Annotated in this window: 106 protein-coding genes and 4 pseudogenes (2 of these 110 only partly in view); 54 read left to right on the top strand and 56 right to left on the bottom strand. The window is 60.3% G+C overall.

Going from position 1 to position 113524, the window contains the following annotated elements; all coding sequences use genetic code 11:
• The 4 genes from AC3CHX_RS15220 to AC3CHX_RS15235 all read right to left on the bottom strand — a co-directional run.
• Positions 1-1510, bottom strand: the 5' portion of a protein-coding gene (locus AC3CHX_RS15220; protein ID WP_488628888.1) for an acetyl/propionyl/methylcrotonyl-CoA carboxylase subunit alpha. Its footprint begins 500 nt before the window's first position; the window shows 1510 of its 2010 coding nt (coding positions 1-1510); it begins with the start codon at positions 1508-1510; its stop codon lies beyond the left edge, outside the window.
• Between the two features lie 82 nt (positions 1511-1592).
• Positions 1593-2378, bottom strand: a complete 786-nt coding sequence (locus AC3CHX_RS15225; RefSeq protein WP_488628889.1) for an enoyl-CoA hydratase/isomerase family protein — start codon at positions 2376-2378, stop codon at positions 1593-1595.
• Between the two features lie 62 nt (positions 2379-2440).
• Positions 2441-4048, bottom strand: coding sequence for a carboxyl transferase domain-containing protein (locus AC3CHX_RS15230; RefSeq protein WP_488628890.1), 1608 nt, complete (start codon positions 4046-4048; stop codon positions 2441-2443).
• A gap of 32 nt (positions 4049-4080) precedes the next feature.
• The gene (locus AC3CHX_RS15235) at positions 4081-5277 is read right to left on the bottom strand and encodes an isovaleryl-CoA dehydrogenase (protein ID WP_488628891.1); all 1197 of its coding nucleotides are present in this window, start codon (positions 5275-5277) and stop codon (positions 4081-4083) included.
• Positions 5278-5843: 566 nt separating this feature from the next.
• Here AC3CHX_RS15235 and AC3CHX_RS15240 point away from each other — a divergent pair.
• From AC3CHX_RS15240 to AC3CHX_RS15365, 26 genes and pseudogenes are all read left to right on the top strand, one after another.
• A complete protein-coding gene (locus AC3CHX_RS15240; protein WP_488628892.1) occupies positions 5844-7058 on the top strand; it encodes an ABC transporter substrate-binding protein in 1215 nt (404 codons plus the stop codon).
• A gap of 74 nt (positions 7059-7132) precedes the next feature.
• Positions 7133-8812, top strand: coding sequence for an AMP-binding protein (locus tag AC3CHX_RS15245; protein WP_488628893.1), 1680 nt, complete (start codon positions 7133-7135; stop codon positions 8810-8812).
• Positions 8813-9043: 231 nt separating this feature from the next.
• Positions 9044-9573, top strand: a pseudogene (locus tag AC3CHX_RS15250) (response regulator); the annotation flags it as partial.
• A gap of 15 nt (positions 9574-9588) precedes the next feature.
• Positions 9589-10185 carry a response regulator gene (locus AC3CHX_RS15255; RefSeq protein ID WP_488628894.1) on the top strand — a complete coding sequence of 199 codons (597 nt, stop codon included), beginning with the start codon at positions 9589-9591 and terminating at the stop codon, positions 10183-10185.
• 160 nt (positions 10186-10345) lie between these two features.
• Positions 10346-10849 carry a hypothetical protein gene (locus tag AC3CHX_RS15260; RefSeq protein ID WP_488628895.1) on the top strand — a complete coding sequence of 168 codons (504 nt, stop codon included), beginning with the start codon at positions 10346-10348 and terminating at the stop codon, positions 10847-10849.
• A 170-nt stretch (positions 10850-11019) separates the two neighbouring features.
• On the top strand, positions 11020-11568 hold the full coding sequence (locus AC3CHX_RS15265) for a lytic transglycosylase domain-containing protein (protein ID WP_488628896.1): 549 nt from the start codon (positions 11020-11022) through the stop codon (positions 11566-11568).
• On the top strand, positions 11565-12284 hold the full coding sequence (locus AC3CHX_RS15270) for an OmpA family protein (RefSeq protein WP_488628897.1): 720 nt from the start codon (positions 11565-11567) through the stop codon (positions 12282-12284). The genes AC3CHX_RS15265 and AC3CHX_RS15270 overlap by 4 nt, the downstream gene beginning before the upstream one ends.
• Positions 12285-12351: 67 nt before the next feature.
• Positions 12352-12708, top strand: a complete 357-nt coding sequence (locus tag AC3CHX_RS15275; protein ID WP_488628898.1) for a hypothetical protein — start codon at positions 12352-12354, stop codon at positions 12706-12708.
• A gap of 33 nt (positions 12709-12741) precedes the next feature.
• Positions 12742-13041, top strand: coding sequence for a type IV conjugative transfer system protein TraL (traL, locus tag AC3CHX_RS15280; RefSeq protein ID WP_488628899.1), 300 nt, complete (start codon positions 12742-12744; stop codon positions 13039-13041).
• A gap of 18 nt (positions 13042-13059) precedes the next feature.
• Positions 13060-13617: a type IV conjugative transfer system protein TraE gene (gene traE / locus AC3CHX_RS15285; RefSeq protein ID WP_488628900.1), complete on the top strand. Its 558-nt coding sequence runs from the start codon at positions 13060-13062 to the stop codon at positions 13615-13617.
• A complete protein-coding gene (locus AC3CHX_RS15290) occupies positions 13614-14432 on the top strand; it encodes a type-F conjugative transfer system secretin TraK (protein WP_488628901.1) in 819 nt (272 codons plus the stop codon). The genes traE and AC3CHX_RS15290 overlap by 4 nt, the downstream gene beginning before the upstream one ends.
• An 89-nt stretch (positions 14433-14521) precedes the next feature.
• Entirely contained in the window at positions 14522-15823 is a 1302-nt protein-coding gene (locus tag AC3CHX_RS15295; RefSeq protein ID WP_488628902.1) for a TrbI/VirB10 family protein, read from the top strand.
• Positions 15810-16661, top strand: a complete 852-nt coding sequence (locus AC3CHX_RS15300; RefSeq protein ID WP_488628903.1) for a DsbC family protein — start codon at positions 15810-15812, stop codon at positions 16659-16661. Before AC3CHX_RS15295 ends, AC3CHX_RS15300 begins: the two co-directional genes overlap by 14 nt.
• Positions 16658-17338: a type IV conjugative transfer system lipoprotein TraV gene (gene traV, locus AC3CHX_RS15305; protein ID WP_488628904.1), complete on the top strand. Its 681-nt coding sequence runs from the start codon at positions 16658-16660 to the stop codon at positions 17336-17338. The genes AC3CHX_RS15300 and traV overlap by 4 nt, the downstream gene beginning before the upstream one ends.
• Before the next feature lie 32 nt (positions 17339-17370).
• The gene (traC, locus tag AC3CHX_RS15310; protein ID WP_488628905.1) at positions 17371-19941 is read left to right on the top strand and encodes a type IV secretion system protein TraC; all 2571 of its coding nucleotides are present in this window, start codon (positions 17371-17373) and stop codon (positions 19939-19941) included.
• Positions 19938-20294 (top strand): hypothetical protein, encoded by a 357-nt coding sequence (locus AC3CHX_RS15315; RefSeq protein ID WP_488628906.1) that lies wholly within the window; start codon positions 19938-19940, stop codon positions 20292-20294. The genes traC and AC3CHX_RS15315 overlap by 4 nt, the downstream gene beginning before the upstream one ends.
• Positions 20291-20896 carry a conjugative transfer signal peptidase TraF gene (traF, locus tag AC3CHX_RS15320; protein WP_488628907.1) on the top strand — a complete coding sequence of 202 codons (606 nt, stop codon included), beginning with the start codon at positions 20291-20293 and terminating at the stop codon, positions 20894-20896. The genes AC3CHX_RS15315 and traF (AC3CHX_RS15320) overlap by 4 nt, the downstream gene beginning before the upstream one ends.
• Positions 20897-20907: 11 nt before the next feature.
• Positions 20908-21240, top strand: coding sequence for a hypothetical protein (locus AC3CHX_RS15325; RefSeq protein ID WP_488628908.1), 333 nt, complete (start codon positions 20908-20910; stop codon positions 21238-21240).
• A 3-nt stretch (positions 21241-21243) separates the two neighbouring features.
• The gene (gene traW / locus AC3CHX_RS15330) at positions 21244-21873 is read left to right on the top strand and encodes a type-F conjugative transfer system protein TraW (protein WP_488628909.1); all 630 of its coding nucleotides are present in this window, start codon (positions 21244-21246) and stop codon (positions 21871-21873) included.
• Positions 21870-22883: a conjugal transfer pilus assembly protein TraU gene (gene traU / locus AC3CHX_RS15335; RefSeq protein WP_488628910.1), complete on the top strand. Its 1014-nt coding sequence runs from the start codon at positions 21870-21872 to the stop codon at positions 22881-22883. The genes traW and traU overlap by 4 nt, the downstream gene beginning before the upstream one ends.
• Positions 22870-23652, top strand: coding sequence for a type-F conjugative transfer system pilin assembly protein TrbC (gene trbC, locus AC3CHX_RS15340; RefSeq protein WP_488628911.1), 783 nt, complete (start codon positions 22870-22872; stop codon positions 23650-23652). The genes traU and trbC overlap by 14 nt, the downstream gene beginning before the upstream one ends.
• Positions 23649-24971: a conjugal transfer protein TraN gene (gene traN / locus AC3CHX_RS15345; RefSeq protein ID WP_488628912.1), complete on the top strand. Its 1323-nt coding sequence runs from the start codon at positions 23649-23651 to the stop codon at positions 24969-24971. The genes trbC and traN overlap by 4 nt, the downstream gene beginning before the upstream one ends.
• Positions 24968-25357, top strand: a complete 390-nt coding sequence (locus tag AC3CHX_RS15350) for a hypothetical protein (protein ID WP_488628913.1) — start codon at positions 24968-24970, stop codon at positions 25355-25357. Before traN ends, AC3CHX_RS15350 begins: the two co-directional genes overlap by 4 nt.
• A gap of 26 nt (positions 25358-25383) precedes the next feature.
• Positions 25384-26256, top strand: coding sequence for a conjugal transfer protein TraF (gene traF / locus AC3CHX_RS15355; protein ID WP_488628914.1), 873 nt, complete (start codon positions 25384-25386; stop codon positions 26254-26256).
• A gap of 10 nt (positions 26257-26266) precedes the next feature.
• Positions 26267-27706 (top strand): conjugal transfer protein TraH, encoded by a 1440-nt coding sequence (locus tag AC3CHX_RS15360; RefSeq protein WP_488628915.1) that lies wholly within the window; start codon positions 26267-26269, stop codon positions 27704-27706.
• A 38-nt stretch (positions 27707-27744) separates the two neighbouring features.
• Positions 27745-30522, top strand: a complete 2778-nt coding sequence (locus tag AC3CHX_RS15365) for a conjugal transfer protein TraG N-terminal domain-containing protein (RefSeq protein ID WP_488628916.1) — start codon at positions 27745-27747, stop codon at positions 30520-30522.
• Between the two features lie 10 nt (positions 30523-30532).
• On the opposite strand, the gene AC3CHX_RS15370 is transcribed toward AC3CHX_RS15365, so the two are convergent.
• From AC3CHX_RS15370 to prpB, 9 genes are all read right to left on the bottom strand, one after another.
• A complete protein-coding gene (locus AC3CHX_RS15370) occupies positions 30533-30850 on the bottom strand; it encodes a hypothetical protein (RefSeq protein ID WP_488628917.1) in 318 nt (105 codons plus the stop codon).
• Between the two features lie 570 nt (positions 30851-31420).
• Positions 31421-32722 carry an ABC transporter ATP-binding protein gene (locus AC3CHX_RS15375; RefSeq protein WP_488628918.1) on the bottom strand — a complete coding sequence of 434 codons (1302 nt, stop codon included), beginning with the start codon at positions 32720-32722 and terminating at the stop codon, positions 31421-31423.
• A gap of 9 nt (positions 32723-32731) precedes the next feature.
• Positions 32732-34465 (bottom strand): ABC transporter permease, encoded by a 1734-nt coding sequence (locus tag AC3CHX_RS15380; RefSeq protein ID WP_488644833.1) that lies wholly within the window; start codon positions 34463-34465, stop codon positions 32732-32734.
• A gap of 258 nt (positions 34466-34723) precedes the next feature.
• On the bottom strand, positions 34724-35557 hold the full coding sequence (locus AC3CHX_RS15385) for an alpha/beta hydrolase (RefSeq protein ID WP_488628919.1): 834 nt from the start codon (positions 35555-35557) through the stop codon (positions 34724-34726).
• A 4-nt stretch (positions 35558-35561) separates the two neighbouring features.
• Positions 35562-37244, bottom strand: coding sequence for an FAD-dependent oxidoreductase (locus AC3CHX_RS15390; RefSeq protein WP_488628920.1), 1683 nt, complete (start codon positions 37242-37244; stop codon positions 35562-35564).
• 164 nt (positions 37245-37408) lie between these two features.
• Positions 37409-38599, bottom strand: coding sequence for a 2-methylaconitate cis-trans isomerase PrpF (prpF, locus tag AC3CHX_RS15395; protein ID WP_488628921.1), 1191 nt, complete (start codon positions 38597-38599; stop codon positions 37409-37411).
• A 69-nt stretch (positions 38600-38668) separates the two neighbouring features.
• Positions 38669-41263 carry a Fe/S-dependent 2-methylisocitrate dehydratase AcnD gene (gene acnD / locus AC3CHX_RS15400; RefSeq protein WP_488628922.1) on the bottom strand — a complete coding sequence of 865 codons (2595 nt, stop codon included), beginning with the start codon at positions 41261-41263 and terminating at the stop codon, positions 38669-38671.
• 97 nt (positions 41264-41360) lie between these two features.
• Positions 41361-42512, bottom strand: coding sequence for a bifunctional 2-methylcitrate synthase/citrate synthase (prpC, locus tag AC3CHX_RS15405; RefSeq protein ID WP_488628923.1), 1152 nt, complete (start codon positions 42510-42512; stop codon positions 41361-41363).
• A 44-nt stretch (positions 42513-42556) separates the two neighbouring features.
• Complete coding sequence (prpB, locus tag AC3CHX_RS15410; RefSeq protein ID WP_488628924.1) at positions 42557-43444, bottom strand: methylisocitrate lyase; 888 nt, start codon at positions 43442-43444, stop codon at positions 42557-42559.
• 261 nt (positions 43445-43705) lie between these two features.
• On the opposite strand from prpB, the gene prpR reads away from it, so the two are divergent.
• Complete coding sequence (prpR, locus tag AC3CHX_RS15415; RefSeq protein ID WP_488628925.1) at positions 43706-45337, top strand: propionate catabolism operon regulatory protein PrpR; 1632 nt, start codon at positions 43706-43708, stop codon at positions 45335-45337.
• On the opposite strand, the gene AC3CHX_RS15420 is transcribed toward prpR, so the two are convergent.
• Positions 45324-46277, bottom strand: coding sequence for a LysR family transcriptional regulator (locus tag AC3CHX_RS15420; protein WP_488628926.1), 954 nt, complete (start codon positions 46275-46277; stop codon positions 45324-45326). The genes prpR and AC3CHX_RS15420 overlap by 14 nt on opposite strands.
• Before the next feature lie 116 nt (positions 46278-46393).
• Here AC3CHX_RS15420 and AC3CHX_RS15425 point away from each other — a divergent pair, with 116 nt between their 5' ends.
• Genes AC3CHX_RS15425 through AC3CHX_RS15450 form a run of 6 tightly spaced genes read left to right on the top strand, consistent with a single transcriptional unit; the run spans position 46394 to position 52392 of the window.
• Positions 46394-47470, top strand: a complete 1077-nt coding sequence (locus AC3CHX_RS15425; protein ID WP_488628927.1) for an ABC transporter ATP-binding protein — start codon at positions 46394-46396, stop codon at positions 47468-47470.
• Positions 47471-47528: 58 nt separating this feature from the next.
• Positions 47529-48236, top strand: a complete 708-nt coding sequence (locus AC3CHX_RS15430; protein ID WP_488628928.1) for an HAD-IA family hydrolase — start codon at positions 47529-47531, stop codon at positions 48234-48236.
• A 7-nt stretch (positions 48237-48243) separates the two neighbouring features.
• Complete coding sequence (locus AC3CHX_RS15435; RefSeq protein WP_488628929.1) at positions 48244-49569, top strand: NAD(P)/FAD-dependent oxidoreductase; 1326 nt, start codon at positions 48244-48246, stop codon at positions 49567-49569.
• 39 nt (positions 49570-49608) lie between these two features.
• A complete protein-coding gene (locus AC3CHX_RS15440; RefSeq protein WP_488628930.1) occupies positions 49609-50652 on the top strand; it encodes an ABC transporter substrate-binding protein in 1044 nt (347 codons plus the stop codon).
• A gap of 49 nt (positions 50653-50701) precedes the next feature.
• Complete coding sequence (locus AC3CHX_RS15445) at positions 50702-51601, top strand: ABC transporter permease (protein ID WP_488628931.1); 900 nt, start codon at positions 50702-50704, stop codon at positions 51599-51601.
• Positions 51598-52392, top strand: coding sequence for an ABC transporter permease (locus tag AC3CHX_RS15450; RefSeq protein WP_488628932.1), 795 nt, complete (start codon positions 51598-51600; stop codon positions 52390-52392). The genes AC3CHX_RS15445 and AC3CHX_RS15450 overlap by 4 nt, the downstream gene beginning before the upstream one ends.
• Positions 52393-52428: 36 nt before the next feature.
• On the opposite strand, the gene AC3CHX_RS15455 is transcribed toward AC3CHX_RS15450, so the two are convergent.
• Both AC3CHX_RS15455 and AC3CHX_RS15460 read right to left on the bottom strand, forming a co-directional pair.
• Entirely contained in the window at positions 52429-52704 is a 276-nt protein-coding gene (locus tag AC3CHX_RS15455) for a type II toxin-antitoxin system RelE/ParE family toxin (protein WP_488644834.1), read from the bottom strand.
• 5 nt (positions 52705-52709) lie between these two features.
• On the bottom strand, positions 52710-53186 hold the full coding sequence (locus AC3CHX_RS15460) for a hypothetical protein (protein WP_488628933.1): 477 nt from the start codon (positions 53184-53186) through the stop codon (positions 52710-52712).
• An 846-nt stretch (positions 53187-54032) separates the two neighbouring features.
• Here AC3CHX_RS15460 and AC3CHX_RS15465 point away from each other — a divergent pair.
• A complete protein-coding gene (locus AC3CHX_RS15465) occupies positions 54033-55286 on the top strand; it encodes an MFS transporter (protein ID WP_488628934.1) in 1254 nt (417 codons plus the stop codon).
• Here AC3CHX_RS15465 and AC3CHX_RS15470 read toward each other — a convergent pair.
• A pseudogene (locus tag AC3CHX_RS15470) lies at positions 55286-55552 on the bottom strand (IS110 family transposase); the annotation flags it as partial. The gene AC3CHX_RS15465 and the pseudogene AC3CHX_RS15470 sit on opposite strands and share 1 nt — an antisense overlap.
• A gap of 75 nt (positions 55553-55627) precedes the next feature.
• On the opposite strand from AC3CHX_RS15470, the gene AC3CHX_RS15475 reads away from it, so the two are divergent.
• The 5 genes from AC3CHX_RS15475 (at position 55628) to AC3CHX_RS15495 (ending at position 58581) form a co-directional block, all read left to right on the top strand.
• Complete coding sequence (locus tag AC3CHX_RS15475) at positions 55628-55792, top strand: hypothetical protein (RefSeq protein ID WP_488628935.1); 165 nt, start codon at positions 55628-55630, stop codon at positions 55790-55792.
• Positions 55792-56133, top strand: a complete 342-nt coding sequence (locus AC3CHX_RS15480; protein ID WP_488628936.1) for a hypothetical protein — start codon at positions 55792-55794, stop codon at positions 56131-56133. The genes AC3CHX_RS15475 and AC3CHX_RS15480 overlap by 1 nt, the downstream gene beginning before the upstream one ends.
• A gap of 4 nt (positions 56134-56137) precedes the next feature.
• Positions 56138-56296 (top strand): hypothetical protein, encoded by a 159-nt coding sequence (locus AC3CHX_RS15485; protein ID WP_488628937.1) that lies wholly within the window; start codon positions 56138-56140, stop codon positions 56294-56296.
• A 94-nt stretch (positions 56297-56390) separates the two neighbouring features.
• Positions 56391-57038 (top strand): hypothetical protein, encoded by a 648-nt coding sequence (locus tag AC3CHX_RS15490; RefSeq protein WP_488628938.1) that lies wholly within the window; start codon positions 56391-56393, stop codon positions 57036-57038.
• Positions 57039-57399: 361 nt separating this feature from the next.
• On the top strand, positions 57400-58581 hold the full coding sequence (locus AC3CHX_RS15495) for an aminotransferase class V-fold PLP-dependent enzyme (protein ID WP_488628939.1): 1182 nt from the start codon (positions 57400-57402) through the stop codon (positions 58579-58581).
• A gap of 137 nt (positions 58582-58718) precedes the next feature.
• Here AC3CHX_RS15495 and AC3CHX_RS15500 read toward each other — a convergent pair.
• From AC3CHX_RS15500 to AC3CHX_RS15515, 4 genes and pseudogenes are all read right to left on the bottom strand, one after another.
• A pseudogene (locus AC3CHX_RS15500) lies at positions 58719-59195 on the bottom strand (AMP-binding protein); the annotation flags it as partial.
• Positions 59143-60069, bottom strand: a complete 927-nt coding sequence (locus AC3CHX_RS15505; RefSeq protein ID WP_488644835.1) for a M14 family metallopeptidase — start codon at positions 60067-60069, stop codon at positions 59143-59145. The pseudogene AC3CHX_RS15500 and the gene AC3CHX_RS15505, both read right to left, overlap by 53 nt.
• A gap of 10 nt (positions 60070-60079) precedes the next feature.
• A complete protein-coding gene (locus tag AC3CHX_RS15510; protein WP_488628940.1) occupies positions 60080-60466 on the bottom strand; it encodes a RidA family protein in 387 nt (128 codons plus the stop codon).
• A gap of 25 nt (positions 60467-60491) precedes the next feature.
• Positions 60492-60824 (bottom strand): hypothetical protein, encoded by a 333-nt coding sequence (locus AC3CHX_RS15515; protein WP_488628941.1) that lies wholly within the window; start codon positions 60822-60824, stop codon positions 60492-60494.
• Between the two features lie 215 nt (positions 60825-61039).
• Between AC3CHX_RS15515 and AC3CHX_RS15520 the strand changes: the two are divergent.
• A pseudogene (locus AC3CHX_RS15520) lies at positions 61040-61690 on the top strand (aldehyde dehydrogenase family protein); the annotation flags it as partial.
• Between the two features lie 43 nt (positions 61691-61733).
• On the opposite strand, the gene AC3CHX_RS15525 reads toward AC3CHX_RS15520, so the two are convergent.
• From AC3CHX_RS15525 to AC3CHX_RS15540, 4 genes are all read right to left on the bottom strand, one after another.
• Positions 61734-62105, bottom strand: coding sequence for a cupin domain-containing protein (locus AC3CHX_RS15525; protein WP_488628942.1), 372 nt, complete (start codon positions 62103-62105; stop codon positions 61734-61736).
• A gap of 231 nt (positions 62106-62336) precedes the next feature.
• Positions 62337-63209, bottom strand: a complete 873-nt coding sequence (locus AC3CHX_RS15530) for a GNAT family N-acetyltransferase (protein ID WP_488628943.1) — start codon at positions 63207-63209, stop codon at positions 62337-62339.
• Between the two features lie 27 nt (positions 63210-63236).
• Positions 63237-64280, bottom strand: coding sequence for a membrane dipeptidase (locus AC3CHX_RS15535; RefSeq protein ID WP_488628944.1), 1044 nt, complete (start codon positions 64278-64280; stop codon positions 63237-63239).
• 31 nt (positions 64281-64311) lie between these two features.
• On the bottom strand, positions 64312-65469 hold the full coding sequence (locus tag AC3CHX_RS15540) for an NAD(P)/FAD-dependent oxidoreductase (protein ID WP_488628945.1): 1158 nt from the start codon (positions 65467-65469) through the stop codon (positions 64312-64314).
• Between the two features lie 194 nt (positions 65470-65663).
• Between AC3CHX_RS15540 and AC3CHX_RS15545 the strand changes: the two genes are divergently transcribed.
• The gene (locus AC3CHX_RS15545; RefSeq protein ID WP_488628946.1) at positions 65664-66557 is read left to right on the top strand and encodes a LysR family transcriptional regulator; all 894 of its coding nucleotides are present in this window, start codon (positions 65664-65666) and stop codon (positions 66555-66557) included.
• Positions 66558-66719: 162 nt separating this feature from the next.
• Here AC3CHX_RS15545 and AC3CHX_RS15550 read toward each other — a convergent pair whose 3' ends face one another.
• From AC3CHX_RS15550 to AC3CHX_RS15595, 10 genes are all read right to left on the bottom strand, one after another.
• Complete coding sequence (locus AC3CHX_RS15550) at positions 66720-67883, bottom strand: NAD(P)/FAD-dependent oxidoreductase (RefSeq protein WP_488628947.1); 1164 nt, start codon at positions 67881-67883, stop codon at positions 66720-66722.
• Entirely contained in the window at positions 67880-69256 is a 1377-nt protein-coding gene (locus tag AC3CHX_RS15555) for an FAD/NAD(P)-dependent oxidoreductase (RefSeq protein ID WP_488628948.1), read from the bottom strand. The genes AC3CHX_RS15550 and AC3CHX_RS15555 overlap by 4 nt, the downstream gene beginning before the upstream one ends.
• The gene (locus tag AC3CHX_RS15560; RefSeq protein WP_488628949.1) at positions 69238-69570 is read right to left on the bottom strand and encodes a (2Fe-2S)-binding protein; all 333 of its coding nucleotides are present in this window, start codon (positions 69568-69570) and stop codon (positions 69238-69240) included. Before AC3CHX_RS15560 ends, AC3CHX_RS15555 begins: the two co-directional genes overlap by 19 nt.
• Positions 69567-71435 carry an ABC transporter ATP-binding protein gene (locus tag AC3CHX_RS15565; protein ID WP_488628950.1) on the bottom strand — a complete coding sequence of 623 codons (1869 nt, stop codon included), beginning with the start codon at positions 71433-71435 and terminating at the stop codon, positions 69567-69569. The genes AC3CHX_RS15560 and AC3CHX_RS15565 overlap by 4 nt, the downstream gene beginning before the upstream one ends.
• A gap of 1 nt (position 71436) precedes the next feature.
• Positions 71437-72342, bottom strand: coding sequence for an ABC transporter permease (locus AC3CHX_RS15570; protein WP_488628951.1), 906 nt, complete (start codon positions 72340-72342; stop codon positions 71437-71439).
• 5 nt (positions 72343-72347) lie between these two features.
• Entirely contained in the window at positions 72348-73304 is a 957-nt protein-coding gene (locus AC3CHX_RS15575; RefSeq protein WP_488628952.1) for an ABC transporter permease, read from the bottom strand.
• Between the two features lie 131 nt (positions 73305-73435).
• Positions 73436-75073, bottom strand: a complete 1638-nt coding sequence (locus AC3CHX_RS15580) for an ABC transporter substrate-binding protein (protein ID WP_488628953.1) — start codon at positions 75071-75073, stop codon at positions 73436-73438.
• 85 nt (positions 75074-75158) lie between these two features.
• Positions 75159-76436 carry an NAD(P)/FAD-dependent oxidoreductase gene (locus tag AC3CHX_RS15585; protein WP_488628954.1) on the bottom strand — a complete coding sequence of 426 codons (1278 nt, stop codon included), beginning with the start codon at positions 76434-76436 and terminating at the stop codon, positions 75159-75161.
• Between the two features lie 35 nt (positions 76437-76471).
• Positions 76472-77140 (bottom strand): haloacid dehalogenase type II, encoded by a 669-nt coding sequence (locus tag AC3CHX_RS15590; RefSeq protein WP_488628955.1) that lies wholly within the window; start codon positions 77138-77140, stop codon positions 76472-76474.
• A 392-nt stretch (positions 77141-77532) separates the two neighbouring features.
• Positions 77533-79005, bottom strand: a complete 1473-nt coding sequence (locus tag AC3CHX_RS15595) for an aldehyde dehydrogenase family protein (protein ID WP_488628956.1) — start codon at positions 79003-79005, stop codon at positions 77533-77535.
• A gap of 9 nt (positions 79006-79014) precedes the next feature.
• Between AC3CHX_RS15595 and AC3CHX_RS15600 the strand changes: the two genes are divergently transcribed.
• The 5 genes from AC3CHX_RS15600 to AC3CHX_RS15620 all read left to right on the top strand — a co-directional run bounded on the left by AC3CHX_RS15600 (position 79015) and on the right by AC3CHX_RS15620 (position 83233).
• Positions 79015-79161 carry a hypothetical protein gene (locus AC3CHX_RS15600; protein ID WP_488628957.1) on the top strand — a complete coding sequence of 49 codons (147 nt, stop codon included), beginning with the start codon at positions 79015-79017 and terminating at the stop codon, positions 79159-79161.
• Between the two features lie 100 nt (positions 79162-79261).
• Positions 79262-80134 (top strand): GNAT family N-acetyltransferase, encoded by an 873-nt coding sequence (locus AC3CHX_RS15605; RefSeq protein ID WP_488628958.1) that lies wholly within the window; start codon positions 79262-79264, stop codon positions 80132-80134.
• A gap of 24 nt (positions 80135-80158) precedes the next feature.
• The gene (locus AC3CHX_RS15610; RefSeq protein ID WP_488628959.1) at positions 80159-81085 is read left to right on the top strand and encodes a 2-hydroxyacid dehydrogenase; all 927 of its coding nucleotides are present in this window, start codon (positions 80159-80161) and stop codon (positions 81083-81085) included.
• Positions 81086-81259: 174 nt separating this feature from the next.
• Positions 81260-82639, top strand: a complete 1380-nt coding sequence (locus AC3CHX_RS15615) for an aminotransferase class III-fold pyridoxal phosphate-dependent enzyme (RefSeq protein WP_488628960.1) — start codon at positions 81260-81262, stop codon at positions 82637-82639.
• A 93-nt stretch (positions 82640-82732) separates the two neighbouring features.
• Positions 82733-83233, top strand: coding sequence for an Lrp/AsnC family transcriptional regulator (locus AC3CHX_RS15620; RefSeq protein ID WP_488628961.1), 501 nt, complete (start codon positions 82733-82735; stop codon positions 83231-83233).
• 21 nt (positions 83234-83254) lie between these two features.
• Here the strand turns inward: AC3CHX_RS15620 and AC3CHX_RS15625 are convergent, their stop codons facing one another.
• Positions 83255-84172 carry a LysR substrate-binding domain-containing protein gene (locus tag AC3CHX_RS15625; protein ID WP_488628962.1) on the bottom strand — a complete coding sequence of 306 codons (918 nt, stop codon included), beginning with the start codon at positions 84170-84172 and terminating at the stop codon, positions 83255-83257.
• A gap of 101 nt (positions 84173-84273) precedes the next feature.
• Between AC3CHX_RS15625 and AC3CHX_RS15630 the strand changes: the two genes are divergently transcribed.
• The 3 genes from AC3CHX_RS15630 to AC3CHX_RS15640 are packed head-to-tail and all read left to right on the top strand — an operon-like array spanning position 84274 to position 87860.
• Positions 84274-85365 carry a tartrate dehydrogenase gene (locus tag AC3CHX_RS15630; protein ID WP_488628963.1) on the top strand — a complete coding sequence of 364 codons (1092 nt, stop codon included), beginning with the start codon at positions 84274-84276 and terminating at the stop codon, positions 85363-85365.
• A 21-nt stretch (positions 85366-85386) separates the two neighbouring features.
• Positions 85387-86868 carry an NAD-dependent succinate-semialdehyde dehydrogenase gene (locus AC3CHX_RS15635; RefSeq protein WP_488628964.1) on the top strand — a complete coding sequence of 494 codons (1482 nt, stop codon included), beginning with the start codon at positions 85387-85389 and terminating at the stop codon, positions 86866-86868.
• Positions 86869-86888: 20 nt separating this feature from the next.
• Complete coding sequence (locus tag AC3CHX_RS15640) at positions 86889-87860, top strand: M14 family metallopeptidase (protein WP_488644836.1); 972 nt, start codon at positions 86889-86891, stop codon at positions 87858-87860.
• A 53-nt stretch (positions 87861-87913) separates the two neighbouring features.
• Here AC3CHX_RS15640 and AC3CHX_RS15645 read toward each other — a convergent pair whose 3' ends face one another.
• The 7 genes from AC3CHX_RS15645 to AC3CHX_RS15675 all read right to left on the bottom strand — a co-directional run bounded on the left by AC3CHX_RS15645 (position 87914) and on the right by AC3CHX_RS15675 (position 94332).
• A complete protein-coding gene (locus AC3CHX_RS15645) occupies positions 87914-88573 on the bottom strand; it encodes a class I SAM-dependent methyltransferase (protein ID WP_488628965.1) in 660 nt (219 codons plus the stop codon).
• Between the two features lie 114 nt (positions 88574-88687).
• Positions 88688-89155 carry a ribosomal protein S18-alanine N-acetyltransferase gene (gene rimI, locus AC3CHX_RS15650; RefSeq protein ID WP_488628966.1) on the bottom strand — a complete coding sequence of 156 codons (468 nt, stop codon included), beginning with the start codon at positions 89153-89155 and terminating at the stop codon, positions 88688-88690.
• A gap of 274 nt (positions 89156-89429) precedes the next feature.
• Positions 89430-89774, bottom strand: coding sequence for an Lrp/AsnC ligand binding domain-containing protein (locus AC3CHX_RS15655; RefSeq protein WP_488628967.1), 345 nt, complete (start codon positions 89772-89774; stop codon positions 89430-89432).
• A gap of 37 nt (positions 89775-89811) precedes the next feature.
• A complete protein-coding gene (locus AC3CHX_RS15660; RefSeq protein ID WP_488628968.1) occupies positions 89812-91158 on the bottom strand; it encodes an amidase in 1347 nt (448 codons plus the stop codon).
• A gap of 3 nt (positions 91159-91161) precedes the next feature.
• Positions 91162-91839, bottom strand: coding sequence for a DUF2848 domain-containing protein (locus AC3CHX_RS15665; RefSeq protein ID WP_488628969.1), 678 nt, complete (start codon positions 91837-91839; stop codon positions 91162-91164).
• Positions 91840-91923: 84 nt separating this feature from the next.
• Positions 91924-93120 (bottom strand): M24 family metallopeptidase, encoded by a 1197-nt coding sequence (locus tag AC3CHX_RS15670; RefSeq protein WP_488628970.1) that lies wholly within the window; start codon positions 93118-93120, stop codon positions 91924-91926.
• A 66-nt stretch (positions 93121-93186) separates the two neighbouring features.
• On the bottom strand, positions 93187-94332 hold the full coding sequence (locus tag AC3CHX_RS15675) for a branched-chain amino acid ABC transporter substrate-binding protein (protein WP_488628971.1): 1146 nt from the start codon (positions 94330-94332) through the stop codon (positions 93187-93189).
• Positions 94333-94506: 174 nt separating this feature from the next.
• Between AC3CHX_RS15675 and AC3CHX_RS15680 the strand changes: the two genes are divergently transcribed.
• Together AC3CHX_RS15680 and AC3CHX_RS15685 are read left to right on the top strand one after the other, a co-directional pair.
• Positions 94507-95439, top strand: a complete 933-nt coding sequence (locus AC3CHX_RS15680) for a LysR family transcriptional regulator (protein WP_488628972.1) — start codon at positions 94507-94509, stop codon at positions 95437-95439.
• 132 nt (positions 95440-95571) lie between these two features.
• Positions 95572-96546: an AraC family transcriptional regulator gene (locus AC3CHX_RS15685; protein ID WP_488628973.1), complete on the top strand. Its 975-nt coding sequence runs from the start codon at positions 95572-95574 to the stop codon at positions 96544-96546.
• A gap of 3 nt (positions 96547-96549) precedes the next feature.
• On the opposite strand, the gene AC3CHX_RS15690 is transcribed toward AC3CHX_RS15685, so the two are convergent.
• The 7 genes from AC3CHX_RS15690 to glnT all read right to left on the bottom strand — a co-directional run bounded on the left by AC3CHX_RS15690 (position 96550) and on the right by glnT (position 104938).
• Positions 96550-97584 (bottom strand): XdhC family protein, encoded by a 1035-nt coding sequence (locus tag AC3CHX_RS15690; protein WP_488628974.1) that lies wholly within the window; start codon positions 97582-97584, stop codon positions 96550-96552.
• Between the two features lie 22 nt (positions 97585-97606).
• On the bottom strand, positions 97607-99766 hold the full coding sequence (locus AC3CHX_RS15695; protein WP_488644837.1) for a xanthine dehydrogenase family protein molybdopterin-binding subunit: 2160 nt from the start codon (positions 99764-99766) through the stop codon (positions 97607-97609).
• A 105-nt stretch (positions 99767-99871) separates the two neighbouring features.
• Positions 99872-100330 (bottom strand): (2Fe-2S)-binding protein, encoded by a 459-nt coding sequence (locus tag AC3CHX_RS15700; RefSeq protein ID WP_488628975.1) that lies wholly within the window; start codon positions 100328-100330, stop codon positions 99872-99874.
• Between the two features lie 334 nt (positions 100331-100664).
• On the bottom strand, positions 100665-101999 hold the full coding sequence (locus AC3CHX_RS15705; RefSeq protein ID WP_488628976.1) for an FMN-binding glutamate synthase family protein: 1335 nt from the start codon (positions 101997-101999) through the stop codon (positions 100665-100667).
• Positions 102000-102692, bottom strand: a complete 693-nt coding sequence (locus tag AC3CHX_RS15710) for a protein glxC (protein WP_488628977.1) — start codon at positions 102690-102692, stop codon at positions 102000-102002.
• Positions 102680-103573, bottom strand: coding sequence for a class II glutamine amidotransferase (locus AC3CHX_RS15715; RefSeq protein ID WP_488628978.1), 894 nt, complete (start codon positions 103571-103573; stop codon positions 102680-102682). Before AC3CHX_RS15715 ends, AC3CHX_RS15710 begins: the two co-directional genes overlap by 13 nt.
• Positions 103574-103609: 36 nt before the next feature.
• Entirely contained in the window at positions 103610-104938 is a 1329-nt protein-coding gene (gene glnT / locus AC3CHX_RS15720) for a type III glutamate--ammonia ligase (RefSeq protein WP_488628979.1), read from the bottom strand.
• A 160-nt stretch (positions 104939-105098) separates the two neighbouring features.
• Here glnT and AC3CHX_RS15725 point away from each other — a divergent pair, with 160 nt between their 5' ends.
• On the top strand, positions 105099-105707 hold the full coding sequence (locus AC3CHX_RS15725; RefSeq protein WP_488628980.1) for a helix-turn-helix domain-containing protein: 609 nt from the start codon (positions 105099-105101) through the stop codon (positions 105705-105707).
• Positions 105708-105722: 15 nt separating this feature from the next.
• Here the strand turns inward: AC3CHX_RS15725 and AC3CHX_RS15730 are convergent, their stop codons facing one another.
• Genes AC3CHX_RS15730 through AC3CHX_RS15745 form a run of 4 tightly spaced genes read right to left on the bottom strand, consistent with a single transcriptional unit; the run spans position 105723 to position 109253 of the window.
• Positions 105723-106319 (bottom strand): HutD/Ves family protein, encoded by a 597-nt coding sequence (locus tag AC3CHX_RS15730; protein WP_488628981.1) that lies wholly within the window; start codon positions 106317-106319, stop codon positions 105723-105725.
• Positions 106316-107266 carry an electron transfer flavoprotein subunit alpha/FixB family protein gene (locus AC3CHX_RS15735; protein ID WP_488628982.1) on the bottom strand — a complete coding sequence of 317 codons (951 nt, stop codon included), beginning with the start codon at positions 107264-107266 and terminating at the stop codon, positions 106316-106318. Before AC3CHX_RS15735 ends, AC3CHX_RS15730 begins: the two co-directional genes overlap by 4 nt.
• 26 nt (positions 107267-107292) lie before the next feature.
• Entirely contained in the window at positions 107293-108042 is a 750-nt protein-coding gene (locus tag AC3CHX_RS15740) for an electron transfer flavoprotein subunit beta/FixA family protein (protein WP_488628983.1), read from the bottom strand.
• A 26-nt stretch (positions 108043-108068) separates the two neighbouring features.
• Entirely contained in the window at positions 108069-109253 is a 1185-nt protein-coding gene (locus tag AC3CHX_RS15745; protein ID WP_488628984.1) for an NAD(P)/FAD-dependent oxidoreductase, read from the bottom strand.
• A gap of 159 nt (positions 109254-109412) precedes the next feature.
• Here AC3CHX_RS15745 and AC3CHX_RS15750 point away from each other — a divergent pair, with 159 nt between their 5' ends.
• Both AC3CHX_RS15750 and hutG read left to right on the top strand, forming a co-directional pair.
• Positions 109413-110423 carry a LysR family transcriptional regulator gene (locus AC3CHX_RS15750; RefSeq protein WP_488628985.1) on the top strand — a complete coding sequence of 337 codons (1011 nt, stop codon included), beginning with the start codon at positions 109413-109415 and terminating at the stop codon, positions 110421-110423.
• A gap of 57 nt (positions 110424-110480) precedes the next feature.
• Entirely contained in the window at positions 110481-111314 is an 834-nt protein-coding gene (gene hutG / locus AC3CHX_RS15755) for an N-formylglutamate deformylase (RefSeq protein ID WP_488628986.1), read from the top strand.
• Between the two features lie 17 nt (positions 111315-111331).
• Here the strand turns inward: hutG and AC3CHX_RS15760 are convergent, their stop codons facing one another.
• Positions 111332-112642: a homoserine dehydrogenase gene (locus tag AC3CHX_RS15760; protein ID WP_488628987.1), complete on the bottom strand. Its 1311-nt coding sequence runs from the start codon at positions 112640-112642 to the stop codon at positions 111332-111334.
• Positions 112643-112784: 142 nt separating this feature from the next.
• A protein-coding gene (locus AC3CHX_RS15765) for a pyridoxal phosphate-dependent aminotransferase (RefSeq protein WP_488644838.1) crosses the window boundary here: on the bottom strand, positions 112785-113524 show its 3' portion. Its footprint extends 490 nt past the window's final position; 740 of the gene's 1230 nt are visible here — the last part of the coding sequence; the start codon falls outside the window, past its right edge; its stop codon occupies positions 112785-112787.

The following is a 113524-nucleotide window of genomic DNA, read 5'->3' on the forward strand; positions in this document are numbered from 1 at the left end:
TCATGCGCCAACCCTTCAAAAGCCCCCATGGATCGTTCGATGCCGCTTTCGTGCGACGGGATTCGTCGGCCAACAGGCCCACCACCGCCAGCGCCATCTCGTCGATCGACACCGGTGCCGGAGCCGGGAACAATGCTGCGTGATGGCGTTCGATCAAGCCGGTATCGAGGTCGGCGCCGGCAAACGGCACGCTCTCGACCAGCCGCTTCAAGAATGCGATATTGGTAGTCAGCCCCACCACCTGATAGTGCGACAGCGCATTACTCATGCGCGCCAGCGCTTCTTCGCGGTCGCGCCCCCAAACGATCAGCTTGGCGATCATCGGGTCATAAAAAGGGGAAATCGCATCGCCTTCGCGCACGCCGCTATCGATGCGTAGCGCCGCCGGCTGCTCCGCCGTTCCGCCCAGCTCGAACGCCACTGCCGCAGGGGTGCGCAAATGGCGCAAGGTGCCGATCGACGGCAAGAAATCGTTGTCCGGATTCTCGGCATAGATGCGCGCCTCGAGCGCGTGGCCATGGATCTTCAGCTGTTCCTGCTGTAACGGCAGCACATCACCGAAGGCCACCCGCAACTGCCACTCGACCAGGTCCTGGCCGGTGATCATTTCGGTGACCGGATGCTCGACCTGCAGCCGGGTATTCATTTCCATGAAATAGAACGAGCCATCCTGGTTGGCGATGAATTCGACCGTGCCGGCACCAACGTAACCGACCGCCTTGGCCGCCGCGGTTGCCGCGTTGCCCATCGCCTTGCGGCGCTCGGCCGTCATGCCCGGCGCGGGCGCTTCTTCCAGCACCTTCTGGTGGCGGCGCTGCACCGAGCAGTCGCGCTCGAACAGATAGACGCAGTTGCCACGGGTATCGGCAAACACCTGGATTTCGATATGGCGCGGCTGGGTCAGGTATTTTTCAACCAGCACCTTGTCGTCGCCAAAGCTGTTGATCGCTTCGCGCTTGCAGGATGCCAGCGCATCCTTGAACTGCGCGCTTTTCTCGACGATGCGCATGCCCTTGCCGCCGCCGCCGGCGCTGGCCTTGATCAAGACCGGATAGCCCATCGCGTCGGCCTCCTTTTGCAGGAAATCTGGGTCCTGGTTGTCCCCATGGTAGCCCGGCACCAGCGGCACCTTGGCCTTTTCCATCAAGGCCTTGGCGGCCGACTTGGACCCCATCGCAACGATGGCGGAAGCCGGCGGTCCGATGAAGGCAATGCCCGCGTCAAAGCAGGCTTGCGCAAATTCCGCATTCTCGGACAGGAAGCCGTAACCCGGATGGATCGCCTGGGCGCCGGTGGCCAGCGCCGCCGCAATGATTTTATCGGCGCGCAGATAGCTTTCCTTGGCCGGCGCCGCGCCGATCGCGACCGATTCGTCGCACAGCGCGACATGGCGCGCATTGATATCCGCATCCGAAAACACGGCGACGGTTTTCACCCCCATGCGGCGCGCCGACGCAGCGACGCGGCAGGCAATCTCGCCGCGGTTGGCGATCAGGATTTTTGTAAACATGTTTTTCTCCAGAATACGATGGCTTGCGGTGATGACTTGCGCTTGGGCGCTGCGGCATCGTTCATTGATTGCTGTGGATGATTCATGCCAGCCACGACGGCTTGCGCTTTTCGAGGAACGAGCGCACGCCTTCGCCGCCTTCGGCCGACGCACGGATGGTGGCGATGCGCCCTACCGTGTCGTCGATCAGTTCAGGCGTCAGCGGCTGTCCAGCTACGTCGCGCACCAGGCGCTTGGCTTCGCGGACAGCATTCGGACTGTTGGCAAGCAAGGCCTTGACGATGCTCTCGACAGCGCCATCGAGTTCATCGGCAGCTGACACGGCGTGGAGGAAGCCGATGCGCTGCGCCTCCACTGCTGGGAATCGTTCCGCCGTCAAGAAATACCGGCGTGCCGCGTTTTCGCCCATGGCCTTGATCACATACGGCGCGATGGTCGCCGGAATCAAGCCCAGTTTTACTTCCGACAGGCAGAACTGTACCCCGTCGGCGGCCACCGCGATATCGCAGGCAGCCACCAGTCCCATGCCGCCGGCATAGCAGTCGCCCTGAATGCGGGCAACCACCGGTTTCGGGCAGGTCTTGATCGCCAGCAGCATGGCTGCCAGCTGAGCGGCGTCGGCGCGGTTTTCTTCATACGTATAGGCGGCCATCTTCTTCATCCAGTTCAGATCGGCTCCGGCGCAGAACGCGGCTCCTCTGGCGCCCAGCACGATGACTTTCACCTGATTGTTGGCGCCCAACGCGTTGAAGGCGTGCGTAATTTCGGCAATCGTCGTTTCGTTGAAGGCATTGCGCACATCGGGACGGTTGAGCCACACCGATGCCACACTGGCATCAAGCTCGACTTGCAGGGTTTGGTATTCCATGAACAGCCGCTTTCAGAATTGGGAATGGTTGAGCAATGCGCGGATAGGGAGCGTGAGGTGGGTTACATGCGGAACACGCCGAATTTGGTGTCGGGGATAGGGGCATTGAGCGACGCCGACAATCCCAGTCCCAACACCATGCGCGTATCGGCCGGGTCGATCACGCCATCGTCCCACAGGCGTGCCGACGCATAGTATGGATGGCCCTGATGCTCGTATTGTTCGCGGATAGGCTGCTTGAAGGCTTCTTCTTCCTCGCTGCTCCAGGTCCCGCCTTTCAACTCGACGCCATCGCGCTTGACAGTCGCCAGCACGCTGGCCGCCTGATCGCCGCCCATCACCGAAATACGGGCATTCGGCCACATCCAAAGAAAGCGCGGGGAAAAACCGCGGCCGCACATGCCATAGTTGCCGGCGCCAAAACTGCCACCGATGATCACGGTGAATTTCGGCACGGCCGCGGTGGAAACCGCCGTCACCATCTTGGCGCCGTTTCTGGCGATGCCTTCGTTCTCGTATTTGCGGCCAACCATGAAGCCGGTGATGTTTTGCAGGAACACCAGCGGGATCTTGCGCTGGCAGCACAGCTCGATGAAATGCGTCCCTTTCAGTGCCGATTCGGAAAACAGGATGCCATTGTTGGCGATGATGCCCACCGGCATGCCGTGAATATGGGCAAAGCCGCATACCAGCGTGGTGCCGTAGCGCGCCTTGAATTCGTCGAATTCGCTGCCGTCGACAATCCGCGCAATCACTTCCCGCACATCGAACGGTTTGCGGGTATCGACTGGAATGACGCCATACAATTCCTGCGGCGAATACCTGGGCTCGGTAGGCTCACGCAACAGCATGTCATGCGATTTTTTCCGGTTCAGGTTCGACACGATGGTGCGCGCCAGGGATAGCGCATGCATGTCGTTTTGCGCCAGGTGGTCGACCACGCCCGATAGCCGGGTGTGCACATCGCCGCCACCGAGGTCTTCTGCGGTGACCACTTCGCCGGTGGCCGCTTTCACGAGCGGCGGGCCACCCAGAAAAATCGTGCCCTGATTCTTGACGATGATTGATTCATCGCTCATCGCCGGCATGTACGCGCCGCCGGCCGTGCATGAACCCATCACCACCGCAACTTGCGCAATGCCCTTGGACGACAGCTGGGCCTGGTTGTAGAAGATCCGGCCGAAATGGTCGCGGTCGGGGAACACTTCATCCTGGTTCGGCAAATTCGCACCGCCGCTATCGACCAGGTAAATGCACGGCAAATTGTTTTGCTCGGCGATTTCCTGCGCGCGCAAATGCTTCTTGACCGTCATTGGATAGTAGGTGCCGCCCTTGACGGTGGCATCGTTGCAGACGATCACGCACTCTAGGCCGGCCACGCGGCCAATGCCGGTGATGATGCCGGCCGATGGCGCGGCATTGTGGTACATGCCATCGGCGGCCAGTTGGGAAAATTCCAGGAATGGCGTGCCGGGGTCGAGCAGCATTTGCACCCGGTCGCGCGGCAACAGCTTGCCGCGCGCGGTGTGCTTGCTGCGTGCCTCTTCGCTGCCGCCCAACGCGATTTTGGCAACCTTCCGTTTCAAGTCGTCGACCACGGCTTGCAGCGCGGCGGCATTGGCGTTGAAATCGTCGGAGCGTGGATTCAGTTTGGAATCGATGATGGTCATGGCGTCGCGTTTCGTAGGTGAGAGGAGGTCGATTATTGGGTTTCGCCGAACAGTTCACGGCCGATCAGCATGCGCCGGATTTCCGAAGTACCGGCGCCAATTTCGTACAGCTTGGCGTCACGCCAGAGTCTTCCCGTCGGATATTCGTTGATATAGCCGTTGCCCCCCAGCGCCTGGATCGTCTCGCCTGCCATCCAGGTGGCTTTTTCGGCCGAATACAAAATCGCGCCGGCGGCATCCTTGCGAAGCGCCCGCACCGCTTCCGGCGTGGTTGCGCGATCGCAGGCCTGACCAACCGCATAGACATACGATTTGCAGGCCATCATGGTGGAATACATATCGGCGATTTTTCCTTGCATCAGTTGAAACTCGCCAATCGGCTGGCCGAATTGCTTGCGCTCGTGAATGTACGGGATCACCACGTCCATGCACGCCTGCATGATGCCTAAGGGGCCGCCCGACAGCACGGTGCGCTCGGAATCCAGTCCGGACATCAGCACGTTGACGCCCTTGCCGAGGCCGCCGATGACGTTTTCCAGCGGCACTTCGCAATCCTGGAATACCAGCTCACCGGTGTGCGAGCCGCGCATGCCGAGCTTGTCGAGTTTTTGCGCAGTCGAAAAGCCCTGGTAGCCCTTTTCGATCAGGAATGCGGTAATGCCGCGCGCGCCGGCCTCTGGATCGGTTTTCGCATACACGACCAGCACATCGGCGTCAGGAGCATTGGTGATCCACATCTTGCTGCCGTTCAACACATAGCGGTCGCCTTTCAGGACTGCGCGCAATTTCATGCTGACCACATCCGAGCCGGCGTTCGGTTCCGACATCGCCAGCGCGCCGACGTGCTCGCCGGATATCAACTTGGGCAAGTATTTCAGTTTTTGCTCATGGCTGCCGTTGCGGCGGATCTGGTTGACGCACAGGTTCGAATGCGCGCCGTAGGACAGGCCTACCGACGCAGAAGCACGCGAAATTTCTTCCATCGCAATGATGTGAGCCAGGTAACCCATCGCGCTACCGCCATATTCTTCTTCGACCGTGATGCCGAGCACGCCGAGGTTGCCGAATTTTTTCCACAGATCCATCGGAAACTGGTCGTTGTGATCGATCACGGCGGCGCGCGGTGCGATTTCGGCCTGCGCGAATTGCTGAACCGTATCGCGCAGCGCGGCAATGTCGTCGCCGTGGTCAAAGCTGAGGCCGGGAAAATTGATGAATTGATTCGCCATGATTTCCTTGTAGTAAGGGTAGGAAAAATTGAAAAAAAGAATTGAAAAATGGTCGGTGTCGCCTGCTGCGTATTGATTAACAATCTATGCGCATTACGTGAAAAGTCCAAATTCTCGTCGCTTGTGGCACCGATGCCCGCACCGAGCAGCCAGGCATTCAGACGGCGCGCGCCCCTAGCTTTTCGCCAAATGTGAGTATAACTCACAATATAATGGAAATAAATAAGAATATCAAGTAACATCCTTGTTGATATCTTTATTATTTATGACTATAATCCAAAAAAACTTTATTTGAGTATTACTCATAATAAAATGATGAGACAGCAACTTCCTGCAGCCATATTGATCGCCGTCCTCAGTTTTCTCGCAGCACGCAGCGTCCGGCACAAAACCGGAAATTTTTGAATCTCCGCCTAGAATGAACTGTAGCTACCGTTAACCGCACCGGAGGGAGTGCGGAGCTGTAAATGCATGCAATCACTCGTATGCGAGCAATACCAACCCAAGCACACACGATTACCGATAAAACATTCTGTTAATGGAATTATTCAATGGAGACGAAGAACATGAATACGAGACTCAAGAAAATTGGGCTGGCGGCAGCCATGCTGGCGGCAGTGACTACCTCTGCTTCCGCGCAAATCAGCAATGATGTTGTCAAGATCGGCGTGCTGACCGATCTGTCCGGGCTGTATTCCGACCTGTCAGGTCAGGGTTCAATCGTCGCGGCCCGGATGGCCATCGAGGATTTCGGCAAGACCGTGCTGAGTAAACCAATCGAACTGGTCTATGCCGATAGCCAGAACAAGGCTGACGTCGCCGCCACCAAGGCACGCGAATGGATCGACCAGCAACATGTCGATGTGCTGATGGATCTGGTGCCGACCAATGTCGCTTTGGCCGTCATGGATGTGGCCCAGCAAAAGAACAAGATCGCGATCGTCGTCGGTTCGGCCTCCAGCACGATCACCAATGAAAAATGCACGACGACCTCTGCGCACTGGATGTATGACACCTATTCCAGCTCGGTCGGCACCGGCAAGGCGTTGGTCAAGCGCGGTGCCGACAGCTGGTTCTTCCTGACCGCCGATTATGCGTTCGGCAAGTCGCTTGAGAAGGATGTGTCGGATGTGGTGACGGCTGCCGGCGGCAAGGTGCTGGGTTCAGTCAAGCATCCATTGAATGCCAGCGATTTTTCCTCGTTCCTGCTGCAGGCGCAAACCTCGAAGGCGAAGGTGATCGGCCTGGCCAATGCCGGCGGCGATACCGTCAATGCGGTCAAGCAAGCCAGTGAATTCGGCATCGCCGCCAAGGGCCAGTTGGTCGCTCCTTTGCTGATGTTCATCAGCGACGTGCATTCGATGGGTCTGCAGGTTGCCCAAGGCATGTATCTGACCGAAGGCTTTTACTGGGATGCCAACAATGACACCCGCGCGTGGTCCAAGCGTTTCTTCGCCATTCAAAAGAAGATGCCGACCATGGCGCAAGCAGGCATGTATTCGGCCGTCACGCATTACCTGAAATCGGTGAAGGCCGCCGGCACCGACGACACCGCCCCGGTGATGAAAAAAATGCGCGAGTTGCCGATTTCGGACGTGGTGATACCGAAAGGCACGCTGCGCGAAGATGGCCGCGTGGTGCATGACATGCTGCTGTTGCAAGTGAAAAAGCCGGCCGAATCGAAGGCACCGTGGGATTACTACAAGATCGTCAGCGTGGTGCCAGGCAACGATGCATTCCGCCCGCTGGCGCAATCGGGCTGCCCGCTGGTGAAGAAATAATTTTCGTGTTGTAGACCATGTTTGTTGCGCGCATCCGGCGATGCGCGCAATCTGCCAAATCAAGGAGATCCCTCATGCAGCAACCAAGCTACGTTCACGGCGCCCATCAAATGCCGCTGATCGGTGTAACGATAGGTTCATATCTGGACTCGGTCGCCGAGCGCTTCGGCGAACAGGAAGCACTCATCGTTGCGCACCAGAACGTGCGTTGGACCTACCGGCAGTTCCATCAGCGCGTCAACCTGCTTGCTGCGGGCCTGCTGAAGCTTGGCTTGAATCCAGGCGACCGCATCGGCATCTGGTCGCAAAATTGTTCAGAATGGGTACTGACCCAGTTCGCGACCGCCAAGGCCGGATTAATCATGGTCAATATCAATCCGGCCTATCGCCGTTCCGAACTCGAATATGTGCTCGACCATGTGCAATGCAGCGCGCTGATCCTGGCGGCCACCTTCAAGTCCAGCGACTATCTCGCGATGCTGCAGGATGTGGTTCCAGAAATCCACCATTGCCAGCCAGGCGCGTTGCGCTCGGACCGGCTGCCGCACCTGAAGCAAGTGATCCGCTTGGGCACCGACAAAACGCCGGGCATGCTCAATTTCGATGATTTGTTGCTGTCGATAACCACCGCTGATCTCGAAAACCTGGCGAATGTCGCCGCCACGCTGCAATTCGACGATGCCGTCAATATCCAGTTCACCTCGGGCACCACGGGCGCACCGAAGGGGGCCACGCTGACCCATCACAATATTCTGAACAACGGGTTTTTCATCGGCCAGGCAATGCGGCTGACTGAAAAAGACCGCTTGTGCATTCCGGTGCCGCTGTACCACTGTTTCGGCATGGTGCTGGGCAACCTGGCTTGCCTGACCCATGGCGCGGCGATCGTGTATCCGGGTGAAGGCTTCGACGCCAAGGCGGTGCTGGAAATCGTGCAGGCCGAACGCTGTACCGGGTTGCATGGCGTGCCGACCATGTTCATCGCGATCCTCGATCATCCGGATTTTAAGCAGTACGACTTGTTGAGCCTGCGCACCGGCATCATGGCAGGGTCGCCCTGCCCGATCGAAGTGATGACGCGCGTGATCGACCAGATGCACATGAACGAAATCACGATCTGCTACGGCATGACGGAAACCTCACCGGTCAGCTTCCAGAGTTCGGTCGACGACCCGATCGACTTGCGCGTGTCCACCATCGGTCGCGTCCATCCGCATCTGGAAGTCAAGATTGTCGACACCTGCGGCCGCATCGTGCCGCGCGGAGAAAAGGGTGAGCTCTTGACGCGCGGCTATTCGGTGATGCTTGGCTACTGGGGCGATCAAGAAAAAACCCGCGAAGCCATCGATGCGGCGCGCTGGATGCATACCGGCGATCTGGCGGTCATCGATGAAAGCGGCTTTTGCAGCATCGTCGGGCGCTCCAAGGACATGGTGATTCGCGGCGGTGAAAACATTTATCCGCGCGAAGTCGAAGAATTCCTGTACCGGCATCCGAAAGTGCTGGACGTGCAATGCGTGGGCGTGCCGGACGTCAAATACGGCGAAGAGCTGTGCGCCTGCATCATTCTGCGTCCCGGCACGCAGGCCGATGCCGATGAAATCCGCGCTTTCTGCAGCGGCCAGATCGCCCACTACAAGATTCCACGCTATATCCGGTTTGTCGACAGCTTCCCGATGACGGTGACCGGCAAGATCCAGAAATACCTGTTGCGCGAGCAAGTCACAAGCGACTTGGACTTGAGCGCCGAATAGGCGTTTTTGCACCGTCGTGTGCAATCGCCTAGCCGCGCATGGGTATCCGCACGACGTCCATTTCATCCCGTCTCTGCCCAGAACCACGACAGGCAAAATCATCCGCGGAGACCTCCGACAACGGACGGCGGCCTAGTTTCCACATGAAGAAAAGGAGACTGCCTTGATTGAGATGCCAGTACCGGCTTCGCTGTTCATCAACTGCGAAGGCCTTGAAATACACTGCCTGGAGTGGGGGGTGCAATCGGCGCAGAAAGTACCGTCGGAGCGGGTAGCGTGTTCTGGTTCGAACTGCTCGCTGCGGCCGCACCACAAGTCGCCGTTGGCGGCGCCGCACCCGCCGTAGTTGCCAAAGCGCAAGTCCAGAGCGGCGCGTCGCCGCACACCCTGCTGTATGTCGAGGACAATCCGGCGAACCTGGCATTGGTCGAGCAACTCATCGCGCGCCACACCGAGATGCGCCTGCTGACCGCGGTGAACGGGCAACTCAGCATAGCGCTGGCGCGCAGCCGGAGGTGATCGTGATGGACATCAATCTGCCTGACATCAGCGGCACCGACGCCCTGAAAATCCTACCCCACAACCCGGCAACGACGCACATCCCGGTCGTTGCCCTCAGTGCAAATGCCATGCCGCGCGACATCGAGAAAGGTATACAGGCAGGATTCTTCCGCTATGTGACCAAGCCAATCAAGCTCGATGAATTCATGGACGCGTTGAATGTGGCACTTGAATTCACCAAGGTTAATCAGCACCATTGAAGCAGGGCGCATGCCATGATCAGTTCATCCGACATACTTGACGCCAGCGTCCTGGTCGTTGACGATATGGAAGCCAATGTCCTGCTGCTTGAGCGGATGCTGCGCGGGGCCGGTTATGCCGCCATCACATCCACGAGAGATCCGCATGCGGTCTGCCGGCTGCACAGCAAAAACCGCCACGACCTGACCCTGCTCGATCTCCAGATGCTCGGCATGGATGGATTCAAGGTGATGGAAGGCTTGAAGGAAATCGAAACGGACGGCTCCCTTTCGGTCCTCGTGATCACCGCCCAACCGGATCACAAGCTGCGCGCGCTGCAAGCTGACGCCAAGGATTTCATCAGCCAACCGTTTGAATTGGCCCAGGCACAGATGCGCGTTCACAACATGATGGAAGTGCGTCTGTTGCACAAGGAATCGCTGAACTACAGCAGAGTTCTGGAGCGGAAGGTGATGGAACTGGAGACAAGCCGCGAATTGATCCGTCGCCAGAGCGACGAGCTCAAGGGCCTGTACCTGCTCATCCAGCTCACGCGAGACACGTGGTGTTTGCGCCGGATTGAGGTACGTCTTACATCGGTATCGTGGCCCCCGCACAAAATTGTTAGTTGATTCGGTCCCGCTTGGACACGTCCAAAAAACCGGGAGACTAATCGCAAAATCCCCCTATAGAAGAATCAATTCTTGGGAGACTTCTTTCCCGCTCATCGTTAATCTACTCCCATCAGCCGCATCTACCAAGATGCATATCGATGGAAGGAAGATAGCGCCTATGTGTCCAGCAACATTGACTAAACAAAAAGATGGTTTAATGGGGGCCCAGTTCGATGTTGAACATATGGATGAAATCCTCGAAACCAGGCTGTGGCTCGAAGAGCATGAATGGCTTTACGCGCTGCTGAAAAGCGAAAAAAACGTCGCGCCGACATTTCGTTTTCCCGACTTGATCAGTGCCTGCGTATCGCTTGTTTTCGCCAACGAAAATGCTGCGGTGCGCATCTTCGAATTCTTGGGCACTGAGCTGATACTGCGTGTGCCGCACAGTCCGCGCCGTCGCGAATCCATGTGGATCGCGCAGTACGACCGACTGCTGGCACTACAGCGTTCACCTGCAAATCGCCATCCAAATCCGAAATTTCAGCTCGACCAGTTGACAACGGCTTGCGTGGCGTTGAGCCGCCAGACCGATCCGTCGGGCGCGAGCGTCTTGCATCAGGCTCGCGTCAACATGGCCAATCGATCTGCCAGGAAGAAGGAAGCGCATTTGACCAGTTGAGCAAACGCTGTAACGGCGGACATCTCGGCATCCACCGACCAGCGCTTTACCCACCCCGCCAAGGCCATTGTCGCCAAGGCTTACCTGAACACGACCGCGGCCGGTCACACCGGTCCTGACAAGACGCCCGCAAACCCTGCGTGGCGCATTAGTCCTCGTTGGGGTGATCTATGAGACATCTTCAAAAAGCCGGCTTTCTGTTGCTTCTGTGGTCTCCTATGTATGCCTGGGCATGCTGGGAACAGGCCGCCCAACGCTACGGCGTTCCGGCACAACTGCTGGTTGCCATTGCCCGTGTCGAATCGAACCTGAATCCCCAAGCGGTCAACCGCACACACCGCCAGCGTACCGGCTCCTACGATATCGGGCTGATGCAAATCAACAACTCGAACCTGCGCACGCTTGCGCAGTATGGTATCCGCGAGCGCGATCTCTTTGATCCCTGCACGAACATCCACGTCGGTGCCTGGCTGCTCGCACATAGTTTTGCACGTCACGGCGTGACCTGGGACGGCGTCGGCGCCTATAACGCGGCCTGTACCCAACTCAAAGGCGCTGCGTGCCAGAATGCCCGCGCCAAGTATGCGTGGCTGGTCTATCGGCAGCTTCCGTCGCAGCAGTCTGCGCAACGACAACTTACCGCAACGAAGGCAATACCCTATCACCGAGCTGCTCCAAGCGACGCACAGCTCATTCTTTCCGCGCGGGTGTCGCCATGATGTTGCGTGCGATCCGGCTCCTCTCGACGTTAAGCATTGCAGTTGGTATTGCATTGCTCGTCATGTCGTGCGGTCTGGTACCGCATCGGCAGATCGAACGAGGGCAAACAAACCGGGCGGCGCAACGGGTTCCGATGCGGCATATCGCTCAAATGAATTTCGGCCATGATGCGTCGTTTGCCGTCTGCACGGAACCGGCATGTCCCTCCGTCACCCCAAAATCCTTGGCCGTCGCTCCCGACACCGCTGCATTTTCGGAGTCGTCGACAATGGTCAATCCAACGGTGACGTCGAATACCGATACTTTCCGACCAGTGACCGACCACACGGCCATTGACGCTAAGCTTGGCATCGTTCCCATTTCAGCACGACACCGGATAATGGTGTACTTCGCCTCGGGAAGCGCTGCACTCACGCCCGCAGGCAAGGCTGCACTTGCGCAATCGCTGCCCTATGCTAGCAAGGCCGATCGCATCGTCATCTCCGGCCGCACCGATAGCGTCGGTGCCGACACGCCGAATCGGACGCTCGCCTTGGCACGGGTATTCAGCGTGCGCGACTACTTGCACCAACGCGAATCCACGCCCCCTGCCGTCATGGTGATCGATGCCAAGGGCCGTTGCTGCTTCATCGCATCCAATGACGCGCCGCGAGGGCGACGCCAGAACCGGCGTGTCGAGGTCGTCTTCAACGTTCCCGAAAAGGTGACCCCATGACGTTCAACCAAGCACCTGCTCACCGTCATTCAACTTTTCTTCGCTCAATTTTTGATTGGAGGATTTCATGAGTACAACACTTCTCAACATGCCTGCTTCCCGCTCAATTGCGAACCGTAAATCCATGATGGTCATCACGCTGATGGCGATATTCGTTGTCGGTCTGTGCACAGCGTTTCCCGGTTATGCCCTGGATCTGGTGACCTTTACTGGCATCACGGGTCCGATGACTTCGGCGCTGACCCAGATTTCTGCGCTCGGCCCCGGCATCAAGGCGCTGGTCGGGTTCGTGGGATTCGTCGTCGCATTGATCTCGCTTTCGGCATTACGCAACTTCGGACCGGTGCTGTTCTACGTCGGTCTGGCGATCTTCGCCGCAGTGGGTCTCGTGATCGCCGGCGCGATCATGGGCGCGGTGCTCTGAGCATCGGTTTCCGACCAGGAACTGGAGAGCACCATGCAAGCCGAAACCTATATTCCCCGTCGTCTGGACGATCAGTGGAAGTTCGGGTTCTGGGACATCGACGTCGCCGCCCCGGTCCTGTTCTGCTTCTTCGTCGGCTACATGTCTGGCGCCAAGATGCCGTTCGCGGTTTGTATGGCGATCGGTATCTTCCTCTCCCGCTGGCTCTCCCGTATCAAGGCCGATAAGCATCCAGCTTTCGCTATGCACTGGATCTACTGGTGTTTGCCGCCCAATCCGCTCACTGCGATGCGCGTGACGCCGCCCTCTCACTTGCGCCGCATGGTTGGTTGAACCGGACGGGAACCTGCCATGGATTTCACCAAGCTCAACAACGATCTGAAAGAGATGCGCCGCCGCAACCGCGATCTGGGTCTGGCAGTCGGCAGCCTGATCACAGCACTTATTACCTGCCTTGTCATCATCCTAAATCTGATCGGCATGGAACGCACCATCGTCGTGCCGCCGTCGATCGACAAGACTTTCTGGGTCACCAAGGACCATGCGAGCCGCGAGTATCTGGAACAAATGGGCAGCTTCGTCGCCTGGTTAATTCTGGACGTCACGCCCGCATCGATCGACTGGAAGAAAGACGTCCTGCTCAATTACGTGGCGCCCGATCAACATGGTGCGATGAAGTCGCGCCAGGAAATCGAGGCCGAGCGCTTAAAACGCATCAACGCCAGCACCTACTTTCTACCGCAACAGCTCGTTGCAAACGAAACCGACCAGACCGTCGTCGTGCGCGGTCGCCTGCGCACCCAGGTCAACGGCCAGGACACGGCGACGGAAACCAAGGCCTATCTCGTCGAGTTCCTGTACGCCGGCGGCCGCGTGCACCTGAAAGCGTTCAAGGAGATTTCCCAATGATCCACAAGCCATGGCTTTTGCCGCTGCTGGCGATGGCGGCCACGCTCGCCAGCATTCCCGCCCGTGCCCTGCAGCTCGTCGAAGCGCGCGACGGCGTCACGGTCGAAGCAGTTATCGCGATCAAGGAGCCGACCCGCATCCGGATCGAGAACGCGCCGATCACCGATGTCTTCGGCAACCTCTACTCGAGCAACTGTGCTCCTTCTGTAACCGCCGTAGCGGGCGCACCATCGCCGACGGCGCCCGCAATTAATCCGGCCGGCGAAATCGCGCTGGAATGCGACCGCGACAAGGGCGAGATCTACGTGCGGCCCATCGACATATCACGCACCGCAACCAAACCGGTCAACCTGTTCGTTTCCTCGGCGAACGCCACCTACACGCTGCTACTGCGGCGTTCGGACACACCATCCGACACCATCGTCATCCGCGACAAGAAGGCGCGACGCGCGGCTACCGATCCTTCGCCCTCGCGCCAAGGTCCGCTCGGGACATCCGCCAACCACATTCGGGTAATGAAAGCATTGCTAATGGCAATGGCTTCCAACCGGGTCGGACCGGAGGTGCGCGTGGAAGAGGTCAATCGCCCGATCCCGCTCTGGAGCGAAGCCAGGTTCTCGCTGATGCGGACCTATGAAGGGCGCAACTTGATCGGTGAAAAATACCTGCTCACCAATGTCAGCGATCAAACGATGGTGCTGGCCGAACAGGAATTCGACCGGTCGGAAGGCAATGTCATCGGTGTCGCCATAGAAAACCTCAATCTTCGCCCCGGTGAAAGCACGACCGTCTATGTCATCCGACTGGGGAGTTGACCATGGCCGCATTCGACACCTCTAAAATCAGGAGCGCCATCGAGCGTCTCACCCCGAGGCAACGCCAGTACGCAGCATTGGCTGCGATCATGGCGTGTGGTGTCGGGGCCTTGTGGGCCGTCTTTGCCTTCACCGGCAGCGGCATGAAGATCGCCAATTCACCCCAGTCGTCCGCATCGACCGGAACGGCTCCGCCGACCAACATCGGCGTGATGGCACCGGGCCAGCAGGTCAATCCGGTCGACCAGTGGGTCGGCACCGCCGGTCGTAAACTCGCCCAATACGAGCAGGAGCGCGAAGAGCAATCCCGCGTCAATCGAGACCGCAAAGAATTCGAAGACAAGACGATGCAGCGTTTCGGCCAACTGGAACAACAACTGACGGCCGCCGGACAGGCGTCACGGACGACGTCTGCACAGCTGGCGCCTGCTGCACCGGAACCGTCGGTAGCGACGCCAACCCCATATCCGCCTTCCAGCGCTTTACCGGCCAATCTGCCTCCTCCGCCCGGGAGATCCGTTCCAGTCGGGGCGATGCCTGCGGGCACGCCATCCGACCGATCCGACACAATGATGCTGGGACTGGTACATGCATCCATGGCCGAGCCGGGCAAAGTGGCGCAGACCCACGCCACACCCGCTGCTGCGGAGCGCGACGGCAGCAGCCATAGCGATACGATCGATACCTATCTGCCGGTCAGCTTCACCCGCGGCACCTTGCTGGGTGGGCTGGACGCGCCGACCGGCGGCCAGTCTCAGTCCAACCCGCATCCGGTGCTGATCCGTCTTTCCGACAATTCCGTACTGCCCAACCGAGTCAGAGCCGAGTATCGAGAGTGCTTCGTGATCGCCGCCGGTTACGGCGACATCAGTTCCGAACGGGCCTATCTGCGCACCGAGAACCTGTCTTGCGTGCGCGATGACGGCTCCACGCTCGAAGTCAAGATCCAAGGCAGCGTGTACGGCGAAGACGGCAAAGTCGGCATGCGCGGGCGGCTCGTCACCAAGCAGGGACAGATGCTCGCCAACGCGCTGCTCGCCGGTGTCGTCAGTGGCATCGGCCAGGGATTGGCGACGTCCTCCACGACGACTAGCACGTCGGCGCTGGGCACAATCGCCAGCGTCTCCGGCAATGAAGCCTACCGGGCCGGCGTCGGCACCGGCGTCGGTCGTGCGCTGGACCGGCTGGCTCAGTACTATATCAAGCTCGCCGAGCAAACTTTCCCCGTCATCGAAATCGACGCCGGGCGGGAGATCGATGTCGTCATTACCAAGGGGATACGCATCGACGCCCCCGTCACCGCAAAAAATCGCCCGGCCTCGAACCTGGCCGCTACGCGCCGTTCGCCCGAAGAACGTTATTTGAAGGAATCCAGCGATGAAGACTACTAATCTCCCGCTGTTTGCTGCCACCCTGCCCCTGATGTGTCTCCTGGGCCTTTCTTTCGGCGCCATTGCTGCACCTCCATCCGCAGCCGACGAGGAACACATCTTGGCTGCGCTACAGAAGGCGCACCTCGGCACCCGCTTCACTAGCGTCTCGCACACACCAATTCCCGGTCTGTACGAGGTGTGGATGGGTCCCAACGTGGCGTTCGTATCCAACAAGAATCTGCGCTATCTGGTGTTCGGTCGCGTATTCGACACGAAGACCATGACCGACCTGACCGCGCCGAAACTGGCGCAAGCAGAGCGCCTGCGAATGGCGGCCGACGATCGTGACGCCGTCGCGCCCGTCCTTCCGATTGCGCAGTTGCCACTGGCCGATGCCATCAAGACCGTACGAGGGAATGCCAGCCGCACCCTCGCCGTCTTTAGCGATCCCGCCTGCCCCTATTGCAAGCGGCTGGAACAGGAGCTCGCCAAACTCGACAATGTCATGATCTATACCTTCCTGGTGCCGTTCCAGGGCTATGCGCTGCCGACCGCCATCTGGTGTGCCGCCGATCGGCAAAAGGCTTGGCACCAAACCATGCTCGAAGGTGACCAGAGTCTGCTCGCCACGCCGTCATCCCCCTCACCTTCCTGCACGCATCCGCTCGACCGCATTCTCGCGCTTGCCCAGCGACTGAAGGTACTTGGTACCCCCACCATCATCTATGCAAACGGCCGTCGCACTGACGGCTATGCCGATGCCGCAGAAATCGAATCCCAGATCAAAGCCGTCCCGGAGATCGCGACCTCCCATGCACGCACCGCCGTACCCCGCCAGAAGGAGACCACACCATGATACGCATTCGCCTTTTGACGTGGAATGCTTCGGTGCTGATCCTTTGCGTCTCAACGCTGTTCTCCGGCTGCGCCAACATGAGCGGTCTGGGCGGCAGTTCCGAGTATGGCTGTAAAGCGCCGCAAGGCGTGCAGTGCGATTCGGTATCCGGCAACTATTACAACGCGATCCAGAACAATTTGCCGAGCCAACGGCAGCACCATCCGGCCGGTGCAGCGGGCAATGGTGCCACCTCCGACTCGCAGCCCGTGTCCATCCGTTCTTCATCGACCTCCGGGGCTGCACCCATCATTGACAAGGCCGGCCTTGACCCCGCCTCGCCTCAGGCGCTCGCACCGTCGCCCTTACGCTCCCAGGCGCGCGTACTGCGGCTCTGGTTCAAACCCTGGGAAGACGCGGATCACGATCTGGTCGACCAGGGCTTCGTCTACGTACAGATCGATGACGGCCGCTGGCTGATCGATCACGCGCAGCAGCGCATCCGCGACGCTTACGCGCCGATTCGACCGCCGAAGACGGCAACCATACCCGCAGTACCGCCCGCGACGGTCCCGGCCAAACCGGCCGACCCCAGTTTCTTTGGCACAGGTGCAGCAGGCAGAAATTCCAGCCAGTTGGTTACCCCATCGATATCGATGCCGGGCGCAACCGATCTGCCGGCCGATGACAGCCAATGAGCATCACTAACCAATTGAGCAAGGAGAGTTTCATGTTCGATACTATTCGTTCGGGGTTCCTTGATGCCGTCGGCGCCGGCCACGGCGGCAACGGCTTTTTTGGGTTGGGCGGGCGGGACGAATCGCCCGCCGAGCAATTTGCCAGCTGGCTGCCGTATTCGGCCTATATCGGCGGCGACGACATCTTCGTCAATCGTGACAATCTCGGCTTCATGCTTGAGATCATGCCGCAATCCGGCGCTGACGAGCGCATGGTCGAAGTGTTGATCTCGCTGTACGCAACCTGTCCCAAAAGCGCGGGTATCCAGTTTCACCTGTTTGCTTCGCCGCACGTGCGTGATCTGCTGCGCCGCTACGCCAATCTGCGCCTGGAGGATGAGGACCAGTCCGACAAAGCCAAGCATTGGGGCCGCCCCGCACGCAACGAGAACCTGTTCCGCCGGCTCGCGCGCCAACGTGTCGGGCATTTGTTGCTCGGCGCGCAAAAATCGATGACCACTGGCTTCCATTACACGATCCGCGACTTTCGGCTGATGATGAGTGTGGCACTGCCGGGGTGCGTCGACAATCTGAACCGGCGCGACGAACTGATCGCGCTGCGCGAAGCCATGTCCACCACCTTGCGCGCAGCGTCGTTGCCCAACCGCGTGTGTGACGCCGCCGACCTGATCAATTGGTGTTCCTTGTTCACCAACCCGGACAGGATCTCGCGCACCGACACCCCCGATCTGCACTACGACGATGGGCGCGAAATCCGCGATCAGATCGTCGATTTCGACACGATCCAGGATGCCAACGCGAATGGGCTGCGCCTATGGAAGGAAGGCGACCCGAACGTACTCGATGCGCGTTTCTATTCGATCAAGTCGTATCCGGAGCGTTTTGCGCTGTGGCAGATGGGTTCGTTGATCGGCGACCTGATGCAACCGGCACTGCAGTACAACGCCCCGTTCCTGCTGACGATGGGCGTCCATGTGCTCGATCCCAACACCACCAAGACGGCTGTCACGGCCAACCATGTGCGGGCAACGCAAAACGCCCAGAGCAAGATGGCGGCAGTCATGCCAGATGTTAACAAAAAGCTCAAGGATTGGAACGCCGCCGCCGATGCAATCGATGTCGGTGGTGCGCTGGTCAGCATGTATCACCAGCTCGCGCTCTTCACGCCGCCCGACAAGGCGGTCGCAGCCGAGGAAACCGCGAAGGCGATCTGGCGTGCGCGCGGGTTCGAGTTGAACGCCGATGTCTACATGCACCGCCAGGCGCTGATCGCCAGTCTGCCGATGACACTATCCGAACGATTTCACGGCGATTTGAAGAAAATGCGCCGCGTCACGCGCAAGACCATGGCCAACGCCATCCATCTCGCTCCTTTGATTGCCGAATGGCGCGGCACTCGCACGCCGACGCTGGTTTTTGGCGGACGGCGCGGACAATTGATGACGCTGGACCTGTACGACAACGATCTGGGTAATTACAACTTTGCCATCATCGGAGCGCCGGGTTCCGGCAAGTCGGTACTGATGAACGAGATGGCGTGGTCGTATCGGGCCATCGGTGCCAAGGTCTGGATGCTGGACCTGGGACGCTCTTTCGAAAAGCTCTGCCGCAAAGCCCGTGGCACCTATATCGAATTCCGCCCGGATGTCGACATCTGCCTGAACCCGTTTTCGACCGTGCAAGACATCAACGAGGACATCGACATGCTGGTGCCGGCCATCGCCAAAATGGCATCAATGCAGCACACGCTGGAAGAAGTGCAGTACAAAGCCATTTCCGCGATGACATTGAAACTGTTTCGGGAATATGGCCGCGACCTCACCGTAACGGGCCTGCGCGATGCGTTCAAGACCGGCACTATCGAAGAACTCGGCGTCCTCAACGACCCGCGCATACGCGACCTGGCGATCATGTTGAATCCCTATGCCAAGGGCGGACAGTACGAGCGCTTCTTCGAGGGGCCCAGCAGCATCGATTTTTCCAACGACTTCATCGTCATCGAGAACGAGGAACTGAAGCGCAAACCCGACCTGCACGCGGTCGTCAACATCCTGCTGCTGTATCAGATCACCGGCGAGATGTACCTGACGCGCAACCGCAAGAAAGTGTTGTTCATCGACGAACTGAAGCAGCAACTCGGCGATATCGGCGCCGACGATCCGGTCAAGGCGGCCGTGGTCGAGGAGGCGGCACGCCGTGCACGGAAATACGGCGGTGCGCTGGGGACCGCGACGCAGAGCGCCGACGACTACTACGGTTCGGCGCAGATGGAGGCCGCGTTCAACTGCTCGGACTGGGTCTTCCTGCTGCGGCAGAAGAAAGAATCGATCGAGATGCTGGACCGCAAGGGTCGGCTGACAATGGACGAGTCGAAGAAGCGCCTGCTCAATTCGCTGCGCACCGAGCCGGGTGTGTTCTCCGAACTTTACATCTCGTCGCCGGTGGGTGAAGGCGTGGCACGCAATATCCTCGACCCGGCAACGCATTTGCTGTTCTCCAACAAGCTGGAAGACAACGCGCCGATCGACGAACTGCGCGCCCGAGGGTACAGCATCGACGACGCGATCACCGAACTGCTGCGTCAACGAGGACACAGCGTATGAAATCCGTCGTCGCGAATTTGCTCACTACCGCCTTCATCGTCGCGATCGCATTACTCGCCTACGACCACATGGTGGTGCGTCCCGCGCAATTGATCGGTGTGGTCGATGTCGGCGAAGTTTATCGGCTGAAAGAAGCCGAATTCACGCAGATCCTCACAAAAACAACTTCGGAAGAAGAACGTCAGAAGGCGCTGCTGATGGCCCGTCAATTCGCGCAGCGGCTGCCGCTTGCGCTGGAAGAACTGCCCCGCGACTGCCGTTGCCTGGTCCTGGTCCGTATGGCGGTCGCCGGCTCCCCGCCGCATGCTGTCGATCTCACTGCATTGCTGAAACACAAGGTAGAGTTGCCATGACCATCGATTCCTTCACACTCGGCCCGCAACAACCAGTCGGCACCCTGCCGCGTCGCGCATGCCAACTCTTCTTCCTCTTCTGCGTTCATCTGCTGCGCCCTGCCCGGGCGCATTGGATTCTGTATGCATCCGTGTGCGCCATCTGGGGCCTCGCGTTCACCCGCCTTTTCATCGATCCGACGCCGCACTTGCCGATCCTCTTCAACTGGACACCCAGCGTTCCCTACAAGGTCGCCGTCGTGCAATACGGCAACCGGCAACTATTCCGGCGCGGCGATTTCGTGATCTACGCCTTCGACGGCGAAGCGCAACGCCTTTATCCAGGGCTGCGCGCACAGCCGTTTTTCAAGCAGATCAGCGGCGTACCGGGGGATCGCGTCACAGTCGTCGGCCGTCAGGTGTTTGTCAACAACCAGAGCGTCGGGTTCGCCAAGGCCACCACCTTCGATCGCCATCCGCTCGATCCGATCGCCGATACGGTGATTCCGGCCGGTCACTATTACGTGCAAGGGACGCATCCGGACAGCTTCGACTCGCGCTATCGCGCCAGCGGCCTGGTCCGCGCGGATCAGGTGATCGGCAAGGTCATTCCCTTATTCTAGTGGAGACAAGCATGCGCATCCCCCTTTTCCTGACGATGATGTCCTTATCCGCTACCACTGCGCTGGCCCAAAGTGCGCCACCGCTGCAGGACGATGTGCCGCTGGATGTCTATCTGGACGCATTGACGCAGATCTCGCCAGCGGCACGCGCAGGAGCCAATGCCTATTTACAGGCATTCGAGCGCCGCTGTGGCCGCCCTCTCAAGGCCATCGAACTGCGACGCGCTATCGCCGACAATAGTGGCGATCATCTCCTGATGGCGATGATGCGCGCCGCCTCCCAGCGCGACGCGGCGACGCTGCAGCGCTTGTCCGGCACCATTTCGTGCGCGAGAGGGAAGTGAACCATGCCACGCGACGTTTTTCTCATCTTACGTGCCGCTCTGGTGGTTTTCCCAGGCCTTGTATCGGCAACCGACCTCGGCACCATCGGACCGGTCTATCCAATCCAGGAGCCGCACCTGCTCGATTTCATCCGGCAACGCTTGCAGGACAAGAAACGCAGCGGCGAACTGCAAAAACTCGAAGAACAGGCCCGTGCGCGCGGCGTCGATGCGGTGACGCATCCGCAAGCGGTTGCCGGCATCCAGACGGCAAAGACAGCGCGCACCTTTTACTTCGATCCGACATTCACGCTCGATCGCAACATCCTCGACGACAAAGGCAACTTGCTGTTCCCCGCCGGCACGCGCAAGAATCCGTTGGAAATCGTGTCGTTGTCGAAGCATTTGCTGTTTTTCGATGCCCGCGACAAGCGCCAAGTTACACGGGCACGCGAACTGATCGCCTTTTACCAAGGCCATGTCAAACCAATTCTGGTCGGCGGCTCCTACCTCGACCTGATGAAATCATGGCGCTCGCCGGTGTACTACGACCAACAAGGCGTACTGACGCATCGGCTCGGCATCACGCGGGTGCCGGCGATCGTCTCGCAAGAAGGCATGCGCCTTCGTATCGATGAACTGGCGCTGCGATGAAAACACTCACGCGCCTCGTTCTGCTCCTAAGCTTGGTCATCCAGTTCAGTGCGGCGCATGCTGCGGGAGCGGCGACCTGTACCGGGAAATTCCTGAACCCGATCACCGATATCTGCTGGAGCTGCATCCTGCCGATTTCCATCGGCAGCGCGCAGATCGGCAACTTCGGCGGACAGGAAGACATCGACAATCCGTCCAACCCGGTGTGCAGTTGCGCCGTCAATCCCACCATCGGACTGTCGATCGGCTTCTGGGAGCCGGCACGCCATGTCGAGGCGGTGAGGAAGCCATTCTGCCTGGTGTCGCTCGGCGGCATCGACCTCGATCCGGGCATCCCGGCGCCGGAGGCGGCCCGTTTTACGCGCCCTGAAGGCGATGGCGACGGCGGCAGTTTCTACCAGGCGCACTTCTACGCGAACCCGGTCATGTACTGGCTGGACGTGGTATCCGATTTCCCTTGCCTCGAACACGGTTCGTTCGACGTGGCGTACCTGACCGAGGTCGATCCGCTGTGGAACGACGATGAACTGACGCTGATTCTGAATCCGGATGCGGTGCTGTTCGCCAATCCGGTCGCGTTGGCGGCCTGCGCCGCCGATTGCGTCGCGGCATCGGTCGGCTTCGGCATCCGCGACATGTTCTGGTGCGCAGGTTGTCAGGGCGGCATCTATCCGCTCGACGGTCAGGTGCCGTATCACCTGGGTGGCGTGCGCACTGCGGCGTTGATGGCGCAACGGCTGACGGCAAAGATGCACCGTGAATTGCTCGCCTGGGGCTGGCATGGTCAAGCCGGCTTGTGCGGCCCGTATTTCCTGCCGGTGATGGACAAGACGGCCTACAAGACGCAACTGACCTATCCCATTCCCAATACCGACAAGACGGATGGCAAGTGCTGCCAGCCGTTCGGCCGCACCACGGTGCTATGGGGTGCCGGCAAGGAATACCCGGTTCGCGGGGAAGACTTCGCTTTCATGCTGTTCAGAAAAAGGAACTGCTGTGTCGGCTACTAAACTTATTTACCTCTTTGGCCGCGTCGCCGTGCTGCTTCTGTTGTTGATGTCGCCCTTGATACCGCCGTTCATACGAGCGGCACTCGCGCAATCGTCGGTCTCCGTGACCGATGCAGACATCAAGCATGCCCAGCGATCCCAACCCGTGATCACCGAGCAGGACTTGGAACGCGCACGGAAGAAATACCGGATGCCGTCCGAGGCCGAGTTGCGCAATGTGCCGCCGCCCTCCACGCCGAACATCGGTGCGTTGCCACAGCCGAAGATGACAAAGCCGCCCGATCTTGAGGCGATCGCCAAGGGCTTCGAGGCCAACGCCGAGCGGATCGCGCAGGCGCAAGGACTGAGCGCCGGCCCTGGACTACTGGTGTTCGTGAGTTTCTCGATGCCGGACCCGACACTCCAGCGCCTGGTCGACCAGGCTGCGCGCGCCAAGGCAACGCTCGTGCTGCGCGGCTTCGTCAACGGCTCCTTGCAGGAAACGGTCGTGCGCGTGCAACGGCTAATTGGCAACCGCAACGCGGCTTTCCAGATCGACCCGCAAGCGTTCGACCGCTTCGCGATAAGCAAGACGCCGAGTTTCGTGCTGGTACGCGATGGCGCGCAGGCCAAGGATTGCGCAAGCGGGCTATGCTTTACCAGCGATGCCTTTGTCGTCACCGCCGGCGACGTCAGCCTCGATTACGCGCTCGAACACATCCAGCGCTTCGCGCCCGGATTTGCGCAGGGCGCTACGGCCTTCCTGGACAGAATCCGGAGCGGGCGATGAAGCAGCTCATTATCTGGGTCACGCTGGTCTGCTTCGTGGCGACCCAAAGCACTGCCGTCGCCGGTCCGAACGAAGAAGGCATCGCGGCCGGTCAGGCCGCCAATCCGGTCATCCACGGCAATATCAATGCGCCGAACGCCTCCACCGACGTGCCAGGCTACACGACCACACCACCGGAATCCACCTATTACGGCCAGAGCAACCTGACGAGCCAGGCCAATGCACGGCTGGCGAATTGCACGACGATGCCGAACGACCCGGTGTGCCAGGCGCAGAACGGCGCAGTGAATTCCGCCACAACGCCGCGCCCTGCCGTCACTGCCACCGATCCAAGCGTCGTCGGGGCGAGCAATGTCGCGCATGACCCGTCCTCGGTACTAGGCAGTCTTTCGACGTACTACGCCGGTTGCACGACCACGGCAGGAACCCCTTGTCCATCGAATGTTTTCTGCCTGGGAAACAATTGCTTCAATACCAGTTACACGGCAGATGCCGATTTCGCCCGTGCGATGTCGATGATGGAAGCTGCGCGTGAGGCTGGCGTCTACCTCGACCCCAGTAAAATGCAGGTATTCAAGGGCGAGGCGAATAGGTGCCGCAACCGGTTATTGAAGAACTGCTGCTATACCGATGCGGCCGGCGCCAGTATGACCAACCAGAGCCTATTCGGGGTTGGATCACGGCTGGTCTACGACATTCTGATGAATTCAGAGAATCGGGAGTTCATCTATCAGGGTATAAGCGCGCTGCTCACCAGCGGTGGCTTTTCCGGCAGCTTCACGACGTATGGCGTGACTTTCGCCGTCAACGGCACGGCGCTGCCCGCCGGATCGGTCACCGTCGCCACGACCGACAGTTTCGCGATCGCCTTCGACCCGTGGACGCTGGCCATCGCCGTCGTGATCTACATCGTCATGTCGATGATGTCATGCAACCAAAACGAAGGGAAACTCGCGATGCAGGAGGGTGCGGGCCTGTGCCACAGCGTCGGCACCTGGTGCTCGTCCTGCATCCGCGTTCTCAGGCATTGCGTGTCGTGCATCGAACACACCACCGGCAAATGCTGTTTCAACAGCCGCTTGTCGCGCATCGTCAACGAACAGGGCCGCGCCCAGTTCGGCAAGGGCTGGGGTAGCGGCCAAAGCCCCGACTGCTCTGGCTTCACCATTGCCCAACTACAGTCGCTCGACTTCGCCGCGATGGATCTGACCGAGTTCTACGCCTCGATCATTCCCGCCCTACCCAATGTGAACGCCATCCAGACCAACAATGCCGCACGGATCTCGAATTGCTATTACGGACAAGGACGTTGCCAATGAAAACCCTTCATTTGTATCCCCTCCCCTTTGCATGCCTGTTGGCGACATGGTCTGCCATCGCTCAGGCACAAGCACTTGAGCGCACGCCGGTAACGGATCCGCGCCCATTGATGATTGCCGCAATTGATTCGCCCACTGGCGCGGCGCACGGCGTCCTGGTCGGCGACCCGGCCGATGCCATCACGCGGCGTTTCAAGGCAACATCGCCGATCTATATCGATGTGTCGACCGAACGCCGCTACGCGCAGGCTGGCTGCTGCCGACTCAAGCTGTTGTTCTGGCAGGAAGGCGTGCTGTTGCCGGGTGCTCCCGCGCCCAGAAAGCAAACCATCGACATGGGGATCAATTATTGCCGCGACGGCCTGCCGCCGCGATCTTTGTCATGACCTCGCTGTCGTGAAGGAAACAGATCATGAAACATATCTTGTCCAAGATCGCCCTGTTTCTGTTCGTGCTATGGCTGCTGCCGACCACCACGTTTGCCCAGGAACAGATGCGCAAGGCCGCAAACTCGGTGGCGGCACCCGGCTACTGGTCCGATAGCTGGCGTGGCTGGCATTTCTACGAAGAGCCCGAACCGGACGACGAGGCCACCCCGCCTCGTAAGAACGATACCGCGCCTTCGCTTCCAGCGGCCACACCGCCAAAAGCACCTGAACTCGTCCAGTTTGACCACTTACAAAAGACGCTGGAGGAATACCGAAATATCGCCATCATCAAACCGACCGAGGCCAATGTGCGCCGCTACATGGAACTCGAAGCCAAGGTCGTCGCCCAAGCCTCCACTTTCGCCGATGTGGCGCAACGCGTTGCCTGGGCGACGCCCGAGCTGGATCCGACACTGCAGGGGCGTCCGGTCAACGCGAAGGCAATCGAGGTATTCGAACAGGAGCAACTGACGTCACGTTCCAGTGCCATGGCCGAGCTGGGCCGGGATCACGTACTGCTATTTTTCTTCCGTAGCGACTGCCCCTATTGCCACGCCTTCGCCCCGACGCTGGAGGCGTTCCAGGCACGTTACGGCATCAATATCGTCGCGATCAGTGTCGACGGCGGCCCAATGCCAGGCTTTCCGAACGCCAGAACCGACAACGGGATCGCGCGCACCCTGAACGTGACGCAAGTACCGGCCGTCTTCCTGGCGCAGCCCTATACCGGAAAAATCACGCCGATCGGTTTCGGTATGTTGTCCGAATCCCAGCTGCTCGAACGGATATCCACCGTTTCCACCCCCTCTTCAGCGGCGATGGTACCAAGCATAGATAAACATGTCGTTCTTCGTTAGGAGCAGTGTTATGCGCATCGGATGGATGAAACGGCCTGCTGGCGCGGCAATGGCCGTAATCTTCGCCATCAACTCTGTCACGGCCAACGCGGGAGACCTGAACAGCGAGGTCAACACCATGTTCAACAATCTCGGGGCGATCGGCAACTACACGGCGCCCGGCGCATTCCGCGGTCAGACGTTCAATACCTATACCGGCGGCAGCCTGTTCATGCGCTCTCCCAACAAGGTCTACCAACTCACAGCCATCCAGTTCCCGAGCGCCAAGGCCGGGTGCGGCGGCATCGACGTCTTCGGCGGGTCCTTCTCGCATATCTCGGCGACCGAGTTCAAGAACATGCTGAAGAACATTACCGCAGCGCTGCCTGGTATTGCATTTCAGCTCGCGCTGGAAGCCGTTTCGCCGCTGCTCGGCGGTCTGACCAAGTGGGCCAAAGGTTTGGAAACCTGGATCAACAATGCCCGCATCAATTCGTGCGAGACGGCCAAGGCCATCGTCAGCAGCGCCGCCGAATCCGTCGGTTACAGCTCACAGGAAACCTGCGCCGATCTCGCCATCGACATGGGGCTGGAGACGGATCGGGATGCGGCGCGTCGCCGCTGCGCCTCGGATCGCCCAGGCGTACTCGCTTCCGCGCGCGCGTCCAACGACCCCAATGTCCGTAACAAGGCCCCGTTCGTCGGCAACCTGACCTGGAAGGCACTGCAATACACCGGCTCCTACCTCGACGATCAGGAACGCGAACTGATCATGAGCATGGTGGGCACCATCATCTATTACCCCGACGAGGCGGGCCGCGATCCAGAACCGATTGCGCCGACGATTACGTCGATCAGCCAGTTGCTGTACGGCCAAGCTGCCGCGTCCGGTACCGACGTGGTGCAGCACCTGCTGCAGTGCAACGACTACACGAATTGCGATGCGGTCACGCTCAACACGAATTACACGCATACCCCGTTCACTGCCAAGGTCGAGAACATGATGCGTTCGATCGCTTCGAAAATCGCCACCCGCACCGCCATTCCCAACAATTCGCCCGAGGTCGGTTTCGTCAATCAGACTACCGAACCAGTCTACAAGATGCTGTCGATCGGCGCGACGATACCGGGTTCGGGGCTGGCCGACAGCCTGATCGCCCAATATCGCGATGTGATCGCCGCCGACTACGCTTATGTCTTTCTCGATAGTAATTTGCGCACAGGACTGGGGGCGCTCGATAAAGACTACAACCTCCAGCAGGCGCAGCGCGAGCGGGCCAATGAGATCCGGCGACGCGCGCAAGCCATCCTGCTGCAACTGGCGCAGGAGAAAAATCTGCTGTACCAGAAAGTGGGATCGTTCCAGGCCGTGGCCAGTCATCTGGAACAACTGGAGCGCCAGTTGCGCTCCAGCATGCCGCAGCACGTGATGGACATGTTGGGGCAACAGACTGCCGGGTTGGCAAACTGAGTGGCGAAACGGGCAATAAGGAAAGAAGAGGCACGCCCATGTGGGAGATCTACGCATACCAGAATTCGGACAGCCTGTTTGGCATTTTCAACGCCATCGCAGCCATCTTCGGTTCAAGCAATTACCTGAGCGCGATGGCCGCAGTCGCGTTCTGCGGCTTTGTCGCCGCATTGATCGCCTACGCGTTCGCCCCTGAAAAACTGCAAGGGTGGAAGTGGCTGGGTTCGGTCGTTCTGGTATTTACGATCCTGATCGTGCCAAAAGTCACAATCGGCATCGTCGACAAGACCGGCGGCGCACCGGTCAAGGTGGTCGACAATGTCCCCTTTGGGGTGGCGATGTTCGGCGGCTTGACCAACATGATAGGCAACACGCTGACCGACCTGTTCGAGACCGCCTTTCAAGTCATTCCAGGCCCGGGTGCGTTACCCAGCGAATTGACCTATCAAAAAAACGGCCTGATGTTCGGCAATCGACTGATTCGCGACACGCGCAATGTCGTTTTCCAGGATCCCAACTTCCGCACCGATCTGATCAACTTCATTCACAACTGCACGATGTACGATCTGATCGACGGCACGATCGACCCGGCCACGTTCTCGCGGTCGGAAGACGTGTGGAGTTTGATGGCGACGCCAAATCCGGCCCGCTTCAGCACGCTCACCGCTTCGGGCGGCGCCGTCACGATCGATACCTGCCCGAACGTATACAACAACCTAAATGGTCGCATTCCCGCCCAGATTACGCAGATACAAGGCCGATTGGCTTTCCAGCTGAATCCGACATTGCCCGGCGCGGCGGCCGCCGCAGTCATCGCGGACCAGATTCAGCAGGCTTATATCAAGGATAACATCGCCAATGCCGCCGCCACGGCCGCCGATCTGATCCGCCAGAACGCGGTAATCAATGCGATCAACGACACCAGCAAGATCATCGGCCAAAAGGTGAATGACCCGGCGTCGATGATACTGGCGGTCGGGCGTGCCCAGGCGGTGGCGCAGACGAACGCTTCGTGGCTCAACTACGGCAAAGTCGCCGAACAGGCGTTGCCGGTGTTTAGGAACGTCGTGGAAGCGCTGACTTACGCATTGTTCCCGTTGTTCGTGCTGCTGCTCTTGCTTACCAGCGGCCGCGATACGATGTTCGCCGTCAAATCGTACGTCGCGATTCTGATCTGGATTCAGTTATGGCCGCCGCTCTATGCCGTGCTCAACTACATGGCATCGATCTATGCCGCCTACGATCTGGCCGCAGCCGCCGATCTTGGCGGTGGTCTCAAGGGGCTGTCGTTGCAGACGGCGTCGACGATTTATTCCAACGCAATCTCCGGTGAGGCGGTGGTCGGCTATCTCGTCATCAGCGTGCCGCTCATCGCATGGGCCGCCGTCAAGCGCATGGAAAACTTCGGCACGGCCTTGGTCGGCGGATTGTCCGGCTTGCAGGCCGGTTTGAGCGGCGCAACGGGCGGTGCCGCAGCCGGCAACGTCAGCATGGGCAACGTATCGATGGACCAGATGCAGCTAGCGCCGAATCGTACGTCGGCATTCATGAAATCGTGGCAGGACGACGTGACGGGCAATACCATTTCTTCGAATGTCCTCAATGGGCGCACCGGCGTCAATCTGTTACGCAATCAGGGCTTTGCTTCCCGTGTGGTATCGATGCGGGTGTCGGAGCAGGATGTGACGGAAGCCAACAAACAAGTCGATACCGCGCGCAGCGAGGCCATTTCTGCCAATACGGAACGCTCAGCGGTATTGACGGATACGTTTACCAGAGGCTTAGCCAAGTATCGGTCGTCGCGCAGCACCGGTGGAACGGCGTCCAGTAGCTTCGAGCAGGCGGGTGAAAACCTAAATCGTCTGGATCAAATTACCAAGGGAGTGGCCGACAGAACCGGGCTATCGCAGTCACAAATTGCGCAGATTGCATTTGGTGCAGCGGGCCATGTTGGAGTGTCAACCCCACTGGCGGGAGCAGAAATCAAGGCTAGCGCCGGAAAAACCTTCCAGTCCAGTCTCTCTGGTGACCAGCAAAAAGTGCTGGGGTCAATGACGGCCGACCAGATTGCCGAGTTCAAGCAGTTTGGTGACCGCTTATCTCGGGATTCGAGTTTTATGAATGCCGTTGGATCCGACTCCAAAGAGACTAATGATATGTCGTCGCGTCTTGCTACGGCAACTTCAAGATCCGAGCGTGCGGATGCTATGCTCGCTGAACGGACGGCATTGGCAGAGCGGATTTCTGCCGCCCAAGAACATGGAGAGTCGATTTCCATCGACATCGCACAGGATCCGCATAACGTCGAGATGTTCATGCGCTATTCAGAACAATATGGTGGTAACAGTGCTGCGGCATTTACGTTGTTCGATGCGGAACTGGCACGTCAGGGCTTGCGTCCCAATCGTATTTTCTCGGATGGAACTGCACTACCGACGTCCTTCGACGATATACAGGCACGGCATGCCCAAGACGTGGCTGATCCACGCTTGAATCCAGACATGGCCGCGATCAGCCACGAACACCGCAAACCAGTCTCACATTTCAATACATCCGTTTCGAGTGGCACTGGCTCAACTGCGTCTTCCGGAGGAATTCGCAGTGATATTCAGACGCAAGGTGCGGAAATTCGCAAACAAATGGGTTCTGCGAGCCAGAAGTTCGATACAAAAGCGGAAATCGTCAAAACGCCTGATGGAACGCTCGCCTCGAAGAAATCACTGTTGCACCAGACCGAAAAGCAAGTGGCAAAGGATGCCGTTGCGACCTTTGACAATACGAAAGATGTCGTAAAGGATTTGTTGAAGAAAAAATAGTGCTCTGTCGTTAGAAATGACCTGGATCAAATTGATGATGTCCACGCTCCGGCTCCAGAGGATTGGACAGTGGGGTGCGACCTTTATCTCGCCAGTAGTTTTTCATTAGATCATCTGGCGTGACGCCGAGACCTGCGAGGGCGTCCTCGTCGGATCTAAGGAATTTCCCCTTTTTTCCTATGCGCGAAATTGCACCTCCGATTGCTACGCCAACAAAAATCCAGATAGTCATCGCAACAATCTTTACTTCGATATCATCATGAATTGCAGTAAAGAAGCCTATGACCGCTCCGAGAGCCATTCCAACAAAGATGGGGAGTTTCTTCATTTTTCCTCCAGCACAAACCTGATGATTCTTCAAAATGAATTCTATATCGATGAAAATGAAAATCAAGACGCATAGCTAGTCGACTGACTGTGTTGACGCGCTTACTTACGAAGCAGACGTAGCAACCACGTCCAAAAAATGCGGTATCGTGAGCGATTAATTCGAGGCGGAAAACCACCTCATCACACATAATCCTCATGAATAAACGATTTCGTGATTTTACGGAGCAACCGTGGCTCCAAACATAAAATGCTTTCCCCCTGTGCTTCGATCTGTTTGGTAAAATAAATTTTTCATACGTCTACGTTGGTTGCATGACGTCTCATAAAAGCCCCTGATTTTTGTGGGGTAAATCGTGGGGTAAATGTGCAGAGACTCCAAAAAATTTCAGATAAATCAAATACTTAGAATTCCATTACGGATTCAGGTGCAGAATTTGGAGTAAGTTTCAGGGCGGCTCACGCCGTCCCTAAAACTCCGCTGAGCCGATGGTTGAATCAACCCCAAGCGTAACCCGCGTCTCTTGAGATGCGGCAGGTCAATACATTCTGCACAGTCGCCAGGTTGCCCTTATTCGTCTTCCCGGTCCGGCAGCTTCAACCTGCCCTGATGGAAGTCATATTCGTAAACTTCGCCATAACGTCCCCATTCGACTGCCACCTCCAGCACGCGCTTTGCTTCATCCGCCTTCAAAAACTCCTCCAGCAGTTCAATGAACGGCTCTTCCGGTAAACTGCCAGTCGGCTCCTGCTCCAGTTCCTGCCGGATACGCGCTACCAACGGCACATGAATCAATAGTTGTTGACCAAAGATTTCCTGTCTCAGTGTCTGTTCCGCCTCGACATAGCGGCGGCCCAGTGAGGTCAGCGTAATGTCTCCTTTTTCCACCTGTGCCAAACCTAGCAAACCAAGCGCTTCGTAGGTGGGGAACAACTCCTCGTCCGGCAGTTCCGTCTCTTCGGCCAGCTGCGGCAGGTCGGCACGCCCATTGAATGGGGCGCCAGCCAGCAGGTCGAGCACGCCTTCGATATGCATGACATTGGTTTCCGGCAGGCGATAGCCTGGATGCCGCGCAGCTGCCGCGCCGGTAGCCGGTTCCTGCACCGGACGCATGGTCATCAACCCATACACCTCATCGATGAGCGCGCGGACCTCCGTCGAATCGACATTCCGAGGTCGAGGCAAGTCAATCTTGATTTCGTTGCGAATTTGCCCTGGGCCGCTCGACAAGATAATAATCCGGTCAGCCATCATGACCGCCTCTTCGATGTTGTGGGACACAATCAGGATGCCCTTGGTCGGAATCCGGTTGCTGTCCCACAGGTCCAGAATATCGTTGCGCAGCGTTTCTCCAGTCAATACATCGAGCGCAGAAAATGCTTCGTCCATCAGCAATACATCCGGATTGGTCACGAGCGCGCGGGCGATGCCAACCCGCTGCCGCATGCCGCCCGACAGTTCACGTGGCAATGCGCCGCCAAAGCCGGCCAGGCCAATCAACTCAAGCATCGCATCTGCGTGTTTTTCTCGTTCGGTCCCAGACACTCCCTGCGCTTCCAATCCCAGTTCAACGTTCTGCTGCACCGTTAGCCAGGGAAACAGGGCGAACGACTGAAATACCATGGCAACGCCGGACGCGGGACCGTAGACGCCTCGTCCGCGATAGGTGGCTTTACCCGCATCGGCAGGAATCAAGCCGGCCATGATGCGCAGCAAGGTCGATTTGCCGGAGCCCGATTTGCCGAGCAACGCGACGATCTCCCCCTCTGCGAGCGAAAAGTTGATATCTTCGAGGACCAAGCGCGGCGCCCCATCGGCGCTGCGAAAGGATTTGGTGACGCTATTCAATTCCATTAAGCCATTCTGGGCCATGATTTTTCCTCAACGGCTACGGTCTTCTGCCAGCAAATACAGTTTGCGCCAGAAGAACCGGTTCAACAACATAACAAATATCGCCATCACGCTAATGCCCAGCGCAATGCGATGGAAGTCGCCGGCATCGGTCATCTGCTTGATATAGCTGCCGAGCCCGTCGGCCACTAGTGTGGTTTTGCCCCAGGTGACATACTCGGCAACGATACTGGCGTTCCATGAGCCGCCGCTGGCAGTAATGGCGCCGGTCACATAGGCGGGGAACACCGCCGGCAGATATACCCGTTTCCATTTGAGCCAGCCTTTCAGGCCAAGATTATCCGCAGCCAGGCGCAACTCGTTTGGAATGCTCGCTGCGCCGGCGACCACGTTGAACAGGATGTACCACTGGGTGCCGAACACCATCAAGGGACTCAGCCAGATGTTTGGGCTAAGCTTCAGCGTCACCAGCAGGTAAACCACCAGCGGGAACATCAGATTGATCGGAAAGGCTGCCAGAAACTGCGCAACCGCCTGCACCCGCTGCGAATACTGGGGACGCAAACCAATCCACACTGCAACCGGCACCCACACTATCGAGGCCAGGCCAATCAGCAAGAGCACGCGCACCAGCGTAATCACACCAAGTCCCGCCACATGCGCTGCCTCACCCCAGCCGACGTCGCTGTGCACGAACATCACCATGCGATAGGCGGCCAGAAGCGACACCACGACTATCAGCACATCCCACGCGCGTTGCAAGGCTGGGCCGTACGCACGCGGACGCGCCTGCGGCGACGCTTCATCCGAGCCCATACTGAACCAACCCAGCGCACCGCTCAGCGTCAGCCAGAAACGGTCCGTCAGCGCCCGTATCCAGCGGCTGCGGCGCCCGAAATCCAGTAGCCACGAACTTTGTACGGTCTCACCCTGCGATTCCTCGAAGCGAAACTTGTCGGCCCAGGCCAGGAGTGGGCGGAAAAACAGCTGGTCGTACATGACAATGCCGGCCAACATCGCGCAGATTGCCCAGAGAATGGCGCGACCGTTTTCGGCTTCGATGGCAACGGCAATGTAGGCGCCAATACCCGGCAGCTTGATATCCTGCCCGGCCACTGAAATCGCTTCGGCCGCGACCAGGAAAAACCAACCGCCCGACATCGACATCATCATGTTCCACAACAGGCCAGGCATCGCGAACGGCAATTCCAGCCGCCAGAACCGCTGCCAGCCCGACTGCCGGAACACGCGCGACGCTTCATTCAGTTCGAGCGGCACAGTGCGCAATGATTGGTACAGGCTGAATGCCATATTCCAGGCTTGCGACGTAAAAATGGCGAAGATGGCGGCACATTCAACGCCGAGCAGATTGCCGGGAAACAGTGCAATGAACGGCGCAATCGCAATGGCCTGAAAGCCGAGGATGGGTACCGACTGCAGAATATCCAACAGTGGAATCATCACTTTCTCAGCCGCGCGGTACTTCGCTGCAATCGCCGCAAATGCAAAGCTGAACAGGAGCGAACAGGCCAACGCCGCGAACATGCGCAACATGGTGCGCAACAGGTAATACGGCAGATACGCCGGGTCGAGTGAAATCGGTGTTGCCTGGCCGACCGCAAATGGCCGGGTCATCTGCATGGCGCCAAAGCCTGCTGCCGCCAGCACGACCAGCACCAGCGGCAGCAGGATCCAGTCCCAACGGTTGGGGCCGGCCGCGAGCAGCGCGCGCTCGCCAGGGCGCGGATTGAACAACTCAAACATCATGGTTTCCTGATTAGTATTGTGCGTGCAGCCGGATAGAGCCGACGGCCACCGGCGGCCAGGTAAAGGAGTCCGATTTTGTTCGGCATCGACGCGAAAGCCAACTTTCCTGCGCTCGTTGCGTACTCCCATGCTGCGCGCAATTTGTTTTCACGCATTGTAATGGTTGAATTTGGTTGTCGTCCCATTATTGTTGCGCACGGCTTTAATGGAATGGACACCGGGGGACGCCCTCTTGCGGGGGTGGGGTGCCGAGAATCAGGACGCTTGACGGCGCATCCAAGCCATCAAGTCCTGCTGCACACGCTGCCGCAGCGGCGCCGCCTCATTGAAAATCTCGTGGTACGCATCGTCATACCAATGCATGGTCTTATGCGCATCCGGCAGACGCGCGAAAAAGCGTTCGCTGCCCGCCGGGTCGACCAGCAAGTCGTTGCCGGCCACTTGCAGCAGCACCGGGATCGCAAAATGATCCGCATCCGCATGGCATTTATCCATCGCGTCGAGCATGAAGCGGATCACGCGCGGAGCGATTTTGTTGTGATTCAACGCATCGCCCCGATAAGCTCGCAGCACCTCGCCGTCATGTGAAACCCCGTTCGGCGGCAGTCCGGACGGCACGGCCAGCGCCGGCGCCAGCAGGCTGCCGACAGCCAGCAGCACTCGCTGAAATCCGGACAACCTGAGCGCCAGCGCCGGCGAAGACAGCATCAGTCCCCGCACCTGGCCGAATCCGCCGGTCGCAAAGCGCGCCGCGATCAAGCCGCCCAGACTGTGCCCGAACAGGAACGGCACGGTGTTTTGCGCTTTGGCGAAATCGTCGAACACCAGTTTCAGGTCATGCAGGAAATCGTGGCGGCCGGCGATGCTGCCGCGCGCCCCGCCGGAGCGGCCGTGCCCGCGATGATCCTGGGCCCGCACCGACAAACCCAGCGCATTGAAAATGCCCGCCAGTTCGCCGTAACGCCCGCCATGTTCGCCCAGGCCGTGCACGATCTGCACCGCACCGCGCGCATCGTCAACCAGCCACTCGCGATAAGACAAGTTGACGCCGTCGGCGCTTTGCAGAAAACCTTCGGTCATGACCGCCATGACGCTACCCGCTTTCAGCCAGAAACTGGTGCAAAAACTGGATCACAGTTGCACCTTCTCCAACTGCGGCGGCCACCCGCTTTACGGATCCGCTGCGCACGTCGCCAACCGCGAATACGCCGGGGTGGCTGGTCTCCAGGAAATGGGGAACGCGTGCGAGCGGCCAGTCCTGCACCCGGATGTGCGATCCGGTGAGTACAAATGCCTTGTCATCCAGCGCCACGCAACCGCTCAGCCACCCCGTATTCGGTTCTGCGCCAAGAAAGAGAAAAACATGTTCGATCGGCAAAACCTCGGGCGGATCGTCACCATGCCGGCATTTGACCCGTTCGAGTTTCGTGTCCCCTTGCAACGCCACGATTTGCGTGCGTGAGTGAAGCGTGATGTTACCGGCCGCCTCAATCCGTTGAATCAGATATTGAGACATGCTGGCTGCGAGTCCTTCGGCGCGCACCAGAATATGCACGTGGCGGGCATGACCGGCCAGGAAAACCGCTGCCTGCCCCGCCGAATTGCCGCCGCCGACGACGATCACCTCTTCGGTAGCGCAAAATTTTGCTTCCATAAACGACGCGTTGTAATACACGCCCCGTCCTTCAAAGCGTGCGAGATCGGGCAGCGCCGGCTTGCGGTAGCGCGCACCGGTTGCGACGACCACCGCGCGCGCGTGAATCCGTTCGCCGTTGTCGAGTGTAATATCAAAAACATTGGAGGAATTACAATGCAAGGCGGTCACCTCAACCGGCACCGCCACTTCAGCCCCGAATTTACGGGCTTGCGACAAGCCCCGCCCGGCCAGCGCCTGGCCCGAGATTCCGGTCGGAAATCCGAAGTAGTTTTCGATCTTGGAACTCGTACCGGCCTGCCCGCCGGCCGCTTTGGTGTCAAGCACAATCACACTTAATCCTTCCGAAGCGGCATACACGGCCGCCGCCAGTCCGGCGGGACCCGCGCCCACGACTGCGAGATCGTAGTGCCGGCCATCGAGTCGGTCCGGACTAAAGCCTAGCGCATCGGCGAGTTCGCGCTTTGACGGCTTCTTTAACACCAGCCCCTGAGGCGTCACCACTGCCGGTATATCCTCGGCGCCGACACCGAAGCGCTGCATCAGGTCGCGCGTGGCCTCGTCCCGGTCAATATCGAAGTAGGCCGCCGGCTGGCCGTTTCTGGTGAGGAATTCCCGCAAGCTCAGGATATCGGCGGATTGCCGTGAACCGAATACGATCACACCGCCGCCTTCTTCATCCCGGATAAACACGACGCGCCGCAAAATATAGGCGCGCATGATGGTTTCGCTCAGATCGGCTTCTGAAATGACCAGAGTGCGCAGGGATTCCTCATCGATCACGAGCATTTCGCAATCCGTGAGTGTGCGTATCGTGGTGATCGCCGCCCGCCCTGCGAGCGTTCCGATATCCCCGCTGAATATGCCGGGACCGTGCGTGCCGATAACGCGCGAGTCGAGCGCCGTGCCGCGTTCCACCTGCACCGAGCCGGCAACGAGGACAAACATGGACGTATGCCGATCACCCTGTCGAAACAATATTTGGCCCGCAGGTATCGAGCGCCGCTCTCCATAGCGGCCCATGAGCTGCATTTGCGCCTGACTCAACGACGGGAAAATTTGATGACGACGACCGTCGCCGATCGTTTCATAGACGTCATCGGAATGCGTTGGTTTGGTCATGGTGAACCTCGTCTTTTATGTGGCGGGCCAAAGCCAGAGTATGGCTATTTTTGCCCATATCGCCAAATATGTAAAACTAGGCCCATCTCACCCTGGGGCAATCGCATGAAGCCCCTTGATACAGGTGTTTCGGCATGCGGCGCAATGCTATTGCGCCGCATTATTCAGAAGGCATCACCGGGCACGCGTACCCATCCCTCCATCAGCACCCGGGCGCTGCGGCTCATGATGGCTTTGGTCACGCTCCATTCGTCGTTTACCCGGCTGGCTTCCGCGCCCACCCGCAAGGTGCCTGAAGGGTGCCCGAAGCGCACTGCACTTTTCGCACCGCCGCCGGCGGCGAGGTTCACCAGCGTGCCCGGTATCGCTGCGGCGGTGCCAATGGCAACGGCTGCCGTACCCATCATGGCGTGATGCAGCTTGCCCATGGACAACGCGCGCACCAGCAGGTCGATATCGCCCGCGGCGACCTGCTTGCCACTGGAGGAAACGTAGCCGGACGGCTTTGCTACGAAGGCCACCTTCGGGGTATGCTGGCGATTCGCTGCTTCGTCGACGTGTCCGATGAGGCCCATGCGCAGCGCGCCATGCGCGCGAATGGTCTCAAACATGGCCAATGCCCTGGCATCGCCGTTGATGGCATCCTGCAGCTCGGTGCCCGTGTAACCGAGCGCTTCCGCGTTCACGAAGATGGTCGGGATGCCCGCATTGATCATCGTGACCTGGAGCGTGCCGACTCCCGGCACCTCGAGGTCGTCAACCAGGTTGCCGGTGGGGAACATCGATCCGCCTGCGCCCTCTTCGTCGGCTGCCGGGGCCATGAATTCAAGCTGCACTTCCGCCGCGGGGAACGTGACACCGTCGAGCTCGAAGTCACCGGTTTCCTGCACGGCGCCGTTGATAATGGGCACATGCGCGATGATGGTCTTGGCGATGTTCGCCTGCCAGATCCGCACGGTTGCCATGCCGTTGTGCGGAATGCGATCGGTATCGACCAGGCCGCTACTGAGCGCGAATGAACCCACCGCGGCGGACAGATTGCCGCAGTTGCCGCTCCAGTCGACAAAGGCCTTATCGATGGCTACCTGACCGAACAGGTAATCGACATCGTGATCGGGATGGCTAGCCCTGGACAGGATGACCGTCTTGCTCGTGCTTGAGGTCGCCCCGCCCATGCCGTCAATCTGCTTGCCGTAAGGGTCCGGGCTACCAATGACACGCAGCAATAACGCGTCACGGGCGGCACCCGGCACCTGCGCTGCTTCGGGTAAGTCCTGCAGGCGGAAGAACACGCCTTTGCTGGTGCCGCCACGCATGTAGGTGGCGGGAATCCTGATCTGGGGTACCTGAGTCATGGTTATGTTGTCCTGGTTGGTCTGTGCGGTGCATCTCTGTACCGCACAGAATCACGCGTTAGTGCTGTTTCAGGCAGCCGTCGACGATGCGAGGAAGTCCTGGGCGAAACGCTGCAGCACGCCGCCAGCTTCATAGATCGACACTTCTTCCGCAGTGTCGAGGCGGCAGGTCACGGGCACTTCCACCCGCTCGCCGTTCTTGCGATGGATGACCAGCGTCAGCGTCGTACGCGGCGTGCGTTCACCGATCACGTCGAAGGTTTCGCTACCGTCGATGTGCAGGGTGTTGCGGTTGACGCCGGGCTTGAACTCCAGCGGCAGCACGCCCATGCCGACCAGATTGGTGCGGTGGATGCGTTCAAAGCCTTCCGCCGCGATGGCTTCCACACCGGCCAGGCGCACGCCTTTGGCGGCCCAGTCGCGTGAGGAGCCTTGGCCGTAGTCGGCGCCGGCGATCACGATGAGCGGCTGCTTGCGCGCCATGTAGGTCTCGATGGCTTCCCACATGCGCGTGACCTTGCCGTCCGGCTCGATGCGGGTCAGCGAGCCCGCTTTTACCTTGCCGTTTTCCAGCACCATTTCGTTCTTCAGGGTGGGGTTGGCGAAGGTGGCGCGCTGAGCGGTGAGGTGATCGCCGCGATGGGTGGCATACGAGTTGAAGTCTTCCTCAGGCAGCCCCATCCTGGCCAGGTACTCACCCGCTGCGCTATCGAGCATGATGGCATTCGACGGCGACAGGTGATCGGTGGTGATGTTGTCTCCCAACACCGCCAGCGGACGCATGCCTTTCATCGTGCGCGCGCCGGCCAGTGCGCCTTCCCAGTATGGCGGGCGGCGGATGTAGGTGGTCTGCGGACGCCAGTCGTACAGCGGGCTGACTGTCTCGCCGCTATCGGCGACCACGGCGAACATCGGCTCGTAGACCTTGCGGAACAGTTCCGGCTTGACGCTGGAGGCGACGATGGCATCGATTTCTTCATCCGACGGCCAGATGTCTTTCAGCGTCACCGGATGACCATCGGCGTCGATACCCAGGACGTCTTTCTCGATGTCGAAACGGATGGTGCCGGCAATCGCGTAGGCCACCACCAGCGGCGGCGAGGCCAGGAAAGCTTGCTTGGCGTAAGGGTGGATCCGGCCGTCGAAGTTGCGGTTGCCCGAGAGGACGGCGGTGGCGTACAGATCGCGCTCCACCACTTCCTTCTGGATCACCGGATCCAGCGCGCCGCTCATGCCGTTGCAGGTGGTGCAGGCAAACGCCACGACACCGAAGCCCAGTGTTTCCAGTTCCGGCAGCAGTCCGGCTGCTTCCAGATACAGCTTGACCGTCTTGGAGCCCGGCGCCAGCGAGCTTTTTACCCAGGGCTTGCGGGTCAGGCCGCGGGCATTCGCGTTGCGCGCCAGCAGACCTGCGGCGATCATGTTGCGCGGGTTGTTGGTGTTGGTGCAACTGGTGATGGCGGCGATGATCACCGCGCCGTCTGGCATCCGGCCGGGCGTATTCTCTACTTTGCCGCTGATGCCGCGCGCAGCCAGTTCCGAGGTCGGCACGCGATTGTGCGGGTTGGATGGTCCGGCAATGTTGCGCACCACGGAGGACAGGTCGAACCTGATGACGCGCTCGTACTCGGCGTTCTTCAGGCTGTCAGCCCACAGGCCGGTTTCCCTGGCGTAAAGTTCCACCAGTTTGACCAGCGCATCGTCGCGGCCGGTGAGCTTCAGGTATTTGATGGTTTGTTCGTCGATGTAAAACATCGCGGCGGTGGAGCCGAACTCCGGCGCCATGTTGGAAATGGTCGCGCGGTCGCCCAGCGTCAGGTGGGAGGCACCTTCACCGTAGAACTCGAGATAAGAGGACACGACCTTCTGCGCACGCAGGAACTCGGTCAGCGCCAGCACGATGTCGGTCGCAGTGATGCCCGGCTGCGGCTTGCCGCTCAGCTCCACACCGATGATGTCCGGCAGGCGCATCCAGGAGGCGCGGCCCAGCATCACGCTTTCCGCTTCCAGACCGCCTACACCGATGGCCAGCACGCCCAGCGCATCCACCATCGGGGTGTGGCTGTCGGTGCCGATCAGGGTATCCGGGAAGGCGACGCCATCTTTCACCTGCACCACCGGCGACATGCGCTCGAGGTTGATCTGGTGCAGGATGCCGTTGCCCGGCGGGATCACGTCGACATTCTTGAATGCCTTTTTGGTCCAGTTGATGAAGTCGAAGCGGTCTTCGTTGCGCCGGTCTTCGATGGCGCGGTTCTTATCGAACGCGTCGGTATCGAAGCCGCCGCACTCGACGGCCAGCGAGTGGTCTACCACCAGCTGCGTCGGTACGACCGGGTTGACCAGGGCCGGGTCCCCGCCCTGGGCGGCAATGGCGTCACGCAGACCCGCGAGGTCGACCAGCGCGGTCTGGCCCAGGATGTCATGACACACCACACGGGCCGGGAACCACGGGAAGTCCAGGTCGCGCTTGCGCTCGATGAACTGCTGCAGGGATGCGGTCAGGGTCGCAGGGTCGCAGCGGCGCACGAGGTTCTCGGCCAGCACGCGCGAGGTGTACGGCAGTTTGTCGTAGGCGCCAGGCTGGATGGCATCGACCGCGGCCCGCGTATCGAAGAAATCCAGCTTGGTGCCGGGCAGGGGTTTGCGGTTTGCTGTGTTCATGGCTCAGTCAGGAAAGAAGGTAATGATCAGGGGTGAGGCTTGGCCGGCCCGGACTGCAGAGCGTCCGGGTCGACCTTCCTGTGCAAGACAAAGATGACTAGCGTTTGGCGATGGGCACGAACGCCAGATCGTCCGGGCCGACATAATTGGCCGATGGGCGAATGATCTTGTTATCGATGCGCTGCTCGATCACGTGCGCGGCCCAGCCGGACGTACGGGAAATCACGAACAACGGTGTAAACATCGCGGTCGGAACACCCATCATGTGGTACGAGACGGCCGAGAACCAGTCCAGGTTCGGGAACATCTTCTTGACTTCCCACATCACGGTTTCCAGACGCTCGGCGATGTCGAACATCGCTGTCGAACCGGCGTCCGCCGACAACTTGCGCGCGACTTCCTTGATGACCTTGTTGCGCGGATCGGACACGGTATACACCGGATGGCCGAAACCGATCACGACTTCCTTGTTCTCTACCCGGTTTCTGATGTCCGCTTCCGCTTCATCCGGATTCTCGTAACGCTTCTGGATTTCGAACGCGGCTTCATTCGCGCCGCCGTGTTTCGGGCCGCGCAAGGCGCCGATTGCGCCGGTGATGGCGGAGTAAATATCGGAGCCGGTGCCGGCAATGACGCGGCCGGTGAAAGTGGAGGCATTGAATTCGTGTTCTGCGTACAGGATCAGCGAAGTGTGCATCGCTCTTTCCCATGCGGCGGACGGTTTCACGCCATGCAGCAGGTGCAGGAAATGGCCGCCGATGGAATCGTCGTCGGTTTCGACTTCAATGCGGCGGCCGTTGGTGCTGAAGTGATACCAGTACAGCAACATGGAACCGAATGACGCCATCAGGCGGTCGGCGATGTCGCGTGCGCCCGGCGTGTTGTGGTCGTCTTTCTCAGGCAAGGTGCAGCCGAGCACCGAGACGCCGGTGCGCATCACGTCCATCGGGTGCGATGCGGCAGGCAGCGCTTCCAGCGCGGCCTTGACGCTGGCCGGCAAGCCGCGCAAGGATTTCAGCTTGGCCTTGTAGCCCTTGAGTTCGGCGGCCGTCGGCAGCTTGCCGTGTACCAGCAGATAGGCGATTTCCTCGAATTCGCAGGTTTCGGCGATATCCAGGATGTCATAGCCGCGGTAATGCAGGTCGTTGCCGGTCTTGCCGACGGAACACAGTGCAGTGTTGCCTGCGGTTACGCCGGACAGCGCGACGGATTTTTTCGGTTTGAAACCGCTTGCTTGTGCTTCGCTCATTTTTTAGTCTCCTGACGGGAAAGAATGGTAGTGATCGGGATGTCTTATTTTTTCTGGGCCGCAAACAAGGCATCCAGATGCTGCTCGAAATCGTGATAGTTGATCCGGTCATACAATTCCATACGGGTTTGCATGGTATCGACCACGTTCTGTTGCGTGCCGTCGCGGCGGATGGCGGTGTACACGTTTTCGGCGGCCTTGTTCATGGCACGGAAGGCCGACAGCGGATACAGCACCAGGCCGACATCGGCTGATTTCAGTTCTTCCACCGTAAACAGCGGTGTGGAGCCGAATTCGGTGATGTTGGCCAGCACCGGCACCTTGACGGCAGCCGCAAACTGCTTGTACATCGCCAGCTCTGTAATCGCTTCCGGGAAGATCATGTCGGCCCCGGCTTCGACGCAGGCGATTGCACGCTCCAGCGCCGATTCCAGTCCTTCGACTGCGAGCGCATCGGTACGCGCCATGATCACGAAATTCTCGTCGGTGCGGGCATCGACTGCGGCCTTGATACGGTCGACCATTTCCTGCTTGCTGACGATTTCCTTGTTCGGACGATGACCGCAGCGCTTGGCGCCGACCTGATCCTCGATGTGGATCGCTGCCGCGCCGAACTTGATCATCGCTTTGACGGTACGCGCCACATTGAAGGCGCTGGCGCCGAAACCGGTATCCACATCGACCAGCAAAGGCAGGTCGCAGACATCGGTGATGCGGCGTACGTCGGTCAGCACGTCGTCCAGATTGGAAATGCCGAGGTCGGGCAAGCCCAGCGACCCGGCCGCGACACCGCCGCCGGACAGGTAAATCGCCTTGAAACCGGCCCGCTTGGCCAGCAATGCGTGATTGGCGTTGATCGCGCCGACCACTTGCAACGGGGATTCTTCTTGCATCGCCTTGCGGAAGGCAGCGCCTGCTGAATATTGACTCATGTCTTCTCCTGATGGTTGGCTAGTTGTTTCATGCAGACATCTGCACTGGGACTTTCCAGCTATAGAGCAATCACCGTGCCAAGTATGGCACGGTAGCCGGACAAGCATGCTGAAACGAAAAATAAGCCAATAAAATCAATTACCTACGCAATAACACGGCAACAATGCAAATTGATCGAATACGGAAACAAGCAATAAAATTGTTTCAATCCATGTTACATTGACGAATATTGAAACACCACTGTAAAACATATTTGAAACATGCCAACTCCACCTCCCGCCCGACGTGATGCCAGCGACCCCAGCCACACCCCGGTGATCTGGACCGTCTCGGTGTCGCGCCTGTCCGACCTGTTTCGCGACATTACGCTGGAATACGACGACCGTGCAATTATCGAGCCTATCGATCTGGGATTCGACGAGGCCGCGCGCCACATCCGGGAACGGATGGAAACCGAGCGCTGCGACGCGGTGATCGCCGCCGGGTCCAACGGCGCCTATCTGAAAAGCCGGCTCTCGGTGCCGGTCGTGATCGCCAAGGCCAGTGGCTTCGACGTGCTGCAGGCATTGTCGCGCGCGCGCCAGATCACGCCCGACATCGGCATCATCACGTATCAGTCCACGATGCCGGTGCTCAAGGAATTCCAGAACGCATTCGGTATTAACATTCTGCAACGCAACTATGCAACCGAAGAAGATGCGCGGGCACAAATCAATGAACTCAAGGCCAGCGGCGTCAAGGCGATTGTCGGCGCCGGCCTGATCACCGACCTGGCCGAAGAAGCCGGGCTGGCCGCGGTATTCGTGTATTCCGCCGCATCGATCCGCCAGGCCTTCGACGATGCGCTGGAGATCGCGCGCCTGACGCAACTGGAATCGCGCCGCAGCAGCAGCACGCCGGTGGCCGACACGCTGCGCGCCAAACACGGCCTCAACGATTTGCGCGGCGATTCGGCGCTGATGGAAACCCTGCGCCAATCGATCGTGCTATATGCCAAATCGCAGGCCACGGTGCTGATCCATGGCGAAACCGGCACCGGCAAGGAACTGGTCGCGCAAGCGATTCACCGCGAAAACCCGCGCGCGATCATCGGCAACAAGCCATTTGTCGCGGTCAACTGCGGCGCGATTGCGGAATCGCTGCTGGAGTCGGAACTGTTCGGCTATGAAGAAGGCGCATTCACCGGCTCGCGCCGCGGCGGGCACGCCGGCCTGTTCGAAGCGGCCCATCGCGGCACGCTGTTTCTGGATGAAATCGGCGAAATGCCGCTGACGCTGCAAACCCGCTTGCTGCGGGTACTGGAAGAACGCGAAGTGGTACGGGTCGGCGGCACCCGGCCGATTCCGGTCGATGTCCGCATCATCAGCGCCACCCATTGCGACCTGGAACAGCGCATCCGCGAAGGCCGTTTCCGCGCCGACCTGTTTTATCGCCTGGCTGTGTTGCGCCTGACACTGGCGCCGCTGCGTGAACGCCCGGAGGACCTGATCGCTCTGGCCGAATGGTGCCTGAAAAAAGCGCTGGCTGCCCTGGGCGCCCGTCCGCACCCGAATCTGCATGCCGAAATCGTCGCCTGCGCACCCCTGCTCAGCGCCTATGCCTGGCCCGGCAATGTGCGCGAAGTACGCAACCTGATGGAAAGACTGGCACTGTTCCTGGCGGCCGAACCGCTGCAGGCACTGTCACCCGGCTTCATCATCAGCGTCGCGCCGGAATTTATCCAGGCATCGATGCCAACGCCGGCAATCGCGCAGGCAGCCTCCAGCGCCGCGCCACAGGCCGCTGAAAGCATCACGCAAGTACTGGCCCGTTTTGATGGCAACCGCGAAGCGGCGGCCAAATACCTCGGCATCAGCCGTACCACGCTGTGGCGCAAGATCAAGAGCCAATGAGTTGTTGCAGTTGAAGCGCCGGATACAACTTATCCACCGCCGCCACGTCCGCCCGGGTCTCCGCGATGATCCAGTCGCGGATCTCGGCGACGGCCGAACGAATCGGCTTGTCGGCCGGATGCAGCAATTGGCAAGTGCGCCTGGTGACGCTCGCCTCCTGCTCAGCCGGGACCAGGGCGCCGCTGATCATCCAGTGCGAGACCACGTTGAGCCAGCCGAGGGCGATGCCCTGGCCGAGCAGCGCCGCCTGCAGCACGATCGCATAGTCGGAGAAAGTCAGCGTATTGGCCGAGTGCCGGCCTTTCTGCTCGAAGCCGGGGAAACGCCCGTACCAGTCGCGCTCGCCATCGCTCAGGTTGATCAGGGTGTCGCCGCCGCCGTCCGTTGCCCGGCGCACGGCCTGGTCGTGATAGCTCGGACTGCACACCGGCAGCAGGATCTCCGGCATCACCATGGCCGCGTGGCTGTCGACCTCGTCGCCGTTGACGAAGCGCATCCCCAAATCGACATCGTCGACCGGACCGCCGATTTTGCCGGAAATCAGTTGAAACCTCAGGTCGACCGAAGGAAATTCCTTGTGCAGCTTGTTCATGCGCGGCATCAGCCAGTGCGTGGTGAAGGCCGTCGACACGGATAGCGTCACCGTCTCGGTGCCGGTGGCGCGCGCCTCAATCTCCTGGATCGCCGTCTCGATGCCGCGGAAACCTTCCGAAATCTTGCGGTACAGGATCTGACCGTTCTCGGTCAGGACGATGCCGCCGCTGACCCGATCGAACAGCTGCACCCCCATGTGCTCCTCCATCCGCGCGAGCATGCGGCTCACCGCCGGCTGGGTGACGTAAAGTTCGGCGGCCGCCTTCGTGAAATTGCCGCAGCGCGCGGCAGCTTCGAAGACGAACAGCGCGTTCGCGCTGGGCAATTTTCGGCGTAGGTTAGGCATTACCTGATGTTATGCCTAACCAAACAATTCCGCAATTGCGCACATCCACTTCAGCCGCCTATACTTGGTTCATCGCATCGTATTCCATTGCCAGGATCCACCTCAAGGAACACCCTATGACAGCGCGCACAAGTACCGGAGTTTCGATTCGCTCGGCGGGCAAGCGCTACGGCGACATGGTCGCCCTGGACTCCATAACACTGGATGTAGAGCCAGGCGAGTTCGTCTCGCTGCTGGGACCCTCCGGATCGGGCAAAACCACCCTGCTCGGCATCCTCGGCGGATTCGTCCAGCCGTCCTCCGGCTCGGTCTGGATCGGCGACCGCGACATGACCTACATGCCGCCGCATCAGCGCGACATCGGTATCGTGTTTCAAAACTACGCCTTGTTCCCGCACATGACGGTCGGTGAGAACGTCGCCTTCCCGTTGCGCGCCCGGCGCTTGCCCAAGTCCACCTGGGCCGCGAAAGTGGCCGAGGCGCTGGCGATGGTGGAACTGGGCGGCTATGAGGAGCGGCGCATCTCGCAGATGTCCGGCGGGCAGCGTCAGCGGGTCGCCCTGGCGCGCGCGATCGTGTTCGAACCCCGCCTGATCTTGATGGACGAGCCGCTCTCGGCGCTCGACAAGCAATTGCGCGAAACCATGCAAATCGAACTGCGCCATCTGCACAAAAAGCTCGGAGCGACCACCATCTACGTCACCCACGATCAGCGCGAAGCGCTGACCATGAGCGACCGCGTGGCCATTCTGCGCAACGGCCGCATGGTCCAGGTCGGCTCTCCGGACCAGTTGCATGATCGCCCGGTGGACTCGTTCGTGGCCAGCTTCATCGGCGAGGCCACGCTGTTGCCGGTGACACGCGCCGGCCACCAGGAAGTCAGGCTCGGCGGGCTGACGCTGCGCTCGGCGCGGCCGCTGCCGCCGGACGGCGAGATCCTGCTCGCGGTGCAGACCGAAAAGCTGCTGATCGACGACGGCCACCGGGACGCGCATGTGAATCGCTTGCCGTGCCGCGTCACGGACATCGTCTATCAGGGCGACAGCCTGAGAATTTTCGCCGCATTGGAGGATGGCACCTGTCTCAGTCTGCGCCAGCCCAGCCACCATGCCGCACGTCGGCTCATTCCACCGGTCGGTGAATGCATGACAGTCATCCTCGATCCCGAGGACACCGTCGTCGTGCGCAAATAGACCGGCTTCCCATTAATAACATCTGATCCACCTTACTAACAGGAAAAGGGTAAATACCATGTCGTTCGATAATTTCAAGGTTCTGACATTCGATGTCGTTGGCACGCTGATCGACTTCGAGAAGGGCATTCTGGACTCGGTACGCCGTCTCGGCGGCGAAGCGGCACGCAAACTCAGCGATGACCAGATCTTCGAGCCGTACAAACGCGGCCGCGACGCCCATCCGGGCCGCTCCAGCGAGGTCATGTCCGATGTCTACCTCTCGCTGGCCAAGGAGCTGGGCCTGCCCACCGACCAGACCACGGCGGCGGCATTCCAGATGGACGTGCTGCGCTGGCCCGCGTTCGCCGATTCGATTGCGGCACTCAAGCGTTTGCGCAAGCACTTCCGGCTGGTCGCCATGACCAATGCCGATCGGGTCGCGCTGTCCTGCTATGCCCAGACCCTGGCCGACCCGTTCGACGACAGCGTCACTTGCGACGATACCGGCGTACCTAAACCGAATCCGCAGTTCTTCGCCTACAACCGCGGCCGCCAGTCTGCACACGGTTACAAGTTCGGAGAAATCCTGCACGTCGCACAGAGCCAATACCACGACATCGGCATCGCGCGGGATCTCGGGTATTCGGTATGCTGGATTGAGCGGCGCCAGGGTCAGGAAGGGTTTGGCGGCTCGCCCAAGCCGGCCCAGGTCACCAGGCCCGACTTCCATTTTCCGACGCTGAAGGCGCTCGCAGACGCAGTCGACGCCGCCCGCGGAGCCTGAGGAATTCATGAACCGCATCGATCCAGCCATCATCGAACCGACCTTCAGTCCGGCTGCGGACTCGCTATGGGCGAGTACCTCCGGGCCGGCCCCACGGCTGCCCCGGCTGGAGACCGACATCAGCGCCGAGGTGGCCATCGTCGGCGGCGGTTATTCAGGGCTGGCGGCGGCGCATGCGCTGCAGCGGCGCGGCGTCGGTTCGGTGGTGCTGGAGGCGAATGCCATCGGATGGGGCGCCAGCGGCCGCAACGGCGGCGTGGTCTCGCCGAAATTCCGGCTCTCGTTCCCGCAAATGGCCAGGGACTACGACCTGGAGACGGCCAAACGCATGCACCGGATCGCCCATGACGCGGTGCACGCACTCGAAGAGCTGGTTGCCGAGTTCGACATCCGGAGCGCGCAGTTCGAGCGCAGCGGCAATCTGCGCTGTGCGCATACAGAGCGGGCCCAGGCGGCGATTGCCGCCGAAGCCGAGTGGCTGCGGCGCACGTTGGGCGACAGTTCGGTGTCGGTGCTGTCGCGCCGCCAGGTCGCCGAGGAAACCGGTTCCAGCGCGTTCACCGGCGGCGTCCTCAACACTGACGCGGGCACGATCCATCCGCTCAACTACGTGCGCGGCATCGCCGCCGGGCTGGCAGCGCGCCAGGTCGAGATCTTCGAGCGCAGCCCGGTCCTGCGCATCAGGCGTGAGCCGCAGGGGCTGCTGATCGAGACCGCGACAGGGACGGTACGGGCGCGCCAGGTGATCGTCGCGACCAACGCCTACTCGGACCTGACGCCGGCGACCGGGGACTTCAGGCGGACCCTGATCCCGTTCCGCAGCGCGATCATTGCCACCGAGCGCCTGCCCGCCGGGATCGATGCGAAGCTGCTGGCCGGCCGCCGCAGCTATTCGGAAACCCGGCGCATGATGAAATGGTTTCGCAAGGTCGACGGCCGCATAGTCTTCGGCGGTCGCGGCGCGTTCGGCAAAGAGGGCGCGCCCGCGGCGTTCGACGCGCTGCAGCGGGCCATGGTTGCGCTGTTTCCCGACCTCGGCCAGGTGGGCATCGCCTACCGCTGGTCCGGCTACGTCGGCATGACGCTCGACCAGTTGCCGCACGTCGGGCGGCACGACGCGCACACCAGCTTCTGCCTCGGCTACAACGGCGCCGGCGTGGCCATGGCCAGCCTGCTGGGACAGTACGCCGCAGCATTCGCGCTCGGCGAAGCGCCGGATGTCGGGCTGCTCGCTGCGGCCCGGCTCAAGTCGGTACCCTTTTATCCGTTGCGCGAATCCGGTGTCCGCCTGGTGGCGGCCTGGTATCAGTTGCTTGACACATGCGGTTATTGAAGTCCCTTGATCCACTCTGTCATCGTTGGAGGAAACAAAATGAAAAACGCATTTCCGGGCGGTTTGATGCTGGCCGCCGTTTCCGTACTCGCGACCGCCCCGGCGTCCGCAGCCGAGCAGATCACCTTCGTATCGCAAGGCGGGGCCTATCAGGAGGCCCAGACCGTCGCGATCCTTGACCCAGTGGCAAAAGCGCTGGGCCTGACGATCAACCAGGATAGCGCGCCCGACGCCTGGCCGATGATCAAGACCCAGGGCAGCACCGGCCAGGTCGTCTGGGACGTGGTCGATACGCCGACCGTCAACTGCATCCGCGGCGGCGAACAGAACCTGATCGAGAAGCTCGACTTCAGCAAGATTCCGAACGCAGCGAAGCTGCCGAACGGCTACAAGACCCCCTACTCGGTGGCGTATGAATTTTATTCCAGCGTCCTGGCCTACAATCGCAGCAAGTTCCACGGCCAGACCCCTGCCAGCTGGGCCGATTTCTGGAACGTCAAGAAATTCCCCGGCCGCCGCGCGTTGCGCAACCATCCGATGGGAACCCTGGAGGCGGCATTGCTGGCCGACGGCGTGCCGAAAGACAAGCTATACCCGCTCGACGTCGACCGCGCTTTCCGCAAACTCGAACAGATCAAACCGTCTATCACCGTATGGTGGACTTCCGGCGGCCAGTCGGCGCAGCTGCTGCACGACGGCGAAGTCGACATGATCATGATGTGGAACGGCCGGGTCAGCGCCATCGCCAAGGACGATCCGGATGCCACCTTTACCTACAACGACGGCATTTTGCAAAGTACCCAGCTGTGCATCCTGAAGAAGTCGCCGAACCTGAATACCGCAGTGAAATTCGTCAACGCCGCGATTGCGCCGGAATATCAGGCCAACCTGCCGCTGCATATCGACTACGGCCCGGGCAACCCCGCCGCCTTCGGCACCGGCAAGATCTCGGCGATCCGCGCGGCACAATTGCCCAGCTCTCCCGCGAATGCCGCCAAGCAGGCCCTGATGTCCTATACATGGTGGGCTTCGCCCGAGGGTGAAAAGGCCGAGAAACGCTGGCTTCAGTTCATGCAGAAGTAATCCCGCTCCTGTGGAGCTTCGCACCGTTTAACTTTGTCTGGAAAGCCGCATGAACACTCACTTTCTTTCGCTCGATAAGCTGAAAACGGTAGCCGAAGATCCTTCCAGCGTCCATCAGCGCCGCGAGCAGCGCACGATGCTGATGCTGGCGTCGCCGGCGCTGTGCGTGATCGTCGTGCTGCTGGTCCTGCCCATGGCCTGGCTGTTCTGGCAATCCATCTACAGCGACGGCTTTACGCTGGAAAACTACCGCCGGATCCTGACCGAGAGCGTCTACTGGCACACCTTCGCCCTGACGTTCAGGATCAGCATCGTCGTGACCCTGCTGGCGCTGGCATTGGGCTATCCGGTCGCCTACGCGGCGGCGGCGCTGCCGCCGCGCTGGGGCGGAATCGTGCTGGCCCTGGTGATATTACCGTTCTGGACCAGTGTGCTGGTGCGCGCCTACGCCTGGCTGATTCTGCTGCAGCACGCCGGACTGGTGAACAAGGGGCTGCAATTCCTGGGCCTGATCGACAGCCCCCTGTCGCTCGTGCATAACGAATTCGGAACAGTGCTGGCGACGGTGCACATCCTGCTGCCGTTCATGGTGTTGCCGCTCTACTCGGCCATGCAGAAGATCCCGGCGGACCTGATGCTGGCCGGCGCCAGCCTCGGCGCGACCCCTGCGCATGTGTTCCTGCGGGTGTTTCTGCCGTTGTCGCTGACCGGCGTACTGGCGGGTATGACGCTGGTGTTCGTGCTCTGCCTGGGGTTTTACATCACGCCTGAGTTGATGGGCGGCGGCAGGACCATCATGGTCTCGATGGTCGTGAGCCGGAACGTCGAGTTGTACAACCAATGGGGTGCGGCCAGCGCCGTAGGCGTAGTCCTGCTGGTGTGCGTGTTCGCCATCTTCACCATCGTCGGCCGGGTGATTTCACTCGAACGTATCCTGGGTGTCAAATGAGAAAATTTCCCTTCAGCCTCAGCCGTACAGTGCTCGGCGCCGTGGTGGTGCTGATCCTGACCTTCCTGATCCTGCCGGTACTGGTCATCGTGCCGATGTCTTTTTCCGATACGCGCTTCATGACCTTTCCGCCACCGGCGTATTCCTTGCGCTGGTACCAGGCTTTCTTCGGCAACCCGGCCTGGATGCAGGCGTGCAAGATCAGCCTGATCGTCTCGTTCTCCACCGCGCTGATCGCGACGCCAATCGGCGTCGCGGCGTCCTATGCGATCCACAACTCCAGCCACTGGAGCATGCGCTATCTGCGGCTGGTGCTGATGCTGCCCTTGATGGTCCCGATCATCATCGCCGCGGTCGGCGTGTTTTTCATCTATGCGCGGGTCGGACTGTTGAATAGCATTCCCGGCCTGGTGCTGGCAGACATCATGCTGGGTTTGCCGTACGTGGTGACGTCAGTCACCGCCGGCCTTCAGGGTTTCGACCAGACCCAGGAAATGGTGGCGCGCAGCCTCGGCATGAACCGCTTTCGCGCCTTCCTGGCGGTCACGCTGCCGCAGATCAAATCGAGCGTTATCGCCGGCGCGATCTTCGCCTTCATCCAGGCCCTGGACGAAACGATCGTGGCCCTGTTCATCTCCGGCGGTCAGTACCAGACCTTGACCAAGCGCATGTTTACGACCTTGCGCGACGAAATCGACCCAACCATTGCGGCGATCAGCACGTTGCTGACGGCGGCGTCGGTCATCTTGATTTTGCTGATGGTCTTCAGCCGCAGGATGGCGCAGCGCTGAGCTGCCGCCGCGCTGGCGGGATGGCAGGTTGTCCGTTCACCTGTCAGCCGGCCACTGCTGCGCACCATGCAAGATGCGCATTAGCTCAATGCGCTTGCTCATGATGCGATAGATCACGATAAACGGCGTGCGGCTGATGACCAGTTCGCGGGTGCCATGCTGGCGGCCGGCACGGCCTAGTTCCGGGTGGGCAATCAACTGACTTATCTGCGGCTCTATCCTGTCACCTTGCTCGATGGCTGCTGTCAAGTTGTCCAGCGCGATGCGGTCAATTTGCGCGTCACGATTTGCAATCGCCCTGGGTAGCCACACCAACTTCAAGCAGCGTTCCCTTTAGCGCGTTTCACCAGCGCAGCCCGTTTTTTGGCCCAGCTCGCTTTCGCTTCGTCATTCGTCACCCATTGGGTGTTCGGGTCGTCGGCTTCCGTGATGCCTTGCGCTACCTGGTCACGAAACCACTTGTCATGCGCGGCGGCCTCGTGCGCATTGCGCATCCGTTCGGACGCGCGGTTTTTGGCGCCGCCAGTCATCGGCTCGGCGCTAAAGCCTGTGGCGTCGAGCATGTCAAAGCGGGCAATATGCAATTCGTTTTTCAGATAATCGACGCAGCGATCGAGCGACTTCCAAAGGCGTGGTTTGTCGCTGCGCTGCGCCCCTAACGCCTGCTCGGTCGTGCCGATTTTCAGCATCACGGACCAGCCGCCAGGCTGGCCGATGATCGAAGCGGTGCGGATCGCGGAGGCTTCGACCATGCGTTTCGCCATGGCGGTGTCGATGGTGTTTTTGGTGGTCATGACTTCCTGGCAATGAAAAATAAAGCTCTATGGAAGTATTTATATCCTTAGAACCTTATGCAAGCGATTGTTTAGAGATATACCTTAAACATAATGCCCGTTGCACTACGGAAACGCGGAGTGGCGCACTGCGCAGCAGGATAAATCAGGGCTTGTGCGCGGGCCGCATCGTTTGCCGATAGGGCGAATGGGCTCGGTGACTCCCATCGTGGGGCCATGCGGCGTCATCGGTACCGAATCAGTTCTTTCATCTGGCCCCAGATGGCGCATGCTGCGCGGGCGTTCATGGCTTTCACTATAACCAAAGGTTTGGTATTCCGCAACGATCGGTATTGCCCCCCGGCGCGGGCACCGTCCAGAATAGATGCCATGAACTTCCACCCTCACCGCCACGGCAGCCGCCTCCCCATGAACGCTGGCCGTTTCATCCGCCTCGCCGAGACCACGCGCGCGTCAGTGCAGTTCACGAAGGGGGACGCCTGATGGGACAGGAATTGAGAGCCGACGTCGTTATCGGAACGCTCGCCAGCTAGAGGTCTTCCGCGCCATCATCCGCAACCGCTCGTTAACTACCGCCGCCGAGACGCTGCTGTTTTTATGCTTTGGCAGGACAAATCCGTCCAGTTTGAAGGTGGACCCAAGCACCTGCTAAAAATCCGACTCATCCTTGCTAACGCGACAGAACCGATAATCCCGAAATAGCGATGCTCTTCAAGTAATGGTTTTAATGACCAATAGACAGTCGTCGGGGCAACAATGCCGGACATCCCCCGCTCGGGCAGCGTCCGGCGAATTTTTCGTGACGATCTCAACACTCTCCGACTTTGACAAGAGGTACCGCGCTCGATGACTGGTTCTGCCACCAAAAACTACCTTCCATGGGTCGTCGCGATCGCACTGTTCATGGAGCAGCTCGACTCCACCATTCTCAATACTGCCGTCCCCAGCATGGCCACCAGCCTGCACGTGACGCCACTCAGTCTGAGAGCGGTGGTCACCAGTTACATTCTCAGTCTGGCGGTCTGTATCCCGGTGAGCGGTTGGGTGGCCGACCGCTTCGGCACCCGGCGCGTGTTTGCCGGCGCGGTGGCGATCTTCACGCTCTCCTCGATGATGTGCGGCTTGTCCCTCAATTCGCCGATGCTGGTGGCGGCGCGCATTTTGCAAGGCATCGGCGGCGCGCTGATGATTCCGGTTGGCCGCCTCGCCATTCTCCGCACCTTCCCCAAAAATGAATTGCTGGGCGCAATGAATTTCGTCATCATCCCAGCCCTGATCGGGCCGCTGCTGGGGCCGGCCGTGGGCGGTTTGATCGTGCACTGGTTGTCCTGGCGCGAGATTTTCTTTATCAACGTGCCGGTCGGACTGGCCGCTCTGTTTCTGGCCCACCGTTACATGCCAGACTATTACGGCGACCAACCTCGGCCGCTGGATCTGATCGGACTGGTCTTGTTTGGCAGCGGAATCGCGCTGCTCTCATGGCTGCTCGAAATATTCGGCGAGCATACCCTCGACCCGACATCGGCCGCGGTGCTGCTCCTGCTCGCCATCAGCCTGCTGGCCGCCTATGTGTGGCACGCCGGCCAGGAGCGCCATCCGTTGCTGCGCCTGACCCTGTTTCAGATACGCACATTCCGCGTCTCCGTTGCGGGCGGCTTCGTCACCCGCCTCGGGGTGGGCGGCATGCCGTTTCTGCTGCCGCTGCTGTATCAACTCGGATTGGGAACGCCGCTGGTTGCTATCGTCATGCTCAGCCTGTCGCTGGGATTTTTCAATTCGCTGCAGTTTTCCAGCATGAACAGCATCGCCTACGCTGACGTCGACAGCGCCGATTCCAGCATGGCCAGCACGATTGCCAGCTCGCTGCAGCAGTTATCGATGAGTTTCGGCCTGGCTTGCGGCTCGCTGATCACAGGCTGGTATCTGGCCGGCCGGCCTCAAACCGATCATCTCGTCGTGAGCGCTGCCTTGCACCATACGTTTCTGACGGTGGCTGGCTTGACGATCTTGTCGTCGCTGACGTTCTGGACCTTGCGCAAGGAAGATGGGGAAAGTATCAGCAAGGGCGTAGTGGCAAGAGTAGAGGTCGAAAAAATCTAAGGTTGCCTGAGCGATGATCACGCCACGTTCGCCCAGCAGTCCTCTCACCTGATTGATCAAGGCAGTACGTTGATGCACCAACAATTTGCGTACGCGATGAACCGCTCTCATGTCTTGCTGCTCAACTGATTTTGTCGGCACAAATCGCATGGTCGGCCGACTAGCTGCCTCAACGATCGCTGCCGCATCATTGGCATCATTCTTGGTGGTCTTGACGAAGGGGTGACACATTGAGGACTGATCAAACGTACTGCAATCCCCATGTCGGGGTCTGAGGTGCAGTGGAACGGTTATCGGAAGATTCCCACATGTTCGACTAGCTCGGCTGCGGGCCCGATCAGATGATGCATGTCTCGTCGAGCTTGCGGTATGACCTGATGACGGCGTCCGACCTGGGCTTCATGGCCAAGGCCTTCATCGACCGTGGTCACGAGCCCACGTCGAGCGAAGACGGCGTGAGCCGCTTGACCGACGTTCGTCAGCTTCCTGCACTGCTGGGACTCTGATGCTCGGCCTGAACCCCCACCCTGGGACCCAGGGGGTGATGCCTGATGGGCGCCCGACCGAGGCCGCGGCGCTGAGCACCGCAGCGCCCGACCTGGCGCCAGCCGAGGTGCAGGCGCTGGTGGCGCGCCTCTACGGCATCGACGGCAGCGTGAAGTCGCTGGCCGGCGAGCGCGACCAGAATTGCGCCGTGGAGTCCGCCGACGGCACGCACTACGTGTTCAAGATCAGCAACCCCTCCGAGCCGGTGTCGCTGGTCGATTTCCAGATCGCCGCCCTTGAGCACATCGCCCAGCCAGCCCGTCCCCCGCGTCGTGCGGACGCTGGACGGCCGCACGCGTGACACCGTGGCACTCGCCGACGGCGCCCGGACCACCGTGCGCATGCTCACCTACCTGGAAGGCATCCAGATCCGGGAGACACCGCGCACCGCCGCGCAGCGCGTGGCGATGGGCAAGGGACTGGCCGAACTGAACCTCGCCCTGCAAGGCAAACGGTGGGAGTGATGGTCCTGGGGCTCAGGCCCCTCTTTGAATGTACTGCGAGGAGTTATTTATTCTTGTCATCCTTCGGAGGATCATATTCTAAGCTATTGAAATCATGGATGATTTAACGCGGTACACCTCTCCAATATTATCAAAACGAACACGCGGTCAGCGCTTGATCGAGGCGTATAGTCCGAAGCTCGGCCGACGCTTACAGTGCTTTGATCAGCATGCATTTGAGCAACGGCTGCGGCTAGAATCCGATCCTTTAGTCGATACGTTCTGCGAGCGACCTGCGACGATAGAATTTGAGGGTCAGAAATGCGTCGCTGACTTTTCGGTGCGTCAATCCGATGCTGAAATGTTTTTGATCCTGGGCGAAGAACATCTCCCGACATCGGTGTTGATTGGCGATACCAGCGTGTTAGTGCGTTCGATACCGCCGGCTGAATTGGCCGCAGCACGGATGTGGGTCAGCAATTGGGAGCAGATGATTGTTAGCATCGTTTCGTGTCAGCGATTATTCACAGAACCTCTTATCCGATCGGTACTGAAATGCGTGACGGCACCCTTAGTGATCGGAGATCGCTTTAAGAAAAAGGGACAGATGCGATGGACCCCTGCAGGCGCCAATGCTCTGTTACACATTCGTGTTGCAGATCTCAATGGCGAGCTTGCGGATATTTTTAAGAAACCGCTATACGTAAAGCGCTCAAAGTTCACACAAAAAAATCTTTGGGAAGACTTTCCGATGGCTGCATAAATCAAGTATTCAGCCCTCGATTTCGTCCGCTCTCGAGGTAGATGGCACCCTGGCCAAGCTGATCCGCCAGGCGGGGCTTTGAGAGAGCGCCACTAGCCGGGGGGCCGGCCGCGCCTTCGATATTGAGATGCGCGCCCGGACATGCCGTTGCGCAAGGGTTTCACGCTCGCCCGGTGTGCACGCTAGCGGTACAGCAAATTATGCTACGCGCTGCCCTTCATTCCACCATTTCTGCGCTCCGGCAGTGCGAAAACAAGATATTCGTGTATGGCGCCCATGGTGTAATCAACCTCAGGAATTCATCCAATGAAGCCGGTGGCAAGTTCCCGCGAGCCGGCGCTATCAACAATCTATCAAGAGAATGGAAATGCAATCAACCACGAGCGGCCAAGCTGATGAGAAATTCTGGGAACGCGTGCGCGCAGCCTATCCCAGGCAACAACCATTGATGAACCTGAACAACGCCGCGGTCAGTCCGCCGTCGCTGGCTGTCGAGCAGGCTATGATCGACGCCTATCGCCTCATCAGCCAGAATCCGGATGTCAACATGTGGCGCAAGCTCGATGCCGCGCTCTCTTCGATCAAGCAGCAACTTGCGGTATTGGCGGACTGCAGCCCCGAAGAGATCGCGCTGAACCGGAATTCCTCGGAGGGCCTGTCGACGGCCATCTTCGGAATACCGCTGAAGGCGGGCGACGAAGTGCTGATTTCGGCGTGGGACTATCCGAGCGTGCGCGCGGCATGGCTGCAGCGCGAGCAACGGGAAGGCATCAAGGTTGTATCGGTAGACTTCGATCTGATGGATGGCGACGACATCGTCGTTAAGGCTTATGAAGAGGCGATCACACCGCGCACGCGCGTGATGCAACTGACCCATATGTTCCACTGGACCGGCCGAATCATACCGGCCAAGCAGCTCTGCAAGATGGCCCGGTCTCACGATATCGTCACAGTCGTCGACGGCGCTCAGACGTTCGCGCAGATGCCGGTCAGCTTCCGCGATCTTGATTGCGACTTCTTCATCACCAGTTTGCACAAGTGGCTGGGCGCGCCGGTCGGCAACGGCATGCTGATCGTGAAGCAAAGCCGAATCGACAGTACCTGGCCATTGCTGGGGCCGTTCGATCTGCCTCCACTAGGCATCGACAAGTTCGATCACTGGAATCTCGGCACCTACAATTCGGCAGTACAGGCGGGGATCGCGCCGGCGATCCGGTTCCATGAAGAGATCGGCGTCCGAAAGATTCATGAGCGGCTGCAGGAGCTGACCCGCTATTGGATCGATCTCGCCCGCAATATTCCCGGCTTCAGGCTGCACACGCCGCTGGACTCCAATGATCTGGGTGCGGTGAGCCTGTTCTCCATCGACGGTATGGATTGCCGGAAAATCGAGCAGGAGCTGCGGCAAACGCATCAAGTACACGTGAAATATCGCACGGTCAGGCACGTTAGCGGACTGCGCGTATCGCCGCATATCTACATGCTGAAAAGTGAACTCGACAGCTTTGTTGAAGCGCTTGAGCATGTGGCCACGCAAGGCTAGCGGTCCTGGCTCAACGGAAGCATACGCTCCTCGCTGGTTGGCCGCTAAGCGGCAACGAGTGAGGGCTTTTGCTTAACCGCCCGGTATCAGACATGCTACTGCGCTTGGTTTAATTGCTCAAGGATGGCCGGATTCTCGAGCGTCGACACGTCCTGTGTAATGGACTCGCCGTTTGCAATCGCACGCAAGAGGCGCCGCATGGTCTTTCCGGAGCGAGTTTTGGACAAGTTGTCAGCAAAGCGGACGGCGTTCGGATAAGTAGGTACACCTTCGAACACGATCTGAGTAGCACCGACTGCCAGCGGACCATAGGCGATATAGGTGTGGCCGGTGATCCATCCGATGTCAGCGGTACACCAGAACAAGTCGCTCGGCTTGATGTCGAAGGTCCACTTCATCGTCTGCATTGCCCACAGCAGGCAACCGCCGGAGGAATGCTGCACGCCGTTGGGCTTGCCGGTCGAGCCGGACGTATAGAGGATGAATAAAGGATGTTCAGCGCTAACCCAGACGGGTTCACATTCTGCTGCTTGGTTGGAGGTGACGTCATCCAGCCAGACGTCACGCCCAGAAATGAAATTGATGGGGTTGCCGGTGCGGTGGTAAACGATGACATGTATCTAGCGCGTCCGGGTCGGCAAATTTCTCCAGTCCAGTGTACTGGCCGGCGAAACGGAAGTCCGATCCGCTGGCCACAACCGGCGTCGTTACTTTGATCACAATTTGCTGTTGCGGCACCGGTTGCAGCCAGCCGTCCGGCACTTGGTCGGCGTCGAGGTTGTCGCACAAGAACAGGAAGCGCATGCAATAGTCCTTCGCCACCGCCAATGCGCCGTGTTCCCAATGCTGGCCGGTTTCGATCAAGAGCGCGTTTTTTGGACTGGCCGGGTCGCCAAAGCCGCCGTAGTCGCGCAGCCGGCGACCCTCCGGATGACCCGCGTCGCTGATGATATGTGCAGGCGTGCCCAATTCCATGGCCATCCTGATGCCCTTGTCCAGCGGGTCGCAGACCGTCAACGGCGCGCTGCGCTCGTGCATCGAGTGCAGGTCGAGCAGGCAATCGACGCTGTCGACGAGCGGACGCAAGGCGCGGGCCCGGCGCAGTTCCGAGGAGTCGAGCGTGCAGTCGTCCAGCGTGGCGGCCTGCCACACGCGGTTCATATCCTGGTCGACAAAGCGCGACGCGTCCGGCCTGGCCGGGTCGAAGCTGTGGTAGGCGTCGACATTCCCGAATGCCAGCGTCAGGCGGCCGCGGCGGGGCCGCAAGCCGGCATCCAGCATGGCCTTGACGGCCACCGCGCCGGACACTTCATTGCCGTGGGTCAGCGCGGTGATCATCGTGTGCTTGCCCGGTTTGCCGCTGTCGAAGGTGTAAGCGTAAGGGATGCCCGTATTGCCGCCGGCATAGGGGTGGATATCGGGGAAGTCGAACTCGATCGGATAGGCGTCCAGTTCGGCGCCGGCGACGGGTATGCTGCTCGTGGTCATGGGAGGCCTTTCATTCGCAGTGATCTGCGATTTCGGCAATCGCGTTGATTTCAATCAGGGCGCCGTAGTGGAGGGCACCAACCGGAACGATCGTTCGCGCTGGTTTGCTCGAACCCATGATCTGCGCGTAGACGCGGTTGACTTTGGGCCACAGACTGACGTCCGAGATGAACAGCTGTACGCTGACCAGCTTTTCCAGTGACGAACCAGCGGCAATCAGGATGTGCTCGACATTTTTCATGGCCAGGATCAGTTGCGCGTCGATGCCGTCGGGAATTTCCATCGATGGCGCTCGCAGAGGTAATTGGCCTGATACAAACACCAGTCCGGCGGCTACCTTCGCTTGCGAATAATGCCCGGCCGGAATGGGCACGTCGGGCGATAAGACAGTGTGCATTGAAAATCCTTTCGATATTTGAGAATCACCAGCCGCCAAAACGAGCCCAATATGCGGCCGGCGCCTGAGCGTCCGTCGCGTGATAGCCACCGTGTTGTGCGGCCGTGGCGCAGGCATGGTTCGGTAAAATACGCAACTGGGTACCCACCGGGACAGCGGCAACGCCAGCGCAACCGTCACGTGCCGCGACAATGCCGTGCTCCTGGTGCGCGCCCACCACGATCATGTCCTGCAGCGGCACGCCATTGATGTCGCAAACGACGCCGTAGCCTTGATCGACGGCCTGCGACGCGGTCGCGCGAGAGCGCCATCCATCCCGCATCGACGATGATCCAGCCCTTTTCCGGCTGATGCCCAATGACGGCGTTCCTCAGTTTGCCAACGGCCAGCAGCACCGCGTCGCGCTCCTGGCATGCGTAGGCCTCGATCTGCGCGATGCTCTTGCTGTTGTAAGAATTGCCGGCATGGGTCATGACGCCCTTGACTTCAATCCCACCTCGGCGTAGCTGTTGAGCGATCTCCACGATCAGCGGAGAGTCGGGGGCAGACCAGACCTGTGTCCATCGCAGTCGATCTCCCATCGAGGCCATCGGTTCGACCCGCCCGGTGGCCGACGCGGTTCGCTGGGACGTGCCGTTCGCGGCTGAGTCACTGCGCTTCTTTTCCGAGTTTGCCGACAAGCTGGGCGGTGACGTTGCGGCGACCCAGAGCGGTAGCCTGGGCCTGACGATTTGCGAGCCGTATGGCGTGATCGGCGCCATCGCGCCATGGAATTTCCCGCTGGTGATGGCGTCGTGGAAGGTCGGTCCGGCGCTGGCGGCCGGCAACGCGGTGGTCTTAAAGCCGTCCGAACTGACGCCGTTCTCGACGCTGCGACTGGCTGAGTTGGCGATCACGGCCGGCATGCCGCCGGGGATTTTTAACGTGATTCAGGGCGATGGCCAAGTCACCGGCGACGCACTGGTGCGCCATCCGAAGATTTCCAAGGTCACGTTCACCGGCTCGACCCGGACCGGTCGCGCCATCATGGCGGCCTGCGCCGAAACCGGCACCAAGCCGGTCACGCTGGAGCTGGGAGGCAAGAGTCCGCAAGTGGTGTTCGCCGACGCTCCTGACCTCGACAAAGTGGCGCGCATTTTGGCCGGCGCCATCACCGGCAACGCAGGCCAGGTGTGCGTGGCCGGCTCGCGCCTGATCGTCGAGCACAGCGTAGTCGAACAGGTGCTGAAGGGCTGGGACGGCCTGGGCCGCCCCGTAGTAGAGAAGCTTAGGCCATCAGTTCGCTCATCACCCAGAATTTGCTGGCCGGCTCGAGGATTTCAAAGATGCCTTTGAAACCGGGCGGAATGATGCCGGTGTCGCCGGCGGCGTAGACGATGGCGTCGGTGCCGTCCGGCTGCGACACCTGGACCTTGCCGCTAAGGATGTGGAAGAACTCGTGCTTGCTGTCGGCCAGTTCGATCCGGTAGGAACCGGCTTCGGCTTGCCAGGTGCCTGCCTTTACGCCGTGCGCGGCGTTGACGAAATACTCATTGGTGACGCGGCGTGGTTTGCCCACGATGCGTCTGTCCTCGTCGGGAAAGTGTTCCGTGGTCTTTGGCGTGATGGCGGCGAAACTGAGCATGTTTGGGTTGGTCATGACGATCCTTGTTGTGGTTGAGTAAGTGGGTAGTGCGAATTACTTGCCGTCACTGGGGATGACGGCAATGTTGCATGTGAGATGAATGGGGAGACGCTTCGGAACAGTTGAGTTACCGACTATGGTAGCCAGATGCGGGTGGACAGATGCTCCGTAGTGCCCCAGCTAAAACGGCGAAAGTTGTGAATTTTAATGCGGCGGCGGCATAGCATGCGGCGCGCGAGGCGCCGCTCAGCCGAGCGCCTGGTTGATGACAGAATACAATTGCAGGTCCGGATCTTTTGATGCCGGCGCGCCTTTCTGCATCGCCACCACGCTATTGACCCGCGTCAATCCGATCGCGCTCAGCCAATCGCTCAGGCCGCCGGCGTCGGGCACATCGACGCGAATGAAGGAGCCGGCGTAGGAGTTGGTCCAGTGGCTGATCAGGGCTTGCGCGCGGGCGGCATCGGGCGCTACCACCGGGCCGATCACGCGGCCGTGGCCAAAGCGCCGCACCAGCGCAAAGCCCAGCAGTTCGCCGTCGCGGTCGATGGCCACGCCTTCGGCGACGTCGCCCAGCGCTGCCAGAACCCGGCTGCGATCCATGCCGCTGGCGCGCGCATCCAGCGCTTGCAATCTGGCCGCATCGTTGCTGCCGACAGCGCGAATGCGCTCACCGGCGGGCAGCGGAATTGGCGCCGACAGCAACACCGCACCCTGATGCTGATGCAGCTTGCCGCTGGCAACAAACCCCAGTTTTTCGTACAGGGGCTGGCCGGCCGCGGTGGCGTGAAGCATGATGTTGCGCTGGCCGAGTTGCGCCAGCAACTTCGCCATCAGCCTGCGGCCGAAACCCAGGCCTTGCAGCGCCGGCTGCACGATCACCATGCCGAGCGAGGCGTGGCTGTCGCCGTAATGCCAGCTCAAGGCGCTGCCGACCACAACGGCGTCCTGTTCCCTGCCCCGGCTCTCGAGCGCAAAGCCGGCCCCCAGCGCATAGATGAATTGCCAGTCTTCCAGCCGGTGCGGCCATTTCAGGGCCACCGAAAGGCGATGACATGCGGCGAGATCCGCCGCGTTCAACGCGCGCAGCGTAAATTGCCTGGAAGCTTGATCATGCATCGAAAACTCCTTGTCGATAAGCGGCCTTCATCCGCAGAATGTGCGCATCGCACGCAGCCAGTTGCCGCCGATCAGCGCCTCGACGTCGTTGGCCGAGTAGCCACGGTCGAACAACCCTTGTGTCAGATTCGGCAGCTTGCGCGCCACCTCGACGTCGATCGGGTACGACTGACGGCCGAACGCCGCCAGCGGGCCAAAAATGTCGGGGCGGCGGGTGCGCCACATCACCACGCTCGGCGACGGCACCACCGTAGCCTGGTCCTGGAACGCCTCGACATAGTCCATGCCGATACCCACGTGTCCGACGCCAGCCAGCTTGACAAAGTGGTCAATGTGGTTAAGCAGGTCATCCAGCGTCGGCGTCTCGTCCGACAGCGATTGCGGCAGGCCGCAAACACCGATCATCCCGCCCTTGGCGGCCATGGCCGCGACCGTAGCGTCGGTCGTGTTGCGCCCGTTGGCGCGCAGCGCGTCGCTGTTCGAATGGGTGCATACGGGCGCGCGCGCCAGCGCGGTGGCTTCCGCACGCGTGCGGCGGCCGCAGTGCGACAGGTCCAGCATGACCGGCAGGGTGTTGGCGAGCGCTATCAGCTCCTCGCCGAGGTAGCTGAGACCGGCATCGCGGCGCTCGCCGCAACCGTCGCCGAACAGGTTCGCAGTGGTGTAGGCCAGGCCGAGGAAGCGCAGGCCCATGCGTACCATGGTCTCCAGGCGCCAGAACTGGTCCGCGCTTTCCATCATGCTCGCGCCCTGGGTGCCAATGACGACGCCGAGCTTGCCCTTGTCCTTCGCAGCTTGCACCTCATCGGCCGTCTTGCACAGCATCAGCAGCGGACTCTTGTCGATCTTGGCAAGGTTTCTTTCGAAGGTCTGCAGCGTCTTGTCCCAAGTCTCTTCCAGCGCGAAAGTGACGTTGGCGGCATTCACGCCGCCTTCGAGACAGCGCTGGGTGTACTTTTCGTCGAGCACATAGCCGATCGCAAGGCCGTCGAACACGAGGCTGCTTTCGTGGAAGCGGCGCGTCTTGTCGTCGGCGCTTAGGGTTTGGGTGGGATGGACGGTAACGGACATGGTGAATCTCCTATGAAAAAATATGGGGTGATCAGGCGGCAGCATTCAGCGCTGCGGCTGCGGCGCCGAACCGACTAATGTGAAAAAGTTCGATGGGCGTGCTGGTGGCGCCGGTATCGATCAGCTCCGCCATCACGTCGCCGACGCCGGGGCCGAGCTGGAAACCGTGGCCGGAGAAACCGAAGGCGTAGTACAGGCCGCTGACACGGGCGCTGGGACCCATGACTGGAAGGTCGTCGCGCATGTAGCCCTCGATGCCGCTCCACACGCGAATGACCTGCAACTTGCCCAGCGCGGGCGCCAGGCGGCGCAACTCGCGCAACTGGCGCAGCGTATTTTCCGGCAACACGTAGGCGCGTCTGCTGTCGGGGTAAGCCGGACCGCGCAGGCCGCCGCCAAACACGATGTTGCCGCGTTTGACCTGGCGGAAGTACACCACTTCGTGCAGTACTTTGGTTGACACGCCCACCACCGGGATGATCCCGTAGGGCATGGGCTCGGTGACTCCCATCGTGGGGCCATGCGGCGTCATCGGCACCGGCTCGCCGAAAGCGTCCGCCAACTTGTTACCCCAGGCGCCGGTGCAGATCAGCGCGGCGGGTGCACGCACCGTGCGGCCGTCAGCAGTCTGCACGCGGAAGTCCTCCCCATCCTTCTCGACCGACAGCACCTCGCAGTTCTCGATCACCTGGGCGCCTTCGCGCTGTGCTGCGCGGGCGAAGGCCGGGGTAGCGAGACGGGGATTGGCATGACCATCGTCTGGCGAATAGGAGCCGCAGATCACCTCCGGGCCGAAGAACGGGAAGCGGCGGCGGAACGCGCTGCCGCCGATGATCTCGAGATTGAGGCCCCATCCGCGCGCGTCGGCTGCATACTTCTCGATCACCTCGGCCTGCGCTTCACTGTACACACCGCGCACATGGCCGCTCGCCAGGAACTCGGCGTCGTCGCCGATCAGTTCTTTCATCCGGCCCCAGATGGCGCGCGAGCGGTGTGCCAATGGCAGTTGCGGCAGAAAGCGCCCCTGCCTGCGCACATTGCCGAAACTGGCTCCGCTGGCCTGCTGGCCGACCAGGCCGCGTTCAAGCAGGATCACCGAGCGGCCGCGCTTGCGCAAAAAGAAAGCGCTGGAGACGCCCATCAGCCCACCGCCAACGATAACGACGTCGGCTCTCAATTCCTGTCCCATCAGGCGTCCCCCTTCGTGAACTGCACTGACGCGCACGCGGTCTCGGCGAGGCGGATGAAACGGCCAGGTTTCATGGGGAGGCGGCTGCCGTGGCGGTGAGGGTGGAAGTTCATGGCATCTATTCTGGACGGTGCCCGCGCCGCGGGCCAATACCGATCGTTGCGGAATGCCAAACCTTTGGTTATAGTGAGGCCATGAACGCTCGCCAGCTAGAGGTCTTCCGCGCCATCATGCGCAACCGCTCGTTAACTACAGCCGCCGAGGCGCTGCACGTCTCGCAGCCGGCCGTGAGCAAGCTGCTGCGCCACTTCGAGATTCAGATCGGCTACAAGCTGTTTGAACGTTTGGGCGGGCGCCTGGTGCCCACCGCCGAGGCGCAGCTGTTGTACGGCGATGCCGACCGCATATTTCGCGAGATTGAAGTGCTCAAGGGTTTGTCGGACCGCATCCGCGACAAACAACTCGGCCTGCTGCGCGTAGGCGCCAGCGCGCCGGCGACCTTTGCCTTGCTGCCGCATGCGACTGAACGCTTCCGCCAGCGCAACCCCGGGCTGCGCATCGTGCTGCAGACCCTGCCGGCCGATGCGATCGACGAGCACATCCTGGTCGGCGACATCGACCTGGGCGTAACGATGCAGCGATCGAGCGAGCCGCAAATCCGTTGCGAGCCACTGGGCAAGGCCGGCATCGTCGCGTTGATGCGCGCTGACTCGCCGCTGGCCGCCCTCAAGGTCGTGACACCGGCCGACCTGGCCGGGCACGGGCTGATCAGCTACAGCGCCAACACGGCGCCAGGCGCCTTGCTCGAAATCGCCTTTGCCGAGGCCGGCGTCGAGCGCCAGTTGCAGATTGAAATCTCGCTGTCGATCGCTGCCCTGCCCCTGGTGCAGCGCGGGCTCGGCGTGGCGCTCGTCGATGGCTTGGTGCCGTGGACCAGTTATGGTGCATTTGAGGTGCGGCCGTTCCGCCCGGAGCTGCCGCTGGAGATCGTGCTATCGACCAGCAGGCTGCGGCCGCAGACGCGCTATGGCCGCGAATACGCGCGCGACCTGCGCACTGCCGTGGCCGAGCTGTCACGACGAGGCTGACAAGCGACTGGTTGCGGGTTTTGGAATCAAGTTTGCGGGCCCTGCCGGACGCACCAAAAAAACGCCCACTCAAATACGAATGGGCAAAATCCGGGAATCTCCCAGGGACGTCTCGCTACTACCCCTAAAGTGTAACTGTCGGGGAAATTTGCACCTGAACCCTCAGATGACCTGCGCCAACGCAGCGGGGACTTGTACCTGCTTCGAAAAACGATTGATCAGAAACGGCTCTATCGGCGTCGTGCTGCGGCCAGTCGCAATCAGTTCGGCCATCACATCGCCAACCCCCGGTCCGAGCTGGAAACCGTGTCCGCAAAAGCCGAATGCATAATGCAGGCCGCTGACGCGGGCGCTCGGCCCCATCACCGGCAGATCGTCCGGCATATAGCTTTCCACCCCGCTCCAGACCCGGATCACATGCAGATTGGCCAGCGCCGGCGCCAGCCGCTGCAATTGCTTTAGCTGGTTCAGCGTATTCTTCGGCATCACGTAGGCGCGCTGCAGATCCGGATAGGCCGGGCCGCGGCCGCCGCCGCCGAAGATGATGTTGCCGCGCGGTATCTGGCGGAAATACAGGATCTCTTCATCGCGCGGCGAGGTTACCCCGACCACAGGCTTGAAACCGTAAGGCACGGGTTCCGTGACGCCCATTTGCGGACCGCGCGCGACCAGATCGACCGGCTCGCCGAACTGCACGCACAGCTTGTCGGCCCAGGCCCCCGCCGCAACCAGCAGCGCCGGGGCGCGGAAGGCGCGGCCATCGACGGCTGTGGCAAGGAAATCGCCGCCCTCCTTCTCGATGGTCGTGACTTCGGTGTTCTCGAAAATCTGCGCACCGTTTCTTGCCGCGGCCCGACCGAAAGCCGGTGCCGCCAGGCGCGGATTGGCATGGCCGTCGAGCGCCGAATACGATGCCGCCCCGACTTCTGCCCCCAGGAACGGGAAGCGCGCGCGCATCCGCCGGCCGGCGAACAGTTCCAGGTCGAGGCCATAAGTGCGTGCCGCGCGCGCATATTCTTCCAGCATGCCGACCCGTTCCTGGCCGTAGCACACCCGGATATGCCCGGACGGCAAAAACTCGACGTCTTCTCCGATCAGCTCCGGCAGCCGGCGCCAGATAGCGAGTGAGCGATTGGCCAGCGGCAGCTGCGGCAGGAAGCGCCCCTGCCGCCGCACATTGCCGAAATTGGTACCGCTGGCCTGCTGGCCCAGCAGGCCGCGTTCGAGCAGAATCACCGAGCGCCCGCGCTGGCGCAGGAAAAATGCGGTAGCGCTGCCCATGATGCCGCCGCCGACGATAATCACATCCGCTTGCAGGGCCTTCATGACGCTTCCTCGTTGGTGTTGAACGCCAGCGGTTTGACCGGCGCCTGCGCTCGCAAGCGACCGACCTCGGCAATCGGAATACTGGCCGCCGCCGCAATCACTTCGGCGCCGGCATGCGCGCAGTAACGTCCCTGGCAACGTCCCATGCCGACCCGGCTGAAGGCCTTGGCGCGGTTCGCTTCGGTGGCGCCCATCTCGGATACCACGCGGCGCAATTCGCCGGCGCTGATGCATTCGCAGCGGCAGACTATCGCCTCATCGGGCAGGCAGGCGGCCTGTTCCGCCGGCCACGGAAATGCCTTTAGCAGCCCCTGGCGGAAACGCTCCATCACACGTTGCTGTTGGCGCAGCGTGGCCACTTCCTGTTGTTCTACCCTGTAACCAGCATCGCCAAGCGCAGCCAACGCTGCCAGACGGCCGGCATTCTCGGCCCCATCGGCACCGAGTATGCGTACCCCATCGCCAGCCAGATACACGCCGGGCACGGAGCTGCGGCCGTCTTCGCCAATCGTCGGCAGCCACTGACGCGAAGCCTGATCGAAACTGAACTCGCAGCGCGCAAGATCAGCGAGCTGGGTTTCCGCCCGCAGGTGATAGCCCATGGCCACCGCATCGCAACGCAACGTGACGGTCTTCCCTTCGGCATTGCGATAGCTGACTGCCTGTACGCCGCTGTCGGCAGCGCCGAGGATTTCCAGCGGCGTCACGCCGCTCTGCACCGGCACGCCGGCGCGCTTGATCGCAGACACCAGCGACATGCCCTTTTTCAGCAAAGAGGGCCGCGCCATCAGCTTCGGCAACGCGCTCAGTTGCTGTGTGAAACGCGCGGTATCCAGCACTGCCGCCACCTTGGCGCCGGCCTTGATATATTGACTCGCGACCAGATACAACAACGGTCCGCTGCCGAGAAACACGACTTCGCGGCCGACCGCGCAAGCTTGCGACTTCAGCGCTACCTGCGCTGCGCCAAGGCTGTAGGTGCCGGCCAGGTGCCAGCCCTTGAGCGGCATCAGGCGATCGGTGGCGCCGGTGCACAGGATCAGGATGTCGTACGCCAGACTGCTGGCGTGGCCAGCCCTGACCAGGTGCACCCGGCCTTCGCTGATATTCCATGCCAGCGTCTCCGGCAGGTAGTCAATCGCGCTACGTAACGCGTCGAAGCTGCGATGCAGCGACTCGGCACGTCCGGCTTCGGTGCCGTACAAGCTGCTGTACGAACGTGTGAAATTCTCCGGCTGACGACGGTAAATCTGACCGCCGTCGCGACGGCCTTCATCGATCACGGTCGGCCGCAAGCCGGCTTTGACGAACACTTCGGCGCAACGGACGCCGGCCGGTCCGGCGCCGACGATGACTACGCGAGGTTGGGCCATGTTGCCTCCGGTTGATGGGTTGATATTTCCAGTCCTTCGCTGACGATCGTCGAGCAGGCGCGCAAGCGGCCGCCGTCGGCAGTCCATACCCAGCAATCCTGGCAAGCGCCCATCAGGCAAAAGCCGGAGCGCTGGCCGTCGCCGAATTCGGACTGACGCAAATGATCGATGTTGTTCAAGATCGCCACCATCAGCGTATCGCCCTGCAGCGCTGTGGCCGGGCGGCCGTTGATCGAGAAGCCGACCGGCGCGCGCGCGGTCTCGCCGAGCCGGACAAAGCGCGGATTTGCGGCACCGTTCATACCGTCACTCATACCGTCACTCCTTCCACCGGAATCAGCGGCAATTGCAAGCGCTGCAGGTCGACATCGGAGCGATGACAAAGAATTTCGCCGCCATGCTGCAGCGACCGCCGCACGGGCGGCAGCGTATTGCAAACACCGTCAATCCGCAGCGGACAGCGGCGCAGGAAAGGGCAGATATCAGGCGAGGACGCGACCTCGCCGATGGACGGCATATCCTGCGGGACACGACCGCATACCTGCTCCAGCCAGCCCTGCTTGAGCGCCGGCACCGACGACAGCAGCAGATGCGAATACGGGTGGTACGGCGGCGCCATCATCGCTTCGCGCGGCCGCTTGGCGACCATGCGGCCGGCATACAGCACCACGATGTCATCGCAGATGGCGCGCACGGTACTGATGTCATGGCTGATGAACATATACGACACATTCAGCTCGCGCCGCAGTTCGGCCAGCAGATCCAGAATCGCCGCGCCGACCACGGTATCCAGTGCGGAGGTCACTTCGTCGCACAGGATCAGATCGGGGTTGGCGGCTAATGCCCGCGCCAGGTTGGCGCGTTGTTTCTGGCCGCCGGACAGCTCGCCCGGCAACCGATCGATGACGCTGCTCGGCAGTTGCACCAGATCCAGCAGTTGCGCGATGCGCTTGCGTTGCGCCTCGGACTTGAGGCCGTGATAGAACGTCAGCGGCCGCGCCAGCATGCGGCCGATGGTGTGGGCCGGATTGAGCGCGGTATCGGCATTCTGGAACACGATCTGCACCCGGCGGAATTGCTCGCGGGTGCGGCCGTCCAGGCCTGGCGACAAAGGCTCGCCGTCGAGCGCGATAGTGCCGCGCGCCGGTGCCATCAGACCGGCCACCGCGCGCGCCAGCGTGGTCTTGCCGGACCCGGATTCGCCGATGATGCCGATGCTGGTGCCGCGCCGTATCGTCAGATTGATATCGTCCAGAATCCGCGCCGACGGCAGTCCCCGGTTGTCCGGCCGGCCATAGCCTGCGATCAGCCCCTGTATCTGCAACAGCGGCGGCTCCTGCGCCAGCGCCGGCGGCAGCGCCAGCTGGCCGCGCACTTGCGGCGCCGCTGCCGCCAGCAGGCTCTGAGTGTAGGCGTGGTCCGGCGTGGTCAGAATATGGCCGGTGCTGCCAACCTCCCGTATCTGACCGTCGCGCAGCACCACGATCCGATCGGCCATCTGCGCCACTACCGCCAGGTCATGCGACACATAGACCGCGGTAGTACCGAGTTCCTTGACCACCTTCTTGAATGCGCGCAGCACTTCAATCTGGGTCGTCACATCGAGGGCGGTGGTCGGCTCGTCCAGGATCACCAGTTCGGGATCGGTAATCAGCGCCATCGCCGCCATCACGCGTTGCAGCTGACCGCCCGACACTTGATGCGGATAACGCTTGCCGATGTGTTCCGGATCCGGCAATGCCAGCGAGCGGAACAACCCGACCGCCTTGGTCTCGGCTTGGGCGCGCGTCATGGTCTTGTGGATCAGCGCGCTTTCGATGACCTGATCCATCAGCGTCCTGGACGGATTGAAAGCCGCCGCCGCACTCTGCGCGATATAGGCGACGTCGCGGCCGCGCATGTGCGACAGCTCGGCCGGTTTCATGCTCAGCACGTCGCGCTGGCCGACCCGTACGCTGCCGCCGACAATCCGGCAGCCGGAGCGTGCATAGCCCAGCAGCGCGAGCGCGATGGTGGTCTTGCCGGACCCGGATTCGCCGATCAGCGCCAGCACTTCGCCGCGCGCCACCGAAAAATCCACATCCCTGACGATGACCACGTCCTCGCCGCTATCCTTCAGCGCGACCACCCGCAAACCGGAAACGCTGACGAGGTCGGCGCCTTTGGCAATCTTGTTCATATTAGCAATCCTTCTTGACGCGCTTGCCACGCAGGTTATCAATCATCAGGTTGACGCCGATGGTCAAGGTTGCAATCGCCAATGCCGGCATGATCACGGCAGGCACGCCTTCGCCCAGGCCGGCGATGTTTTCACGCACCAGCGAACCCCAGTCGGCGTCCGGCGGCTGCACGCCGAGACTGAGAAAACTCAGCCCGCTGAGCAACAGCACGACGAACACGAAGCGCAGGCCGACATCGGCCAGCAGCGGACGAATCATATTCGGCAACATCTCGACACAGGTGATGTACAGCGCGCCTTCGCCGCGGGCACGGGCAGCCTGCACGTATTCCATGGTCTGCACGTTCACCGCCAGTGCCCGGGCAATCCGGTAGGCGCCCGGCATATAGGTGATGGCGGCGGTAATGATCAGCAGTTGCACCGAGGAGCCGAATGACGCCACCATCAGCAAAGCGAACATCTTGCTTGGAATCGAAGTCAGCGCGTCCAGCGTGCGGCTCATGACAGCGTCGACCCAGCCGCCCGTCAGTGCCGCGCACAGCGCCAGCGCGGTGCCGATCGAACTGGCCAGCAGGGTCGCCGCCAGCGCCAGGCCGATGGTGTAACGGGTGCCGAACAGAATCCGGCTCAGCATGTCGCGGCCAAGATAATCGCTGCCCAGCCAGAATTTGCGGCTGATGCCGCTGAACACGTCGACGTCGACGATCTGGCCGGCATCGTAAGGCGAAATAGTCGGCCCTATGACTGCCATCAGCAGCCAGAAAACGATGATGCAGATGCCGGCCAAACTGAGGGGGGACAGCGCAAAACGGCGCGGCTTGGCTGCCGATAACGCCTCTGACAGCACAGGATTGTCAATCGTTTCAAGCGACAATTCGTCGGGCGCAGGAGGAATGGAATTGAGCATGGGTTTCATCGATTTCTCAACCTTGGATTGGAGACGATCGCGCAGACGTCGGCGCTCAGCACCAGCAGCAGATAAGCGCCAGAAAAAATCATGGTGCAGGCCTGCACCAGCGGCAAATCGCGCGTCGTCACGGCATCGATCATCAGGCTGGAGATGCCGGGATAGTTGAAGATGGATTCGACGATGATCACACCGCCGAGCAGGTAGGACAGGCTTAGCGCCACCGCATTCGCAATCGGCCCGATGGCATTCGGCAGTGCATGGGTCAGCACGATGCGGGCCGGCCGCGCGCCCTTGAGCGCGGCCATTTCGACGTAGGAAGAGCTGAGTTGATCGATGACCGCCGCCCGCGTCATGCGCGCCATCTGCGCCACGATCACGCAGCACAAGGTCATCACCGGCATGGCGTAGGCCTTCAGGAACTGGCCGATGGAGGCGATATCGGCGGTATGGGAGAGCGCCGACAGCCAGCGCAGCTTGACCGCAAAGATCATCACGGCGACGGTTGCCACCAGAAATTCCGGTACCGACACCAGCGAGACCGAACTCACACTCACCACCCGGTCAAACACGGAGCCGCGATACATGGCCGAGGTAATCCCCAGGGTCAGCGCAATCGGCACCGACACTGCGGCAGTCACCCCGGCCAGCAGCAACGAACTCGGCAAGCGGTCAGCGATCAGTTGCGCCACCGGCATGTTGCTGACCAGCGAGATCCCCGGGTGGCCCGACAACAGCCCGACCAGCCAGTGAAAGTAACGCAACGGCGCCGGCTGATCCAGTCCGAACTGCAAACGCAATGCGGCCACCGTTTCCGGCGTCGCCGCCTGGCCAAGCGCCGCTTGCGCCGCATCGCCCGGCAACAGATTGGTAATGAAAAAAACCCCGATCGACACCAGCAGCAATGTCAATACTCCGAGGCCGAGCCGGTTGACAATAAGACGTCCGACTGTCCCGTTCATAGCATATTCCTTTCTGACATCCGCCCGACTGCAATGACGCGCCTGCAATGCGGACGCGGTAAGGCCGAGCGGATGCTGTTCTCCTACATTATGTGTGGCAGAAATGCTTTATGCATTTTCTTACTTGAACATCAAGCCTCAAGCCAGACATACTCGGCACAGGTGTAGTTCATGAACGATCCCAGCGGGATCGGCTGGATGCCCTTGACCTTGCTACTTACCCCTTCCAGGTTGCTGATGAACACCGGAATGCCGATGCCGCCTTTTTCATGCACCAATACCTGCATGTCGGCATACATCTGCTTGCGTTTGGCAAAGTCGGTCTGGGCGCGGGCCGCGACCAGCAACTGGTCGAACTGGGCGTTCTTCCAGCCCGACTCGTTCCATTGGGCATCCGACTTGAAGAACTGCGTGAACAGGAGGTCGGCACTCGGACGCGGACTGATGTTGCCGAAGCCGAGCGGCGCTTTCATCCATTGATTGGACCAATAGCCGTCGGCCGGCATGCGCTTGACGTCCAGCTTGAGGCCCAGCTTCTGCGCCGATTGCTGCAACAACAGGGCGATATCGACCGAACCGTCAGCGGCGACCGAAGCCACCAGCGGAATGGTGCTGCCGAGCACGCCGGCTTTCTGCAGATGGAACTTGGCCTTGTCCGGGTCATACGGACGTTGCGGCAAGCCGGCAAAATAGAAGCGATTGGTCGGACTGACAGGTTGATCGTTGGCGGTCACCGCAAAGCCACGGAAGGCGGCAGACTTGATCTGCTCGCGATCCATCAGGTATTTCATGCCCAGCGTGAAGTCGGCGCTCTTGCCAGGCGCGACATCCTGACGGATGACCAGGTCGGTGTAGAGGCCGGCTTTGGTTTCCAGTACAGCGTAGCCGGCCGTCGCTTTGATGCGCTGGGTCGAACGCGGATCCATGTCGCTGATCCACTGCACGTCACCGGACAACAGCGCATTGACGCGCGCCGCTTCATCCGGAATGGCAAATAGTTCAATTTCATCCAGATAGGGTTTGCCGGACTTCCAGTACTCTTCGTTGCGCACGCCGACAGTGCGTACACCCGGCGTGAATTCCTTGCACCTGAACGCACCGGTGCCGTTGGCAGTGGTAAATGTGGTGGTGCCATCCTTGATGATCAGCAACTGCGCAGTTGCCAGGATCACCGGCAAGTCTGCGTTGGGGCCGGTCAGCTTGATCTGCACTTCGTTGGGGCCGCTGGCCTTGATCGATTCGAACTGGTCGGCGATCGCCTTGGCCTTCGATGCCGTGGCGGGGTCTTTGTGGCGCATCAGCGAATACACCACGTCGGCCGGCGTCAGCGGCTTGCCGTCATGGAAACGGATGCCGCTGCGCAGCTTGACGGTCCAGAGCGTTCCATCGCTGCTGGCGATTTCTTCGGCCAGCACCATTACCGGCGCCAGTTTGGTGTCCAATGTGGTCAGACCGTTATAAAACATGTTGACCCGGGTGTAATCGGTGGAGTGCGCAGCCTTGGCCGGATCGAGGGTATCGGCGGTGGAGCTGGTCTGGCTCGCGAGCTTGATCTTGCCGCCGCGCCGCGGTGTCTGCGCAAAGGCATTCCCGGTGACAGCGAGCATGCTGCCGGCTGCGCCCACCATCATGCTGCCGGCCAGCACCGTGCGCATCATGTCGCGCCGGGTAAAGCCGGTGTGCGCGCTCTCCAGTTGTTCGCCGGAACGGATTGGATCATTCACGTTGGGATCATTCACGTTGTTTTGCCCGATTTTAATTTTTGTCATAAAAGCCTCGCCAAAGAAGTCCAAAATCAATATGACCAACCATGCCATCCGGTCGGCGGATTTTTCTACACCTGCAAACCAACTCTCAACTCAATTTGTCGCGCAACTGGTAATACGCGCCGACCAGCGGCAAGAACCAGGGCTTGCCGAAATGACCGGGGATAGGCGGCCAGCGCATCTCCCGCCACGGATTGCATTGCGGATTTCCACCCATCACTTGCGCCATGATCTGGCCCATGTGCACCGACATTTGCACACCGTGGCCGCTATAGCCGAGCGAATAAAACAAATCCTTGTGCACACCGGCACGCGGCAGACGGTCGGCCGACATATCGACCGATCCTCCCCAGCAATAATCGATCCGTGTGTCGCGCAATGCCGGAAACATCTCGACCATCGCCGCCTGCAACAGCGCTCCGCTTTTCTGGTCCGAACGCGGATTCGACATCGCAAAGCGCGCCCGGCCGCCGAACAGCAAACGATGGTCCGGCGTGATCCGGAAATAATTGCCGATGTTTTTGGTCGTCACATAGTTGCGACGGCCCGGTACGATCTGGTCCAGCAACGCCTGCGGCAAGACTTCGGTAACGATGATGAAGCTGCCGACCGGCACCAGACGACGGCGAAACCAGGCAAACGGACCGGTGCTGCAACCGCCGCAGGCCAGCAACACCTGTTTTGCCTGCAGCGTGCCTTTGCTGCTATGCACCCGGTATGCCTGCCCCGCCAACTGCTCCAGCCGGGTGACCGCGGCCGACTCGAAAATGCGGGCGCCATGGCGGGCTGCGGCATGCGCCAGACCCACGCCGAATTTGCCGACATGCAATTGCGCGCTGGTCTTTTGCAGCAAACCGCCATACAAGCCATTGCCACCGACTTCCTGTGCGATGTCCTGCGGGGCGACCAGGGCCAGCTGCGGATCGACCTCATCGATCAGATCGCGGTAGACCTGCTGCAATTTGGCATAGTGCTCCGGCTTGGCCGCCACCTTCAACTTGCCGCAGCGCTGAAAATCGCAGTCCAGCGCTTCCTCCTTCACAATGTTTTCCACCGTGTCGACGGCACGCACAAACGACTGATACAGCTCCTTGGCCTTATCCTTGCCGATGCGCGCGGCCAGTTCTGAAAAATCGTGCGCCAGACCGCCATTGCACTGGCCGCCGTTGCGGCCGGAAGCTTCGCCGGCCACCTGACCGGCCTCCAGCAACACTACCGACCGATTCTTGCGGCTCAGCGCCAGTGCCGCCGACAAACCGGTAAAGCCGCCACCGATAATGACGACATCCGCTTGTCCCTGAACCGGCCCCTGGGCGCCGGCAGAAAACCTGGGCGCCGTGTCCAGCCAATAAGATGCGAGTTTCATGCGACTCCTGACAGGATGCTACGGTGGAAAACGGCTCAAAGCCCGACTACGCCAGGCAAACCGCCTAGGTCGGTGATTTCGGTATAGCCATAGTGCGGTGTCGACGGCTCATGACCGCGCGCCACGAACACCTTGTTCTTGATGCCCATATCGCTGGCCGGCATCAGGTCGTAGCGCAGGCTGGAGGAGACGTGCAACACGTCTTCCGGATTGCAGTTCAGGTTATCCAGCATGTATTCAAAAGCGCGCAGGCGCGGTTTATAAGCTTGCGCCTGCTGCGCGGTGAACACTTTATGAAATGGTGCGCCGAGTTTGTCGACATTGTGTTGAATCTGGTCGTCGGCTGCGTTCGAGAAAATCACCAATGGAAATTCCTTGGCCACGCGCGCCAGCGGCGCCGGCACATCGGCATGCGGGCCCCAGCTCGGCACGGCCTGGTAAAACTTGCCGGCCTCTTCGTCGGTGGTCTGCACGTTCCAGCGCGCGCAAGTGCGTTTCACGGCATTCTTCACGACGTCTTCATACGGTTTCCATTGATCGAGCACTTCGTCCAGGCGGTAAGCGGCGAACTGGCGCAAAAACATCGGCATGTCGGCAGCGGAAACCCGATCCGCAAACAAATCGCTGGCCAGGTTGGACATCTGAAAACGGGTCAAGGTGCCGTAACAGTCGAAGGTGATGAATTTAGGCCTGAAGGTGGTCATATAGCGTCTTCCTCTAAAAGTTGTAGTAGCGTCCGGAGGTACTCCCGACGTTGAAAACAGGCATGCGCAGGTCGCCGCGCTGCTGCGCTTAATCGCTTGTTCCGGTGATCATTACAACATACAAAAATGCTGTGAATATCCCGTTTTCTGCCTGTCACGAGACAGAAACCTTGGTTTTGGATGCTGCAATCAGCATAACTTGCTGAGCAGTGCAGCAATGCGCGCTGGCGGGGCGGATTTCGGTCGATTTCACCAACTTGGGGCAAAAAATAGCGTGGTGCCGGATTGGGTTTATATGGGTTGCGGGAAGCCATGCTACGCAAGGCGAACGGATAAAAAAACGGCCGGCGGTGACGCTGCCGGCCTGTTGCATTCAGAGGCGATCCTTCAAGCTATTCGGCAAAATCGATCAGTACGCTTTTGATCCGCAGGTTGGCTTCGAATGCCTGCCGTCCCAGATCCTTGCCCATGCCGGAGCGCTTGTAGCCGCCGGTGGGAATGACGAAATCGGCCGTCCGTCCGTAGCGATTGATCCAGACCGTGCCGGCTTCGAGATTGCGCGCCAGGCGCAACGCGCGGCCGATGTCGCGGGTGTGCACCCCGGCAGCCAGTCCATAGTCCGGATGTGCTGCCAGTGCGAGCGCTTCCGCTTCGTCGTCGAATACCTGCACGGTCAGCACGGGGCCGAAGATCTCGCTGGATACCGCTTCCATCGTACTGTCGACTCCGGTCAGGATGGTCGGTAAATAGTGCGCGCTGCTGTCTGGCGCCAGCCTGCCGCCGGCCGCCAGTTGCGCGCCGGCCGCAACAGTGCGGGCGACGATGGCGCCGATGCGATCGGCCTGGGCTTTGGAAATGATCGGGGCCAGCGTGGTCGCCTGCTGCCAGGTGGGGCCCGGCAACAACGCACTGAACGCGCGCGCAATACCGGCGATCACTTGCTCGGCCGCGCCGCGCTGCACGATCAGGCGCGAACCGGCTACGCAGACCTGGCCGGCATTGCCGGCGATGGAAGCAGCCACCATGCGCGCCACCTTGTCCAGATCCGGGGCATCGGCAAACACGATTTGCGGACTTTTCCCGCCCAGCTCCAGCGTGACCGGCTTGGTGCCGCTTTCGGCGCAGGCGCGCATGATCGCGGCGCCGGTCAGGGTCGAGCCGGTGAACGTGACCTTGGACACTTTGGGATGACGGCACAAGCTGTCGCCGGTGGTCCGGCCATCGCCCTGTATCACATTGAAAATGCCGGCCGGCACACCGGCCCGGATGGCGAGTTCGGCCAGACGCAAGACACTATACGGCGTCATTTCGGAAGGTTTCAGGACCACCGCATTGCCGGCTGCCAGCGCCGGTCCGATTTTCCATGACGCCATGACCAGCGGGAAATTCCAGGGTGCAATCGCCGCCACCACGCCGTAGGGTTCGGTAATTGTCATGCCCAGATGATCGCTGCGGGTCGCCGCCACCTCGCCGCCGTGCTTGTCGGCGTATTCGGCAAAAAACCGGATGCCTTCGGCCGTGAACGGCACATCCCATTGCGCGGCGTCGCGAATCGGGCGGGTCGAACCGAGCGCTTCCATCGGCGCCAGCGTGGCAACGTCGGCCTCGATCAGATCGGCCCAGCGGCGCAGGATGCGCGCCCGGTCGCGCGGCGGCTGGGTGGCCCAGTTGCTGGTCCTGAACGCTTGCCAGGCGTTTTCCACCGCGCGATCCACCAGCGCGGCATCGGCCACCGGCAAGCCGGCATACACGCGACCGTCGGAGGGCCGCAACACATCGATCAGATTGGTGTCGACATCGACATAGTCGCCGCCAATGAAATGCGCACTTCTGACGGAAACCTGGTCCGGAGCAAAATCCTGCATGGAAAATCCTTGAGTGAAAGTAAAAAAGCTGACGAAAATGCGGGCACTGCATTACATGTTGATGATCTCGATACTAATCCGGAATGCTGCCTATTTTGTGCCGAGCCGCTATCTAAGATCGCTATAAAATTGCGTATTTTTGCGACAGAAGACTGAATCGTGTCAGCGGAAACGCTGCATCATTAAGTCCAGTGCAAGTCTCGCCGCGGCCCGCATCAAGAGCACGGCAAAGCAAACTATCGACAAGGAGTTTTCGATGCAGGATCAAGCTTCCACCCAATTTACGCTGCGCGCGTTGACCGAGCCAGATCTGGCCGCATGCCATCGCCTTTCGCTGGCCCTGAAATGGCCGCACCGGCTGGAAGACTGGCAATTCATCTATGCGCTGGGGGCCGGCTTTGCGCTCGATAACCGGGCCGGGGACCAGCCCCCCGCCCTGGTTGGCAGCGCCATGTACTGGCAGTACGGCGACAGCCATGCCTCGCTCGGCATGGTGATCGTGCAGTCGCTGCAGCAAGGGCTGGGTCTCGGCCGCAGGCTGATGGAACGGTTGCTGGAACAGCTCGGCCAGCGCAACATCATGTTGCATGCCACCGCGGCCGGCCAGCCCTTGTACGAAAAACTGGGGTTTGTGGCCAGCGGCAAGCTGCATCAGCATCAGGGTGCGGTGTTGCAGTCGGCGCTGATTCCGCTTCCCGCCGGTGAGCGCATTCGCCCTATCGGCAGCAACGATGCCGCCAGATTGCAAGCGCTGGATGCGCGCGCCAGCGGCATGGATCGCAGCCGGGTTCTGGCGGCGCTGGGCGATGTCGCCGAAGGCGTGGCCATCGACCGCGACGGTGAAATGCTGGGCTTTGCGCTGGTGCGGCGCTTTGGCCACGGCCGCGTGATCGGCCCGGTGGTCGCGCCGGATGCGGCCCGCGCGCAAGCCCTGATCAGCCACTGGATCAACACCTACGCCGACTCCTTCATCCGCGTCGATGTGCCCGACGCCGGCGGCCTGAGCGATTGGCTGAGCGCGATCGGATTGACTCGGGTCGATACCGTGGTCGCGATGCAGAAAGGCACACCGGCGTCCAAAGATCCGGGTATGCAACTGTATTCCGTCATCAACCAGGCGCTCGGCTGAAATACCGCTTCATCAAGGACCGTTATGAGTTTCATCTACAAGGCAGACCCGGTGCGGGGCGCCGAATGGGCCAGGCTGTTTGCCGCAAAGGCGCCGGACATTCCCTTTCACTGCTGGCCGGAATGCGGCGCGGCCGAGCAGGTGCGCTACCTCGCCGCCTGGCTGCCACCGGAAGATCTGACCAGCCGGTTTCCGAATGTCGAAATGGTCTTTTCTGTCGGCGCCGGCATCGATCAGTTCGATTTTTCTCTGGTGCCGGCGCATATTCCGCTGGTGCGCATGATAGAACCGGGCATCGCCGCCGGCATGGTCGAATACGTCACGCATGCGGTACTCTCGATTCACCGCCAGAGCCATCTTTACGCACGCCAGCAGCGCGAGCGCCGTTGGCTGGCGCACCCGGTGCAACCGGCGACGGCCAGCCGGGTCGGCGTGCTCGGACTCGGAATGCTGGGGCAGGCAGTGTTGAAAAAGCTGCACGACTTCGGCTTTCCATGTGCCGGCTGGAGCCGCTCGGCCCACAGCATCGACGACGTCAGCTGTTATGCCGGCAGCGACGGCCTGGCGCAACTTCTGGCACGCACCGATATCCTGATCTGCCTGCTGCCGCTGACCGACGACACGCGCGGGATCCTGAACCGCAGACTGTTTGCGGCATTGCCGGCGGGCGCTGCGCTGATCAATGTGGGCAGAGGCGGCCATCTGGTCGAAGCCGACTTGCTGGGGGCACTCGACAGCGGTCAGTTGTCATCGGCCACGCTCGATGTCTGCGCGACCGAACCGTTGGCGGCCGATCACCGCTTCTGGGATCATCCCGGGATCGTGCTGACCCCGCACATTGCCAGCATGACGCAACCGGCCTGCGCGGTCGATGTCGTGCTCGACAACATTCGCCGGCATCAGGCCGGCCTGCCCCTGATCGGCCTGGTCGACCGGCAGCGGGGCTACTGAAAAGAGGCTGGTGGCGCAAACACAGACCGCAGAAAATGCCGCGTTGGGCCTGAAATACCCAATTCCTGCCGTTTCCGAGGCCGCATCTTGCAAGCTAACGCTGGCGCAGCGGACGTAACATGGTTGCAGGCTATTTGGCAACCTCCTTACACTCCACAGGCATCTTCGAAAACCATGCAAACCTCCTCTCTCGTCGCGCTTGACCGCAACCATCTGATTCATCCCGTGACCAACTTCCGGGCCCACGAAAAACAAGGGGTCGCCATCCTGCAATCGGCGCGCGGCGCCTACCTGACGGATCATCACGGGCATGAATTGCTGGACGCCTTCTCCGGCCTGTGGTGCGTGAATACCGGCTATGGCCAGGACAGCATCGTGCGCGTCGCTACCGAACAGATGGCACGCCTGCCCTACGCCACCGGTTACTTCGGTTTTGGTTCCGAGCCGGCGATTCTGTTGGCGGCGAAACTGGTGGAACTGACGCCCGCTTCGTTGCAGCACGTGTATTTCACGCTGGGCGGCTCGGATGCGGTGGATGCGGCGATCCGCTATATCACTCACTACTACAACTCGCTGGGCAAGCCGCTCAAAAAGCAATTCATCGCGCTCGAGCGCGGCTATCACGGCTCGTCATCGGTCGGCGCCGGCCTGACTGCGTTGCCGAACTTCCATCTCAACTTCGACCTGCCGCTGCCGAACCAGCACTATATCCCGTCGCCCTATCCGTATCGGAGCGCGGTCGGCGACGACGCTGCCGCACTGATCCAGGCTTCCGTGACGGCCCTGCGCAATAAAGTGGCGGAACTCGGGGCGGAGCGGGTCGCGGCCTTCTTCTGCGAACCGATCCAGGGCTCGGGCGGCGTGATCGTGCCGCCGGTCGGCTGGCTTAAGGCGATGCAGGACACCTGCCGCGAACTGGACATTCTGTTTGTGGTGGATGAAGTTATTACCGGCTTCGGCCGCACCGGCCCGCTGTTTGCCTGCAGCGCGGAAGACGTGCAGCCGGACCTGATGACCATGGCCAAAGGATTGACGGCAGGTTATGCCCCGATGGGCGCGCTCATGATGTCGGAGCGGGTCTACAGCACGATCGCCGACGGCGTCCCGGGCGACGCCGTGGTCGGCCACGGTCAGACCTATTCCGCCCATCCGGTCAGCGCGGCCATCGGCCTGGAAGTCCTGCGCCTGTATCACGAAGGCGGACTGCTCGCCAACGGCATTGCGCAAGCGCCGCATTTTGAACAGGGTTTGCGCGATCTGCTGGCGCATCCGCTGGTCGGCGACGCACGCAGTCGCGGGCTGCTGGGCGCGTTGGAACTGGTCGCCGACAAGGACAGCAAGCAGCGTTTTGCACCATCCCTGAAGCTGCACGAGCGGATCGCCGTTTGCGCGTATCGGCGCGGCCTGATTTTCCGGGCGTTTGGCGACAACATCCTTGGTTTTGCGCCGGCGCTGTGCTACACCGCTGACGAATTTGCGCTAATGTTTTCCAGGCTCAGGCAGATTCTGGATGAAGTGCTGGAACAACCCGAAGTCCGCAGCGCGCTGGCCTGAACGACATGCTATATCGTGCGACGAGGCCCGTCGCGACGGGCTGCAAACGTGTACCATAGGAGCCAGATACGAAGCCTGAACACGGAGTCAACAATGATTGCTAGCGGCGCCCTGAAACTTGATCGAATTGACTTGCGCATTCTTTGCCATTTGCAACAAAACAGCAGCATCACGAACGTGATGCTGGCCGATTCCGTGGGCTTGTCGCCGAGCCCCTGCCTGATCCGCGTCAAGCGTCTCGAAAAAGCCGGCTACATCACCGGCTACGGCGCCCATATCCAGCTGGAAAAATTAAGCAACGTACAACTCGTGTTCACCGAAGTCACGCTGTCCGATCATCGGCGCGAAGATTTCGCCAAATTCGAAGCCAGCATCCGCGGCATCGATGAAATCGTCGAGTGCCATCTGGTCAGCGGCGGTTACGATTACCTGCTCAAATTTGTCACCCAGGGCGTGGTGCACTACCAGAGCATCATTGAAAACCTGCTGGAACGCCATCTCTGCATCGAAAAATACTTCAGCTACATCGTCATCAAATCGCCGTTTATCAAAAACTACTACCCGCTGGAAAAATTCATTTCCGAACAAAGCTGAGCGCCATGCAGACACTGCGGCTTACTTCAGGTATTCCGCGGCGCTCGCCTGCACAAAATATTCCTGCAAGAATTCCACGCATACCCGCACCTTGGCCGAGTTGCTGAGGCGCGATGGGTAAACCGCCCAGATATTCGCCTCCTGCTGACAACCGGGCAACACCCTGACCAACTGGCCGCTTTGCAAGTACGATCCAATGTCCCAGATGGAACGCAGCACCACGCCCCGGCCGTCAATGGCCCACTGCACCGCCACTTCGCCATGATTGGTCGACAGCGGCCCGGTGACCTTCACCGTCTGTTCCTCGCCGCCTGCCCGCAGTTTCCATACTCCGAACGGATGGTCGCGCTCTTTGATCACCAGGCAATCGTGTTGCGCCAGGTCGCTCAGCGCATGCGGCTGCCCGCGCCGCGCCAGGTACGCCGAGGAGGCGCATAACACCCGGTAATTGGATGCCAGGCGGCGCGCAATCAAATGCGGCGCGATCTCGTCGCCGACCCGCACGTCGAGATCGAAGCCTTCACTGGCCACGTCCACCAGCCGGTCGAACACTTCGAAGCGCACCGTCAGCAAGGGATAACGCGCGATCAGTGTTGAAATCGCCGGGCCCACGACATTCCGGCCAAAGCCGAAACTGCTGCTGATGCGCAACGCCCCGCGCGGCACCTGGCGGGTGATGGAGACTTCCTGCAGCAAATGATCGATATCATCCAAAATTCGCTGCGCCCAGTGGTAGACGCGCTCGCCTTCCTCGGTCACCACAACGCTGCGCGTGGTGCGCTGAAACAGGCGCGTGGCCAGTTCCTCTTCAAGAATCCGGATGCGTTTGCTGATATAAGCGGGTGAACTGCCCAGTTCATCCGCCGCCGCAGAGAAACTCGATTTGCGCACCACGGCGATAAATACGCGCAGGTCGTCTGGGGTCGGGAGTTTGTTCACGGTCTGTGCACAATGGCTTAACGGAAATGAGCATTATAGTATTAAGCAGAGTGAATATACTGTTCAACATACCCGCGTCGACGACGCAACGAAAGGACCTCATGAACACCACATACAAAATCGCCGTGCTTGCGGGCGACGGCATCGGCAAGGAAGTCATGCCTGAAGGCCTGCGCGTCGTCAAGGCCGCCGCCAAGCGTTTCGGCATCACGCTGGAACTGACGGCATTCGACTGGGCCAGCTGCGACTACTATGCGCAAACCGGCAGCATGATGCCGGAAGACTGGAAAGCGCAGCTGGCGGGCATGGATGCCATCTATTTCGGCGCAGTCGGCTGGCCCGACATCGTCCCCGACCACATTTCGCTGTGGGGCTCGCTGTTGAAGTTTCGCCGTGAATTCGACCAGTACATCAACCTGCGCCCGGCCCAGACCTTCGAAGGCGTGCGCAGTCCGCTGGCCGACCGCGCCGGCGGCGATATCGACATGCTGATCGTGCGTGAAAACACCGAAGGCGAATACTCGTCGGTCGGCGGCATCATGTACGAGGGCACACCGAACGAAATCGTGATGCAGCAGGCAGTGTTCTCGCGCCGCGGCACTGACCGGGTACTCAAGTTTGCATTCGAACTGGCCAGAACGCGTGCGCGCAAACACGTCACGGTCGCCACCAAAAGCAACGGCATTTCGATCTCCATGCCCTGGTGGGATGCACGCGCCGCCGAGATGGCCAGCCAGTATCCCGACATCGGCTGGGACAAGCAACATATCGATATCCTGTGCGCGCGCTTTGTGTTGCAGCCGCAGCGCTTCGACGTCGTGGTCGCCTCCAATCTGTTCGGGGACATCCTCTCGGACCTCGGACCGGCCTGCACCGGCACCATCGGTCTGGCGCCGTCGGCGAACCTGAATCCGGAACGCAATTTTCCCTCGCTGTTCGAACCGGTGCACGGCTCCGCCCCCGATATCTACGGCAAGAATATTGCCAATCCGGTGGCGATGATCTGGTCGGGTGCGCTGATGCTCGACTTCCTCACCGGTAGCAGCGGCAGCGGCCGCCAGGCGCATGACGCCATCGTTGCGGCGATCAAATCGGTGCTGGCGAGCGGACCGCATACCGGCGATCTGGGCGGCAATGCCTCCACCACCGCGATGGGCGAAGCCATCGCCAGATTAGTCACCGAAGCCCCCTGAATCCCGAACGGAACGCCGATCATGCCTCTTTTACTCGCTCATCCGGCGCTGTTGCGCTCACAACATTTTATCGGCGGTAGCTGGCGCGACGCCCGCAGCGGCGCCAGTTTTGCCGTCGCGGATCCGGCCACCGGCCTGGATTTCGCCCGGGTCGCGGATGGCGCTGCCGCCGACGCGCGCGCCGCCAGCGATGCCGCGCATGCGGCGCTGGACCAGTGGCGCCAGACCAGCGCCCGTGAGCGCGCCCGTTTGCTCAAGCGCTGGCACGCGCTGATCCTGGCCAACACCGAGGACCTGGCCAGCCTGATTTCGCGTGAGCAGGGCAAGCCGCTGGCCGAAGCGCGCGGCGAAGTCGCTTACGGCGCGTCCTATGTCGAATGGTTTGCCGAGGAAGCGGTGCGCGCCTACGGCGATATCATTCCCGATCAGGTGCGGGGCAAGCGCATGAGCGTGGTGCGCGAACCGGTCGGCGTGGTCGCGGCGATCACGCCATGGAATTTCCCGCTGGCGATGATTGCCCGCAAGATCGCACCGGCACTGGCCGCCGGCTGCACGGTGGTCGCCAAGCCTGCGGAAGACACGCCGCTGACCGCCCTGGCGCTGGTCAGACTGGCAGAAGAAGCGGGCTTCCCGGCGGGTGTCATCAACATCGTCAGCGCTTCGCGCACGCAGACACCCGCAGTCGTCGACGACTGGCTGCAAGATGGCCGGGTGCGCAAGATCACCTTCACCGGTTCCACCCCGGTGGGCAAGCATCTGGCGCGCGGGTCGGCATCGACCCTGAAAAAGCTGTCCCTTGAGTTGGGCGGGAATGCGCCGTTTATCGTCTTCGACGACGCCGACCTGGATGCCGCCGTCGACGGCTTGATGGCATCCAAATTCCGCAACGGCGGCCAGACCTGCGTCTCGCCCAATCGCGTGTATGTGCAGGAGGCCGTGTACCAGGCGTTTGCGCAAAAACTGGTGGCGCGCGTGGCGGCGCTGAAGGTCGGCCCGGGCGGCGCCGAGGGGGTCCAGATCGGTCCGATGATCAATGCCCGCGCCATCGAGAAAATTTCCCTGCACGTGCAGGATGCGCTGACGCGCGGCGCCACCCTGTTGCTGGGCGGCGCAGCGGTGCACAACGCCCTGGCCAGCGGTCCGCTGTACTACGCGCCGACCGTGCTTGGCGACGCCACGGCGGACATGCTGTTATTCAAGGAAGAAACCTTCGGACCGGTGGTGCCGCTATTCCGCTTCGGCAGCGAGGAAGAAGCCATCCAGATGGCCAACGACACGCCGTTCGGCCTGGCGGCCTATTTCTACGCCGGCAACGCGGCACGCATCTGGCGCGTCTCGAACAGGCTGGAAAGCGGCATTGTCGGCATCAATGAAGGCGCCCTGGCCAGCGAGGCCGCGCCGTTCGGCGGCGTCAAGGAGTCCGGCTATGGCCGCGAAGGTTCGCGCTACGGGCTGGACGATTATATGCATACCAAATACATGTGCCAGGGCGGCCTGGCTTGAACCCATTTTTAAAGAAAGAAATGATGACCGCTGCCCTTCTTCCCGAATACCCGATCGAAGTCCGGTTTCCCGATCTGCTGCCCTACATGGCGGGCAATACCGGCATCCCGTATGTGCATACCTTCGCCGCCGAGACCGACGGTCCGCACGTGATGATCAATGCCCTCACGCACGGCAACGAAGTCTGCGGCGCGATCGTGGTCAAGGCGCTGCTGGACCTCGGCCTCAGACCGCGCCGCGGCAAACTGAGCCTGTCCTTCGCCAACGTCGAGGCGTATCAGCGCTTCGATCCGCTGCATCCGGATGCAGCGCGTTTTGTCGATCAGGATTTGAATCGCGTGTGGACGCGTGCAGTGCTGGACGACAAACTGCGCGATTCGTCCGAGCTGCGCCGGGCGCGCGCCATGCTGCCGGTCATCGATACGGTCGACCTGCTGCTCGACATCCACTCGATGCACGAACGCAGCGCGCCGCTGATTGTTTCCGGGCCGCTGCCCAAAGGCATCGCGCTGGCGCGGCAACTGAATATCCCGCGCCATGTGATCAGCGATGCCGGACACCCCGAGGGCCGCCGCCTGCGCGACTACGACGGCTTCGGCGCCAGCGCCAGCGAGAAAAATGCGCTGCTGATCGAATGCGGACAGCATTGGGAAAGCGCCAGCGTCGAGGTCGCCAAACACAGTACGGCGCGCTTCCTGTTGCTGGCCGGCGCGATCGAACGCGGCGACTTGCCGGACGACTGGTGGGCCGACGCGGCGGGCGCCAGCGTCGTCATCGAAGTCACGCAACCGGTCGTCGCCAGCAATCTGGATTTTCGCTTTGCCGCTGCGTACACCGGTCTGGAAACCTTTGCCGAGCCGGGCACCGTGATCGGCTGGGACAACGGTCAGCCGGTGCGCACGCCCTACCCCGACTGCGTGCTGGTGATGCCGTCCCTGCGCCAGTTGCGGGCAGGGGTAACGGTGGTCCGGTTTGGGCGGATCGTCTCCTAACCGACGACGTACGTTCCTCCTGACGGATCATGGAACGCCGCCCTCCCGCCAGATCAACGCTTCCGGGCAAGGGTCAGTCCATCGCCGACCGGCAACATCGACAGGTCGACCCGCGCATCGCCGCGGAGCTTCAGATTGAGCGCCTGGAGCGCCGCCGTGTCGTCATCCTCGGCCGGCTGCGCGACCCGGCCGCTCCACAGCACGTTGTCGATGGCGATCAGGCCGCCCTGGCGCAACAGCGTCAGGCAGCGTTCGTAATACGCGTCGTAGCCGGTCTTGTCGGCGTCGATGAACGCGAAGTCGAAACTGCCGGCCTGGCCTTCGGCGATCAGCCCGTCGAGCGTGTCGATGGCGGGCGCCAGACGCAAGTCGATCTTGGCCGCGACACCGGCCTTTTCCCAATAGCTGCGGCCGATGTCGGTGAATTCCCGGCTCACGTCGCAGGCCACGATGCGGCCGTCGGGCGGCAGCGCCAATGCCACGGCCAGCGCGCTGTAGCCGGTGAAGACGCCGATCTCAAGGGTCCTGCGGGCGCCGATCAGATTGACCAGCAGCGCCATGAACTGGCCTTGCTCGGGGGAGATCTGCATGCCCGCAAGCGGATGCTTGTGCGTGACCGCACGCAGTTCAGCCTGGACCGGATGTTCACGTAGCGAAACATCGAGCAGGTATTGATACAGGGTGTCATCCAGGTTCAGGGTGCGGTCGCTCATGGTGTCAGTCCAGTCGGTGGAGAAAGGTGTAAAGGTTATCACCGCTTTCTTTTGACGCGCAAGAGTATCGCTCTGATCGCGCTTTTGATCGATTAAGCAACGCTCCTATCCGGTTTAGGGCTGGAGCCAAAGATCCTTGACCATGTGCACTGCATCTTCCACTCCCTGGTAGTAGCCTTTTCGCAGCCCCAGCTCTCTGTACCCATGCTTCTGGTAGAACGATATCGCTCCGGCATTCCGCGCTCTTGCCTCGAGACGTATCAAATCTATACCCGCGACCCGCGCCGTCACTTCAAGCCAAGACAGCAATGTAGATCCTGCCCCCTTTCGGCGATGGGCAGGATGAACCGCAAGCAGGAGCACATGCGCTTCTTCTGCTTCATACTTCATGATGGCAAAGCCGACCAGACTGTCTCCCTGACGCACAACCACCACGTTCGTTGAGCTTTCCACAATGCTCTTCGCGACGCGCCGTGGCGTCCAATTCCACGACAGACCGTGTTCAATGGCGTCCCTGGACAGCTCAGATATCTCAAGGGCGTCACCCGGAACCGCAAGCTTGACTTCGTATTCGATGATCATTCCGCGCTCACATAAGCAAAAGTCATCTTGTCTACAGGAGGGCGCGCGTTCAAACCAGAATCGACGCTACCAGCGTTATACTCCTTGCCGTTGTAACAGGGCTCGCCAGATCCAAGAGACTAAGTTCAGAAGGAATAAGACGCTTCTCAAATATTGTAATTGCTCAGCGCGATCTTGGCCGATTCGGCGAGGTCGCCACCAGCCAGCGCTCAGTTCGGACACGGTTTCATCTGCGGCTTGATCAACGCCATAATTGTCGGCGCTTCGCAGGAGCTTACTCCAAGGATTCCACATCGCACGCAGGGGTAGAGACCTCCGGATAGAACAGTGCCCTTGGCAAGCCTTCGCATATGCCATCCAGAGTGCGTCTGATCGGCTTGCTTTCAGGAATAACCACATACGTCCGCGTCGAAAGGACCTGTTCAATCGCCAACAGCCCTGTTCCGAGAAAATGGCGGTATCCAGGCATGTCCTCGACCTGCACTTTCAGCAAGAAATCGAAATCTCCGATGATCCGGTACCGTTCCACAATTTCGGATAACACCTCGACTTTCCTCTTGAACACGCTAAGCGTTGCGATTTTATGGTCGACCAGCGCCACTTGTATAAAAATGTCCATCCTTTCTACTCCTCGCACAACACTTGGTAAGCCGCCCCTAGCGCCGACGAGCGTTGTTCAGGAGTAACTCTATGGAACGGCCTATCCGGAGAATTTTGCTATCGGTCCCCGACGGACCGCAGATGCTTAAGCCGACAGCCTGTTCGCCTGTTTTGTGACAGGGCAAGGATAGTGCACATCCATCGATTTGATTAATCACACTACTGTTCCGGAGAACCAATGCGTTCATGGAAAAAAACGCGTTGTCGTCCGACGCAAGGGTGGCGATAGATGGAGCGGTCGTCGCGACCGTCGGCATGAGCCATGCGTCGAAGCGCGCAAGCCGCCTTTGGCTTGCGCTGATTAGCTTTTCGCGAAACTGCAAGAGTTCGATGTAGTCGCTCGCACTTAATTGGGCGCCGCGCCGGATGCGTGCAGCGACACGCGGGTCGTATTCGGTTTCCCGCGCATCGATTAGCTTCTTGTGCCACGCCCACGCCTCTGCCGCTACCAGGCCGCCCTGCCTGTTCATCTCGGGTAGGGCAAGCAATTCCGGGAATGAGAAAGTTTCGACAATGGCGCCTTCCTGCTCCAGCGCACGCAAGGCGTGCGTAAAAGCGGTCGCAACCGCCGAATCGAGACCCTGTCCGACCAGGTCGGTCGTCACGCCGAGGCGCATTCCCTTGAGCGGCAGGCCAGCGGACATGTGCGTTGCCCCGATCAGCGCGGAGTCGATAATCTCGCAGCATTCGACCGTTCTCGCGATCGGCCCGATCGAATCGAGAGAATCCGACAAGGGAATTGCGCCGGTTCTGGGTATGCGCGAGGCGGTGGGTTTGAAGCCAACCAAACTGCAGAACGCAGAGGGAATACGAATCGAACCGCCGGTGTCGGTGCCGAGCGCTGCCACGGCCATATCCAGCGCCACCGACACAGCACCGCCCGAGGTCGAGCCGCCGGCAACACGCATGGCGTCAAGCGGATTGACGGGTGTCCCGTAATGCGGGTTCAACCCCAAACCCGAAAAGGCGAATTCGCTCATATTGGTGCGTCCCAGCAGTATCGCCCCAGCGCGGCGCAGCCGGCTAACGGCCTCAGCATCAGACATTGCCGGAGCGGCATTGCGCAGTACTTTTGAGCCGGCCGCAGTGATTTGTCCCTTGACGTCAAAGAGGTCTTTCACTGACACCGGCAAGCCTGCCAAGGGAGACGGCACATATCCGGCTTTGCGGGCCGCGTCGCTGGCCCGTGCGCACAGGACAGCCTCGTCAGGATCCACGCTCACGTATGCTGTACCCCCGGCGCTTCGATGCGCATCGATCCGGGCCAGCGCGTTCTGCACTAGTTCGACGCTGCTTACCTGCCCGCTTGCAAGGGCGTTCTGGCTTTCGCGGATTGATCGCATGCTTTATCTCGCGACCGGCAACGGATTGACTGTATAGCGGTGGCACAAGCTGCGATTCAGGCGGGGATCATGCAGTTCCAGCTCGAATGCGTCACCGAAAGCGAGTTCTCCGATGACCGGCTGCGTTCCGCAAAACATGGCCGTCCCGCGTGGCAGTTCTGCAGTAGAAAAACAGCGTTGGAGGAGATCTTTTGGCGCATGCATTCTCGTGACCGGCCCCTCTTGATACAAGACACGCTTGCCAGCGCTCTCCCGCCAGGCGAGCATGAGCAGTTCGTCCCAATGCGGTTCCACTTCTGCGAACCGCCACAGCGAATTTCCGACAGGTTTGGCGCACATCTGCTTCGACACAGTCACATCGTAGCTTTCAACTTTGCGGTCTGTGTGATCGGAGCCGATCCCGACCAGCAGGCCATGGTCGGAAGAAAACAGAACGAATTCTGCTTCGCCGGATGAATCCTGGCCCGGCACCTGTATGCCAGGCCCTTGCTCAAGGAGAGAGGCCGCAACTTGATAAAAGCACGGAATGGTTGTCGGTGGCGTCACACCAATTGCCGCGAGTTCGGCGATATGTTTTTGCACCATGTCAATATCGCGGCCGGTCCAACCGGCAATGATTGCGTGATCGACGCCGATCTCGATCGGACCATGTCCGACGAGGTTGAATTTAAGAAAAGTCATGTTGATTTCCAAAAAAATGGATGATAAGAGACCGCAGCATCCGCATGCTGCATCAATAGTAAGTACAGGATCAGTCGAACAGCGTCAGGCCAGCCAATCGACCATCTCTCGTGGCGCTTGCAAGAGGAGCTCCGGCCCATGGTCAGTCAACAGGACCATGTCGCCCAGGGCCGCACCGCCGTTCCCGGGGATGAAATGGTTGGGATGCAACTCCAGAAGCATGCCCGCGCGCGCCGTGGCCGGTTGCGGATCGGCTGGCGCAGGGTGTTCGAAATGCTGTGGAAATGCTGCCGTCGTCACCGGGTCCTCGTACGAAAAGCCCAGACCGTGGCCGTAACGAAAGCGCACCATGCGCGCCACTTCTTCCTCGGAATAGTGCGCAAGCAGCTCCGCGTGCATGGCGCGTTCGACATCGGCTAGCTGCGCCCCCGGGCAAAGCGCAGCCAATCCCCGTTCCTGCATGGCTTCGACGATTTGAAAAAGACGAACATGGCGTTCGGCCGGGACGCCGCATGAACCCATCCGGATGCCGTGCCCCCAATAGCCATCCAGGCGCAACATGATCCCGAACAGGACCTGGTCCCCCGGTTGGGGAATGTTTTCGCATTCCTCCCGGTAGTACCTGGGATAGTCGGCAGCGGGTCCTACCGTCATCCAGGTCTTGCAGTATTCCGCGCCGGCACTCTTTCCAATCGCTTCGAGTGCTGCTTGTACCTGGTAGACCGGCCTGCCACCGGCCAGTTCTCTGCCAACGGCCGCGAACATCGCGTCGCAGACTTCTGCCGCACTGCGGTGGGCGGCAATCTGTATTGCGTCTTTGATCACGCGCATCTGGTCAACCTGTGCCGTGACGTCGACGAGCGCGACCTGTGGCAGTGCGGCAGACAATGACTGAAACACTGGATACGGCATTTCAGAGAGACCGACAATGCCGAGGCGACGCGTTGTCATCCTTGCCTGTTCCAGCGCTTGGGCAACGGCCAGCCCGAAAGACGGTGGCTTGATGAACCGTGTCTCGGGGGCGATATTGCGCAATTTTGCGAGCGGCATGAGAAAGGCGCTACCCACCAACAGTCGGGACAAGACCGGTGTGCACACAAACATGGAGGACGCCTCATGACTATCCCAATCCGTAAGGAAACGCATATAGCCGTGGGAAGATGTGCTTGCACCCAGGGCGCTGCCATAGCCGTACACAATGAACCCGCAGATTTGATCCTGGGCCAAGGTTGCTAACAGTTCACGCCGCCGCATCAGCAGGTGGGATGGTGGGGTTTTCATAAGATTCCGTTCGCTTTAATCAGCGCTCCTATTACACATGATAGTTAGCATCCCTTCCTGGCGCGGCTACTTCACCACCGTCAGCATTTTGCGTTCACCATGCGCGTAGGTGTAAATCGTCAGCGCGCCTTCTCTCAGGTCGCCCTTCTTGTCGAAGTCGATTTGCCCCGTAACGCCGTCATAGCGGGTATTTGCGAGCGCAGGCAGATACTTTACAGGCTGCGAAGAGTTCGCCGCTTTCATCGCCCCTACCATGACATACACGGCATCGTAGGCGTAGGGCGCATAAATTTGCACATCGCTGCCAAACTTCTTCTTATAGGCGTCCTTAAAGGCATTCATTTTTGTTTCGCGGGCGCGCTCGACGCCACCGGGTTCGGCACAGACGACCTGATTATCGACGAGCGCGTCCCCGGCCAGAGAGATCAACGCCAGTGTGCACAAACCATCCCCGCCTAACAGTTTTGCAGTGACGCCTAGCTGCTTCATCTGGCGCAGCATAGGGCCGGCCTGGGCGTCGGTACCGCCATAGAAAATAACGTCGGGCTTTTTGCTTTTAATACTGGTGAGAATGGCCGCAAAGTCCGTTGCCTGGTTGTTGGTGTATTGCTGTGAAACGATTTCGGTGTCTTTGGCATTGCTCTTGACCCCTTTTATAAATTCCTCAGCAAGTCCCTGGCCGTATGAAGTGCGATCATCCACCACGGCGATTCGCTTGGCTTTAAGAATCCGGAGCGCGTATCGTCCGAGCGCCCCGCCCAGTTGGCTATCGTTAGCAACCACCCGGAACGCCGTCTTAAAGCCCTGCTCCGTATATTTCGGATTGGTCGCAGACGGGGATATCTGGGGAATGCCCGCATCCGAGTAGATTTTCGATGCTGGGATAGTGGTCCCCGAGTTGACGTGGCCTACCACCCCAACCACTCCTGCGTCGACCAGCTTTTGCGCCACTGCCGTGGCCTGCTTCGGATCGGCGGCATCGTCTTCGCCATCAAGCTGGAACCTGACTTTCTTTCCCCCGATAACTGGCGCCGTGGCGTTGATCTCATCTACGGCCATCTTTGCCCCGTTTTCGGCATCTTTGCCGATGTGCGCGGTATTGCCGGTCTTTGGCCCGACCTCGCCAATCTTGATGACGCTTTCCTGCCCGAAAACGGCTGCGCAGGTGGCGACAGAAAGGACGGCAACATAGGTTCGTGCTAGCAGCGACATGATAATCTCCGTTGTGAATGATATATATTTGCGACGACTACGCCGTCTCTTGTGTTGCAGGCTTTAGTTTCGTGCGGGCTACGTAAATAGTCCAACGACTAATTTTTAGTTGTTCCGATCAAATATTTTTATCGGTCGCGCTGGCGCTTCGTGGCGCGGCTTGAGGAGCGTTGAATGAACGTGCGGTTCCTGGAAACCTTCGTATGGGTGGCCCGGCTGAAGAACTTCCGCCTGACCGCTGAACGGCTGCACACCACGCAGGCCGCTATTTCGAGCCGGATTGCGGTACTTGAAGAGGATTTCGGCGTGCGGCTCTTCGACCGCGGCACCAGGGAAGTCGCATTGACCCGCCACGGCACCCAAGCCCTGGCGTATGCCGAAAGGATATTAAAGCTTGTGTACGAGATGCGGCAGGATCTGTCCGATCCGCAGCAGGTCGCCGGCAACGTGCGGGTCGGCGCAATCGAGTCGGTCGTGCATAGCTGGCTGCCAATGTTCATGAACCGCATGGACGAAACCTACCCGAATATGTCGATAGAACTGTCCAGCGACACTACCAGTCACCTATGTGAGCAGCTTGCCTTAGGGACACTGGATATCGTTTTTCAAAGCGCGCCGATTGTCGATTCCGGCGTTACCAACCTGCTGCTTGGCGCATTCCCGATGTATTGGGTTGCCAGCCCGCAATTGCAGATCGCAGCGGAAACCCTGTCGCCTGTGGACCTGGCCACATTCCGTATCCTCAGTTTTGCGCGAGACTCGGCACCGCATCAGGGCATCGTCCGCATGTTCGACGGTCTTTCCCCGGAGCACCTCAGTATCAATTGCATCACGACAGCTGCCGCGATAATCCGGCTGGCCGTCGAAGGATTCGGCATAGCCGTCCTGCCTCCGGCCATCATCCAGCAGGAGCTCTTGCGCGGTGATCTTTGCCTGTTAAAGGTGGCCGAACGTTTTCCGAACCTGACATTGGTTGCTTCTTACCGGTCAAGTCCCGAAAACCCGTTGTTTGGCACAATCGGGCGACTGGCGCAAAAAGTCGTCGCAGAATTCGCGGCTATTTCAGGCGGGGATGTAGCGTTGCTCCCGGAAACGTTGCTGCCCTAAGCAAGCTGAGATGACGATATCGCTTTCACGATCCTGCCGAAATCTTGCCTGATCCTGCAAACAAACACGCCAAGACAACACGAATAGGGCATAAACTCATAGACTCTTTGCCTCTTCGTCCAATCTGCCGCCATGAATAGCCAGCCACAGTCATCATTCGCTCCCGCCGTCGCGCCGGAGCTTGAACAACAACAAAAGGAACTCGCCACGCTGGCCGGACGCTTTGCGCAGGCCGACGGCTTGTATCTCACCGGGATACCGGGTTTGTCGCTGTACCGCTGGTCGATGCCATCGGATCCGTGTCACGGCCTGTACGATCCGGCGCTGGCCGTGATTGCTCAGGGAAGCAAGCGGGTTATCTCCGGCGATGAGGTGTTTGTTTATGACGAGCTCAACTATCTGGTCACCTCGGTCGATTTGCCGACCGTGGCGCAAATCAGCCGGGCCACGCCCGAGCACCCGTTTCTGTGCGTCAAGCTGGATCTCGACACCGAGCAAATCAGCGACATGATGGCAGAAGGCGCACTGCCAACGTCGGTGGTCCAGCATGCCGGGCGCGGCATGTTCGTCGGTCGTCTGGATAGCGCGCTGCTGGATGCGGTAATTCGCTTGCTGCGCTTGCTGGAGAACCCGCACGATATCCCGGCACTGGCGCCGTTGATTCAGCGGGAAATCCTGTATCGTCTGCTGACCAGCGAGCAAGGCGCGCGCCTGCGCCAGATCGTGCTGGCCGACAGCCAGGCGCAAAAGATCGCCAAGGCAATCGATTGGCTGAAACAGAATTACGCGTTGCCGCTAAAGATTGAAACGCTGGCGCGCAGCGTCAACATGAGCCCGTCCTCGCTGCACCATCACTTCCGCTCGGTGACTGCCATGAGCCCTTTGCAGTATCAAAAACAGTTGCGGCTACAGACAGCGCGGCGGCTGATGCTCAGCGAAATGCTGGATGCGGCCACCGCCGGTCATCGCGTCGGCTACGAGAGCGCTTCGCAATTCAGCCGCGAATACAGCCGCATGTTCAGTGCGCCGCCGTTGAAGGATATTGCGCGCTTGCGCGAGATTCAGCTGGTACCGACCTTCGGTAAAGAGGCCGTCAGCGAAATGTAAGCTTCACGCGGAACACGCTGCCAGCGTGCCGTCCTGTTGCTGCCCGTCTTTGGCCGCGCCTACCGTCAATTGCGGCGGCAACGATACAGCATTCTTGACCGCAACGATCTCGGCCAATATCGACAACGCGATTTCCGGCGGCGTCTTGCTGCCGATATACAGCCCGGCCGGTCCGCGCAGGCGCGCCAGTTCGCTGTCGGACATGCCGAAATGCTGTCGCAGGCGCTCTACCCGCCTGGCATGATTCGCACGCGAGCCCAGCGCACCGACATAAAATGCCGGCGAACGCAACGCATCGATCAAGGCCAGATCGTCCAGCTTGGGATCATGCGTCAATGCAATGATGGCGGTTCTGGCATCCGGTTGCGCGGCCAGCACCACATCGTCCGGCATCTCGCCACTCAGTTGTACGCCGCGTACATTCCAGTCGGCCCGGTATTCTTCACGCGGATCGCAGACGGTCACATCGAAGCCCAACCCGACGGCAACTTCGGCAAAATAGCGCGACAACTGACCGGCGCCAATCACAATCAGGCGATAGCGAGGACCAAGCACATGGCTGAGAATGCTGCCGTCGAATGCCAGTTCGCTGCCGGCGCCTGCCGCATCCAGACTCACCTTCCCGCTGCGCAAATCAAGTGCGCGCCGCGTCGGCTGGCGTTGTTGCAGAAGCGTTACCAGCTCATCGATCCGGCTGCGCGCGCCAAGCGGCTCCAGCACCAGTTGCAGGGTGCCGCCGCAGGGTAGACCGAAGCGCTGCGCCTGTTCGGCCCCGATACCGTAGGTCATCAGGCCCGGCAGTCCATTCTTGCATAAGGCGGAAATCCCGGCATCCCTGACTTTGGCGATCAGATCATCTTCGATGCAGCCGCCGGATACCGAACCGGCCACCACGCCATCGGCACGAATCCCCATCATCGCACCCGGCGGCCGCGGCGACGAACCCCAGGTCCGGACCACCGTGACAAGTACGCTCGGTTGCTGCGCGCCCAGCCATTGCCGGCAGGTCAGCAATACATTCAGATCGGCGGCTTCCATGGCATTCCTTTCGCGCTACCTGTCATGTCTTCGTCAGTTGATCGGCGACAGGCAGCTTACGCAAACGTTTGCCGACCGCGTTGAAAATCGCATTCACGACCGCAGGCGCCACCGGTGGCACGCCGGGTTCGCCGACCCCGCTAGGCTTCTCGGCCGATGCCACGATATGTACCTCGATCCTGGGCATCTCGTTGATGCGCAAGACCTGATAGTCATGGAAGTTCGATTGTTCGACCACGCCGTCCTTGAGCGTGATCGCACCGTGCAGGGCAGCGGCCAGACCAAAGCCGATGCCGCCTTCGATCTGCGCCTTGATCACGTCCGGATTGACCGTCAGTCCGCAATCCACCGCGCAAACGATGCGATCGACCTTGAAACTGCCATCCGCTTTGACCGTGATTTCGGCTACCTGTGCGACGAAGGAATTGAATGACTCGTGCACCGCCAGACCGCGCCCGCGCCGTTCCCCCTTGGCGCCCGCCGCCAGCGGTTTGGACCAACCTGCCTGGCGCGCTGCCAGTTGCAGCACGCCGCGATGACGCGGATGCCGGGATAGCAAAGCCAGGCGGAACGCCAACGGATCCTTACCGGCCGCAATCGCCGCTTCGTCGATCAGGCCTTCGGATGAAAAAGCGGTATGCGTATGGCCTACCGAACGGAACCACTGTATCGGTACGCCGACGTCGCTCGGCGTGTACAACTCAACCTGCAAATTGGGCACCTCGTAAGGCAGGTCGGCTTGCCCTTCTACCGAGGTCGGGTCGATGCCGTTCTTGACCATGCCCTCGAATCCCGTGCCATGCATGATCGATTGTCCGGCCAGCCTGACATGCCAGGCCAGCAAACGCCCCTGCGCATCCAGCGCCAGCCGCGCCCGGTGCAGGTTCAGCGGACGGTAATAACCGCCGCGCGTATCGTCTTCGCGCATCCAGACCATTTTGACCGGGCCCTTGACGCCCTGCTCGCGCGCGGCTTTGGCAATCGCAACCGCTTCCAGCAAATAGTCCGCATGCGGATTGGCGCGGCGGCCGAAACTACCGCCGGCATATAGTTGGTTGATCTTGACCCGGTCCGCTGTCAGGCCCAACAACTTGGCGACTGCCGCCTGGTCTGTGGTCTGAAACTGTTCTCCATTCCAGATTTCGCAGGTGCCGTCGCCGAGCTGCACCAGACAGTTCAACGGCTCCATCGATGCATGCGCCAGGAACGGCACCTCGTAGTCGGCTTCAATCAGTTTGGCGGGCTTGGCCAGTGCCGCGTCGACGTCGCCGACCTTGTTGGCGATCATGCCGGGACGCGCCACCGCTGCGCGATACTGCGCCAGGATTTCGGCCGATCCCTGTCTGTAGGCCTGGCTTTCGTCCCACTCCACTTTGAGCGCATCGCGTCCCTGACGGGCGGCCCAGGTATTGGTCGCCAGCACGGCAACACCGGCAAAGCTGTGCGGCGTGCCGGCGAACTGCACCACCTGTACCACACCGGGAATGGCCTTGGCCTTGCTGGCATCGACGCTTTTAACCGTCGCGCCGAAGCGGCTCGGATGCAACGGCACCGCTACCAGCATGCCGGGCAGCTTGATGTCCTGCGTAAACATCGCCGTGCCATTGGTCTTTGCCTGGCTATCGATGCGCGGCAATCTGGCGTTGCCGATCAGTTTGAAATCTTTCGGCGCTTTCAGTTGGACGTCGGTCGGCACCGGTTGCGCCGCCGCTGCGGCGGCCAGTTCGCCGAAACCGGCCTGACGCCCGGATGCGGCATGCCGCAGCACGCCGTTACTGACGGTAATACTGTGCGGCGCCACTTGCCATTTGGCCGCCGCCGCCGCAACCAGCATCGCGCGCGCCGTTGCGCCAGCCTTGCGCATTTGCTCGTAAGAGTTGGCGATCGAAGTGCTGCCGCCGGTGCCTTGCAAACCGAATGCATTGTTCTTGTAACGCGCGACATCAGCCGGCGCGCCTTCGACCCGGACCCGGCTCCAGTCGGCGTCGAGTTCCTCCGCAGCCAAGGTGGCCAGGCCGGTATACACGCCCTGCCCCATTTCCAGGTGCTTGGCAATAATCGTGACAATGCCATCGCTGCCGATCTGAACGAAGGCATTCGGTTCAAACACGGCAGCAGTGCCGGTGGCGGCCATCAGCGCACCGAGCTGCAGGCCTAATACGAGGCCGCCGCTTGCTTGCATGAAGCGGCGACGGCTGACGTTGGCGATAGGCGGATGACGGCTATTCTCTGGGCCGGACGATACAGCTGGGAAAGCGCGATCGATGGATTTCATCAGGGTCTCCTGTTATGCCAGCGTCTTGGCGGCTTCGTGAATCGCCGCACGGATGCGTACGTAGGTGGCACAACGGCAGATATTTCCGCTCATGGCAGAATCGATATCGGCATCCGTCGGCCGCTTGTTCTGGCTCAGCAGCGATACCGCGGACATGATTTGCCCGGACTGGCAGTAACCGCATTGCACCACGTCCAGCTTGCGCCACGCCGCCTGTACCGCCTGTCCCACCTTGCCCGCATCAACGCCTTCTATGGTAGTGATTTTTTTTCCGGCTGCGGCCGAGATCGGGGTGACGCAAGAGCGGGTCGCGGTGCCGTCCAGATGGACGGTACAAGCGCCGCAGAGTGCCATGCCGCAACCGAATTTGGTGCCGGTGAGGTTGGCAACATCGCGTAACGCCCATAACAAAGGCATGTCGGCGGGAGCGTCGATTTGCGTATCCTTGCCGTTGATGTTCAGGCTGACCATGGGTTCCTCTTTCGGTTGGTTGAAGAGTGCATTGCGCGTAGGTGAAGACCTTGTTGCGAGCGCAAGGCGACGACGCAAGATTGCACGACACAGCAAGATTAAAGCCACAGGGGAAGAACGACAATGCCTGATCCTGCTGGATTATTGCCTGATCCGGCGCGCTTGTCCGAATGCCGGGCCAGTAGTCAGTCCAGTTGGATTGGAGGGAAAGAAATCGATGGATTTTCTCCCGCCGGCACGATGGTGGCGGCGGACGATGGTTGCGCCTCTGGAACACTTGTAACGTAAGCGGATACCCTGAATGTCACTGCGGGGTCAAAGACCCCGCAGTTAATTAGTATTTCGACAGCCCGGGAATCCAATCGGTGCCGGCCAAAGGTACCTGCGTCATGGCCGCCGCTTCTACCGTCAACGCCACCAGATCTTCCGGCTCCAGATTGTGCAGGTGCGACTTGCCGCAGGCACGCGCGATCACCTGCGCTTCCATGGTCATCACCGACACGAAGTTGGCGAGGCGGCGACCGGCCTTGACCGGGTCGAGTCTTGCCGACAGCACCGGATCCTGCGTCGTGATGCCGGCAGGGTCACGACCTTCATGCCAGTCGTCGTAGGCACCGGCCGTCGTGCCGAGCGCCTGATATTCAGCTTCATGGCTGGGATCGTTGTCGCCCAGCGCAATCAGCGCGGCGGTGCCTATCGCCACTGCGTCGGCACCGAGTGCGAGTGCCTTGGCGACGTCAGCCCCATTGCGGATGCCGCCGGAGACAATCAACTGCACTTTACGGTGCATGTTCAAGTCGCGCAGCGCCTGCACCGCAGGACGGATTGCAGCGAGAATCGGGATGCCCACATGCTCGATGAATACTTCCTGGGTCGCGGCAGTACCGCCCTGCATGCCGTCCAGCACCACCACGTCGGCGCCGGCTTTGACTGCGAGCGCGGTATCGTAGTACGGGCGGGTTGCCCCGACTTTGACGTAAATCGGCTTTTCCCAGTCGGTAATTTCGCGCAGTTCCGCAATCTTGATAGCCAGATCATCGGGACCGGTCCAGTCTGGATGCCGGCACGCCGAACGCTGGTCGATACCTTCCGGCAGGGTGCGCATCTTAGCCACGCGGGGCGTGATCTTCTGGCCCAGCAGCATACCGCCGCCGCCCGGTTTCGCACCCTGCCCGATCACGACTTCGATGGCATCCGCCTTGCGCAAATCATCCGGATTCATGCCGTAACGCGACGGCAGGTACTGATACACCAGAATCGACGAGTGTCCGCGTTCTTCTTGCGTCATGCCGCCATCGCCGGTGGTGGTGCTGGTGCCTACAATGCTGGCGCCGCGTCCGAGCGATTCCTTGGCGGCGCCCGACAACGAGCCAAAACTCATGCCGGCGATCGTGACCGGCGTTTTCAGGTGAATCGGCTTTTTCGCAAAACGCGATCCGAGCACGACATCGGTGCCGCATTTTTCACGATAACCCTCGAGCGGATAACGGCTGATCGATGCGCCTAAAAACAGCAGATCGTCAAAATGCGGCAGTTTGCGCTTGGCGCCGGCGCCGCGAATATCGTAAATGCCGGTGGCCGCAGCACGCCGGATTTCCGCCATGGTGTCGGGCGTGAAAGTGGCTGAAAAGCGCGGGAGCGTACGCGGGGTTTTAGGTTGGTCGCTCATTTAGTAGGCTCCTGAATTATCAACGTGGAAGTTGTAGAGGGTGCGCGCGGAGCCGTACAAACGGAAGCCGCTCGGGTCGACATCGATGTGACCGGCTTTTTGCAGCAAGCCGAGCAGAATGGCGCGCTCGTCCGCACCCATTTCCTTTTGTTCGCAATCGGCGCCCAGGCTCTGGACGGTGCCGCGCACGAAGATGCGTGCCTCGTAGATTGAATCGCCCAAGGCTTCGCCCGCATCACCCAAAATAACCAGGTTGCCCGCTTGCGCCATGAATGCGGAAAAACTCCCGACCGAACCGCCGACCACAATATCGGCGCCCTTCAGCGAAATGCCGCAACGCAGGCCGGCATCGCCGTCGATGATCAGCAAGCCGCCATTGGCCGTGGCGCCAGCTGCATTCGAAGCAAAGCCTTTGACGTGCACGGTGCCGCTCATCATGTTCTCGGCCACCCCGGTACCCACGCTGCCGGTCACCGTGACCTTCGCCAGCTGATTCATGCCGGCGGCGTAATAGCCTGCATGGCCGTCGATTTCCACTTCGATCGGCAGGTTCAGGCCGGCGGCGATACTGTGCGCGCCGTCGGGATTGACGATCCTGACCGATTTGACGTCAGTGCCGGCAATGTCGTTATGCAGGTAGTGATTGACTTCGCGCAGCGTAGTCTCCTTGAGATCGAAATTTAAACTGTCCATACGTAAATCTCCTTCGGCGCAGGCTCATAAATCCTGGCGTTTTTAACATTGGGCAAATGAGCGAGGGCATGAAACTCGGATGCAATCGCGACGTAGTCGTCGGTTTCCGCGACCACGGCAGGTTTGCAGGCGAATGGATCGCGCACCAGGGCCATCGCTTTTTCGGTACCGATCAGGAAGGTGTAAAAACCGTCCAGTGCGTCGAAGCCCTTGTTAATGGCGGCCGACAAGGTATCGCCTTCACGCATGCGCCACTCCAGGAAACGGCAGGCCGCCTCGGTGTCGTTGTCGGTATCGAAATGGATGCCTTGCGGTTCCAGCTTGCGGCGCAGGTCATGCGCATTCGACAAGGAACCGTTGTGCACCAGGCAAAAGTCTTCGCCGGCATTGAACGGGTGTGCCCGATTCGGGGTCACGGCGGATTCCGTCGCCATCCGGGTATGTCCGATGGCGTGGCTGCCTTTCAGTTTGCTGAACTGATAGCGCTCGGCCACCTGCGCCGGTGTGCCGATGTCTTTGTAGACGTCAATCCGTTGGCCCGCAGACAAATAGTCAACCTGCGGATAATGCTCGCTCAGCCATTTTTTGAGCACTTCGGGCAGCAGACTGGACACCAGGATCACGTGGTTTCCCTTCTGCACCAGCGCCTGCTTGCGGCCGAACTGCTTCTCGAAATCCAGCATGAAGCGTTCCCACACAAAGCCTTCGGCATTGCAGAACAAACTGTATTTCAGCCCATCCCGCGACTGCTCGGTGTAGACCGCCAGTCCGGCCGAATCCGGTCCACGCTCTGTCATGCCCAGCATCATCGGCATGAGCAACTCGCCAAGGCGCTCGCGCATGGACGGCTTCTTGATCAATAGTCCAACTATTCCACACATATTTGCTTCCCCTTTTCTGCTGACGAACTCGACGGGTTAAAAAAACTCGATGTAATTTGCCACTTCCCATTCAGAAACATGGCGCATGTATTCAACGCTTTCCATCTTCTTGAGCTTGACGAATTCCTGGACTACCGGCCCCAGGGTCTCGCATAAGGTCTGATCGGCTTCCAGCGCCGTGACCGCCTCAAACAAGCTCTGCGGCAAGGTGGCAATGCCCTTCTCTGCCAACTCTCCCGCTGACAGATCGTACAAATTGAAGTTGTTCGGATCACCCGGATCCAGTTGGCGGTCGATCCCATCCAGTCCGGCGGCAATGATGGCGGCAGTCGCCAGGTACGGATTACACGCGCCGTCAGGCAGGCGCAATTCAATCCGCCCTTCCGGAATCCGGACCATGCACGAGCGATTATTGTTGCCATAACTCACATAAGCCGGCGCCCAGGTCGCCCCGCTCAGCGAACGGCCGACCACCAGGCGCTTGTACGAATTGACGGTCGGTGCACAAAATGCGGTGAGCGCCGGCGCGTGTGCCAGCAAGCCGGCCGTGAACTGATACGCCAGCCTGGACAAGCCCAGGCCACGCTTGTCGGCCTTGTCGGCAAACAGATTGGAATCCCCGTCCGACAGCGACATGTGGAAATGCAGGCCGTTCCCGGGACGATTGGCAAACGGCTTCGGCATGAACGAGCAGATCATGCCCATCGCGTTGGCAATTTCAGAGGCCGCCATCTTGAACATGATGAAATCGTCGGCCGATTTCAGGCACTCGCTGTAGGTATAGTTGACTTCGAACTGGCCGTTGGCGTCTTCATGATCGATCTGGAACACGTCGATATTGCATTGCTGCAACGCCGCGACCAGTTTTTCCAGATAGGCGCTGGTGCGGCTCAAGCCCTTGTAGTCGTATCCCGCCTTGGCCAGCGTATCGGTTTCGTCGAACGGGTGAATGGCGCCCTTCTCGTCTTTGCGCAGCAGTGAAAATTCCGGCTCCAGCCCTGTATTCAGAATCCAGCCGCGCTCCTTGAGACGCGCCACCTGCTTGAGCAGGACCACGCGGGAATCGATCTGGTGCGGCCTCTTGTTGACGTGCCCGTTGCAGACGATGCGCGCGAAGCCCGGCTGCCATGGCAGCAGCGACAAGGTCGACAGATCGCCGACCGCCATATAGTCCGGCCCATGCGGATCGATGCCCATGCCCCAAATAGCAAAACCGGCAAAACCGGCGCCATTTTTCAGGATATCGCCGAAATGCTTCACCGGAATTGCCTTGGTCTTTGCCGCGCCGTGAATGTCGACAAACTGGGCGAGCACAAACTTCACCTGGTGCTCTTCAAAAAACGCTTTCGCCTGCTCTTGGTTCATTTGCATCTCTCCCATTTTCACGCGTTAAGTAAAAATCCACTTTCAAGAAATATTAGTGAATACTATGAACTTAGAATTCACCCTGGTCAACTAATTTTCACCACATTCACTAATTTCAATTTTGAGGTATCATCTCGGTATTCGAAAAATGAGAAAACCCATGGAAAAAGAGACTCACACTAGCGACCAATCAGTGACGCGCTATGTAGGAAATACGATTCATGCACTGCGCCTGAAACACAATCTCACGATCGCTGACATCGCCGAACGCACCGATATCAGCCGCAGCATGTTGTCGAAGATAGAGAATGGACAAACCTCAGCCAGTCTGGAAACGCTGACACGCGTGGCGAAGGCGCTGGGAGTGTCGATGTCGGCCCTGTTCCGGCAATACGACATACCGGAAGGCTCGGCGCAGCTGATCAAGAATGGCGAAGGCATGGAAGTGGTGAGACGAGGCACCAAACGCGGCCATACCTATCACCTGCTCGCCTATGATCAGGGACCGGTGAAACTGTTTGAGCCTTTCCTGATCACGATGGACGACGAGTCGGAAATATTCCCTACGTTCGAGCACGAGGGAACCGAATTTCTCTACATGCTTGAAGGAGAAATCGAATATCGCCACGGTACCCAGACCTACCTTCTGCAACCAGGCGATTCCTTTACCTTCCGGGCCGACATTCCGCATGGCCCCGAGCGTTTGCTCAAACTGCCGCTGCGCTTCCTGTCGATCACGGTATATCCGACGCCCGGCGACAACTTCTGATCAGCTTGCGCGATATCAGGCACGGCATAACGCGATGCGGGTAGAAATCAATGTATCCCCGGATCCGGTTGGCAACAGTTGCAGATGCGGCATGCCGGTGCGGACGACGATGCCATCTCCGGCCTGCAGCTCGCAGGCGATGCTGCCTGCCATCAGCAAATTAAATCCACCATTCAGCACCATACAGATATGCGGTGCGCCATCAACGTCGAGTGCCCGGTTAGTCCGAAGCTCCAGCACACAGCGCGCTGCCCCACGCCTGGTCATGACGTTCCATAAGCTGACCGGGCCGCTGCCCAGAGACGCCCGCATCAGCGCATCGCCGGGAAACTCCGCCAGATCACCGGTCTGCCGCAGCGCCACTTGCAGCGCTTCGCCGCACAGCGACAAACCTTGACCACGGATCATTACGGCAGCGCGATCGATGCCCGGGAATACCGAAAATGGGCCGCTTTGCGTGATATCGGCAGCGCTCACGCGCCAGGTGAAGTCACTTTCCCCCTCATCGGCGGCGATGGTGCGCGTGACCCCGCCGCCATTCCGCCACGGCTCCGCCGACAGCGCATTCAGGCGAAATTTCTGCCAGCCGGCAGTGATCGCCCTGATATTCATCGGCCTGCCTCTGCCGACGACAGGCCTGTGGCCAGGCGCGGCAATACCTCGAACAGATCGCCCACCAGTCCGTAGTCGGCGACGGCAAAGATCGGCGCGTCCGCGTCCTTGTTGACGGCAACGATCACTTTGGCATCCTTGATGCCGGCCAAATGCTGGATGGCGCCCGAAATGCCAAATGCCATGTAGACATCCGGCGCCACCGTTTTGCCGGTTTGACCGATCTGAATAGCGTTCGACGCAAAACCGGCGTCCACCGCCGCCCGCGACGCGCCCAGAGCGGCCCCAAGCTGGTCTGCGAAGGACTCGACCAGAGGCATGTGCTCCAGTCCGCCGATGCCGCGGCCCACGCCCACTACGACCCGCGAGCGGGTCAGATCGGGACGGCTGCTCAACGACGCCTCGCGCCCCAGCAGACGGCTTTTTGCGTAGGCGGCAACGGCTGCTACCGGTTCTACCGGACAAGCCAGTGCCGCGGCACCGGCCGCAACAAACGCCGTGCTGCGCACGGTGAACAGAACCTTCTCGGCCAGGGGCCGTACTTTGGCGATCACACCGCCGGCATACATCGGCCGCGCAAACAGTTCGCCGGGCGCGATGGCAACGACGTCAGCGAAGAAGGTTCCGTCGCACAAGGCAGCCAGGCGCGGCAGCGCCGCACGTCCGAGCGTGCTGTGATGCGAAAGCACGAAACGGTAATCCTGCATCAAGGCGTGCACCTGGCTTGCCGCCGTTTCCGCCACCAGATCATTGAATTGCGGCGCATCGGCCAGCAGCACCTTGCCGACACCCTCGATCAGCGCCGCTTGCTCTGCTATTGCGGCACAGGCGCTACCCATGACCAACACATGCACGTCATCGGTCAGTTGGCGCGCAGCGCCGACCAGTCTGGCGGTGTTTGCGTCAAGCTGCTGCTGGTTATGTGCAGCAATCACTAAGGCTTTCATAACAACTCCAATCGCATCAGGCGGTTTTATTGCGGGACAAGCAAAGGACGCAAACACGCGATCAAGGTGTCGACATCGGACAACACCACACCCGGTTGCCGCACCGGCGGTTCTTCCATTGCCGTCATTTCACTTCCTGCCTCGACCGACAGTTTCAAGTCATCGAGCGTCAGGATCGTTATCGGCGCTTTTTTTGCGCGCATCATGTTTGGCAGCGTAATGATGCGCGGGTCACACAAGCGCAGATCGACGCTCAACACGGCAGGAACATCGAGTTCGACTTGTTCAAGGCCGTGGTCACCGTCACAGGTAGCGTGTATTTTGTCGCCTGTAATGCCGATGCCATTCACCGATGTGGCTTGCGGCCAGTCGAGCAAGGCCGCCAGCATCGGCCCGGTGGCGCCAAGGTCATCATCGATGGCCTGCTTGCCGCACAACACCAGCGCGACCTGCTCGCGCTGCACCAGGGCTTGAAGAATCTTCGCTACGGCGAGTGAATCGAGAGGGGTCGCGTGGTCCACCAGCAGCGCCGCATCGGCACCGAGTGCCAGCGCCGTGCGCAATACATCTTGCGCCAACGCCGGGCCGCAGGTGACCACCGTGACCTTGCTGGCCAAACCCCGCTCGCGCAGACGGATCGCTTGTTCGACCGCGACTTCGTCAAACGGATTCATCGACATCTTGACGCCGCTTGTTTCCACGCCGGAACCGTCGCGCTTGACGCGAACCTTGACGTTGTAATCGATCACCCGTTTAACAGGAACCAGAATGTGCATGTTGAAGCTCCAAATAAAGTTGCAAATCAGGAAACGGCACCGAGACCGTATTTGCCCACCAGCATCTTCCCGGTCCGGAAGCGCTCCAGCGAATAAGGAGCCAGCGGTACATCGGTAGTCAATCCCAGCGCTTCCTGGGCCAGGACCCGGCCCACACCCGGCGACAGCTTGAACCCATGGCCGGAAAATCCGTAGCCGACGATCAATCCCTGGACGTCATGGACGCGGCCGAGCACCGGATTCCAGTCAGGCGTCACGTCATATACACCGGTCCAGGAAGATGCGAGGCCTGCCGTTTCGTAACTTGGAAAACGTTGCGCAACCTGCTCTCCGACTTCAACGATGTAGTCCAGGGAAATATCGCCCTGCTCATTGTCCGGCTGCGCCAGGGTTTCTCCGACAATGCCTTCACTGACCAGCATCTGATTGCCGCCGTAGCTACGGCAGTACAGCATGCCCGGCGAGCCGAGATCCTTGAAGACCGGCATCGCAAACGTGTAGGGTTCCGGCCCTTCCAACGCCAGGACACTGTGCCGTTCGGCCGCTACCGGCGACGGGATACCGGTCCACTTTTCTAGATCGCGCGCCCAGATATTCTGGGTACTGATGACCGTCCGGCTAAGGAAACGCCCCTGCGAAGTGTCGACGCCGATCACCTTGCCGTCTCCGACCAGCAAGCGCTCCACCTCGACGCCTTCCATGATTTTGACACCCAGGCGGCGGGCGGCACGGGCAAAGCCGGTCGCCACCAGATACGCATCGGCAAAACCGGCTTCCGGCTCATAACCGATCAACGCGGCGTCATCCAGACGTGCAATAGGCAGGCGTTCGCGCGCCTCCTGCTGGTCCAGTAGCTTCACTTCGATGCCCATGGCTTGCTGTGCCGCCAGCGCAGCGCGCAGCGGCGACAGCTTCGGGCCTTCCGGTGCAGCGATCAGGTAACCGCATTTCACCAGGCCGGCGGAGTATTCCTCGTCGCCCAGGTAATTTGCGAAATCCTTGAAAACACCCCACGACGCCTTAGCCAGCTCGACATTTTCTTTCACGGAATAGTGGGTACGCAAAATGCCGGAGGATTGCGAGGTCGTTCCAGCCCCGATTTGGGTACGGTCCAGAACCAGCACGCGGCCGGCACCGAGCTGCGCCAGATGGTAGGCCACCGAACTGCCGATGACCCCGGCGCCGATCACGATTACGTCATAGCTTTCCATGGATTGCCTTTCAAATTGCATCAGAAGTGAGGCCAAGAATAGGATGCATGCCACGACCGGCCTTCAACTTAAGTAAATTTAATGCAATACTTAAGTTTTTAAACTTCTCCATCTGTCAGCGACACTTCCCAGCAGAATCAATTCCATAGCGAGCATCCAATGACCCATCCACCAAGCCAACGTCCAATCAAAACCTTGCCCGACCTGCGCACTCTGGAAGCGTTCGTCACAGTCTGCGCAGCGGGCTCGATGGCGCTGGCTGCGCAACGTCTTGGCATCAGCCAGAGCGCAGTCAGCCAAATGATCAAGGCACTTGAGCTGGACTTGGGCGCGCGCTTGTTCGATCGGGACACCAGGCCGGCTGCGCCGACCCGCGCCGGACAGGTGTTGCTGGAATTGGCCAACGCGCTCTTGAGCAGCGCCAGGGCATTGACGGAAAAGGTCAGCGCCATGAGTCGGCAGGACTACCCGCACATCCGTCTGGGATGTGTGGATTCGTTCGCGGCAACGGTGGGACCGCAACTGATCCGGGCGCTGTCCGAGTCGGCACGCGAGATACAGATGTGGTCGGGCCTGACGCCGGCACTCAGCGCGCAATTGCAGGCACGGGAACTGGACATGGCAATCTGCACCGATACCCATATCGACGATCCGCGCATCAGTCAGCGCCCGCTGTTTTCAGAGGCTTGGGTCGCCGTATTTCCACGCCAGCATGCGGTACGTGCAATGGCGTCGGTGCGGGACCTTGCGGCGCTGGTCGGCGAACTGCCGCTAGTGCGCTACAGCCAGCGCTCAGTCATTGGTCAGCAGATTGAACGCTTCTTGCGACATATCGGCATCAACGCAGCGCGCCGCTTCGAATTCGATGCAACCGACCCATTGCTGAGCCTGGTCTCGGCCGGTCTGGGCTGGGCGTTGAGTACGCCGCTGTGCCTGTGGCAGTCGCGCCAGTATCTCGATTCAGTGACAGTGTTGCCCTTGCCGGTGTCAGGGCTTGGGCGGCGCAACTTTTTTCTGTTAAGCCGCGCGGATGAGTACGCTCGCCTCGACGATGAGATCACCCGCGTGACGCAATGGGTGCTCGAGCACGATACCGCGCCCGCCATCCATCGGATCATGCCCGGATTACCCGCCGATGTATTGACGTGGTCGGGCGAAAAACAGGCATGAAAATGGCATCTGCCGCATGCAGTGCTACGTTGAAATGATTGACCGGGAGAATAAGGCATGACCGCATCAACTTATACCTTTCATCAAGGCAGCGTGCCGCTGCTGATCAGCCTGCCGCATGTGGGGACCGTGATTCCCCCAGATCAGCAAGCGCGTTATGTCGCTCAAGCCCTTGCCGTAGAAGATACCGACTGGCATCTCGAAACCTTGTACGGTTTCGCCAAAGAACTCGGCGCAAGCATGCTGGTCCCACGTTATTCGCGCTACCTGATCGACCTTAACCGGCCGCCTGAGAACACACCAATGTATGCCGGCGCGAACAACACGGAACTGTGTCCGACGCATTTTTTTTCCGGCGCATCCCTGTATCGGGAAGGACAGGCGCCCGATACGGAGGAGATTGCGCGTCGGCGCGACACTTATTGGCAGCCGTATCACGACGCATTGTCGACAGAACTGGCGCGCCTGAAAAATCAGCATGGATACGCTGTACTATTCGACGGCCATAGCATCAACTCGGTGTTGCCATGGTTATTCGAGGGCCAATTGCCCGATCTCAATTTGGGCACTGCGGCAGGCAGCAGTTGCGCACCGGCCTTGCGCGCGGCGCTGGTCGCAGCGCTTGAGGCGCAGACGGCGTTCTCGCATGTTGCCGACGGCCGCTTCAAGGGTGGCTACATCACGCGTCATTATGGCCAACCGCAGGACGGCATCCATGCGGTCCAACTGGAGATGGGATTCCGCTGCTACATGCAAGAACAAGCTCCTTACCTGCTCGATCACAGCCGGGCGGCGGCATTGATTCCGCTGTTGCGCGCTCTTGTGAAAACGATGATCAAGTACACGCCAATAGCAAAAGAGGCCAGCGATGGCTGGCCTCTGTCGGGATAGCGCGGCTATCAACCCGTTTAGTGCAGCTCTTCCAGGCGAATCCTGGTGACCTTGCCGACCACTGTCGCCAGTGCTTCGATTTTTGCAATCGCGGCTTCGACGTTCTTCTCCTGGGTCTGGTGCGTCAGGATGATGATGTCGGTGCGCGTTTCGCCTTCAGCCGGCTCTTTTTGCAGCAAGGCATTGATGGAAATCGACGATTCAGCCAGGATGTGCGTCACATCGGCCAGCACGCCCGGCTTATCCGTCACACGCAAGCGCAAATAGTAGCTGGTGGTGATTTCAGCCATCGGCAGAATCTGTATATCGGTCATCGCATCCGGCTGGAATGCCAGATGCGGCACCCGATGCTCGGGGTCTGCGGTTGCCAGGCGCGTAATATCGACCAGATCCGCGATCACCGCCGAAGCGGTCGGCTCTGCACCGGCGCCCTTGCCGTAATACAGCGTTTCGCCCACCGCGTCGCCACGCACCAGCACCGCATTCATCGCACCTTCGACGTTGGCGATCAGGCGACTGGCCGGCACCAGCGTCGGATGGACGCGCAACTCGATCCCGGCGTCGGTACGTTTGGTGATGCCCAGCAGCTTGATGCGATAGCCGAGTTGTTCGGCGTAGCGAATATCGGTCGCTTGCAGCTTGGTGATGCCTTCGACATGCGCCTTGTCGAATTGCACTGGAATACCGAAAGCAATCGCGGCCATGATGGTCAACTTGTGTGCCGCGTCCACCCCTTCGATATCGAAAGTCGGATCCGCTTCGGCGTAACCCAGCCGTTGCGCTTCTTTCAGCACGGCTTCAAAGTCCAGTCCCTTGTCGCGCATTTCCGACAGAATGAAGTTGGTCGTGCCGTTGATGATGCCAGCGATCCACTCGATGCGATTGGCGGTCAACCCTTCACGCAGCGCCTTGATGATGGGAATGCCGCCGGCGACAGCCGCCTCAAACGCAACGATCACGCCTTTTTCCTGAGCGGCCTTGAAAATCTCGTTGCCATGCGTTGCTATCAGCGCTTTGTTGGCGGTGACCACATGCTTGCCGTTGGCGATCGCCTTCAGCACCAGATCCTTGGCGATGCCATAGCCGCCGATGAGTTCGATGACAATGTCGATGTCAGGGTTGTCGACCACCAGGTTGGCGTCATTGACCACTTCGACTGTGCCGTGCGTCAATTCCTTGGCGCGCTCGATGTTGAGATCGGCCACCATCGTAATTTCAATGCCGCGTCCGGCACGTGCAGCAATCTCGTGCTGATTACGCTTCAATACGTCGAACGTGCCGGAACCGACCGTGCCTATGCCAAGCAAACCTACCTTGATGGATTTCATAATCTCTACTATCTGTAAAAAAATGCTGATATCGACATGACACTCAAGCCACCTCGACACGGCGAACAACAAAGCCTTGGTCGCCCGCCTATTAATAAAAATTACCGTGTTAACCTGTTCCCTGCCTCAGCCAAAACCGCTTTTATGCATTCCCGTGGCGCTTGCGATACCCCTCCAGGAAGTGTGCAATCCGACCGACCGATACCGCCAGATCGTCGGTGTTCGGCAGAAACACTACGCGGAAATGATCTGGTGTCGGGCAGTTGAAGCCTGTGCCCTGCACAATCAGAACCCGCTCTTCCGCCAATAACTGGTAAGCAAAATCCTGATCGTCGGCAATCGGATACATGTGCGGATCAAGACGCGGAAACATGTACAGCGCCGCTTTTGGCTTGACGCAGGTTACGCCGGGGATATCGGTGAGCAACTTGTAGGCCGTATCGCGCTGACGCGTCAAGCGTCCGTTTGGCGCAACCAGGTCATTGATGCTTTGATAACCGCCGAGCGCGGTTTGAATCGCATATTGGCCCGGTGCGTTGGCGCACAAACGCATCGATGCCAGCATGTTCAAGCCTTCGATATAACTCTTGGCGTGTTTTTTCTCACCTGACACTACCATCCAGCCGGCCCGATAGCCGCATGAACGGTAATTTTTCGACAAGCCATTAAACGTAATAAACAGCACATCGTCCGCCAGCGAGGCAATCGAGGTATGGGTATGGCCGTCGTACAACACCTTGTCGTAAATTTCATCCGCAAAGATGATCAGCTGATGCTCGCGCGCCAGATCGACGATTTCCTGCAGCAGCGCATCCGGATACAGGGCACCGGTCGGATTGTTCGGGTTAATCACCACGATCGCGCGCGTATTGGCGTTGATTT

It is taken from the genome of Glaciimonas sp. OK215 (assembly GCF_057787885.1).

What these genes read in the sequence shown, in the direction of transcription:
- AC3CHX_RS15365 (WP_488628916.1), top strand. Translation starts at nt 27,745, where the DNA reads ATGTGGGAGATCTACGCATACCAGAATTCGGACAGCCTGTTTGGCATT.
- AC3CHX_RS15760 (WP_488628987.1), bottom strand. Translation starts at nt 112,642, where the DNA reads ATGAAATCCATCAAGGTAGGTTTGCTTGGCATAGGCACGGTCGGTTCC.
- AC3CHX_RS15570 (WP_488628951.1), bottom strand. Translation starts at nt 72,342, where the DNA reads ATGCTCAATTCCATTCCTCCTGCGCCCGACGAATTGTCGCTTGAAACG.
- AC3CHX_RS15535 (WP_488628944.1), bottom strand. Translation starts at nt 64,280, where the DNA reads ATGTCCGTTACCGTCCATCCCACCCAAACCCTAAGCGCCGACGACAAG.
- AC3CHX_RS15265 (WP_488628896.1), top strand. Translation starts at nt 11,020, where the DNA reads ATGAGACATCTTCAAAAAGCCGGCTTTCTGTTGCTTCTGTGGTCTCCT.
- AC3CHX_RS15540 (WP_488628945.1), bottom strand. Translation starts at nt 65,469, where the DNA reads ATGGGACAGGAATTGAGAGCCGACGTCGTTATCGTTGGCGGTGGGCTG.
- AC3CHX_RS15660 (WP_488628968.1), bottom strand. Translation starts at nt 91,158, where the DNA reads ATGCGATCAATCCGCGAAAGCCAGAACGCCCTTGCAAGCGGGCAGGTA.
- AC3CHX_RS15450 (WP_488628932.1), top strand. Translation starts at nt 51,598, where the DNA reads ATGAGAAAATTTCCCTTCAGCCTCAGCCGTACAGTGCTCGGCGCCGTG.
- AC3CHX_RS15680 (WP_488628972.1), top strand. Translation starts at nt 94,507, where the DNA reads ATGAACGTGCGGTTCCTGGAAACCTTCGTATGGGTGGCCCGGCTGAAG.
- AC3CHX_RS15260 (WP_488628895.1), top strand. Translation starts at nt 10,346, where the DNA reads ATGTGTCCAGCAACATTGACTAAACAAAAAGATGGTTTAATGGGGGCC.
- AC3CHX_RS15640 (WP_488644836.1), top strand. Translation starts at nt 86,889, where the DNA reads ATGATGACCGCTGCCCTTCTTCCCGAATACCCGATCGAAGTCCGGTTT.
- AC3CHX_RS15635 (WP_488628964.1), top strand. Translation starts at nt 85,387, where the DNA reads ATGCCTCTTTTACTCGCTCATCCGGCGCTGTTGCGCTCACAACATTTT.
- AC3CHX_RS15580 (WP_488628953.1), bottom strand. Translation starts at nt 75,073, where the DNA reads ATGACAAAAATTAAAATCGGGCAAAACAACGTGAATGATCCCAACGTG.
- AC3CHX_RS15695 (WP_488644837.1), bottom strand. Translation starts at nt 99,766, where the DNA reads ATGCAAGCAAGCGGCGGCCTCGTATTAGGCCTGCAGCTCGGTGCGCTG.
- traV (WP_488628904.1), top strand. Translation starts at nt 16,658, where the DNA reads ATGATACGCATTCGCCTTTTGACGTGGAATGCTTCGGTGCTGATCCTT.
- prpF (WP_488628921.1), bottom strand. Translation starts at nt 38,599, where the DNA reads ATGACTCAGGTACCCCAGATCAGGATTCCCGCCACCTACATGCGTGGC.
- AC3CHX_RS15490 (WP_488628938.1), top strand. Translation starts at nt 56,391, where the DNA reads ATGGATGATTTAACGCGGTACACCTCTCCAATATTATCAAAACGAACA.
- acnD (WP_488628922.1), bottom strand. Translation starts at nt 41,263, where the DNA reads ATGAACACAGCAAACCGCAAACCCCTGCCCGGCACCAAGCTGGATTTC.
- AC3CHX_RS15595 (WP_488628956.1), bottom strand. Translation starts at nt 79,005, where the DNA reads ATGCAGGATTTTGCTCCGGACCAGGTTTCCGTCAGAAGTGCGCATTTC.
- AC3CHX_RS15690 (WP_488628974.1), bottom strand. Translation starts at nt 97,584, where the DNA reads ATGGAAGCCGCCGATCTGAATGTATTGCTGACCTGCCGGCAATGGCTG.
- AC3CHX_RS15510 (WP_488628940.1), bottom strand. Translation starts at nt 60,466, where the DNA reads ATGCACACTGTCTTATCGCCCGACGTGCCCATTCCGGCCGGGCATTAT.
- AC3CHX_RS15430 (WP_488628928.1), top strand. Translation starts at nt 47,529, where the DNA reads ATGTCGTTCGATAATTTCAAGGTTCTGACATTCGATGTCGTTGGCACG.
- AC3CHX_RS15585 (WP_488628954.1), bottom strand. Translation starts at nt 76,436, where the DNA reads ATGAAACTCGCATCTTATTGGCTGGACACGGCGCCCAGGTTTTCTGCC.
- AC3CHX_RS15645 (WP_488628965.1), bottom strand. Translation starts at nt 88,573, where the DNA reads ATGAGCGACCGCACCCTGAACCTGGATGACACCCTGTATCAATACCTG.
- AC3CHX_RS15675 (WP_488628971.1), bottom strand. Translation starts at nt 94,332, where the DNA reads ATGTCGCTGCTAGCACGAACCTATGTTGCCGTCCTTTCTGTCGCCACC.
- traC (WP_488628905.1), top strand. Translation starts at nt 17,371, where the DNA reads ATGTTCGATACTATTCGTTCGGGGTTCCTTGATGCCGTCGGCGCCGGC.
- AC3CHX_RS15590 (WP_488628955.1), bottom strand. Translation starts at nt 77,140, where the DNA reads ATGACCACCTTCAGGCCTAAATTCATCACCTTCGACTGTTACGGCACC.
- AC3CHX_RS15700 (WP_488628975.1), bottom strand. Translation starts at nt 100,330, where the DNA reads ATGGTCAGCCTGAACATCAACGGCAAGGATACGCAAATCGACGCTCCC.
- prpR (WP_488628925.1), top strand. Translation starts at nt 43,706, where the DNA reads ATGCCAACTCCACCTCCCGCCCGACGTGATGCCAGCGACCCCAGCCAC.
- AC3CHX_RS15315 (WP_488628906.1), top strand. Translation starts at nt 19,938, where the DNA reads ATGAAATCCGTCGTCGCGAATTTGCTCACTACCGCCTTCATCGTCGCG.
- AC3CHX_RS15230 (WP_488628890.1), bottom strand. Translation starts at nt 4,048, where the DNA reads ATGACCATCATCGATTCCAAACTGAATCCACGCTCCGACGATTTCAAC.
- AC3CHX_RS15715 (WP_488628978.1), bottom strand. Translation starts at nt 103,573, where the DNA reads ATGTGTGGAATAGTTGGACTATTGATCAAGAAGCCGTCCATGCGCGAG.
- AC3CHX_RS15750 (WP_488628985.1), top strand. Translation starts at nt 109,413, where the DNA reads ATGACCCATCCACCAAGCCAACGTCCAATCAAAACCTTGCCCGACCTG.
- AC3CHX_RS15225 (WP_488628889.1), bottom strand. Translation starts at nt 2,378, where the DNA reads ATGGAATACCAAACCCTGCAAGTCGAGCTTGATGCCAGTGTGGCATCG.
- AC3CHX_RS15370 (WP_488628917.1), bottom strand. Translation starts at nt 30,850, where the DNA reads ATGAAGAAACTCCCCATCTTTGTTGGAATGGCTCTCGGAGCGGTCATA.
- AC3CHX_RS15560 (WP_488628949.1), bottom strand. Translation starts at nt 69,570, where the DNA reads ATGAGTGACGGTATGAACGGTGCCGCAAATCCGCGCTTTGTCCGGCTC.
- AC3CHX_RS15420 (WP_488628926.1), bottom strand. Translation starts at nt 46,277, where the DNA reads ATGCCTAACCTACGCCGAAAATTGCCCAGCGCGAACGCGCTGTTCGTC.
- AC3CHX_RS15530 (WP_488628943.1), bottom strand. Translation starts at nt 63,209, where the DNA reads ATGCATGATCAAGCTTCCAGGCAATTTACGCTGCGCGCGTTGAACGCG.
- AC3CHX_RS15350 (WP_488628913.1), top strand. Translation starts at nt 24,968, where the DNA reads ATGAAAACCCTTCATTTGTATCCCCTCCCCTTTGCATGCCTGTTGGCG.
- AC3CHX_RS15275 (WP_488628898.1), top strand. Translation starts at nt 12,352, where the DNA reads ATGAGTACAACACTTCTCAACATGCCTGCTTCCCGCTCAATTGCGAAC.
- AC3CHX_RS15615 (WP_488628960.1), top strand. Translation starts at nt 81,260, where the DNA reads ATGCAAACCTCCTCTCTCGTCGCGCTTGACCGCAACCATCTGATTCAT.
- traF (WP_488628914.1), top strand. Translation starts at nt 25,384, where the DNA reads ATGAAACATATCTTGTCCAAGATCGCCCTGTTTCTGTTCGTGCTATGG.
- traF (WP_488628907.1), top strand. Translation starts at nt 20,291, where the DNA reads ATGACCATCGATTCCTTCACACTCGGCCCGCAACAACCAGTCGGCACC.
- AC3CHX_RS15295 (WP_488628902.1), top strand. Translation starts at nt 14,522, where the DNA reads ATGGCGTGTGGTGTCGGGGCCTTGTGGGCCGTCTTTGCCTTCACCGGC.
- prpC (WP_488628923.1), bottom strand. Translation starts at nt 42,512, where the DNA reads ATGAGCGAAGCACAAGCAAGCGGTTTCAAACCGAAAAAATCCGTCGCG.
- AC3CHX_RS15325 (WP_488628908.1), top strand. Translation starts at nt 20,908, where the DNA reads ATGCGCATCCCCCTTTTCCTGACGATGATGTCCTTATCCGCTACCACT.
- AC3CHX_RS15605 (WP_488628958.1), top strand. Translation starts at nt 79,262, where the DNA reads ATGCAGGATCAAGCTTCCACCCAATTTACGCTGCGCGCGTTGACCGAG.
- AC3CHX_RS15385 (WP_488628919.1), bottom strand. Translation starts at nt 35,557, where the DNA reads ATGGCGGTCATGACCGAAGGTTTTCTGCAAAGCGCCGACGGCGTCAAC.
- AC3CHX_RS15610 (WP_488628959.1), top strand. Translation starts at nt 80,159, where the DNA reads ATGAGTTTCATCTACAAGGCAGACCCGGTGCGGGGCGCCGAATGGGCC.
- AC3CHX_RS15710 (WP_488628977.1), bottom strand. Translation starts at nt 102,692, where the DNA reads ATGGACAGTTTAAATTTCGATCTCAAGGAGACTACGCTGCGCGAAGTC.
- AC3CHX_RS15445 (WP_488628931.1), top strand. Translation starts at nt 50,702, where the DNA reads ATGAACACTCACTTTCTTTCGCTCGATAAGCTGAAAACGGTAGCCGAA.
- AC3CHX_RS15435 (WP_488628929.1), top strand. Translation starts at nt 48,244, where the DNA reads ATGAACCGCATCGATCCAGCCATCATCGAACCGACCTTCAGTCCGGCT.
- AC3CHX_RS15665 (WP_488628969.1), bottom strand. Translation starts at nt 91,839, where the DNA reads ATGACTTTTCTTAAATTCAACCTCGTCGGACATGGTCCGATCGAGATC.
- AC3CHX_RS15390 (WP_488628920.1), bottom strand. Translation starts at nt 37,244, where the DNA reads ATGACCAAACCAACGCATTCCGATGACGTCTATGAAACGATCGGCGAC.
- AC3CHX_RS15300 (WP_488628903.1), top strand. Translation starts at nt 15,810, where the DNA reads ATGAAGACTACTAATCTCCCGCTGTTTGCTGCCACCCTGCCCCTGATG.
- AC3CHX_RS15745 (WP_488628984.1), bottom strand. Translation starts at nt 109,253, where the DNA reads ATGGAAAGCTATGACGTAATCGTGATCGGCGCCGGGGTCATCGGCAGT.
- AC3CHX_RS15505 (WP_488644835.1), bottom strand. Translation starts at nt 60,069, where the DNA reads ATGACCACGAGCAGCATACCCGTCGCCGGCGCCGAACTGGACGCCTAT.
- glnT (WP_488628979.1), bottom strand. Translation starts at nt 104,938, where the DNA reads ATGAACCAAGAGCAGGCGAAAGCGTTTTTTGAAGAGCACCAGGTGAAG.
- AC3CHX_RS15705 (WP_488628976.1), bottom strand. Translation starts at nt 101,999, where the DNA reads ATGAGCGACCAACCTAAAACCCCGCGTACGCTCCCGCGCTTTTCAGCC.
- AC3CHX_RS15655 (WP_488628967.1), bottom strand. Translation starts at nt 89,774, where the DNA reads ATGGACATTTTTATACAAGTGGCGCTGGTCGACCATAAAATCGCAACG.
- AC3CHX_RS15730 (WP_488628981.1), bottom strand. Translation starts at nt 106,319, where the DNA reads ATGAATATCAGGGCGATCACTGCCGGCTGGCAGAAATTTCGCCTGAAT.
- AC3CHX_RS15550 (WP_488628947.1), bottom strand. Translation starts at nt 67,883, where the DNA reads ATGAAGGCCCTGCAAGCGGATGTGATTATCGTCGGCGGCGGCATCATG.
- AC3CHX_RS15425 (WP_488628927.1), top strand. Translation starts at nt 46,394, where the DNA reads ATGACAGCGCGCACAAGTACCGGAGTTTCGATTCGCTCGGCGGGCAAG.
- AC3CHX_RS15360 (WP_488628915.1), top strand. Translation starts at nt 26,267, where the DNA reads ATGCGCATCGGATGGATGAAACGGCCTGCTGGCGCGGCAATGGCCGTA.
- AC3CHX_RS15270 (WP_488628897.1), top strand. Translation starts at nt 11,565, where the DNA reads ATGATGTTGCGTGCGATCCGGCTCCTCTCGACGTTAAGCATTGCAGTT.
- AC3CHX_RS15670 (WP_488628970.1), bottom strand. Translation starts at nt 93,120, where the DNA reads ATGAAAACCCCACCATCCCACCTGCTGATGCGGCGGCGTGAACTGTTA.
- AC3CHX_RS15565 (WP_488628950.1), bottom strand. Translation starts at nt 71,435, where the DNA reads ATGAACAAGATTGCCAAAGGCGCCGACCTCGTCAGCGTTTCCGGTTTG.
- AC3CHX_RS15575 (WP_488628952.1), bottom strand. Translation starts at nt 73,304, where the DNA reads ATGAACGGGACAGTCGGACGTCTTATTGTCAACCGGCTCGGCCTCGGA.
- traU (WP_488628910.1), top strand. Translation starts at nt 21,870, where the DNA reads ATGAAAACACTCACGCGCCTCGTTCTGCTCCTAAGCTTGGTCATCCAG.
- traE (WP_488628900.1), top strand. Translation starts at nt 13,060, where the DNA reads ATGGATTTCACCAAGCTCAACAACGATCTGAAAGAGATGCGCCGCCGC.
- AC3CHX_RS15235 (WP_488628891.1), bottom strand. Translation starts at nt 5,277, where the DNA reads ATGGCGAATCAATTCATCAATTTTCCCGGCCTCAGCTTTGACCACGGC.
- AC3CHX_RS15735 (WP_488628982.1), bottom strand. Translation starts at nt 107,266, where the DNA reads ATGAAAGCCTTAGTGATTGCTGCACATAACCAGCAGCAGCTTGACGCA.
- AC3CHX_RS15620 (WP_488628961.1), top strand. Translation starts at nt 82,733, where the DNA reads ATGATTGCTAGCGGCGCCCTGAAACTTGATCGAATTGACTTGCGCATT.
- AC3CHX_RS15440 (WP_488628930.1), top strand. Translation starts at nt 49,609, where the DNA reads ATGAAAAACGCATTTCCGGGCGGTTTGATGCTGGCCGCCGTTTCCGTA.
- AC3CHX_RS15255 (WP_488628894.1), top strand. Translation starts at nt 9,589, where the DNA reads ATGATCAGTTCATCCGACATACTTGACGCCAGCGTCCTGGTCGTTGAC.
- AC3CHX_RS15480 (WP_488628936.1), top strand. Translation starts at nt 55,792, where the DNA reads ATGCTCGGCCTGAACCCCCACCCTGGGACCCAGGGGGTGATGCCTGAT.
- hutG (WP_488628986.1), top strand. Translation starts at nt 110,481, where the DNA reads ATGACCGCATCAACTTATACCTTTCATCAAGGCAGCGTGCCGCTGCTG.
- AC3CHX_RS15465 (WP_488628934.1), top strand. Translation starts at nt 54,033, where the DNA reads ATGACTGGTTCTGCCACCAAAAACTACCTTCCATGGGTCGTCGCGATC.
- AC3CHX_RS15380 (WP_488644833.1), bottom strand. Translation starts at nt 34,465, where the DNA reads ATGTTTGAGTTGTTCAATCCGCGCCCTGGCGAGCGCGCGCTGCTCGCG.
- AC3CHX_RS15685 (WP_488628973.1), top strand. Translation starts at nt 95,572, where the DNA reads ATGAATAGCCAGCCACAGTCATCATTCGCTCCCGCCGTCGCGCCGGAG.
- AC3CHX_RS15290 (WP_488628901.1), top strand. Translation starts at nt 13,614, where the DNA reads ATGATCCACAAGCCATGGCTTTTGCCGCTGCTGGCGATGGCGGCCACG.
- rimI (WP_488628966.1), bottom strand. Translation starts at nt 89,155, where the DNA reads ATGATCATCGAATACGAAGTCAAGCTTGCGGTTCCGGGTGACGCCCTT.
- AC3CHX_RS15245 (WP_488628893.1), top strand. Translation starts at nt 7,133, where the DNA reads ATGCAGCAACCAAGCTACGTTCACGGCGCCCATCAAATGCCGCTGATC.
- AC3CHX_RS15630 (WP_488628963.1), top strand. Translation starts at nt 84,274, where the DNA reads ATGAACACCACATACAAAATCGCCGTGCTTGCGGGCGACGGCATCGGC.
- prpB (WP_488628924.1), bottom strand. Translation starts at nt 43,444, where the DNA reads ATGAGTCAATATTCAGCAGGCGCTGCCTTCCGCAAGGCGATGCAAGAA.
- AC3CHX_RS15375 (WP_488628918.1), bottom strand. Translation starts at nt 32,722, where the DNA reads ATGGCCCAGAATGGCTTAATGGAATTGAATAGCGTCACCAAATCCTTT.
- AC3CHX_RS15740 (WP_488628983.1), bottom strand. Translation starts at nt 108,042, where the DNA reads ATGCACATTCTGGTTCCTGTTAAACGGGTGATCGATTACAACGTCAAG.
- traN (WP_488628912.1), top strand. Translation starts at nt 23,649, where the DNA reads ATGAAGCAGCTCATTATCTGGGTCACGCTGGTCTGCTTCGTGGCGACC.
- AC3CHX_RS15555 (WP_488628948.1), bottom strand. Translation starts at nt 69,256, where the DNA reads ATGGCCCAACCTCGCGTAGTCATCGTCGGCGCCGGACCGGCCGGCGTC.
- AC3CHX_RS15525 (WP_488628942.1), bottom strand. Translation starts at nt 62,105, where the DNA reads ATGACCAACCCAAACATGCTCAGTTTCGCCGCCATCACGCCAAAGACC.
- AC3CHX_RS15495 (WP_488628939.1), top strand. Translation starts at nt 57,400, where the DNA reads ATGGAAATGCAATCAACCACGAGCGGCCAAGCTGATGAGAAATTCTGG.
- AC3CHX_RS15460 (WP_488628933.1), bottom strand. Translation starts at nt 53,186, where the DNA reads ATGACCACCAAAAACACCATCGACACCGCCATGGCGAAACGCATGGTC.
- traW (WP_488628909.1), top strand. Translation starts at nt 21,244, where the DNA reads ATGCCACGCGACGTTTTTCTCATCTTACGTGCCGCTCTGGTGGTTTTC.
- AC3CHX_RS15545 (WP_488628946.1), top strand. Translation starts at nt 65,664, where the DNA reads ATGAACGCTCGCCAGCTAGAGGTCTTCCGCGCCATCATGCGCAACCGC.
- traL (WP_488628899.1), top strand. Translation starts at nt 12,742, where the DNA reads ATGCAAGCCGAAACCTATATTCCCCGTCGTCTGGACGATCAGTGGAAG.
- AC3CHX_RS15475 (WP_488628935.1), top strand. Translation starts at nt 55,628, where the DNA reads ATGATGCATGTCTCGTCGAGCTTGCGGTATGACCTGATGACGGCGTCC.
- AC3CHX_RS15240 (WP_488628892.1), top strand. Translation starts at nt 5,844, where the DNA reads ATGAATACGAGACTCAAGAAAATTGGGCTGGCGGCAGCCATGCTGGCG.
- AC3CHX_RS15725 (WP_488628980.1), top strand. Translation starts at nt 105,099, where the DNA reads ATGGAAAAAGAGACTCACACTAGCGACCAATCAGTGACGCGCTATGTA.